The sequence below is a fragment of the Glutamicibacter sp. MCAF14 genome, from assembly GCF_052114325.1.
In the GTDB taxonomy this organism is placed as follows: domain Bacteria; phylum Actinomycetota; class Actinomycetes; order Actinomycetales; family Micrococcaceae; genus Glutamicibacter; species Glutamicibacter arilaitensis.
Genome location: NZ_JBFREO010000002.1, coordinates 455,397 through 570,739 on the forward strand (window position 1 = coordinate 455,397; position 115,343 = coordinate 570,739).

The following is a 115,343-nucleotide window of genomic DNA, read 5'->3' on the forward strand; positions in this document are numbered from 1 at the left end:
TCTGCCGAAATGATCACGGTACTGCGCTGACGCACCTGCTGGATCACCGGCACAATACGCTCAGCTTCTTCCTGCCACGGAAGCTCAGGGCCAGGGGAGAAAGGGACCCCGCCGATATCCACCCAATCGGCACCTGCATCAACGGCATGCATGGCCGCGGCTACCGCATCATCCAAGCCAAAGGTCGACCCGGCATCAAAGAAAGAATCCGGGGTGCGGTTGATCACTGCCATCACGGCAATGCGCTGCGAGAAATCCAAGGTGCGCTGAGAAAATTCATGGACAGGAGCCAAGAAGTCAGGCTTGAACATTGAGGAAGGCTCCCTTGGGTAGATTCAGCAGGTCATCAGGTCTTCTTCTATTCATACCACTGAGTACGGTTGGGCGGCAGAATTCACCTTGTGTTCTCGCTAGGCTAAGAGCATGCAGTTTTCACACCTTTCGGCTAAGCACGGAGCATGGATCTCCGCTGCCTGTGCCTCGGCTGACCCCAGTACCGTAGTCGCTCAAATCCCGCATGGCTATGAACGCTACGTGCGCATCTTGCACCCGGCGCTCGACGAAGATGACCAATTGGTGCGTTGGGATGCCGTGGCACGAAGCCGCAACCACATCATTACCGCAGCAGATCTCTTTGAAACCGTTGCCGGTCTGGATGCACAGGGCAATCCTGCCACCGAAGACGCTTGGGTGGACTCAGACCTTCCACTGGACCAGCTTCCAGAAGAGCAATGGCAGGCGCTCGCCGCAGAGCTGATCAAGGCGACCCCCAATGAGCAGAAGTACGTGCTTGGACTCTGGGCGGGATATGCCTTTATCGAAGGTGGGGAACGCATCCAAATTGAGCGCGAACCTGATCCTGCGTTAAGCGAAGAAGAAAACCAGCGCGTTTACGAGCTGGCGCTCGCCGAAGCCCAGAAGCCTGCCTTCGGCCCTGAGGTCCTTGACGCAGAACAGCTTGAGCTCGGTGGCGGCTACCGCAACTACCATCTGTTCGAAGCCGATGCGCAGTTCCTGGCGCAGCCGCAATGGGCTGCTACCGCCGACGGGGCCCAGCGCCAGCGGCCGGCGTTGGCCTTCGCGGCGGATCACCAGTGGATGCTGTCCACCGAACCGTTTGACGACTGCACCATCCTGGGTGGGCCAGCGGCGCTGATTGAAGCGATCTTGAACCATCCGCAGCTCGAAGCCATCGAGGTCGGCCAATTCACACGAATCGGCCATTCAAACTAGGGTGTCCAACCCCGTACCATTGAAGAGTTATGAATACTTCCGCCGTATACCTGGATCACGCGGCAACCACCGATCTGAATCCAGCAGCTCTAGCTGCCATCACCGAACAGTACGCCCGCACCGGAAACCCGTCCTCATTGCACGGGGCCGGGCGCCGAGCGAACCGTGTCGTTGATGATTCACGCCAAGCAATCGCGCAGGCAGCCGGGGCGCACTCCAGCGAGTTGATCTTCACTTCCGGGGGAACCGAATCGGATAACCTGGCGCTCAAAGGGCTGTTCTGGAACCGCGTCGCGGCCAACGACAAAGCCCGCGCCATCGTGCTTACCGGCATCGAGCACCACGCGATCTTGGATACGGCCACCTGGCTGCAGAACCACGAGAATGCCACCTTGCTGTGGCTGGCCGTTGATGAAGACGGGGTCGTTGACCTGCAGGCAGCTGAAGAGCTTTTTGCCAAGCACCACGATCAGATCGCTGTGGCGACCTTGATGTGGGCCAATAACGAGGTGGGCACCGTCCAGCCGATTGCCGAATTTGCCGCTTTGGCGGGCAAGTACGGGATCCCGGTGCACTGCGATGCGGTCCAGGCTTTTGGTGCAGTGACGGTCGACTTCGCCAACTCGAACTTGGCCACCATGGCCATTAGCGCGCATAAGATTGGCGGCCCGGTGGGCATCGGCGGACTTCTTGTTCGCCGCGATCTCGTGCTCACCCCGGTACAACATGGCGGAGGGCATGAACGCAAGCTGCGTTCGGGAACCTTGAACGCGGCCCTGGCCGCAGGTTTTGCCGCCGCTGCCACCGCAGTGCGTGCCGAGCTGGCTGATGAAGCGGCCCGGCTGGGCGAACTGCGCGAATACGCGGTAGAGAAAATCAACGAGTTGATCCCCGAAGCCGTGCTCAACGGTCCACGGGATCAGGACAATGAAGGCAAGCGGCTTCCGGGCAATCTGCACTTCACCTTCCCTGAATGCGAAGGCGATTCGCTGTTGTTCGGTTTGGACATGGTGGGCATTGCCTCTTCCACCGGGTCGGCGTGCACCGCTGGCGTTCCACAGCCTTCGCATGTTTTGCTGGCTATGGGACGCGATGCGCGTTCGGCCCGCAGTGTGCAACGCTTCACATTGGGGCATACATCCACGCGCGCAGACGTTGATGCATTATTAGAGGCTTTGCCCGAAGCATATGCTCGGGCGAAGAAGGCTGGAATGGCAGCCGATGAAAGCAGCATCCACACGGCAGGAACAGGTTTTACACGATGAAGGTACTAGCAGCGATGTCCGGAGGCGTGGACTCGGCGGTAGCCGCGGCCCGCGCAGTTGAAGCCGGCCACGACGTCGTCGGTGTCCACCTGGCCCTGTCCCGCATGCCCGGAACCCTGCGTACCGGCTCGCGCGGCTGCTGCACCCTGGAAGATTCGAATGATGCTTGGCGTGCCTGCGACAAGCTGGGCATCCCGTACTACGTCTGGGATTTCTCAGACCGCTTCGCCGAAGACGTCGTCCAGGACTTCGTGGACGAATACGAAGCCGGGCGCACCCCGAACCCGTGCATGCGCTGCAATGAGAAGATCAAGTTCGCCGCACTGCTGGAAAAGGCCTTGGCGCTGGGCTTTGATGCGGTGTGCACCGGGCACTACGCCAAGGTGCTGCGCGATGACGAGGGCAACCCGGAACTGCACCGCGCCGCCGACTGGGCCAAGGACCAGTCCTACGTTTTGGGCGTGCTGACCCACGAGCAGCTGGAGCACTGCATGTTCCCGCTGGCCGAAACCCCTTCCAAGGCTGAGGTCCGCGCCGAAGCGGCCGCCCGCGGGCTGACCGTGGCGAACAAGCCCGACAGCTACGACATCTGTTTCATCCCGGATGGCGATACCCGTGGCTGGCTGGCCGAACGCATTGAAATGAAGCCAGGTGAAATTGTCGACCACGAAGGCAATCAGCTCGGCGAGCATGAAGGCGCCCAAGCCTTCACCGTAGGCCAGCGCAAGGGCTTGCGCCTGGGCCGTCCGGCGGCCGATGGCAAGCCGCGTTTCGTCTTGGAGATCCGTCCCAAGGAGAACAAGGTCATTGTCGGCCCCGAAGCACTGCTGGCTGTAGACCAGCTGCGCGGCATCCGCATTTCCTGGGCCGGTGTGCCCATTTCCGAGGTCTTCACCGGAGAAAAGTTCGATTGCATGGTGCAGGTGCGCGCCCACGGCGATCCGGTGCCTGCTGTAGCCCATATGGAACGCTCGGCAGAGAGTCACGATGAACTGGTGGTCAACCTGCCAGAAGGCATGCGCGGTGTCGCCCCTGGGCAGACCATGGTGGTCTACCAGGGCAGCCGTGTGCTGGGCCAGGCCACCATCGACTCGGCTCGTTCCAGCGAATGGGACTCCAGCAAGGTCAGCTGAGCATAGTAACGAGGAAACCCCTTGGATCCATGGATCCAAGGGGTTTCCTCGGTTAAGGCTAGTTGCGAACGAACTTGATGCGCCAGCGATCTGGGCCTTCGGTCAGGTAGGTGGTTTCGAACGCGTCCGGTGAACGCTGAGCCAGCTGTGCGAGCAGGGGCAGGGGATTGTGCGTTGCCGAGATGACCAGTCCGGCACCTGGGCGCAGTGAATCGAGGGCACCGAAGATCGAGCCGTGGCGGATGGCGTGCGGGATGGTCTGCACATCGAGTTCCGGGAGGGTTTCATCATGCTCTCCGCAGGCGCACGAGCCACTTGGCTGCTGGTGCTTTTCAGCTTCTGCCTTGTTTGCCGAGAGTTCAATTCGCTCTGCCATGAAATCCTCCTAGATTTCGTCAGTGACTACCCGTGTCATGAGCCACCTTGCGTGGCGGGGTTGAACTTATTTTATTACAATTAACTCAGTGGAAAAAGGTAGTGGTGCCTAAATGATCCCGAGACAGGTGGAAACGATGAAACGCAGCGGCATGCAGCCCGTAGCCAGACGCACTTCCTCGGGGCGCATCCATTCACCGACCCGCGAACGCATCTTGGAACTGGTAGGCAGCGCGGATCAAGGCCTGGCCCTGACAGCGATTGCCGCCACTACCGGCCTGCATGAAAATACCGTGCGCGCCCATCTCGAAGCCCTGCTGGAAGATGGCTACCTGCTGCGCAAAGCGGCCGAAGCCACCGGCCGCGGCCGTCCGGCATGGATCTGGTTCCCGGCCGAGACCCAAGAATCCACCTATGCCGCCTTGGCCTCAGCCTTGGCAGAGCAACTGGTGCACAGCGCAGATGATCCGCGCGCAGCGAGCATCGCTGCCGGACGGCGCTGGGGACAATCCCTGGGCACCGGTCCTGAGGCCACGCACTTTCCTGCGCAACCAGCTGAAACGCTGGTCCTGAACTCACTGGAAGCCATGGGGTTCGCCCCAGCGGTGAGCGAAGATCACAGCATCACGTTGAATGCCTGTCCGCTGATCGGTGCTGCCGAAAAGAATCCGGGGATCGTGTGCAATGTGCATCTGGGCATGGTGCGCGGCCTGCTGGAATCGGCCGGAACCTCCAGCGAAGGCACCGAACTGAAACCCTTTGCCTCCAAGCACACCTGCCAGCTGGAACTTCCGCTCTCCAGCCAAGGCCAGCAATGAACCGAACAGCGCTGCCGCGGCTGGCAGCTGCGCGGCGCAAAGGACGTTGGCGCCTGATGCTGATGCTGCCAGCGATGCTCTGCCTGCTGGCCGGACTGGACGCGGCACTGATCCTCTTGGACCTGCCCGCACCGATGATGATCTCATCCTGGGGTCAGGCCCATGGACTGCTGCTGGTCTTCGGGTTCGCAGGGTCCCTGATCGCCCTGGAACGCGCGGTGGCCCTAGGCAAGCTCGCCGGATATGCGGCCCCGCTGTGCCTGTCCCTTGGCGGGCTGGCGCAGCTGTTCACCGTGCCCCAGTGGATCCCGGCCGGCTTGTTCATCGCCGGTTTGGCGGCACTGCTGGGGGTTTACATCCCGTTGTGGCGGCGCCAGCGCGCCCACGCGGTGATGATCCAGATGATCGGCGCCTGCGCCGGATTGGGCGCGGCAATCCTATGGGCCGGTGCAGTGCAGATTTCCTTGCTGCTGCCGTGGCTGGCCGTCTTCCTGATCGCCACCATCGCCGGGGAACGCGTGGAATTGGCCCGCATACAGATCAGTGCCCGCGCCGAACACGCAGCGGTGCTGCTGAACTTGGGCCTGCTGCTAGCTGCCGCAGCCTCAACCCTTTTCGTGCAGATCGGGTCGGTGCTCTTTGGCTGCTTCCTGCTGGGACTGGTGATCTGGCTCGTGCGCCACGACGTGGCACGACGAACCATCAACTCCACCGGTGCGCCGCGTTTCATGGCCGCCTGCCTGCTGGCTGGCTATTTCTGGCTGCTGGTTGCGGCAGTGGTGTGGGCATTGGGCTATCCGGCCAGCACCGCCCGCTATGACACCGTGATCCACGCGGTTTTCCTGGGCTTTGCCATTTCCATGATCATGGCCCATGCCTCCACCATCTTGCCGGCCGTGCTGGCCATCAACCTGCCATACCATCGGGCCATGTGGATCCCGGCCGCCATGCTGCATCTGGGGCTGGTCTTGCGGATCTGGTTGGGCGACGGATTGGGCGTTCAGATCTTGTGGAAGGCAGGGGGAGCAAGCAATGTCGCGGCCCTGCTGCTCTTCGCCGCTATCGCTGTGTACTCCGCCCTGCAGGCTGCAGGGCAAGCAAAGAAAGAAGCCGCACACCATGCGTGAGCCGATTGCCATCAACCCCGCGGCGCAAAGAATTCCCGGCCGCGGCTTTTGGGCTTTGCGGGATCTGCCAACAGCCCTGTGGCTGATTTTCGCGGTGGTGGTTTCCCTGATCCATCGTGAACTGCCCGCGCCGCGCTGGTTGCTGATCCATCTGATGATGCTCGGTGCGCTGTCGCACGCCATCTTGGTCTGGTCCCAGTACTTCGCCACCGCCTTGCTCAAACTGGTCAATACCGCCCAGGCACGCCGGCAGCAAAGCTACCGTCTGGCCTTGATGAACTGTGGCGCACTGCTGGTGCTGATCGGCGTGCCCAGCGAGCTCTGGGTGCTGGTTGCCATCGGGTCCAGCGCGATCGCCGCCGCGGCCCTGTGGCACGCGGGGTGGATGTACCGCAACATCCGCAAGGCCTTGCCTTCCCCTTTCGGGCCCAGCGTGCGCTACTACATTGCCGCGGCATGCTTCCTGCCTATCGGCGCGGGGCTGGGAACCTGGATTGCCGCCGGCTTGCCTTCAACGCTGCATGAACGGATGACCGTAGCCCACGCCATGGTGAACCTGCTCGGATGGGTAGGGCTGACCGTGGCCGGAACCCTGATCACCCTGTGGCCCACGATGCTGCGCACACGTATGGCCCAGAACGCGGCCACCGCCTTGCGCCAGGCCTTGCCGGTGCTGGTGGCCGGCGCGTTCACCGCAGCTGCCGGGGCCGCCAGCGGATTACTGCCACTGGCCGCACTTGGCTTGCTTGCCTATCTGGTGGGCTTGGGATTGTTGGCATCGCCCTTTATCTTCGCTGCCAGGTCCAAACCGCCACGGAACTTCGCCACGCTGAGCGTACTCGCTGCGGCCTGCTGGTGGATCGGCACCTTGATCTGGACACTGAGCGCCATGTTCACCAGCGGCAGCTGGGAGCAGATGGGCAAGCACTTCGATGCCATTGCGCCGTACCTGGTCGCCGGATTCGGCGCCCAAATCCTGGTCGGTGCCCTGTCCTATCTGATTCCGGTAGCGCTGGGCGGGGGACCGCGCCCGCTGAAGCTGGCCAATGCGGTCTTTGACCGCGGCGCGGCCTGGCGTATAGCGATGGCCAACGCCGCCCTGCTGGCCTGCGCCTTGCCGGTCTCCTCGCTGGTCCGTGTCTTCTGCTCGGTGCTGTACCTCATTGCCATGGCCACCTTCATCCTGCTGCTGTTCACGGCGCTGAAAACCCACCGCAAGGCCAAAGCCGAGCTGGCCCAAGCACAGCAACCCGGATCCGGCCCGCGCCCTGCACCGGAACCTGTGGCCGAACGCCCTGCCGGGCAATTGGCCGGACAAGCTGCCGCCGGGGTCATGGCCGTGGTGCTGGCGGTGGCTGTTGCCGTGGCCATCGACCCAGCGGCCGCAGGGGTGCGCGAACCGGTACCCGCCAGCAGCGAGCAGAACCTTGCCGCCTCTAACGCTCCGGTGCAGCGGGTGCAGGTCGAAGCCAAGGACATGGCCTTCACACCCAACGTAATCGAGGTGCCAGCGGGGACCCGACTGGTCATCGAGCTCAGGAACACCGACCCCGGGCAGATCCATGATCTCGTGTTGGCCAACGGCGTCGATTCCGGACGCTTGGCCACCGGAGAAAGCGCCAGTATCGATGCTGGAATCATCAGCGAAGACTTGCAAGGCTGGTGCTCTATCGTAGGGCACAAGCAAATGGGGATGACCCTGCAGATCAAGCCAACTGGTGCCGCTAAGCCAGAAGCCTCGGACGTCTCGCCCCAGGGCGGCCACGAGCAGCATCATGCAGGCGGCGACGGGCAGGAAGCCGCTTCCGCTGCGGGTCCGGACCTGAACGCGGTACCAGGCAAGGACTTCTCAGCGTTTGACGCACGGCTTGATCCCTTGCCGAAGAACGGGGCGAAACCGGTCACGCACCGCGAAACCTTCACCGTCAGCGAGCTGCAATTGGATGTCGCACCGGGATACAGCCAGAAGTTGTGGACGTTCAACGGCACGGCTCCTGGCCCGACCCTGCACGGCAAGGTGGGGGACAAATTTGAAATCACCTTGGTAAACGATGGGAGCATGGGGCACTCGATCGACTTCCATGCCGGGGCCTTGGCTCCCGATGAACCGATGCGCACCATTGCCCCGGGGCAGAGCTTGACCTATGAGTTCACTGCCACCAAGTCGGGGATCTGGATGTATCACTGCTCAACAGCCCCGATGAGCGCGCACATCGCCAATGGCATGTTCGGCGCGGTCATCATCGAGCCGGATGACTTGCCCGAGGTGGACCAGTCCTTCCTGCTCATCCAGTCCGAATACTATCTGGGAGCGCCGGGCGGGGAAGTGGACATGGGCAAGGCCGAAGCCCAAGAGGAGGACCTCGTAGTCTTCAACGGCTACGCCAACCAGTACACTTTCGAGCCGCTGGAAGTCCAGGCGGGGGACCGGGTGCGCTTCTGGGTGCTGGATGCCGGGCCGAACAAAGCCAGCTCCTTCCACGTGGTTGGCGGCCAATTCGACACCGTCTACGCCGAGGGGCACTACACGCTAGATGCCCGCCAGGACAATGGCGGAGGCTCGCAGGCCCTGGCGCTGGCTCCAGCCCAAGGCGGCTTTGTCGAGCTGGAACTGGATGAAGCAGGGAATTATCCGTTCGTCACCCACTACATGTCGGATGCCGAAAAGGGAGCGCACGGAATGATCAGCGTGAAGTAGGCGCGATTCCCCGCCCGCAAACCGAAAAAGGTGCCCGGTCAGTTCAATAAACTGGCCGGGCACCTTTTGAGCATGTTGCTGGAATCCTCTAGGCTTCGTCGACAATGCCGAACATATGTGCAGAAATATCCTGGTACTCCACGCGGGTCTTGCCCTTTTCCAGCTTCGGAAGCTGCGCCGGGGAGTGGCTGTGGCAGTGCACGAAATCGAAGGTGGGCCACCACTTCTTGGGACGCTCGTATTCGCTGAAGCCGCAGACTTCGCAAACCAGATGAATCCACACGGGGCGTTTTCCGGTGCGGTTTGCGCGCGACTGTTCCAACCATGCTGGGGGATTGGTATTCAGCTCACGGAACTCGGCTTCGCTCATTTTTGAGGGGATGCCGTGGCGCTTGGCCATTTCTACTGGGATATCCAACGCGATTGCTGCGTCTCTACGAGTCATCATTGACATCTAGCTTATGCCACCGCGCTTGCCTGCCGGAAGGAATGCCAACGCATCTCACGCTTGAGTTAGAAAGGCTATGGGCTGAAGCACAAAAAGCGGGGGTCCAGGCCACAGATTTTGCCAATCAACGCTAATTCCATTCGTCGTTTGTGCGCTGCATCACCTAGGCTGTCTGAAGCATGTGTTAATCATCACCATCCATGCATGTACCTAGAAGAAGGATGACTCATGACTCGTAAGAAGAACGGACTGCGACTCGCAGCAGCCGTTGTGGGTATCTCTGCCCTGGCACTGACCGGTTGCACCCAGGCGGCAGACAGTGGCAACGAAGATGGCGGCAGCAACGGTGAAGCCAGCGCCCCAATCACCTTGGGAACCACCGACAAGGTGACCTCCCTGGATCCAGCTGGATCCTACGATAATGGTTCATTCATGGTCATGAACCAGATCTACCCATTCCTGCTCAATTCCGAGCCCGGCAGCCCAGACCCATCGATGAGCCTTGCCGAGTCGGCAGAATTCACCAGCCCAACCGAATACACGGTCAAGTTGAAGGAAGGCCTGAAGTGGGCTAACGGCCACGACCTGGATTCCAAGGATGTGAAGTTCACCTTCGATCGCCAGCTGAAGATTGCTGACCCGAACGGTCCATCCTCCTTGCTGGGCAACGTCGAGTCCATCGAAGCCCCGGATGCCACCACCGTGGTCTTCACGCTCAAGGTCGCCAACGACCAGACCTTCCCACAGGTGCTCACCTCCCCGGTCGGCCCAATCGTGGATGATGAAGTCTTCTCTGCTGACGAGCTCATGGATGATCAGAAGATCGTTGATGCCAAGGCCTTCGGCGGCCAGTATGTCATCGACTCGTACAACAAGAACAACCTGATCTCCTTCAGCGCCAACGACGCCTACCAAGGCGTGCTCGGTGCTCCAGCCAACGACAAGGCTGCGATCAAGTACTACAAGGACGCCAACAACCTGAAGCTCGAAGTCCAGGAAGGCAAGATCGACGTCGCATGGCGTTCGCTGACCCCGACCGACATCGAGGACCTGGGCAAGAACGATAACCTGGCAGTCCACAAGGGCCCAGGCGGCGAGCTGCGCTACATCGTCTTCAACTTCGACACCATGCCATACGGTGCCAAGACCGATGACGCTGATGAAGCCAAGTCGCTGGCCGTACGCCAGGCCGCAGCCCACCTGGTAGACCGCGAAGCCATCGCGAAGAACGTCTACAAGGACACCTACACCCCGGCGTACTCGTACGTACCGCAGGGCTTCACCGGCGCTATCGAACCCCTGAAGGACATGTACGGCACCGACAGCAAGCCAGATGCAGCCAAGGCCAAGAAGACCTTGGAAGACGCAGGCGTGAAGACCCCGGTCAAGCTGGCCTTGCAGTACAACCCGGATCACTACGGACCGAACTCGGGCGACGAATACGCACTGGTTGAAAAGCAACTTGAAGCCGATGGCCTGTTCGAAGTCGACCTGAAGTCGACCGAGTGGGTCACCTATCAGAAGCAGCGCGTCACTGACTACCCGGCCTACCAGCTGGGTTGGTTCCCGGACTACTCCGATGCCGACAACTACCTGTCGCCGTTCTTCGCCAAGGACAACTTCCTGTCGAACCACTACGACAACCCTGAAGTCGACAAGCTGATCTCCGACCAGCGCGGCATGACCGACGTTGCCGAGCGCACCAAGGCCATCGAAGAACTGCAGACCATGGTAGCCAAGGATCTGTCCACGCTGCCGCTGCTGCAGGGTGCCCAGGTCGCTGTTGCAGGCAAGGACATCAAGGACGTTGACAAGACCTTGGACGCTTCGTTCAAGTTCCGTCTCGGTGTGCTGAGCAAGTAATCCTGCTCCAGCCTCGCAGACACTGAACCTGAGGGGATCTGCCGCGCGCCAGCCATGGCGCGCCAGGCGGATCCCCTTGGCATGCGCCGTCATTGAAAACCACAAGACGGCGCATCGCCACGCATCCTGAACTATAAGGACTGACGATGACTATCACGTCGCCACCGGGCCAAGAAGCCAGCCCGCTAGCAACACCCAAACCAGCAAAGCAAAATGGCGGGGGATTCCTCCGCTACTTGATTACCCGATTCTTGCTGATCATTCCCACTGTTTTCATCCTCATCACAGTGGTCTTCTTCCTAATGCGCGTGACCGGCGACCCGATCACCGCAGCCATGGGCGGACGCCTCACCCCGGATCAACTGGCGCAGCGCATCCATGAAGCCGGCTATGACCGGCCGATCCTGATCCAGTACCTCGAATACCTGGGCCAGGTCTTCACCGGAGACCTGGGACGCACGCTGAGCGATAACCGCGCGGTGACCGAGGTGCTGACCACCTACGGTGCAGCAACGGTGGAGCTGGCCATCAACGCCGTACTGGTCGCGCTGATCGTCGGCATCCCGCTGGGCCTGGTTGCCGCGAAGTTCCGCGACCGCTACCCGGATGCCATCTTGCGCATTCTGGCCATCCTTTCCTACGCCACCCCGGTATTCTTCGCCGGCCTGCTGCTCAAGCTCGTCTTCGGCGTCTGGCTGGGCTGGCTGCCAATCAGCGGCCGCGCCGATTGGCAAACCGAACTGGCGCTGACCGGCTTGCAAAGCCCATCGGGCATCTACTGGCTGGACGCACTGCGCAGCGGCAATATGGAAGCGTTCTGGAACGTCACCGAGCACGCCATCCTCCCTGCCCTGGCCTTGGGCCTGCTCACCGGCGGCGTGTTCCTGCGCCTGGTGCGTACCAATGCAATTGGCACCCTGGGCCGCGAATATGTGGAAGCCGGCCGTTCGCGCGGCGTCAGCGAATTCCGCCTGACCACCAAGCATGCCTACCGTCCGGCGCTGATTCCGATCATCACCGTGATGGGCCTGCAGATCGCCATGCTGCTAGGCGGCGCGGTGCTGACCGAAACCACCTTCGAATGGGCCGGCCTGGGCTTCAAGCTCGCCGAGTACCTCACCGCCCGCGACTTCGTGGCCGTGCAGGGCATCGTGGTGCTTCTGGCCATTATCGTTGCCATCACCAACTTCATCGTTGACGTGCTGGCCGCCTTGATCGACCCGAGAGTCAGGTACTAATCATGAGTACACCAACACTGCCCACCTCGAACAAGTCGTGGATCAACCGCCTTCCGGTGATCTCGCACTTGAAGATGTCCTCGGGACTGCAGCGCGGCATGCTCATCGCAGGCCTGGTGCTCTCCGGCGTGTTCTTGATCGCCGCCATCTTCGCCCCGCTGATCGCGCCCTTTGATTTCGCGCAGTCCTCGGATGCTTCCGGAGACTTCCCACGCCAAGCAGCCCCGGATGCCAAATTCATCTGGGGTACCACCGCTACCGGCTACGACGTATTCTCCCGCACCCTGTTCGGTGCGCAGACTGCCATCTGGGTCATCCTCGCCGCTGTGGTCATGTCCCTCTTCCTGGGCGTGCTGCTGGGCTTGATCTCCGGCTACCTCGGTGGCTGGTTCGACCGCATCATGGTGGTCCTTGCCGATGCGATCTACGCTTTCCCATCGCTGTTGCTGGCCATCGTGATGTCCATTGTGATTTCCCAGGGCCAGTCCTCGCTCTTCGGCGGCGTGATGGCCGCGGCCATCTCCATCACCGTGGTGTTCATCCCGCAGTACTTCCGCGTGGTGCGTGCCGAAGTGATGCGCCTGAAGGCTGAACCTTTCGTGGAATCCGCCCAGGTCATCGGCGCCAGCCCATGGCGGGTGATGTTCGCCCACCTGCTGCGCAACGCCACCCGAACCCTGCCGCTGATCTTCACGCTGAACGCCACCGAAGCCTTGCTGACCCTTGCGGGCCTGGGCTTCCTGGGCTTCGGCATCGAACCGACCAGTGCCTCGGAGTGGGGTTATGACCTGAACCGCGCCATGTCCGATGCCACCAGCGGCATCTGGTGGACCGGCCTGTTCCCAGGTCTGGCTATCGTGCTCACCGTAATGGGCCTGACCCTGGTCGGCGAGTCCATGAATGACCTCAATGACCCGCGCCTGCGCCGATTCAGCCGCAAGAAGGCCAAGCGCATCACCCAGTCCGGAAAGGTAGGAGCAAGCCAGTGACCAACAGTCCTATCCTCAACTCCGAGGCAGCTGCAGCCCCTGAGGTCTTGCGCATTGAAGACCTGAATATCGACTTCGTCACCGACGCCGGCGCCGTGCCGGCAGTGCGCGGTGTGGACCTGTCCGTGAAGGCCGGAGAGATCCTGGCAATTGTGGGCGAGTCCGGGTCCGGCAAGTCCGTTACCGCACGTACCGCACTGGGCATCCTTGCCGAGAACGGTGCCTCGCGCGGCGGGGTGTACCTCAACGGCAAGAACATGCTCACCTTGCGCGGACATGAACTGCGCGCAACCCGCGGCCGCGACGTGGCGATGGTCTTCCAGGAGCCTTCCACCGCTTTGAACCCGGTCTACACCGTGGGCTGGCAGATCATGGAGGGCATCCGCGCGCACAACAAGATCTCCAAGAAGGACGCCAAGGCCCGGGCCATCGAAGCGATGCGCCAGGTCGGCATCCCGGATCCTGAAGCCCGCGTGGATTACTACCCGCACCAGTTCTCCGGCGGACAGAAGCAGCGCGTGGTCATCGCCGCCGCGCTGGCTTTGAAGCCGGAGCTGATCGTGGCCGATGAGCCTACCACCGCACTGGATGTCACGGTGCAGGCCGAAATCCTCCAGCTGCTGCGCGATCTGCGCGATGAGCTGGGCACCGCCATTGTCATCATCACCCACAATATGGGCGTGGTTGCCGATATTGCCGACCGGGTGATCGTGATGAACCAGGGGCAGATCGTGGAGCAGGCGCCAGCCATCGAGCTCTTCGAATACCCGCAAGAGGACTACACCAAGTCCCTGCTTGCCGCCGTGCCGCACCTGGGCCGCGAAAGCGCCTCGGCCGGTCTGGTGGAACGGCCTAACCAGGACGCGCCGGTGCTGGTTGAAGCACAGGGGCTGAAGGTGCACTTCCCCGTGCGCATGGGTGCAGCCGGCTTCACCGCGGTCAATGAGGTGGACCTGAAAATCCATGCCGGCGAAGTCTACGGCCTGGTGGGGGAGTCCGGTTCGGGCAAAACCACCATTGGCCGCAGCATCGCCGGGTTGAACCGCATCACCGGTGGTTCGTTGAAGGTACTGGGCTATGAAATGGCTCAGTTCAAGGAACGCACCTTCAAGCCGCTGCGCGAGCAGATCGGCTTTGTCTTCCAGGACCCGGCTGCCAGCTTCAACCCGCACCTGACCGTGGGCGAATGCGTGGCCGAGCCGCTTCAGGTGCACCGGGACTTGAACCCGGTGCAGAACCGTGCGAAGGTCGGCGAACTGCTTGAAGCTGTTCAGCTTCCAGCAGGCTTCTCCAACCGGTACCCGCATGAGCTCTCCGGCGGACAGCGCCAGCGTGCCTCGCTGGCCCGTGCACTGGCCCTGGATCCAAAGCTGCTGATTGCCGATGAGCCAACCAGTGCGCTGGATGTCTCGGTCCAGGCCAAGGTACTGGAGCTGTTCCGCGAACTGCAGGTCGAGCTGGGCTTCGCAGCCCTTTTCGTCTCGCACGACTTGGCTGTAGTGGACCAGCTGGCAACCTGGGTGGGCGTGCTGTTCCGCGGCCAGCTGCTGGAGGAAGGCCTTGGCTCGAAGGTTCTGGCCAACCCGCAGCATGAGTACACCCAGCGGCTGATCGCCTCGCTGCCGGTCCCAGACCCGCGGGAGCAGGCACAGCGCCGAAAACTCATTGAACAGCTGAACGCTTCCTAGCAGGCGGCGGATCAGCGAAGTCGGCGCATGCCCCGGACATGGTGGAAACACCGTGCCCGGGGCATGTCACTTTGTGGGTAATACGACTGATGAACCCGTAAACTGGTGAATATGAACGAGCCGAAGAACGCTGAGAGCGCCCAGTCATTCGACCCGCACGCCAGCTCGTTGCAGGGCGAGGTCCAAAATGAAGTCCTCGAAGAGCTGTATGCCATCCGCGGCAGCATCGACAACTTCGATGCCCAACTGGTCTTCCTATTGGCTGAACGCTTCAAGGCGACCCAGCGCGTAGGTCATCTGAAAGCCATGCACCAGCTGCCGCCAAGCGATCCCAATCGCGAGAAGGCGCAGATCGAGCGTTTGCGCGCCCTGGCTCATGAAGCGCACCTTGATCCGGAATTCGCTGAAAAGTTCTTGAATTTCGTGATCTCTGAAGTCATCCGCCACCACCAGAACATTTCTGACTCGCATAACAATGCTTAACCAAGAGAACCAAGCAGTTCTCCGCCAGGATGTGTACGCCACCGCGTTCTGCCAGTTTCCGGGCACCGACCCGATGGCCATCCACGAGGTGGTGCGCGGTGAATTAGGCGAGCCGAATCTCGCAGTTTTCCCGCAGCTGCCCGATCGCGGCGTGGGAGCCGATGCGGTAGGACGCAGCGCCACCATGCTTGCGGAGCTCGGGTTCGACCTGCAGCCGCACGGCTGGCGCGTTGGCACCCCTGACGGAATTGACGCCCGCCGGGCCCGCAGCATTCTGCGCAGCGACGAGAACCTGCTCGCAGACGTGCTCGGCGCCGAGTCGAAACCTGCACAGCGGCTCAAGCTGAGCGTGCTGGGTCCATGGACCCTGGCCGCCAGCTTGTACCTTGCCAACGGTGAACGGGTTATCAGCGACCATGGGGCCCGCCGCGACATCATCGAGTCTTACGCCCACGGCATCAGCGAGCATCTTCAGCGGCTGGCCCGCATTACCTCGCTGCGCGACTTCACGCTCCAGCTCGATGACCCCTTGTTCGGAGCAGTGCTTGATGGCACGGTGAGCACCGCCAGCGGTTACCGAACCCTGCGTTCGATTCCACGCGCTGAAGTGCGCAGCTCCTATGCGCAGTTCCTCGAAGTGCTTTCCGGCCAGGACCCGGATCGCCAGTTCACCTCGTTGCTGAACCTGCCTACCGGAGATGAGCGCTGGATTGAACGGGTGGAGATCTTGCACCAGGCCGGAGCCGACGCATTGGTGATTGATCCTGAAGGCATGACCAACGCCAAATGGGAACGGATCGCCGGGCTGGTTGAAAGCGGAGGCCGGGTCTTCTTGCAGGCGCTTGCCCCTGGAGCACGGGCACCGGGCGTGGTTCAAGCGGTTAAAACCATTCTCCGCCCCTGGCGCCAGCTGGGTTTGGGACTGGAACAGCTTGGTGCGCTAACCCTGATGCCGCGTGGAGATTTCTCCACTTGCACCTCGACGCAGGCGATCGGAACCCTCCAGCATCTAGCCAGTTATGCCCAAGCGTTGGAGCAGACAAGAGTTGATGCGTAGCTAACTGCCTGATTCATGCCGGTCACAGCCCGAAAAGGGCAGTTGATCATGTATCTTAGGAATAGTGGGGTAGCTGATCTACCCGGTTTAGCCAGTTGGTTGAAACCTCGACCTACGGTTTCAGGGGGACATGGGATGAAGGCACGGATTTTAGTCGTTGATGATGACGAAGCGTTGTCAGAAATGATTGGCATCGTCTTGCAAAATGATGGTTTCGATACCTCATTTTGCTATGAGGGTTCCGGTGCTCTGGAAGCATTCCGTGAGTCGAACCCAGATCTGGTGCTCCTTGACCTGATGCTTCCGGGCATCGATGGGATTGAAGTCTGCAAGCTGATCCGCGCTGAATCAGATGTCCCGGTCGTGATGCTCACCGCCAAGTCGGACACCGCTGACGTGGTCCGCGGCCTGGAATCAGGTGCCGATGACTACGTGCCAAAGCCTTTCAAGCCAGCCGAACTCGTAGCCCGCGTGCGTGCCCGCCTGCGTCCAAACGAAACCCACGCCGCCGAAACCTTGCAGGTAGGCGAAGTGACCATCGATGTGGCCGGCCACCGGGTGACCCGCGGAACCGATGTGGTTTCACTGACGCCGCTGGAATTCGACCTTCTGGTCACCATGGCACGCAAGCCATGGCAGGTCTTCAGCCGCGAGCAACTGCTTGAAGCAGTCTGGGGTTACCGCCACGCGGCAGATACCCGACTGGTCAACGTACACGTGCAGCGTCTGCGCTCCAAGATCGAGATTGATCCGGAGAAACCACAGATCATCCAGACCGTGCGCGGTGTGGGCTACAAGGCTGGTTCGGCAAGTTGAGCCCGCACACGTCGACCGGTGCAGAATTGGTTCCGGTCGATGTGCATGCCCGCTCGCAGGCCAAATCTGCGCGGTGGAGCAAAATCGAGCAATGGATCAAGCATCCGTGGAGCACCGGCAGACTGCGCTGGCAACGGCACCTGCTGTTCCGTACCGTCATCTCGACGCTGCTGTTCACCGCGCTCGCCTTGGTTGCCGCCGGTGCCTTCCTCTCCAACCAGATTTCCTCGACGCTCTTTGACGAGCGTGTCAACCAGATCTCCAAGGAATCAGAACGCGGCCTGTCCCAGGCCCGCTCCATTCTTGAATCAGCGTCCACCACTGACCGCGCCTCCACCCAGGCGCTGGTGAACTCCACCCTGTCTGCGTTGGAAGGCGATGGCGCGACAGTGGTTCGCGACTTCGTGCTGATGCCCATTGCCGGTGACCAGTCCCTGTATGTCGGCCCGATGGCTTCTGGCTCCCTGACCACCCGAGCGATCCCTGCCGATCTTTCGGAGCGCGTTGCAGGGGATCAGGGGATCTATTGGCGTTCCATCGAACTGGGCGCCGAGGATGCAACCCAGCCCGGGCTGATCGTGGGCACCAAGGTGCTGATCCCGCCCGGACGAGAATATGGCCTGTACCTGGTCTATGACCTGTCCAGCGTCCAGGACACCCTCGAATTCATTAACCGCGCGATGGCTTTCACTGGCCTGATCCTGCTGCTGGTCGTAGGCTTCGTAGCCTGGTCGGTGGCCCGAACCGTGGTCCGCCCGGTAGCCGACGCCGCCTACGTTTCCGAACGCATTGCCTCAGGGGACCTGGATCGCCGCATGAAGGTGGCCGGCAAGGATGAAGTGGCCCGCTTGGGCTCGGCTTTCAACCATATGGCGCACTCCTTGCAAGAACAGATCACCGCCTTGAACAACCTCTCCGCAATGCAGCAGCGATTCGTTTCAGATGTCTCCCACGAATTGCGCACCCCGCTGACCACCGTACGCATGGCGGCGGAAGTGATTCACGATGCGCGCGAAAATTTCGACCCGCTGACCGCACGCTCCGCTGAGCTGATGTACAACCAAATTGAGCGTTTCCAGCACCTGCTCAATGACCTGCTGGAAGTATCGCGCTTCGATGCCGGCGTTGCAGTACTCGACAGGGAATCAACAGACCTGAACGTCATTGCCCGCAAGGTCATCGATATCGCCACCCCGGTGGCTGACGAATACGGTTCGATGATCCGGCTGAACGCTCCCAGCGACGGCTGCGTAGCGGAAGTGGACCCCCGCCGTGTGGAGCGCGTCATTCGCAACCTGGTGCTCAACGCTGTGGAGCATGGCGAAAGCAAGCCGATCGATATCACTATCGGGTCCAATCAGAACGCCGTGGCCATCACGGTGCGCGACTACGGCATCGGCATGTCCGAAGAAGCCTGCCGGCACGTCTTCGACCGTTTCTGGCGCGCCGACCCGGCGCGTGCGCGAACCACCGGCGGTTCCGGCTTGGGCCTGTCCATTTCAATGGAAGACACCCGGTTGCACGATGGCCGTTTGGAAGCGTGGGGCAAGCCGGGCGTGGGTTCGGTCTTCCGTTTGACCCTGCCGCGCAGCGAAGAGCAAGAAATTGTTTCCTCGCCGCTTCCGCTTGACCCATCGGTTCCTGAAAGCCTGGCGAGCGTCGTCTTGGGCGACAGCTTCCCGCTCACTGGTGAAGTCCCCAAGATCGGCTATACCCCGCTGATTCTCGACCTGGACTTGGATGAGGCATCGCCCGATGACGATGTCACCGACCCAAGCCTGGGAAGCGGCGAACGGAAGAAAGAAGGGGAGAGCTGATGAAGGATAAGATCTTTTCCAGCCTCGCAATAATTCTCTGCGCGATGCTGGCCCTGTCCGGATGCGCCTCGATTCCCAGAACTTCCACGGTCCAGCAGATCGAAGCCGAAACCGATGACGGCGGTGCCGAAAGCTACAGCTATGCGGCCGAAGGGCCAGCCGAAGGCGCTGATGCCCGAGCCATCGTCGAAGGATTCGTCGAGGCCGGACGCTCGGTTTCCGAAGACTACGCAGTCGCCCGCGAATACATGAACGCGCAGCTGGGGAAGACCTGGCGCGGCGATACCCAAACCCTGATCTATGACGCCTTCAACGTGGTCAATGGGGCCAACGCGAACCGATACACGATCCAGCTTGAAATCACCGGGGAAGTCAACGAGCAGGGCGTGCGCACCAACTACCCGGATCACTCCACCCGAGCCGTAGATGTTGAAGTCTCCAAGGTCCAAGGCGAATGGCGGATCACCAAGGCTCCGGACGGCACCATGCTCGAAGCTTCGACCTTCACCAGGATCTTCGCTGCGCAGACCCTGTACTTCTACGATGCGAGCTTCGCCTACCTGGTCCCGGATGTCCGTTGGTTCACCTCGGGATCCGGCACCACCACCTCGATGGTAGAAGCGCTGCTGGACGGACCTGCGCCCTACCTGCAAAACGCGGTGGTCTCGGCATTCTCAACGGCCAGCGAATTGGTGCGTTCTGCGGTACCGGTGCGCGATGGCGAAGCAACTATTGACCTGAACTCCGATTCCTTCGCCGATGCCACCGACCGCGGCATCTCGCTGATGAAACAGCAGCTTGAAGCGACGCTGACCACCCTGGCCCCGGTGGACAAGGTGAAGCTGCTGCGTGAAGATAATGAAGTGAACCTCTCTTCAGAGGACACGAATATCGAGCCGGCCAAGATCAACCCGAGCACCCAGGACACGCTGATTGGCATCTCGGATCAGTACCTGGTCTACGTCAAGGGACTGTCAATCATCCCGGTGGGCGGCGTACCTGATATTTCCGGTTACAACCCGCGCGACCCCGCCATGTCTCCGGTCGGCAACCGCTATGCCTTCCTGAACGGGAAACGCACCCAGCTGTGGGGCATCGACGACAAGGGCGAACTGAGCCTGTCCTTGGAAGGCCGAGAACTGATCCAGCCTTCGATGGATCTGGCCGGGTGGACCTGGACAGCAGATAACGGGGCTACTACGCCAATACGTGCGGTTCCGGCCGACACCGAAATGAAGGGCGAAGCGCGCCCGATCGATGTCGCCTGGCTGGAAGACGCGCAGATTGATTCCCTGCGGATCTCACGCGACGGCGCGAGGGCCTTAATCGTGGCGACCAAGGGCAAGGAATCGTCGGTGTACGTGGCCGGAGTGATCCGTGATGCCGAGGGCGTGCCGCGAGGACTTACCGATTCGCCGATGAAGATCTATCCAGAAGTTCCAGTGAATACCGCCCTGTGGGATTCGGACAGCTCGATCATCGTTGCCGAGCTGGGCAATGACAAGGCCGTTGAAGCGGCCCAGATTACCTTTGAAGGCGGCAGCGAGCACCTGCAGCTGCTGTTGGGAATGGTGGGCATCGCAACGGGTGTGGGCAACCGCCGTGAAGTCTATGCGGAAACCAACGAAAAGCTGTACACCCGAGTCGGCAACTCCTGGCATGAACTCGATGACTTCGCCCAGGACGTGGCCTACCCGGGCTAACCAGCACAATGCTCCACAGCTCGCTCGCGGGCACCGTGCTGCTCCGGACTAATCAACGAGTCTGGAGCTATGGGATTTCTCGACGAGTGCATGTGGCTGGCTGATGAGCTGTGCCATCAGCGCTGCATGCGCTGGATTGGATTTGGCGCCAGGGAAGTTGCCAACTTCATTCTTCCGGCCAGCTGCGCGGTCTGCGGGCGGGCGGACTTCCGGCTCTGTCCCGAATGCCGCAGCGAAGTCCAACACCAGCTGCACCTGCCCCCTTTGCCGGATTCCCATCACCTGTACGTTGAACTCCCAGCGCTAAGCCGGCAGCTGGCCGTGAGTGCCTGCGGGGCCTACGGCAAGGAGTTGGCTCGTGCGCTGCTGGCATTCAAGAACAAGCAACGATACTTCCTAGGGTCGGTCTTTGCCCCTTATCTTGCTGCGGCACTGAATGCCGGGTGCGTGCCGCAGCGGGAGAACCTGCCCACCTTGGTGGTGCCGATGCCAAGCTCGCTCAAGGCAGTGGGACAACGCGGGTACTGGCCGGTGAAGACCATGCTGGATCGCGGTGTGGAAAGCGGGTTATTCAGGGCTGATCTTGAATGCCGCAGTTTGCTGCACTACCGGTTCGGATATGCGCTGGGTGGGGCGCAGAAAACCAAGAGCGGTTCAGACCGGCGTGGCGGCCAGACCCATTTTGTTGCCGAGCCGGCCACGGTCAAAGGCCAGCCGGTGATTCTGGTTGATGACGTTCTCACCACCGGTTCCACCTTGAGGCATGCGGCGATGGCATGTATTGAGGCAGGATATGACGTCACCAGCGCGGTGGTCCTGGCTTTGACCAGACCCCCGAATACCGACCCTGAACAGTGATTACGCTGACCGCGATCGGAAAATGTGAACCCAGATACTTGAATCTTGGCCACGGTGGCATAAGGTGAAGTATGGGATGCATCACAGATGCAGTGAAAAGCCCATCTTCAGTCCGAAGAGAAAGAATTTTCGGACTGTTGTGTCACCCGACTCTCTATTGGAGGACACCATGGAGCTGAACTACAGCGGACGCAACATCACCATTTCGGATCGTTTCCGGGAGTATGTTGATGAGAAAATCACCAAGGTTGACCAGCTGGCTACGAAAGTACAGCGTATCGACGTCAAGGTCCTCAAAGAAGCACACGCTCGTGATCAGAGCACTGCACTGTCCGTTGAATTGACTGTCGTTGGCCGTGGCCCAGCAATTCGAGCTGAAGCTCGTGGCGCTGACAAGTTCGCTGCTTTCGACATCGCGTTCGCTAAACTGCTTGAACGCCTGCGCAAGGCACGCGATAAGAGCAAGGTTCACCGCGGCAACCACACCCCGGTCGCTGTCCACCAGGCTACCGGCAGCCTTCCAACCGCTTCCAGTGGAAAGTCGCTGGTTGAAGAAACCATCGAAGCCCAGAAGGCCGCGGAAGCAGCTGAAGCTCAGGAAAACGCCGAGTATTCGCCAGTGGTCATTCGCCGCAAGTCCTTCCCAGCTGAAGTGATGAGCGTTGATGATGCAGTGGATCGCATGGAATTGGTTGGACACCCGTTCTACCTGTTCATCGATGAAGCCACCGGTGAGCATGCTGTGGTCTACGGTCGTACCCAGTACCAGTACGGAGTCATCTCCTTGGACCCATCGCTGAGCTCCAACGAAGAAGCCACCAAGGAAACTCGTGGCTATCGTGACAAAGTCATGGCAACCGAAGGCTAGTCATCGGAACAACAGCCACTAGCTTGGGCGGCCACCGCATTCTCAGCCTCAAACAGGCTCGACGAATCGCGTTGGCCGCCCAAGGCCTGTCCAAGAGCCGGAAAGAACAACCCGTCACCGCACGGAAAATCGTCAACACCATCGATGGCATTGCGCAATTGCAGATCGACTCGGTCAATGTGGTGCGCCGGGCACACTACATGCCGATATTTGCCCGGCTGGGTGCCTATGACATCAGCACGCTGGACCAGCTCTTGGCTAAGCCGCGCAGCCCCATCACCGAATACTGGGCTCACGAAGCCTCGGTGATCAGCGCAGAACTGATCCAGGATCTGAGGGTGTGGCAGCGAAGAACCTGGAATGACAGGTCTGCCGGGTTCAGCACCGAGCAGCACGAACTCTCGGCTCGGGTTATGCAGTACCTTAAGGAGCATCCCGGATCCAGTGCCCGGCAAATCAGCCAAGCGCTGGATGTGGCACCGGTTGAAGTGAAGACCCACTGGGGTTGGAACTGGAACGACACGAAATACGTCACCGAGTCCCTCTTCGCACAAGCGCAGATTTTGACCCTGGGACGCAACTCCCAGTTTGAACGCCGTTATGCGCTGGCCGGCGACGTTGTGGAGCTGCCACCGGAAATTGATGCACCGCACCGCCATGAAGCCCTGACCCGATTGGTCGCGCGCGCACTGAAGGCCCTCGGTGTGGCGACCGCCCACTGTGTCGCCGAGTATTTCCGCCTGCCGATACGTGAGGCCAAGGAAGAACTTGCTGCGCAAGCCCTCGACGGGCTTATTGAAGAAGTCCAGATTCAGGGCATTTCCGAACCGTGCTATCTGCAGGCCGGAACCAAAATTCCACGCAAGATCGACCGCGATCTGCGTTTGCTTTCGCCATTCGATTCCATGGTTTTCAACCGCCGCCGGTTGGAGAAGTTCTTCGACTTCGAGTACCGTATCGAAATCTATGTCCCGGAAAAGCTCCGCCGCTACGGCTATTACGTTTTCCCAATGCTCCATGGAGAAGAATTTGTTGGCCGGGTAGACCTGAAAGCTGACCGGAGCAGATCGGTGTTGCACGCCAAGCAGGTGCATTATGAGCCGGGCGTTGACAGCAGCATTGAAAGCGAGTTGCGTGCCGAGCTGGAACGCATGGCGCGCTGGTTGGAACTCGACCAAGTGGAAATAGGGCTGTGAAAGGCCTGTTGATCAAACAGCTGTTCGCTATGAGAACAGACCAAACGAGATTGAAATAGCAAGATGTGCTGTTTTCCTCACGTAGACTAAAGACGCCAGAAATTACTGTGCTTGAGATATTGGGAGCTACCACGTGGCATCATTGCTAGAACGTATTTTGCGTACCGGCGACAAGAAGATTCTGAAGACTCTTCGTAAGTACGCCGACACGATCAATACGTTGGAAGTCGAAATTCGCGAACTTTCGGACGAAGAGCTCAAGGGTGAAACCGACAAGTTCCGCGAACGTTTGGCTAACGGCGAGACGTTGGATGACCTGCTCCCGGAGGCCTTCGCGGTCGTTCGCGAAGCCTCGGACCGCGTGCTTGGCATGCGCCACTTCGACGTTCAGCTGATGGGTGGTGCGGCCCTGCATATGGGCAACATCGCTGAAATGCGTACCGGTGAAGGTAAGACCTTGGTCGCGACCGCACCGGCGTACCTGAATGCGCTGACCGGCAAAGGTGTCCATGTCGTGACCACCAACGACTTCCTGGCACAGTACCAGTCGGACCTGATGGGACGCGTTTTCCGCTTCCTCGGACTGTCCTGCGGTTGCATCCTTTCCAGCCAGAAGCCTAATGAGCGTCGCAAGCAGTATGAAGCTGACATCACCTACGGCACGAACAACGAATTCGGCTTCGATTACCTGCGCGACAACATGGCGTGGAGCAAGGATGAGCTGGTCCAGCGCGGCCATAACTTCGTGATCGTCGATGAAGTTGACTCCATCCTGATTGATGAAGCCCGTACCCCGTTGATTATTTCCGGGCAGGCTTCAGGGGACGTGAACCGCTGGTACACCGAATTTTCCAAGATCGTCTCGCGCCTGAAGCGTGAAGACGACTACGAGGTCGACGAGAAGAAGCGCACCATTGGCGTGCTGGAGTCGGGCATCGAAAAGGTCGAGGACTACCTGGGCATCGATAACCTCTACGAAGCAAACAACACCCCGCTCATCGGTTTCCTGAACAATGCCATCAAGGCCAAGGAACTGTTCAAGAAGGACAAGGACTACGTCGTCGTCAACGGCGAAGTCATGATCGTTGACGAGCACACCGGCCGTGCGCTGGCTGGTCGACGCTACTCCGAGGGCATGCACCAGGCTATCGAAGCCAAGGAAAGTGTTGAGATCAAGGCGGAGAACCAGACCCTGGCTACCGTTACCTTGCAGAACTACTTCCGCATGTATTCAAAGATTTCTGGCATGACCGGTACTGCGCAGACTGAAGCTGCCGAATTCATGGGCACTTACAAGCTCGGCGTGGTGGAGATTCCGACCAATAAGCCAGCGATCCGCATGGACCAGTCTGATTACATCTACAAGAATGAAGTCGCCAAGTTCAACGCAGTGGTAGAGGATATTGCCCAGCGCCACGCAACTGGCCAGCCAATCCTGGTGGGTACCACCAGCGTGGAGAAGAGCGAATACCTCTCCCGGCTGCTGTCCAAGAAGGGCATCCGCCACGAAGTGCTCAACGCCAAGCAGCACGCTCGCGAAGCCGCCGTGGTGGCTATGGCCGGACGCAAGAACGCTGTCACTGTTTCCACCAACATGGCCGGTCGCGGTACCGATATCATGCTCGGCGGCAACGCAGAATTCCTGGCCGTGGCCGAGATGGAACGCCGTGGCTTGGACGCGGAACAGAACCCAGAAGAGTACAACACCGTCTGGGACGAGGTCTTTGCCAAGGCCAAGCAGACCGTTGCTGCTGAGTCGAAGGAAGTTGCCGAGCTTGGTGGCCTGTACGTGCTGGGCACCGAACGCCACGAATCGCGCCGTATCGATAACCAGCTGCGTGGCCGTGCTGGCCGTCAGGGTGACCCGGGTGAATCGCGTTTCTACCTGTCGATGACCGATGATCTGATGCGCCGCTTCAACTCCGGCATGGCTGAACGCATCATGAATAACCCATCGATGCCAGAAGATGTGGCTTTGGAATCCAAGATGGTTTCCCGCGCTATTGAATCTGCCCAGGCTCAGGTGGAAGGCGTTAACGCTGAACAGCGTAAGAACGTGCTGAAGTACGATGACGTGATGAACCGCCAGCGTGAAGCGATCTACGCTGACCGCCGCTCCATCTTGGAAGGCGATGACCTTGAAGAAAAGGTCGGTCATTTCTTGGAAGACGTGGTCAAGGCCATGGTGCTGGAAGCAACTCAGGTCGGCGACCCCGATGAGTGGGAGCTGAAGTCGTTGTGGACCAACCTCAAGCAGCTCTACCCAATCGGCATTACCCTCGACGAGGTCGTGGAAGAAGCTGGCGGCGTAGGACATCTCTCGGCGCAGTTCCTGGAACGTGAAATCCTCTCGGATGCCCAGTACCAGTACGAGGAGCGTGAGAAGCTCGTGGGTCCTTCCACCATGCGTGATCTGGAGCGCCGGGTCGTGCTCTCGACCATTGGACGCAAGTGGCAGGAACACCTGTACGAGATGGATTACCTCAAGGAAGGCATCGGCCTGCGTGCCATGGCTCAGCGTGATCCACTGGTGGAATACCAGCGTGAGGGCTACACCATGTTCCAGACCATGATGGAAGGGATCCGCGAAGAAAGCATCGGCACCCTGTTCAACTTGGACATTCCATCGGGTAGCGAAGCAGCCGCAGCGCCAGCCATCGACGAATCAGCAAAGCCTAAGAACTTGCAGTTCACCGGTCCTGACGAGGATGGCGAGGCCAGCACCACGAAGGCCCAGGCCGAAAGTGCTAAGAAGAAAAAGAAGGCGAAGCGCGGCTAGATCAGCTCGACGTCAGTAACCTGCCACCGTCCGTGCCATGGCTCAATTTTGAGGGCCACGGCACGGACGCGGTATTTAAAGCCCAAGACGACGGCGCATTCCCACGAACCAGAAATGCACCGGTCCAGGTGCAAGGAGATGATCTGCCCGTGCGCCGTGCCTGGCAGTGGTTCAAGGGTGTACTGGCAGGTTTCCAATAAGGCCCGGCGCCTCAGTTTGGCAATACATGCTGGTTCCATCACGAACGCGAGCTGATTTACTGTGCGGTAGCCGGCTAGGATTTCAAACACTGCGCGGGCAACGGCATGCGAGATCTCAATGATGGCCCGGTGCTCGGCACGCTGGACTGCGGAGCGATGGAAGATATGATCCAAGGCTCGGCGCAAGTGGGCAGGCGCAGGGCAGGTTTCGACGGGGGCAGCGGCGGCTTGGGAACGCTCGGGGCGATCGGTCGTGTACAAGTCCGGGCGGTAGTACTCGGTGTTGGCGTTTCGTGGGCTGATGGCGATCGTGCTCATGATGGAGTGGCTCCTTCGTAGTTACTTTGCGGTGCAAGCCCGCCTAATGCGCTGGTGGCAGTTCAAGCACGGTTCCGATGGGCAAGAGGTCTGGATTGGTACCAATGGATTTCTTGTTTTGTTGATAGATCTTGGGCCAATATGCCGAGATCTCTTCCGCTGTCGCCTGAACTCCCAAGTGATCCGCGGCGATACTCCATAGGTTCTGTCCCGGGGCGACAACGACTTCGGGGCGGTGCTGCACGCGTTGGCGTGGATTTGTGGCACCGGGCGAGACCAGCTTGTCGATCGGAATGCTCATGGAGTCTGGAAACCATTGCGGGCTGGGTACCGAGGCCTGTTGCGGATTGGGGAAATTTGCAAGCTGGTGGTCGTGGTTTTCCACGAGTCTCTGGGCCTGGTCGATGGATACCGGTTGGATGGCATATGCCCCGGTGGTCGAGGACAACGCGATTGACGTTCCAAGCAATGATCCGAGAACTTTCTTGCTCAGCCCGGGTGCGATCCGTTGGAAAAGGCGCGAGAGCTTGCGTTTCTTGTGTGTAAAGGCCCAGCGAATCAGCCTGGCTAAGGCCAAACGCAGCAGATGAAGCGTGAGCAGAGACAGCAAGGAAACGCTGAGCAGAAGCTTGATGCGATCGGTTATGGACCGGCCGTTGTCAGCGGTCTGGATGTACTCGGCGATCCATGCAACGCCCACATAGCTAATGACCAATGATGCTGCTGTGAAGAGCGCGAAGATGAGTATTCGTTGTTGGCGAGACATCCGATCCACTTCCTTAGGTGTGTTTTGATGTCATTTGATGCTGTTTGATGTTTATAGTGGCACTTAAAGTGCGTTTTGTGAATAGGGTTACGTAAAACTGTTTAGTCTCGTACAGTGGGCGCATGCGGTGGGATTCGCTTTTCGACGACCTGGAAGCTCAGCTAAATGAGCAAAGCCAAGCGCAGTTGCGTGAAGAAATCGCGGAAAACATCAGGATTGAACGGGCCACCGCCGAATTGCTCCCGACGTTGGTGCGCTTTTCAGGACATGAAATAGCACTGCGGGTATCTGGCGGAACAGAACTGCGCGCCAAGCTCGGTCCTTGCGCCGCCGACTACATCTGTCTCGAAACGGAGCATTCCCAATGGGTGATCCGGTGCAGCGCGATCCAAGCACTGGCCCTTCCGCCAGGCAAGGTGCCAATTGCCGATCAGCACGGTGCGGGCCGTTCGGTGAAATTCTCGAGCGTGCTGCGCGGATTGCTTCGAGATCGCGCCCGATGCCAAATCTTCAGCCGTGACGGAATAAGCCTGGCAGAGGGCACCTTGGCTCAGGTAGCCAAAGATTTCTTGATGATTTTGGTGCACCCGCGCGACGAATATGCCAGATCCCAACAAGTTTCAACACAACTCCTGATTCCGCTCGAAGCCATTGGATGGGTCGAAGCGAAGCACCTTTCATGATCCACAAATCTAGAACAAGTCTTTTCAGCTGGACTAAGTTGTCGTAGGCTCACCAACCATAAGCACCTATGCTGGCGGAAGGTCGAAGCCTTGATGACAGAACAGAGCCCACAGGAAACGCGAACCCCATCTGCCTCACGCGTGCGTCGGCCTAGCTGGAAAGATCCGCGCCTTGCACTCGGTGCCGTGCTGGTCATTGCCTCTGTTGCCGGCACCGTTTATTTGGTCGGTGAATTGCACCAGACCTCAACGGTGTACGTGGCAAGCAGCAATATCACCCTCGGGGAACAACTGACGGCTGAGAATATGAAAACCCAAGAAGTCCAGCTAGGGGATACTCTGGAAAACTATCTGCATGTGGACATGCCGGTAGGCCAAGAAGCCAGGGCAAATACCTTCATTAGTGCCGGCGAACTGATCCCGGTCACCTCTATTACCAACAGTGCACTTGGCTCGCGCAGGCCGATCAACGTTGAGCTTCCTGCAGATCTTTCCTCATCGATCACTCCGGGAAGTTTTGTCGACGTATGGATCGCGAAGCGCGAATCCAGCGGAAACACCTATGAGGTGCCAGAAAAGCTCTCTTCCATGGTCGAAGTCGCGGCCCGCGTTGAAAGCGGAGGGGGACTGGTTGGCACCCACGGCACAAACTTGGAACTGCTGGTCGAACCGAACCAGCTCGAACCATTGCTCCAAGCATTAGCCAATGAATCTCGAATCATCGTCGTCTTCAACCCCGCAGGCACAGAACAATGAGCATCTCGGTAGTAGTACTCGGGGACCAAGAGAAAATCGTCCGGCAAATCGAAAGCTACCGCGGGGAAATGATGGTCACACGCGTCTGCTCTGATATTGCAGAAGCAATCGCTGCCTGCAATACCGGCATGGCTGACGTATTGCTGGTTTCTGATGCGCAACTGGTACCGCCGATGGAACAGATCGATGAATTGCTGATGCACCAAACCGCAGTGGTCTTGTTCTTCGAACGCCCAGAAAATTGGCAGCCCCTACCCGACGTTCTGCATTTACCTGCAACCGTCGCCATGGTCGAGCTGGAAGAACGCATCTCATCAACTGTGCAATCGCTGACTCGTCCCGCCGCTGGCGCAACCGGCGAGAAGCTCGAACTAGACGATGTATCAACGGGGTGCAATGGCAAGATCGTCAGCTTCTGGAGTGCCCCGGGATCTCCGGGACGCAGTACTGTGGCATTGAATTACGCGGTGGAAGCCGCGCAAGCAGGCCTGGATGTGGTGCTGCTGGATGCTGATACCTATGCGGCCAGCATCGCGATCCAGCTTGGCCTGATGGAAGAATCGGCATCCATCGCGCAGCTTTGCCGGGTGATCGATTCAGGCTCGGTGGATGTAGCCCGGCTCAACGCCGCATGCTCCATGGTCCAGGTCGGGGAGGCGAACATGCGGGTTGCGACCGGAATCCCGCGTGCCAGTCGCTGGCCAGAAGTTCGAGCCTCAGCACTGCGCCGCGCGTCAATGCTGCTCAGAGAACACCATGACATCGTGGTGTTGGATTTGGCCCCATACATTGAACTCGATGAACAACTCAGCTTCGATACCCAAGCGCCGCAACGAAACGCTGTCACCGTGGAGATGCTGCAATGTTCCGACGAGCTGTTCATGATCGTGCGGGCCGACAGCGTGGGAATTCCGCGAGCCTTGCGAGCCATAGATGAACTTGAAGAAGCATTACCCGGACTGAAGTCAAAAATTGTTTTCAATCGGGTGGGCACCGGCAGCACCGGTCGCAGTCCGAAACGCCGATTGATTGAGGCGTGGGACCGTTTTGGCCCGACGCGAGAAATCGCTGGATATTTGCCCGATGACAGCGCATCATGCAACGCGTCGGTGCTCGGTGGAAGTCCTTTACTCGAAATCGCCCCTCGGTGTTCATTGCGTACCGAAATACGGTCCTTGGCAGGCATAAAATCCACGGATTCACCCAAGAATCAGACTAGTCGTCGATTTCGCGCCAAAGCTTGAACCCTAGCGATGAAAACCGGGTAATGTGGATTAAACTAGAGATCCGCAAAGGCGCGGATTCGTCGAACTTTGTTCTTGGAGGCGTTCATTTGAACTCGTCGGAATCCAGCATGTCAGAATCATTCATGGATGCGACACTCACCTCGAAATTGGTGAGCGAGTACTATGGCCAAATTGCGACCGAAGACGTGGCGGCCTATCGGCCCGACGAACTCGAAGCTCGCGTGGCAGCACACCTGGAAATTGGGTATCAGCGCGACGCGGACACCGCCAATGTCGCCATTACCCGCAACAACGGAATTTCAGTGGTGCACATCGTTACCGATGACATGCCATTTCTTGTTGACTCCGTCACGGCCGCATTGGTGCAATTGAACTCACCGATTCAGCTCGTGGTGCATCCAACCTTCGTCGTCTCGCGCAAAACCGAAACCGGAGAAATTACCAAGATCAGCCACGCTGGTCTGCAGCACGTGGCCAGCGGCGACACCGCCGCGCTATCTGATCTGAGCTCGCTGATTTCCGCCGGTGCCGAAACCCGCATCGAATCATGGATTTCTGTTGAGCTTGCTCGCGAACTCAGCGATGAGCAGGCCAAGGAATTCGTCGAACGCCTGTACAGCGTTCTGACCGATGTACGCGTAGCTGTCAAAGACTGGCCAGCAATGCTCGATCGCGCCAAAGACATCGCCCAGAGCCTTCCGCAGACGCCAAAGGCTGAAGAAATCGCAGAACTACAGCAGGCATCAGAACTGCTGGACTGGTTGGCTGACGGCAAGTTCACCTTCCTGGGTTACCGCGACTACTCACTGGACACCATCAATGGCGAAGATGTCCTAGTTGCTCGCCCCGGCAGTGGCCTGGGCCTGATGCGTGATCTGGCGGACCCGGGTCCACAGCACCTGACCCGCCGTGGTCGCATCACCGCCCGTGACAAGCGCGCGCTGATCATTACCAAGGCCAACGCCCGTTCCACCGTGCACCGTGGCGTGTACCTGGACTACGTTGGGGTCAAGAGCTTCGACGCCAATGGTGACGTCAACGGCGAACGCCGCTTCATCGGCTTGTTCTCCTCAAGCGTTTACACCTCCAGCGTGAAGACCGTTCCGCTGGTCCGAGAAAAGGTTGAAGCCGTGCTGAAGCACACCGGTTTCGCGCCTGACTCCCACTCGGGCAAGGACATCACCACCATCCTGGAAAGCTACCCGCGCGATGAGATGTTCCAAATCTCCGTCGACGAGCTGACCAAGATCGCCCTGGGCATCTTGCGCCTGCAGGAACGCCGCCGTACCTCGGTCTTCTTGCGCAAGGATGACTACGGCCGTTTCGTCACCGCCATGGTATTCCTGCCACGCGACCGCTTCTCCACCGCAGTCCGCCTGCGCATCGAACAGGAACTGCAGCGTAGCTTCAACGCTGAATCCGTTGAATACGAAGCGCAGCTGGGTGCCGGTGCACTGGTTCGACTGTTCTACCGCCTGCGCCTGCAGCGTCATGGCTTGGCCCCGGTAGTTGATCCCAAGGGGCTGGAAGATCGCATTGCCAAGGCAGTGCGTTCTTGGTCCGATGCGATTATCGACACCGCACGCGCGAGCTTGGAACTTGGCGACGCGAACACGCTGTCCAACGCATGGGCCGAAGCTTTCCCGGCTTCCTACAAGGTGCAATTCGAAATTGAAGATGCGCTGAAGGACATCGACCTGCTCACCGAGTTGAACGAGCCAGAAGTCGATGGCCTGGTAGTCTCCTTCTACGACGACGAGAAGCAGGACGAAGATTCTCCTGTTTCCAAGCGCATGAAGATCTATGTCACCAAGCCGCTGCTGCTCTCGCGTATCTTGCCAGTTCTGCAGCACCTGGGACTTGAAGTCGTTGATGAGCGCCCATATGAGTTGAATCCAGAAGGAATCGGCGAACGCTACATCTACGACATGGGTCTGAAGATCGATGAAGAGATCGATTTCAAGTCCGTGGAAAGCAAGCTCGCTGACGCTTACTGCGCAGTGGTGCGCAATGAAGCTGAGTCCGACAGCCTGAACGCGCTGGTCCTGCACGAGGGACTTTCGTGGGAAGAAGTCTCGATGCTTCGCGCCTACGCTCACTACCTGTTGCAGCTCGGTGTTCCTAATTCCACCGACTTCATCGCCAACACCTTGGTGGGCAACCCCGCGGTCACCCACGCCATTGTGGAGCTTTTCAAGGCGACCTTCGATCCGCAGCTGAGCACCGAAGCGTCGCAGGCATCACGCGAAAAGGCTCACGCCGAGATCACTGAAGCGCTCGAATCGGTGCCAACCTTGGATGCTGACACCTTGCTGCGCCGCATCGTGAAGGTCATCGAAGCGACCAAGCGCACTAATTACTTCACCACCCATCAGGCGCTGGCCTTCAAGCTGGCTCCTGAAGAAATCGACTTTGCGCCGTTCCCACGTCCGAAGCACGAGCTGTGGGTCTACTCGCCACGAGTTGAAGGTACCCACTTCCGCTTCGGCGCAGTTGCCCGTGGTGGCCTGCGTTGGTCCGATCGCCGAGAAGATTTCCGCACCGAAGTCCTGGGCCTGGTCAAGGCCCAGATGGTCAAGAACTCCGTGATCGTGCCAACTGGCGCCAAGGGTGGTTTCTACGCCAAGCAGCTTCCTAATCCTGCCTATGATCGTGGTGCATGGATGGAAGAAGGCAAGGGCGCATACAAGGTCTTCATCCGCACCTTGCTGGAACTGACCGACAACATGGTCACCGACGAAAACGGCGAACACATCGAAGCCCCAGCCAACGTGGTGCGTCGCGATGGCGATGACTCCTACCTCGTTGTTGCTGCCGATAAGGGAACCGCAAGCTTCTCCGATATCGCAAACTCGATCTCGGCTGACAAGGGCCACTGGCTGGGCGATGCTTTCGCATCGGGCGGCTCGGTGGGCTACGACCACAAGGGCATGGGCATCACCGCACGCGGTGCCTGGGAGTCAGTCAAGCGTCACTTCTTCGAACTGGGCGTCGACACCCAGAAGGACGAGTTCACCGCCGTTGGCGTGGGCGACATGTCCGGTGACGTATTCGGCAATGGCCTGCGCCGTACCCCGACGGTAAAGCTGGTGGCAGCCTTTGACCACCGCGATATCTTCCTTGATCCAAACCCGAACGCCCAGGTGGCCTTCGATGAGCGCCAGCGCTTGTATGATCTGCCGCGCTCCAGCTGGGCAGACTACAACAAGGAACTGCTCTCGGCTGGCGGTGGCGTGTACTCGCGCAGCCTGAAGTCCGTACCGATCAGCCCCGAGGTCCGCGAGGTTCTGGGACTGGATGCCGGCACCACCAAAATGAGCCCTAACGAACTGCTCAAGGCCATCCTGAGCGCACCAGTTGATCTGCTCTACAACGGCGGCATTGGTACCTACGTGAAGTCAGCGGCCGAAACTCACGGCCAGGTCGGTGACCGTGCCAACGACGCCATCCGCGTTGACGGTGCTGATCTGCGGGTGAAGGTTGTAGGCGAAGGCGGAAACTTGGGCATGACCCAGCTTGGCCGTATCGAGGCGGCACGCAATGGCGTCCTGCTGAACACCGACGCCATCGACAACTCTGCTGGCGTGGACACCTCGGACCGCGAAGTAAATATCAAGATCTTCGTGGACCGCCAGATCAAGGCGGGCAACCTCACCGAGGCTGAACGCACTGAGTTCCTGCTCTCGATGACCGATAACATCGGTGATCTGGTGTTGAAGACCAACTTCGAGCAGAACGTGTTGCTGCTGAACGAAAAGCACGCGGCGCTGACCTGGACGCCGGCTTACGAGCGTTTGATGCAGTGGCTTGAGAAGCATGCAGATCTGAACCGCGGCCTTGAATTCTTGCCAAGTGCGGAACAGCTCGAAGCACGCCGGACTGCAGGCGAAGCGATGACCACGCCGGAACTTGCGGTGCTGGCAGCCTATGCGAAGATCCAGCTGGCCAATGCGCTGAGCGAATCTGATCTGGCTGATGATCCATACTTCGCCCAGACGCTGAAGCGATACTTCCCGGCCAAGCTGGTGGAGCGTTTCGGGGATCAACTCGAATCCCATCCGCTGCGCCGTGAAATCATTTCAACCGTCATCGCCAACGATATCGTGAACATTGGTGGCATTACCTACGTCTTCCGTGCCATGGAAGAAACCAGTGCCAGCGAAGGCCAGATCGCTAAGGTATTCTGCGCACTGCGTGAGATCTATGGTTTCGAACGCCAATTCGATGCAATCAACGCGCAGCCTGCGGGAACCGACCTGGAGCACTGGGGACGCCAGCACCACGATATGCGTCGTCTGCTGGATCGCGCTACCCGCTGGTTCATCAACCGGGTTGACCAGGACCTGCTGGTGACCGAAGCGGTCAAGCGCTACGAATCCACGGTAACCGAACTGCGCGAGGCACTGCCGACCCTGGTTCGCGGTACCGACCTGGAGCGTTTCGAGCAGTGGCGTGAAGAGGCCATGAGCCAGGGCATTCCGGAGCGTCGTGCCAGCATGTGGGCCACTCAGTTCGAGTCCTATGCGTTGTTGGACGTGGCAGAGTATGTGCACCGCACCGAGACCGCACCGGTCAAGGTCGCAGAAACCTACTACGTGCTCTACGACCAGTTCGGCGTGGACAGCCTGCTGAACCGCATCACGCACCTGCCGCGTTCGGATCGCTGGCAGGCCTTGGCCCGTGCCGCGATGCGCGATGATCTGTACACCACGATCATTGACCTGACCGGTAACATCTTGGATGCACACGGCGATATTGCGGATCCTGCAGAGCGTGTTGCTGCGTGGGAGGAAGCAAACGCGGCTAACCTTGATCGTGCGAAGACTATGTTTGCGGAAGTGAACAGCCTGGAACGAGATGACATGGCGTCCCTTTCCGTGGCACTTCGTCTCTTGCGTTCCATCGTTCGAAGGTAAACACCGCCAATGGCCCTCATCACTGAAGAACTACGTCAACGTGCTGCACTAGCGCCCGGTGATGAGGATTGGCTCCACCTGCTGGTGGGGGACTGGCAGCTGGTCTCGGATTTAGCATTCGCAGACCTGGTGCTCTGGTTCCCCACCGGGGACGGTTCCTATATCGCGTTGGCCCACGTGCGCCCTTCCACCTCGCATACTGCATTCCACAGCGACTTCGTGGGAGAACGGATCCGCAAGGATCTGCGCATCATGGTGGACCGTGCGTGGGAAACTAAACAAGTGCAACGCTCGGCTGAACAAGCCGGCAAAGATATCATCATGGGACTGACCACGGTGCAGGCGATTCCATTGGTGCGCCAGAACGTACCCGTCGCGGTCATCACTTCCCACTTTGACCCAAATCAATCCCGTACTCCTTCCAATCTTGAATTGGTCTACCGCCAAAGCGCCGATGACCTTTTGCAGATGGGCACCCAAGGACTCTGGCCAGACTTCGCCAGTCCTACCGGCTCTCGTCGTGGTGCACCACGCGTAGGCGATGGATTCATCCGCCTCAGCATTGATGGCGCCGTTGAATTTGCCAGCCCCAATGCGGTCTCCGCGTTCCGCCGGCTCGGTGCCGCCGATGTCCTCCAAGGCCAGCCGCTGGCTGATCTGACGATGGCCCTGGTCAGTGATCGTCGTGTCGTGGATGAAACCCTTCCCCTGGTGCTCCAAGGCAAGATGCCATGGCGCACTGAAGTAGAGCACCGCGGGGTCACGTTGTCTCTGCGTGCAATACCATTGCGCAACGAATCAAAACGCTGGGGCGCACTGGTGTTGTGCCGAGACGTGACTGAGCTTCGCCGCCGGGAAAAAGAACTGGTCACCAAGGACGCGACGATCAGGGAAATCCATCACCGGGTCAAGAACAACCTCCAGACCGTCGCTGCGCTCCTGCGCATGCAGTCACGTCGGATGAGCTCAGCAGATGGCAAACAGGGCCTGGAACAGGCCATGCGGCGCGTGTCGACCATCGCCTCGGTTCACGACTTCTTGTCCAAGGGACTGAACGAGACCGTGAAATTCGATGACCTGATGGATCGACAGTTCCGCTTGATCGTGGAAATTGCTTCTCCTGAACAACGTGTCTCGACTCGTCGTGAAGGCGAATTCGGAATGCTTGACGCGGATTTGGCTACTCCACTCTCACTGGTCATCAACGAATTGGTGACCAACGCCGTAGAACACGGATTGGCGCAGCGCGATGGTGAAGTTGCCCTGGTTGCCGAACGATATAAGGGCGCAGACAGCATGGATTGGCTACGCGTTGTCATCGAGGACGATGGCCACGGGCTGTCGGAAGAGCCACGCCGCGAGGGACTCGGGCTGCAGATTGTGCGCACCTTGGTTACCAGCGAGCTCTCGGGTGAGATCCGTTGGCTGCAAGGGGAGAAGGGCGGGACAAAGGTTGTTATCGATATGCCTTTGGACTTAGACCGCCGTAGCTCGTAAGCGCGCTGGCCTTAGATAAAACAAAAGACAGACCCGCCCAACACAGTGTGTTGGGCGGGTCTGTCTTAGCGCTATTTAGCGGTAGTTCTTCATGTGAGCCTTGATGCTGGCTACATAGTGCTTGGTGTCCTCGTACATGCCGTTGTTTCGGACTCCGGCCAGACCCTGGTAGTAAGATGCAATGGCATCATCCAGGTTGTCGGTGTTATCCAAGTTGTAGGCAATAACTGCGACACCAGCGACAACGTTATCGCGTGGGTTCAGCACGTTCAGGTCCTGGCCGATAACCGATGCAATCCAATCACCGGTGCTTGGCAGTACCTGCATGGCGCCAACAGCGTTAGCAGGGGAGACCGCACGCATGTTGAAACCGGATTCCTGATACGCATGAGCCAAAGCCAAAGCTGGGTCCACGCCCATGCTCTTAGCAGTGGAACGGATCAGGGCCTGCATCTCGCCGCGGCTAGGAACGCTGGTCGAATCAAGGTAATCCTTGTTCGAATTCGCGTCCTTCACTACATGATCTGCATAGGTGCGACCGGCAAAGGTGTTGCCAATCTTCTGCTTCTTGACCTGGCCCGACGGTGCCACCGAAGATCCGGAGACCTTCAGCTTTGCCCCGATCTTCAGCGGCGAGCTTGCGCTGTAGTCCGGGTTCAGATTCAGCAACGAAGCCAACTTCATATCGTGGCTGGTAGCGATGCCACTGAGGGTATCGCCTGACTTGACGGTGTAGGTCGAAGTCTTGGCCTTGGGCTTCGCCGTGCTCTTCGATGAAGAGCTCGATGACGATGATCCGCCTGAAACCTTGATCTTGCTGCCTGGGAAGATCGGCTTGCTTGCCGAGATATCGTTGGCCTTCAGCAACTCAGACAGGCTCATACCGTGCTTGGAAGCAATGCCGCTGAGCGTATCGCCGGACCTCACCGTGTAGCTGGAAGAAGCCGAAGATGAAGACTTCTTCTGCGAGGACTTTGACGAAGAGCTCGAAGACGAAGAACCGCTGACCTTGATCTTGTCTCCAGGGAAGATCACCTTGCTGGCCGAGATATCATTCTTGCTCAGCAGCGAAGACAGGCTCATGTTGTGCTTGATCGCGATGCTTCCAAGCGTGTCACCGTTCTTCACGGTGTAGCTGGAGGAGCCCGAAGAGGAGGAAGTCTTCTGCGACTTCGAGGAATTGCTGGAGCTCGATGCTGAACCCTTGACCTTGAGCTTATTGCCCGGGAAAATCACCTTGCTGGCGGAGATGTCATTCTTGCTCAGCAGATCCGACAAGCTCATGTCGTGCTTGTTGGCAATGCCGCCGAGAGTATCACCATTCTTGACGGTGTAAGTAGCGGAGGTTGAAGAGCTGGACTTGGTCGTGCTCTTCGAGGCTTTTCCAGAGACCTTGAGGGTCTTGCCGGCAATGATTGAATCGCTCTTAAGATTATTGAGCTTCTTCAGAGCAGACACAGTGGTGTCGTACTCCTGTGCAATGCTCCATAGGGATGCGCCTGCAGGGATCTTGATTTCCGAGACGTCTCGCTTAGCGGGCAAACCAAGAGTCGATACACGCGAAGCAATCAGGTGGGCTTTGATCTGGTCCTCAGCAACCTTGATGGTCTCTGGAGTTACCGCCTTGGCAAAGCTGCCCGAGGTGTTAGGAACAGTCGTAGGAGCTGCCTGCGCGGCCGGGGCCAGCGCGAGGCTACCAATGACCGCTGCGGGAATGGCCGCGCCTGCTACAACGCCTAACGCATGCTTGGAAGCATGTTTGGATTCGTGGGGCATGGAGTCAATCCTCATTTGTACGGTGAAAATAACGGGCTCTGCTTCGCAGGTAACAAAGTAGGAAGGTTCCTCACTGTTGTCTGTGATGCAATTGTTATCAAAGTGATACAAGAAAATTTACACTACTCCTGTGACTCATGGGAACTAATGAGGTGAGTTTTCCTCAATTTTCTGCGCAGACCGGGAATTTGTGGGAACCTTGAGGGGTGAAGGAAACCGTAGAACTCGTTGGCCAATGGCTGACCCTGCCCGATGTGGCCGAAGAATTAGATGCAGATATCCGCCGCGTGCACCGACTGCTGGACGAACGAGCCATCGTGTCGTTGAGAATCGGACCTCGCAATGTGCGTTCCATTCCGGCAGATTTTCTCCAAGACGGAGTTGTAGTGGAAAGCCTGAAGGGTACCCTGTCGGTCCTTTTGGACTCGGGATACTCTGACGAAGAATCGATCGTTTGGCTGTTCACAGACGATGAATCGCTCCCGGGCACCCCAATGAATGCCTTGCGCACTGGACGTAAAACTGAAATTCGTCGCCGGGCGCAGGCCCTGGGCTGGTAGACGTCCTGAGAAGTTAATCTCTTTATAACCAAAAGGTCTCAACCGTAATCCACATCACGTGGCAGGTTGAGACCTTTTGTTACTTGTAAGGGAAGATACGTTATTTGCTTCTCTTGGTCACGGCGTTGCTCAGTTGCTGCAGTCCGGCATGAGCCAACGGAGTGACTTGCAGCGTACTGAGCGCCAGATCTGACTGTGCGGTCAATTCACTGATGCTCTGCTCGGTTGCAGCCAACGCGYCGCTTTCGCGCAGAATGCTGCTTAGCCGCAGCACTTCTTCCTTGCCAAGGTCAACAGCGCCGAGGCGTGTTTGAATAAAGTCCTGTTCCTCGGGGCTTGAGAGCAAGAGCGCGTGAGCTATCAATTCGGTGCGCTTGCCTTCCAGAAGATCTCCACCGGTTGGCTTACCAGTGATTTCTGGATCCCCAAAAACGCCCAGAACGTCATCGCGCAATTGGAACGCCTCACCCAATGGAAGCGCAAAGGCTGAGTAATGCTCCATGAGTGATTCGCTTGCCCCGGCAAGAGCACCACCGAGTAAGAATGGATTCTCGGTGGAGTACTTCGCGGACTTGAAACGCACAATGGTGCGCGCTCGTTTAACCGCTTCCTTCGGATCGTAGGCAGGGCCAGCAGACTCTTCTAGAACGTCGAGGTACTGTCCGGCCATCACCTGCGTACGCATTTGGTTAAAGATCGTCCGGGCCTGAGCAGTGAGAGAAGAAATCTCAGAGAATACTTCCTCGCTCAGTGAGAGGCATAAGTCGCCGGTAAGGATCGCGCTGGCCATGCCGTAGTTCCGCGCGCTTCCTGCAAGTTCCAGTTCCTGATGCTGGGCTTCGAAGCGCTTGTGGACACTTGGCTGGCCACGACGGGTATCTGAATTATCGATGATGTCATCGTGGATCAATGCAGCGGCTTGGAACAGTTCCAAAGCCACACCGAGGCGAACAATGTCGCGGTCTTCGGCCTGGCCGCCAGCTCCAAGGTAACCCCAAAAGGCGAAGAGCGGGCGCAGCCGCTTGCCACCACGAGTCAGGGAAGTGATTGCATTGACGATTTCGACAGCACTAGTGGTGATCTGTCCAACCTCAACACTTTTCGCGGCCAGAAATTCCTCTAACAACTGCGCAACGTCAGCAGTAAAAGTTCGGCTCAAGCTCTGGGCTTCAGTGTTGAGGGCCGGCACGGAATGAGGCAGCGACATGCAAAATCATTTCTACGGGTGAACTGATGGTGGTTAGCATCAACTCTACCGGTGTTTTGCGCCAGGGGAATTAAGTGTAGGCCGTATCTGGGAGCTACACGCAATCCGAACATATATTCGAGTAAGGTGGTTAGTAGTAAGACGGGAAGAAGGTGAGTTGAAATGACAGAGCGTGCCATCTTGCACGTCGACATGGACGCCTTTTTTGTTTCGGTGGAACTGCGCGCCCGTCCTGAACTAGTTGGCAAGCCGGTGATTGTCGGTTTTCCTGGCGGGCGAAGCGTCGTGCTGTCGGCCTCATATGACTGCCGAGCACGTGGAATCCATTCGGCAATGCCGATGAGCCAAGCGATCCCATTGATGCCAGAAGCAACTGTGATCGAACCGAGCCACCACAGATATTCGTTGGCCTCAGCTCAAATCATGGAGTACTTCCACACCCTGACGCCACTAGTGGAGCAGGTTAGTATCGACGAAGCATTCCTGGACGTTACCGGAAGCATGCGCCTACTCGGCGGCCCGGTGCAGATTGCACGGGAAATCCGAGCTCATATCCGCCAAGAGATGGGACTACCGGCCAGCGTTGGCATTGCCAAGAATAAATTCATTGCAAAGTTAGCTTCGACCCATGCCAAGCCTGACGGGATGGCTGTGGTTGCCCCGGAAAGAACCGAAGAGTTCCTTCATGATCTGCCGGTGTCGAAAATGTGGGGCGTGGGTAAGCGGACCGCTGCCCAGCTGCAGGCTTTGGGAATTGAGACCGTGGGGCAGCTTGCCATGCAGAATGAAGAAAGGCTGATTAGCCGGCTGGGGGAGCATGGTCGTTCATTGCATCTGCTTTCGCGAGGCATCGATAACCGTGCGGTGGAAATTACCAGGGACGAGAAGAGTATTTCTTCCGAGCATACGTTCGCTGCGGACATCACCGACCTGCAGGTGCTTGAAGGTGAACTTCTACGGCTGAGCCACAAGGTCGGGCAGAGGCTACGTCGACAAGGCAAATCAGCTAATGGCGTCGGATTGAAGATCAAGTACAAAGACTTCTCAGGAATTACGCGCTCCAAGGCCCTGGCCGCGGCAACTGATTCATCAACGAAAATCAGTGAGTCTGTGCTGGCACTGCTACGCAAGTTGACCCCGCTGGCCCAACCGGTTCGGCTAATCGGCGTGAAAGCTGAGAGGTTGCAGGATTTCGAGTTGGGTCTGCAATTTAGCTTGGACCCACGAGAAGAAAAAGCCCGAGAAGCAGAACGCATTGCTGACCAGATAGGACAGAAGTTCCCGCAGTCCATCGTGACCCCAGCGCGTTTTCTGCGGCCCAAGGAATAAACGCAATCTGTGTAGAACATATGGATATCTGGACAGTGGTGAAGATCAACTAGCAGGGCGGGTGCAAAAGAGTCTATCCTTGAAGTAAGTTCATCAGAATTGTGGGAACTAATTCCACAGGTGCAACGTTGAACTTAATGACGGTGGACGACCGTTGAGATTGCCTTTGGAAGGAGAAGACGATGCCGCTATCGGAACACGAGCAGCGTTTGTTGGAGCAGTTGGAAAAGCAGCTGCATGAAGACCGTCGCTTCGCTTCCAGCATGAAAGGCCCAGCGAGCACGGGGCGCCTGTCGACGCGCAATATCGCGTTGGGTATCTTGTTGGTCATCGTCGGCCTTGCGGGGCTCATTTTCGGAATCTCGCAACACATCATCATTGTCGGTGTTATCGGCTTTGCGGTGATGTTCGGTGGCGTACTGCTCGCCCTGACTAAATCAGCTACAGGGAAAATTGGCCCGTCCAATGCTGCTGGACCAAAGCCCGCAGCCAAGAATAATTCGCAGTTCCTTTCCGGTCTGGAAGAAAAATGGAACCAGCGAAAGCGTGATCAGTCTGATAACTGATCGGCATTGATATCGAGGTGTAACCCGTTGGGTTGCACCTCTTTTTCGTTTAACCCCAAGTAACTGCTTGGTGTCGCGAGCCAGGGAACCGACGAGCGTGGTGCGCGATGGTCCTGAAGTCAGGGGTGGCAGAAGCGATCTGGGCTATGTCGGATTACGCACTTTCAGGGTGATCTTTAATTCTCCGCAGATTCCAAGGTTCGCCCTATGGGAGGTGCACGAGAACACCTCCACTTTCCTCCCCAAGGTCCTCCACTTCCTACCACTGCGCCCAAAAGTATCTACATTCCGGGGATTTTGCATGCAAAATCTCCGAAAAATACGTGATCACGCTTTTGGGAGATCCACACCCCTCCACCTGAACATAGGCTGAGAATCCCCTAGATTTCGGCATTTTTTAAGTCCAGACCCTCGCGAAACCAGTGAAATTGCATTGACAGTGGAGGGTTGTGGAGTAAAGTGGAGACAAGTAGAGAAGAATGGGGCTTCTGGCCACTTCACGGGAAAGGTGGTGTGCATGTTCTTAGGAACTTACACACCGCGTCTTGATGAAAAAGGTCGGTTGATTCTTCCAGCTAAATATCGTGACGAGCTGTCCTATGGGCTGGTTCTTACGCGTGGGCAAGAGCGTTGCATTTACGTTTTTAGCCAGCGGGAATTTGAGAAGCAGCACGAGCAATTGGCACAGGCGTCTTTGACCTCTCGACGAGCACGCGACTATTCGCGTGTGTTCCTCTCAGGGGCCTCGGATGAAGTTCCAGATAAGCAGGGACGCGTCACGATTCCGCAGGTGCTACGCACTTACGGAGGCCTTGACCGGGAAGTCACAGTGATTGGTGCAGGCAACCGCATCGAAATTTGGGATACAACCGCATGGCAGCAGTACTTGGATGAACAAGAAGAAGTGTTCTCCGATACTGACGAAGACTAGGACCCTCGGGGACTAGATCGACAAAACACCACATTTGTTGGGATGAGATCTCCAGCCACCATGGGGTAGAAAATCGTCTGGCTTCACTTCCCCGGAGCCAGAAGGTTGGATTGCTGCTTGGTTGGAGGGGGATCTGATCTCAACAACAGATTGAAAGCGAAAGGGGGCGCAGTGCCAAATCAGGATTCCCAGCGACCAGCATCCGAACGCCACGTTCCAGTACTTCTGGACCGATGCGTTAACTTGCTAGCTCCAGGTATTGAGCGAGCAAATGCGGAAGGCCGTCGGGCGATTGTGGTGGACTGCACCCTAGGAATGGGCGGGCATTCCGAAGCCATCCTCCAGCGCTTCGAGAACCTGCACTTGATCGGTCTGGACCGCGATGAGCAGGCCCATGAACTTGCCGGCGCTCGTTTGGCGCCGTTCCAGGATCGCATCGATCTTGTGCACGCTGTGTACGACGAGATTGCAGACGTCGTGGAAGACCTGGGATTCCCAGGCATTGACGGCGTGCTCTTCGATCTCGGTGTTTCTTCGCTGCAGCTCGATGAACGCGAACGCGGCTTCGCATATTCTTACGATGCTCCGCTGGATATGCGCATGGATACCTCCGTTGGCCCAACTGCCGAGGACTTGATCAATGACCTGGACCGCGACGAACTGCTTCGAATCATCCGGCAGTGGGGCGAAGAAAAATTCGCCGGACGCATCTCCACGGCTATCGTCGAGGCCCGCGCGAAGAGCCGGATCAGCACCACCGCTGAGCTGGTCGAGGTCATCCGCAGTGTCGTTCCAGCGGCTGCGGCCCGTAACCACGGCCACCCAGCAAAGCGAACCTTTCAAGCATTGCGTATCGCAGTGAATGAGGAACTTGACGTTCTTGAGCGTGCTATCCCGGCAGCAATGGGTGCGCTAAATATCGGTGGGCGAGTTGTCGTGATGAGTTACCACTCGTTGGAAGACAAGATCACCAAACGACACTTCGTTCAAGGATCGACTTCCTCGGCTCCTCCCGGATTCCCGGTGGAGCTGGAAGAACACAAGGCCGAATACAAGGTGCTCACCAAGGGCACCGAAAAGCCAAGCGAACACGAAATAGCCGAAAATTCACGTGCAGCCTCAGCCCGCCTGCGAGCTGTGGAACGAGTGTTGAAGAGGAGCTAGCATGAGCCAACGAGCCCAGCGCCGCGTGCAGAAGACCGCAGCCGTGAACAACCAGCCGGTTGTCGACGGTAATACTGCGTGTGCAACGCGACCCGAGCCCGTCCCCGCTAGCAACCTCCCCAAAGGAGACTCGCGCCAGCGAGTCACCCTTTCGTTGGTTCCTAAGCTGAACGAGAACAACAAGCGCTCCATGTACGCCATGTCTGCTGTGCTTGTTGCATTGGCATTCAGCGTCATCGTCACCTTGGTACTGCTCAACACCTCGGTAGCCCAGCGCCAGTACGACATTGTGAACCTGCGTTCGCAAGAACGCGCGCTCTCCCAGGAGAACCAAGCACTGCTCAAGGAAGCCCAGTCACTGGCTGCACCACAGGCCTTGGCTTCCAAGGCAAAGGACCTCGGGCTCGTCTCACCAGGTGCTCCCGGATTGATCAGCCTGTCCGATGGCGAGATCGCCCAGGAAGCTAAGAAGGCCGTTAAGGCCAAGAACAGCAAGCAAGAATACGGAACGATTCCGCTGCCTGGTGAAAGCATCCGCGAGGGCAAGAGCGAAGCTAAGGCCAAAGAATCAAACACGCCGAAGACTACTGTAGGCAAAGCCCCAGCAGATTCACAGAAGAAATCCGCGGAAACTGAAGGTTCCAAGGAACCTGAGGTCGAGGCCAAGAAAGCCGAACGTGAAGTAGCCGAAGATGGCCGCCCTGTGTTCAGCGACACTGAGCTAAACGGGGGCACGATCCCCGCACCAAGCATCAAATCCCCAGCAGAGTAGCTAGCTCTTTCTAAGCTAGATACAGGTGGCTAACGCTGCTGGAAAACCACGCTGAGGGAAAGTTAGGTTCTTTTGTGAGCTCGTCCGCAATAGACACTGCAAAAAAGCGAATGCGCTTGGTGCTTGTCCTCTCCGTGGCATTGCTACTGGTGATCCTGGGGCGGTTGGTCTGGGTTCAGGGCATCAACTCGGCCAGCATCGCCAACGCGGCGCAGGCCAACCGTGAACGCGTTGAAACCATCGCTCCCAATCGCGGATCCATCGAAGACCGCAATGGGACTATCCTCGCTGCCTCCGTTGACCGCTATGACCTGGTGATTGACCAGCGCCAGCAAGGCGAGACCATTCGCCGTGCCAAACGTGACGGAACCAATACCCAGGAGCGCATCACCTGGGATCAAGCCATTGATGAACTGGCTGAAGCTCTTGAGCAAGACCGCGACGAGCTGGCCATGAAGGTACGTCCTCAGGGCGATGCCAAGCCCAAGGGCTACGTCATGCTCGCCAAGAGCGTGACCCCAGAAGTTCGCAATGAAGTTCTTGAAATCGGAATCCCTCGATTGGCCTCTTTGCTGCGCAGTGAACGTCAGTACCCGCAGGGTGTCATTGCTGGTCCATTGCTCGGCTTCGTACGCAACTCTGAAGACCAGACCAGCGTGGTTGGTGCAGAAGGCTTGGAACTGAGCCAGGAAAAGCACCTTGCCGGCACCGAAGGCAGCCGCAAATACGAAATCAGTGCTGACGGTGTGCGCATCCCGGTCACCGAGGTAGAAGAGACCCCGGCTGTCGACGGCCAGGACGTCATTCTTACCATTGACTCGGATATCAACTACGTCGCCCAGCGTGCGGCCGAGAAGAAGCAAGCACAGTTCAACGCCGAGTGGGTTTCCGTGGTCGTCATGGAAGCGAAAACCGGCAAGATTCTGGCGATTGGCGACTCGGCAGAGCTGGACCCCAATGATCCAGGCGCCACCGATCCTGAATTCCGCCGTTCTACCTCCATCACGCGTGCTTTTGAACCCGGATCCACCGGCAAGGCAGCGATCTTCGCTGCCGCCATTGACCAAGGAGGAGTGGATCCGCTAACCGAGATGCGCGTACCGCACAAGAAGACGTTCACCAAGGAAACCATCAACGACTCCTTGGAGCACTCGACCTACGACATGACCGTTGCAGGCATTTTCGCCCGTTCATACAACACCGGCACCGTGATGGTCGGAAATACCATGAGCAAGCAGACCCGCTACGACTACATGCGCGCCTTCGGCCTCGGAACACCGATCCGCGTCGGGCTGAACGGCGCCAGCGCTGGCCAGTTGGCAGCTCCGGAGAACTGGGACCGCCGCCAGCAGTACACCACCATGTTCGGCCAGGGCTACTCGCAGACTGTGCTGCATACCGCTTCGATCTTCCAGGCCCTGGCCAACAAGGGTGTTCGCCTTTCGCCGAGCCTGATCGAGGGGTACCGCAATGAAGACGGCACCATGACCGAAATCCCAGCACCTGAAAAGAAGCGCGTGGTCAAGAAGAGCACGGCAGCTGAAATGCTCAAGCTGATGGAAACGGTGGTAGATAGTGGTACCGGTTACAAGGAACGCATCCCCGGATACCGTGTAGGCGGCAAGACCGGTACTGGCCAGGCCGCCAGCGCCAAGGGCTATGACGGCTATACTTATTCTTTCGCAGGTGTAGCACCTTTGGAAGATCCGCAGTTCGTTGTCGTGGCAACAATGTACCGCCCAAAGGGCAATTGGCAGGACTTCTCGGTAGCCGACACGTTTACCGACGTCATGAGCCACACCCTGAACACATTCAATGTGCCTCCGAGCACGACTAAGTCAGAGGCGTACGACGTCTTTGTAGGTGAGGATCAGAAGAAATCTTGGTAGCCCAGAACCCCGACACTCCTCGTGAGCTTGAACGGTACCTACGCCCAGAGAACACCGCAGGCCTCGGCTTCGACCAGCTCTGCGGCACCGCCGGGGCAGTGCGCACTGGCGCATTGCTCAACGCGGCCCCGCAGATCCTCGGAGTCAGCCTCAACCCGCAGATCGTACAGCCTGGCGATGTCTTCCTCGGTATCTCCGGGGCGAAGCGCCACGGTGCAGAATTCGTGGAAACCGCTGTCGCCAATGGCGCGGTTGCCATGATCACAGATACCGCTGGACTCGAATTCCTCGGCGATGGCCTGTCCATCCCGGTGGCCGTCGTCGCCGACGTGCGCAAGAGCGCAGCCGCGATTGCCCAAAACGTCTACGGAACCGATCAGCGCAGTCCGAAACTCTTCGGCGTGACCGGCACCAACGGAAAAACCACCACCACCTACATGATCCGTGCGATCCTTGACGCCCTGGGTGAAGAGACCGGACTGATCGGCACGATTGAAATGTCTGCTCGCGGGCAGATCATCCCCAGCGTGCTGACCACCCCGGAATCCACCCAGCTGCATGGGGTGCTTGCGCGCATGGCGCAGCAGGACGTCAGCTCGGTAGCCATGGAGGTATCCAGCCACTCGCTGAGCTACGGCCGCGTTGATTCGCTGCGCTTTGCTGTCTCCGGCTATACCAACCTCACCCAGGACCACCTGGATCTTCACGGCACCATGGATGAGTACTTCGAAACCAAGGCTCAGCTGTTCACCGCCGAACGCTCCGAACGCGCGGTCGTCATGGTCGATGACCAGTACGGCCAGCGTCTGGCTGAGCGTGCACCGGTGCCAACCGAAACCCTGAGCCTTGATGAAGCCCACCCTTCGGCGCACTGGCGGGTCACTGAGCTAGCGCACAGCGGCCTGGGCCACAGCTTCACCCTGCGCCACCGCGATGGACGCGAGCTGCGAGCACGTACCCTGCTGCCGGGCATGTTCAACGTTGCCAATGGCGCACTGGCAGCCGTCATGGTTCTCGCCAGCGGTGTAGAGCTCGATACCCTGCAGCGTGCCTTAAACGCGGGGGACCCGCTGTCGGTCGCCGTGCCAGGACGCATGCAGGTAGTTGGCGAATCCCCGGTAGCAGTCGTCGACTTTGCGCATAACTCAGACGCACTGGCCAAGGCACTGGATTCGATCCGTCCGGGGGAGCAGGGCCGGCGAATCGTCGTCTTCGGCGCCACCGGAGAACGCGATAAGACCAAGCGCCCGGATATGGGAGCGGTAGCCGCCCGCCACGCAGATATCGTCATTGTCACCGATGATGACCCGCACGGAGAGGACCCGGCCCCAATTCGCGAGCAGGTTGCCTCCGGAGCGCAGCAGGTACTGGACACTGAGCGTCCCGGCGTGCAGGTTCACAACATCGCGCCACGCGCCAAAGCCGTAGAGTTCGCTGTGAGTTTGGCGCATGCCAACGATGCGATTCTCGTGGCCGGACGAGGACACGAAGTTAGCCAAGACGTCGCGGGAATTGACGTTGAGCTCGATGATCGGGTGGAACTAGCGAAAGCACTGAATCTTCATGGATTTGTGACCAATTCCTAGACCGCACAAGTCCACTATCATCACCGCTCAAGTGTAAAGTCCTTATTGCCATGATTGAACTGTCTCTGACCGACCTGCTGGAAATCACCGGCGGCAAGGCGACTGCTACAGTCGCCGCCGACACGGTGATCACTTCCGTTGCCACTGATTCGCGCGAAGTCCTCCCAGGCGCCCTATATGTCGCTAAGCCCGGTGAATTTTCCGACGGCCACACCTTCATCGACGGCGCACGCGCCGCCGGCGCCGTACTGTCCCTCGCCGAACGCATCATCCACGATGAAGAACGCCGCGAACACCCGGCGATCATCGTTGAAGATGCGGTAGATGCCATGGGCAAGATCGCCGCCCATATCGTGTCCTACCTCAAGGCCAAGAACGATGCCAAGGTAGTGGGCATCACCGGCTCCGCTGGGAAGACCACCACCAAGGACCTGCTGGCTGGCATCTTGTCGCAAGCAGCGCCCACCGTATCGCCTATCGGCTCCTACAACGGTGAAGTCGGCGTGCCGCTCACGGTCTTCAGCGCCACTGAAGAGACCAAATACTTTGTCATCGAGATGGGTGCCACCGGCATCGGCCATCTGAGGTACCTGACCGCTATGGTGCACCCGCATGTGGGCGTCGTACTGTGCGTTGGCACTGCCCACGCCGGCGAATTCGGCGGAGTGGAGAATATCGAGAAGGCCAAGGGCGAACTCGTTGAGGCCCTGGACACCGAAGGCATTGCCATCTTGAACGCCGAGGATCCACGCGTGGCACGCATGGAATCGCGGGCTCGTTCCCAGGTGCTCTTCTTCGGCACCGGAGCGGTTAAGCCAGAGAACGCGGGAGTCTGGGCCAGCGACGTTGTTGTCAACGCCGAGGGCCAGCCAGAACTCACCCTTGAATTCCCCAACGGCTACAGCAAGCGGATCACCTCCGGGCTGCTGGGCCGCCATCACGTCTCGAACATCTTGGCCGCAGCGAATGCAGCGCTGGCACTGGACATCGATCCAGAACTGATTGCCGCGGGCCTTGAAGGCCGTGCTGCCGGAAGCCGCTGGCGGATGGAACGCCTTGAGCGTGCCGATGGCGTGAGCATCATCAACGATGCCTACAACGCCAACCCCGAGTCGATGCGCGCAGCACTGGTGACCCTGGCCGAACTTGGCCTGGGCGCTGACGGTGCACCGGGCCGGCGTACCTGGGCGGTCCTGGGCGAAATGCTGGAACTGGGCGACGAAAGCATCCACCAGCACGATTTGCTGGGCCGCATGGCAGTTCGCATGAACATCAAGAAACTTGTCGTGGTAGGCCGCGGCGCGAAGCCCGCCTACAACTCTGCAGTGCTCGAAGGCAGCTGGGGCGATGAAGCCTACTACGTCGAAGACGTGGAAGAGGCTCGCGCGCTGCTCGAAGAACAGCTTCAGCCTGGCGATATCGCCTTGTTCAAGTCCTCTAACGGGGCCGGTCTGCGCTTCTTGGGCGACGAGATTGCAGCATTCGCGAAGGAAGGCGACAAGGCATGATCGCATTGCTTTTGGGGGCAGGCATTGCCCTCGTTTTGACCATGGTAGCGATGCCCCTGTACATCCGCCTGCTGACCAAGAAGCAGTACGGTCAGGTAGTTCGCGATGACGGACCGAACTCGCATGCCATCAAGTCCGGCACCCCCACCATGGGCGGCGTAGTCTTCGTCTTAGCCGTCTTCGTGGCGTATTTCGCCACTCACGGCATCCTTTCGCTGATGGGGCGCACCTCCTCGGGCATCACCGCCAGCGGACTGCTGGTCTTGCTGCTCTTCGGCGGTATGGGACTGGTCGGCTTCCTCGATGACTTCATCAAGATCTTCAAGAAGCGTTCGCTGGGCTTGCGCGCCTGGCAGAAGATCGTGCTGCAGGCCATCATCGGCATCAGCTTTGCGGTGCTGGCCCTGCAGTTCCCCGACGAGAAGGGGCTGACCCCCGGCTCCACCGCAATCTCTTTCCTGCGCGATACCAACTTTGATTTGGCCTTCGCCGGACCGATGATCGGTCTAGTGCTGTTCGTGATCTGGTCGAACTTCATCGTCACCGGCACCACGAACGCCGTCAACCTCACCGACGGCCTGGACGGCCTAGCCACTGGCGCATCAATCATGGTTTTCGGCGCCTACACCTTGATGGGCATCTGGCAGCAGAATCAGGCCTGCAGCAACATCAACTCCATGGATGTCTGCTACTCGGTACGCGATCCGCAGGACCTGGCGCTGCTTGGTGCCACCCTGTCCGGCGCGCTGATCGCCTTCCTCTGGTTCAACGCCAAGCCAGCAAAGATCTTCATGGGCGACACCGGCTCGCTGGCAATCGGCGGCGCAGTGGCTGCCTTCGCAATCCTCTCGCGCACCCAGCTGCTGCTGTTGGTCATCGCGGGCCTGTTCGTGATCGTGGCGCTGTCGGTGATCATCCAGGTGGGCTACTTCAAGCTCTCCGGCGGCAAGCGCGTCTTCAAGATGGCTCCGCTGCAGCACCACTTCGAACTCTCGGGCTGGTCTGAGGAAAATGTAGTTATTCGTTTCTGGATTCTGGCCGGCCTGTTCGTGGCAGCCGGACTGGGTCTGTTCTACTCTGAATGGGTTGTCGCACTGTGAGCCTAGAAGCAAGCAAATCACTGGACGAACTCAATAGCTGGGATGCCAACTGGAAGGGTCTGCGCGTCGTTGTAGCAGGACTGGGACTCTCCGGATTCTCCGCTGCAGACACGCTGATCGAACTAGGCGCAATCGTCACGGTCATTGACGGCCGTGATGACCAGATGAACCAGCAGCGTGCCGAAACCTTGAAGATTGTCGGCGCCCACGAGGTGCTGCTTGGCAACGACAAGGTGCAGGCACTGCCGCTAGTTGATGGGCAGCAAGCCCAGTTGGTCATGGTTTCCCCAGGATGGAACCCACGCAACCCGGTGATCGCAGAAGCCGAATCCAAGGGCATTGCCATCTGGAGCGATATCGAGCTGGCTTGGCGCGTACAGAATCGTGCAGGCCACACCGCTCCCCAGTGGCTAGTCATCACCGGCACCAACGGCAAGACCACCACCGTGGGCATGACCGAATCGATCCTGCGTGCCGATGGCCTGAAAGCCATTGCCGTAGGCAACGTCGGCACCCCGATCCTGGACGCAGTGCGCGAACCAGTGGACTATGACGTATTCGCTGTCGAGCTCTCCAGCTTCCAGCTGCACTACACCCACACTATTTCACCGGTAGCTTCGGTGGTCTTGAACCTGGCAGAAGACCATGTTGACTGGCATGACGGGTTCGAGAACTACAAGGCCGCCAAGGCCAAGATCTACGAACGCACCCAAATCGCCGCGATCTTCAACGCGGCAGATGAGGCCACCATCAAAATGGTGGAAGACGCTGATGTAGTTGAAGGCTGCCGCGCCATCGGTTTCACCACCGACACCCCTGCCGTATCCATGGTGGGCGTTGTCGAGGGCCTGCTGGTGGACCGCGCCTTCCTGGAAGAGCGCAAGACCAGCGCAGTGGAATTGATTGCCCTGAAGGAAATCGGGGAGATCGTTCCACGCCACACCGCGGCCAACGCCGCGGCGGCCGCAGCACTGACGCGTGCCTATGGCGTGCACCCGGAAGCTGTTGCCGCAGGCCTGAAGAACTTCGATTCCGGCGACCACCGGATCCAGGCTGTTGCGCGCAAGGACGACATCCTGTGGGTCAATGACTCCAAAGCCACCAACCCGCATGCAGCCGATGCATCCTTGGCTGCGTTTACCCGCGTGGTCTGGATTGCCGGCGGCCTGTCAAAGGGCGTGGAATACGGCGATCTCGTGGCCAAGCATGCCCAGCGCCTGGCTAAGGTGCTTCTCATTGGCACCGATACCGCAGGTTTGCGCGAAGCCCTCGCGGCACACGCGCCAGAGGTTGAAGTCATCGACATCACCGATTCGGTCCAAGACAGCGAAGGCGCAGCCCCATCAGGTGCACAGGTGATGACCCGTGCAGTGAGCAAGGCCGCTGAAATCGCCCAAGCTGGGGATACCGTGCTGATGGCACCGGCTGCCGCGTCGATGGACCAATTCAGCTCCTACGCGCAGCGTGGCAACGCATTTATCTCTGCCGTCAGTGATCTGATGGATAAAACTGAGCAAGACAAGTAATTCCGAACGCACCGAAATAACAGCACCGAGGTAGGAGGCAGCGATGGCGGCGAAACCCAGCAAGAAGCCAGCAGGTAGCAAAGCTGAACTGCCTTGGTACATGCGACCGCTTCGACTCCTGGGCACCGTCGAGAATTCCAGTGGCCGCATGGCGTCCACCGACTACTGGCTGGTGCTCGTTGGATCTATCGTGCTTGCGGTTTTCGGTGTGCTCATGGTCCAGTCCTCGGCCTCGGTTGAAGCGATCGCCAAGGGCCGTGACGGCTTCACCGTGGCTCTGGCCCAAGGCGCTTTCGCGGCCCTGGGCATCGTATGCATGCTGATCATGCAACGCGTGAATCCGGAAACGCTGAAGCGGCTCGCCTGGCCTGCGGTCATTACCGCGGTAATCTTGCTGTTCATGGTGGCCTTCACGCCGCTGGGTCACACGGTGCTCGGTAACCGAAACTGGATTCGCATTGGCTCCTTCGGTCTGCAGCCCAGTGAATTCGCCAAGTTGGCGCTGGCGGTTTTCGCCGCGTTCATGCTGGAAAAGAAACAGCATCTGCTGCAGGACATCAAGCACCTGCTCGTGCCTATCGTCGCTCCTGTCGGAGTTGCGATTGTCGGTCTTGTCGTTGTCGGCAAGGACGTGGGTACGGCGCTGGTGCTGCTCATGATCATCGCTTCAGCAATGTTCCTGGGCGGGATGAGGATGAAATGGCTCGCCGCGTGTTCAGCCCTGGGCGTCCTGCTGTTGGCGGTAGCGATCCTGGCCTCGTCGAACCGGCGCCAGCGCATCACGGCTTGGCTGGACACCGATTGCGGCCCGAGCAATGACCTCTGCTACCAGGCCAGCATGGGCTTGCATGCCTTCGCTTCGGGCGGCTGGTTTGGCGTTGGCGCCGGCCAATCTCGCATGAAGTGGTCGTATGTTCCTGAAGCCCAAAATGACTTCATCTTCTCTATCTTGGGAGAAGAATTCGGGTTGATCGGCGTGCTGTTCGTCCTGGTGATGTTCATCCTGTTGGCCCTGGCGATGTACCGCATCGCGGCGCGCGCCAATGACATGTACACCAAGGTGCTCATGGGCTGCCTGATGTCCTGGGTTATCGGCCAGACCTTCGTGAACCTTGGTACGGTCACCGGCGTCTTGCCGGTGATTGGTGTGCCACTGCCGTTTATTTCCTCCGGTGGTTCGGCCATGCTGGCCATCATGCTCGCCATGGGCTTTGTGCTCTCCGCAGCTCGCGCTCAAAAGCTAGAATTTGAAGGGCAGCTGGAAAAGAAACCAGTCAAAAGCAAGAAAACCAAGTAGCAGCCTGCACTCGGCAGCTGACAAGTTGTAAAAACCCACCACCGGATCCTTGGTGGACGTTGATCCTGCTGCGAGGCAGGACGAAGGAGTACAGCAACAGATGAGCGAAGCACTTCGTCTAGTCATCGCTGGCGGAGGAACTGCCGGCCATATCTCTCCAATGCTGGCGATCGCCGATGCAGTGAAGGCAGAGCATCCAGAAGCCCAGATCACCGCGCTGGGTTCTCCTGGTGGCTTGGAAACCAAGCTGGTACCGGAGGCCGGATACCCGCTGGAGCTCAGTCCCAAGGCACCGATGCCCCGAAGCATCAACGCTGACCTGCTCAAGTTTCCGTTCCGCTTCATCAAGGCGCTGAATAACGCCAAAAAGGTTCTGCGTGCCACCGGCGCCCAAGCAGTGCTCGGCGTGGGCGGCTACGTGTGCACCCCGGCCTACTTGGCAGCCAAGCAGCTCAAGCTGCCAATTTTTGTCCACGAGGCGAACTCGGTTGCCGGCATGGCCAATAAGCTCGGCGCAAAGAATGCAGTCTTCGTCGGCACCACCTTCGCAAACACCGGCTTGCCCGGCGAAGTGCAGGTGGGGATGCCGATGCGATCCAACGTCGCGACCATGGACAAGGCAGCCTTGCGCGACCAAGCCCGCGAATACTTCGGCATCACCGCAGACAAGCCGGTGCTGCTGGTGACCGGTGGTTCTTCGGGAGCGCAGAGCATCAACAACGCCATCGCACAGTCGCTGGAGGAGTTGAACCAAGCCGGAATCCAGACCGTTCACATCACCGGGCGCGGCAAGCAGATGCTCGATGACTCCGGGGAACTATTGGCCCATGAAGGCTACACCCAGCTCGAGTACGTGGATCGGATGGACTTCGCCTACGCTGTGGCAGATCTGATGATCTGCCGTTCCGGTGCGGGCACTGTCTGCGAACTGGCCGTCGCCGGGACCGCATCGGTGCTGGTTCCGTTGCCGATTGGCAATGGCGAACAAAAGCTCAACGCCCGTGAGCTGGTAGCAGCCGGGGGAGCAGTAGTTGTCTCCGACGCGGAATTCACACATTCATACATCACTGAAAATGTCATCAATCTGTTGACCGATCAGCATAAACTTGAACAGATGAACGAAGCCGCTGCCTCATTGGGGCAGCGCGACGCCGCTCAAATCATGGCGCGACGGATTATTGAAGAAGTTTCAACTCGCCAGCGTGCGGGTCAGGAAGGCTAGAACCATGGCATTGCGAGCCGACGAACTGAACGCCGATCTGGGCAAGGTGCACCTGATGGGTGTAGGCGGGGTTGGCGTATCAGCAGTTGCACGGCTGATGCTCGACTACGGCCTGCAAGTCTCCGGCACTGATGCCAAGGACCTCCCTGTACTCACCGGATTGCGTGAGCGCGGGGCACGGATCCACGTCGGCTACGACGCGGCGAACCTCGGCGATGCGGACACCGTGGTGATCTCCTCGATCATCAAACCCGGAAACCCTGAATACGATGAAGCGGTACGCCGCGGACTGCGCATCTTGCATCGCTCCGAAGGCTTGGAAGCGACTATGCGCGGACATGAGAAGATTGTGGCCATTGCCGGCACCCACGGCAAGACCACCACCACCTCGCTGACCGCGCACATGCTCAAGACCATTGGTACACGGCCCAGCTTTGCAGTCGGCGCGAACATTCCAAGCTTGGGCACCAACGCCGAACTGGGTTCGGGATCCTACTTCGTTGCTGAAGCCGACGAATCTGATGCTTCCTTCTTGAACTATCGTCCGGATGTCATCATCGTGACCAACGTCGAAGCCGACCACCTGGATCATTATGGAACCGCCGACGCGGTCCATCAGGCATTCGTCGACTTCGCCCAGCTCTTGCCAGAAGACGGCCTGCTGATTTGCTGTGCCGATGATGAAGGCGCAAACAACCTTGCACGCAAGATGCGTGCAGCACGTTCGGATATCCGCGTGCAGACCTACGGCTTCAGCGATCACGCCGACCGCCGCCTGTCCCAGGCGCAGGCCACGGAAGATGGCCGCTTCACCGCCACCATCGAATGGGGCAGCGGAGAAAGCCGCATCCTGGATCTGGCCGTCCCCGGACAGCACAACCTGCTCAACGCTGCAGCGGCCCTGGCCGTAGGCATTGACGCTGGCTTGGAGGTCCAGGAAGCACTCGATGCCCTCTCCAGCTTCTCCGGTGCTGCCCGGCGCTTCGAATTCAAGGGTGAAGCAGGCGCAGTACGCGTCTACGATGATTACGCGCATCACCCCACCGAGGTGCAGGCGGCCTTGACCGCTGGTCGCACCGTGGCGGGCAATGGCCGGTTGCATGTAGTCTTCCAGCCACACCTGTTCAGCCGTACCCAGGAGTTCTACCGCCAGTTCGCCCAGGCTCTGTCCCTGGCCGACTCGGTTGCGGTGCTGGATATCTATCCGGCACGCGAAGAGCCTATCGAAGGCGTGAACAGTGAACTGATTGCCTCGCGTATCGAAGTTCCTGCCCAGGTGCTTGCGCCAGCGGCAGCCGTTGCGCATGTGGTGGAGAAAGCTGAACCCGGCGATATCATCATGACCATTGGTGCAGGTGATGTCACGGCTCTGGGGCCAGACATCCTCAAAGCGCTGAGCTAGCTCCTCCCGTCCATCGATCCAGACCGCCGTTGGTGGTCCGCATCCGTCAAGCAAGGTGACCCATGCCCGAAGCAGCAAAAGTCGTCGAACTTCCGGAAAGCCCGGAGAAAAAACGACGTAAGATCCTGATCATCGTCGCGGCCAGCATCGTCATTCTCAGCCTCGCGGCGGTGTTGATCTTGAGCTTCTCGCCGGTAATCGCCGCCAAGAAGATCGAGGTAACCGGCACCAAGCTGGTCAATGCCAAGACTTTGACGGAATCATTGGAGCCGCTCAAGGGCGTTCCGTTGCCTCGGATTTCTGAGTCCAAGGTTCAGGAACTGATCGGCGAGCAGCCGGCAATTGATGAAATCGTCGTGAAGGCGCAGATGCCCAATACTTTGGTCGTGGAGGTGCTCGAAGCAGTGCCGGTTGCCATCTTGATCGAAGGTAAGAAGGAATACCTGGTCTCCGAGACCGGGAAGAAGCTTCGCACCGTGGGAAAGAAGGATAAGGACAAGCTCCCGAAGATTAAGGCCAGTGACGCCACTGCCGATCCGGAGCAGTTCAAGCTGTTGACCGGGATCTTGAGCACGGTTGATGCCAATGTGCTCAAGGAAGTTTCAACGGCGACGCTGTCCCAGGCAGGTTTTGCGGAATTGGCTTTGCCGAAGAAACGCACGTTGATTTGGGGTGACGCTGAAAAATCGGCACTCAAAAACGAAGTGGCGACGATCTTCTTGAAAGAGCTTGAGAAAAAAGGCGAGGGCAAGACAACCATCGACGTCACCAACCCAGAAAACCCTGTGGTCTATTAAGTCGTGACCCTCTGGGCGCGGGAAGACCAATAAGCCAAGAAATTCTGGAAAGATAGTTTTGAATAAGCGACACGCCTAGGCGGTCGTTGCAGAAAGACCATACGGCTCATAGCGTTTCTAATAGCGATAGCTTGACAGATCCTAAACCTTAAGGCTAAAGGTGAAGGCTCTTGGCTGGAGTCGTAAACATGTAGCACATCTAACAAGGGAAGCGGGACGTGGCAGCTCCACAGAATTACCTCGCGGTCATTAAAGTCGTCGGAATCGGCGGTGGCGGTGTAAACGCAGTCAATCGAATGATCGAAGTCGGTCTCAAGGGCGTAGAGTTCATCGCCATTAACACCGATGCTCAGGCTCTGCTTATGAGTGATGCCGACGTCAAACTAGACGTAGGACGCGAACTTACTCGCGGCCTGGGCGCTGGCGCCAACCCTGATGTGGGACGCCAGGCAGCTGAAGATCATGTAGAAGAAATCGAAGACGTCCTGCGCGGCGCCGATATGGTCTTCGTGACCGCAGGCGAAGGCGGCGGTACCGGTACCGGTGGCGCACCAGTCGTGGCACGCATTGCCCGTTCGCTCGGCGCACTGACCATCGGTGTTGTCACCCGTCCATTCACCTTCGAGGGTCGCCGCCGTGCGAACTCCGCCGAGTCGGGCATTGAAGCCCTGCGCGACGAAGTAGACACCCTCATCGTGATTCCGAATGATCGACTGCTGTCGATCTCGGATCGCAACGTATCGGTACTCGACGCATTCCGCCAAGCAGACCAGGTGCTGCTTTCCGGTGTGCAGGGCATTACCGATCTGATCACCACCTCGGGCTTGATCAACCTCGACTTCGCCGACGTGAAGTCCGTGATGCAGGGCGCAGGCTCGGCACTCATGGGTATCGGTTCGGCGCGGGGCGAAGACCGCGCAGTCAAGGCAGCCGAACTGGCTATTGCCTCGCCGCTGCTCGAAGCTTCCATCGATGGCGCCCACGGTGTCCTGCTGTCCATCCAGGGCGGCTCGGACCTCGGCCTGTTCGAAATCAACGAAGCTGCACGCCTCGTGCAGGAAGTTGCCCACCCAGAAGCCAACATCATCTTCGGTGCCGTCATTGACGACGCCCTGGGCGATGAAGCACGCGTAACCGTGATTGCTGCCGGCTTCGACGAGCCAGATGTCACCAGCAAGCCAATGGCGCCGGTTGCAGCAAAGCCAGCTGTATCCTCCCGCCCGGCTGAGCCAGTGCCAGCAAGCGTTCCTGAAACTCCAGCACCAGCTGCCCCTGAAGCTGCTAAGCCAGCTCAGGAACAGCCAGCTGCCGCAGAGCAGAAGAGCTCATTCCAGGATCTTCCAGATGTTGTCGACTCGGACCTGAACGGTTCGAACGATGATCTGGATGTCCCGGACTTCCTGAAGTAAAAACAGCAAGAAGCTGAGCAGTGCTACATTTCGCGTCGAACCTCGATCCGAGCATCCAACTGGCGTTCACATCGCAGGCTGAGGGCAACCTCGCCCTGCATGTGAACGACGATCCCCGCCTGGTAGCGGAGAATCGAGCCAAATTGGAGGACTTGATCGGGGTTCGACGCTTCTGTCTAAACTTCATGAATCAGGTGCACTCCGCCGATGTTCAAGAAGTGAAGCCGGTAGAGCGCGCCTCGTGGCTGGAACCAGCTGCGCCCACCTGCGATGGACTGCTGGACCCAACCGGGACCCAGGCCCTGGCCGTGATGGTAGCCGATTGCCTTCCGGTACTCTTTGTTGGACGAAATTCACATTCCGGGAAAACGCTGAGTGCAGCAACGCACGCCGGACGGCGCGGACTGCTTGATGGCATCTTGACTAACACGGTCAAGGCATTGGAAAGCCATGGAGCCGAACAAATCGAAGCCATTATAGGTCCATCGATTTGCGGTCGTTGCTACGAAGTTCCTGAGCAGATGGCCCAGGAATCCGAAGAGCTGCGCAGTGGCATTCGCACCACCACGCGGTGGGGTAGTGCGGGACTTGATCTTCCTGCATCAGCCGAAGTTGAGCTTCGCGGGCTTGGCGTTGCTGTCAGGCAATCTGGGGTGTGCACACTGGAAGATGAAAGCTACTATTCTTACCGGCGTTCAAGCGATGCAGGACGCTTAGCCGGCCTGATCTGGCCAGCGGCTCAGGGTGCGCGACACACCGCCAGCAATTGATCGAATGAACGATGCCAGCATTATTTTGTGCGGTAGCGTCGAAGTAGCGGAAGCGTGCAATGGGGTTGCATGCAAGGGATAAACGAGGAGAAATATCGTGGCTGACGGACTGCGCAAGGCAATGGTCTATCTCGGCTTGGCGGATGCCGTCGAGCAGGAAGAGACCCAGGCACAAAACTCTGAGCCTAAAACCCAAGTTCGGGTTGTTGAAGACAACGTTCCAAAACGACCTGCCGAAGCCCCTCGCCCTCAGCCTGTTGTGAGGCAGGCTGCGCCGCAAACCCAAGCTAGAGAACCAGAGACGGAATACCGTGCTCCGGTCACCCCTATTAAGCGTGCCCCTTCAGTACGGGATGAGGATTCCGAATTGCGTCAGATTACAACCGTCCACCCTCGTTCTTACAACGATGCCAAGATCATCGGTGAGAACTTCCGTGACGGCATCCCGGTGATTATGAATGTCACCGATATGGGTGAAACCGATGCCAAGCGCCTTGTCGATTTCTCGGCTGGCCTGGTTTTCGCCCTGCATGGCTCCATTGAGCGAGTCACAAACAAAGTCTTCCTGCTTTCGCCAGCGTCTGTTGAGGTCCTCGGAGAAGACCGCAAGCAGTCTGAAGCGCAGGCAACCTTCTTTAACCAGAGCTAAGACACCAGGAGCAAACGCACAAAATGGTGTTCGGGATCATCTATCTCGCGTTAGCAATCCTCCAAATTCTGCTCTTAATGAGAATTGTGTTGGATGTAACGGAAAGCTTTGCTCGCCACTGGCGACCCAAAGGCATCGCATTGATTGTCGCAAGTGCAATCGTGTCGATTACTGATCCTCCGCTGCGCTGGTTGCGTCGGAAGATTAAACCCCTGGATCTCGGCGGAATCCGCCTTGACCTGTCTTTTCTCGTGTTGTTTATCGTTGTCATCATCCTGAAGATAGTGGTAGCCAACCTTGGACACACGACTGGTATCTGATTAGGCTTAACCCGTGCTTCACGGGGATTGTCCTAAGCGGTCAAAAGCTGTAGATTCAAATAATAAGAGACTCGCGCGTAAGCTCGATTTCGTAATAATTGTCCAAATCGTTATATCCTTTAGGAAATGGTGCTCCGACTTCACCGGTCGCGACACTGACAAAAACGGTAAGTGTTTCGCAAGGCAAGACATGGTCGTGCGGAAATGATCCCAGTATTGAGGTGACCCAATGGCTTTGACGCCAGAAGACGTAGTCAATAAGCGGTTTCAGCCGACCAAGTTCCGTGAAGGCTACGACCAAGACGAGGTAGATGACTTCCTCGACGAAATCGTTGTGGAGCTGCGTCGCCTAACCGGTGAGAACGAGGCTTTGCGAAGCCGTCTTGCCGAACTTGGCGAAGATGCTGGTTCGGTATCGAAGGAACAGGCTGTGCCTGCACCTGTATCGGCCGCTCCTGCTACTCCAGCTGCTAAGCCAGCCGAGGAGAAGAAGGCAGAAGCTAAGCCTGCAGAGCCGGCAAAGGCAGAAACCCCAGCTGCTAAGCCAGCTGAGGAAAAGAAGGCAGAGGCTAAGCCTGCTGCAGCTGAGAAGGCACCAGCCGCGCCAGCTGCTCCGGCCGCAGCCGCAGCACCAGCTGCTGCTTCTCGCACCGAGTCCGCAGAGTCGGCGGCCAACGTGCTGTCCATGGCTCAGCGGTTGCACGACGAATACGTCGCTGCCGGTGTTGAACAGCGCGACAAGATCATCTCCGAAGCGAAGACCGAAGCTAACACCTTGGTCACCACCGCAGAAGAGAAGAGCCGCAAGACCTTGTCGGCCCTGGAACAGCAGAAGTCTGTTCTGGAGCGCAAGCTCGAGCAGCTGCGTGGCTTCGAACGCGATTACCGTGCTCGCCTGAAGACCTACATCGAAGGACAGCTGCGTGACCTTGAGTCCCAGGGTTCGATCGATGCTGGTGCAACCGGCAAGACTAACTAGTCGCTGGCAGTTCAGAACTTGATCTAGCTATCAAGTAAGATCAACGGTGGTGAACGGATAAATTCCGCTCACCACCGTTGACGTTTAAGAGAAGATAATGGGTACCACCGTGGATGAAGCTCAATCCGGAAATACAGGCGTGAAGGCGAGGAAATACGCAGGCCTTGGCTTGGTGATCGCGCTGATCGCACTGGTGCTGGACCAAACAGTGAAGATCGTCGTTGAACAGAACATGCGGCTTGGACAATCAATTGAAGTGATCCCCGGATTCTTCAACATCCACTACATCCTGAATCCCGGCGCCGCCTTCTCCATCGGCGAAGACTTCACCATCGTGTTCGCCCTCCTGCAAATAGCGGTAGCGGTCTACGTCATCTACCTCTTGACCCGCAAGATCCTGGTTAGAAGCTGGGTCATTGCCCTGGGTTGCTTGCTCGGCGGTGTGCTGGGCAATGTTGTCGACCGGCTGTTCCGCGAACCATTCTTCGGGTTCGGGCATGTGGTCGACATGCTGTCGGTCAACCACTTCGCCATTTTCAATGTCGCAGACTCCTTCATCGTCTGCTCCATGATTGCCGTGGCCTACATGCTCATCCGTGGACGCAACCTCGATGGCACCATCGGGGAAGCTGGCGACAAAGACAAGACGGACAACAGCGAAACAGAACCGAACGCATGATCTCGAACGAAACCGCCATTCACGAACTCCTCGTTGACCCAGACGATGCCGGGGCACGCCTGGACGCCTACATCGCACGGGTCCTGCAAATCCCACGCACCTTGGCCTCCAGCCTGTGCAAGGACTCGCAGGTGCAGGTCAACGGGCGAACCATCTCGAAGTCCCTGAAAATCAAGGTGGGGGACCAGCTGGTAGTCACCATCCCGCCGCAGGCAGACCCATTAGAAATTAAGGTTGAGAAAGTGGAAGAGCTGAAGATCATCGCGGACGACGATGACTACGTAGTCATCGATAAGCCCGTGGGCGTCGCAGCCCATCCATCCCCAGGCTGGGTAGGCCCAACGGTCGTTGGAGCGCTGATGGCTGAGGGCTACAACATCACCACCTCCGGCGCTGCTGAACGCCAAGGCATCGTGCACCGCTTGGATGTGGGCACCAGCGGCCTGATGGTTGTGGCGAAAACCGAACGCGCCTACACCGAGCTCAAGCGCGCCTTCAAGGAGCGCACCCCGAAGAAGATCTACCACGCAGTGGTCCAAGGACTGCCTGACCCGCTGCAGGGCACCATCGACGCACCGATTGGACGCCACCCGGGCCACGACTGGAAATTCGCAGTGCTGGATGGTGGCCGAGATTCGGTGACCCATTACAAGATCATCGAGGCGTTCGGGCGTGCTTCGCTGGTCGAGGTGCACCTGGAAACAGGCCGCACCCACCAGATCCGCGTCCACTTCTCAGCTTTCGGACATCCATGCGTAGGCGACCAGACTTATGGCGCCGATCCCAAGCTGGGGGCCGCACTGGGGCTGACTCGCCAATGGCTGCACGCCAAGCGCCTGGGATTCAGCCACCCGGTCTCCGGACAATGGGTGGAATACGAAAGCGAATATCCTGCCGATCTGGACGGGGCCGTGGAGCTGCTGCGCGAGGGCGGCTACTAAGGATTCAAGGTGCTGCTGGACACGATCCAGCAGCACCTTTGTCGTTATTAACACAGCATCGTGCCCCGGCCAACAAGGCCGCGAAAGACTCGCTAGACTGGTTGGGTGAGTGCTACACGTGACGGTTTTGTCCATCTTCATACCCACACCGAATATTCCATGCTGGACGGTGCTGCACGCCTCGGCGAGCTATTCGCTGAAGCCAACCGGCAGGACATGAAAGCCCTGGCGATTACCGACCATGGCTACCTCTTCGGTGCATTCGACTTTTGGCGCCAGGCCACCGGGGCCGGCGTCAAGCCGATTATCGGCGTCGAAGCCTACGTCACTCCGGGCACGGCCCGTGATGACAAAACCCGTGTGAAATGGCGCACCGACGAATCGCAAAAGGGCGATGACGTTTCCGGTGGCGGCCTCTACAACCACATGACCTTGCTCTCCTATAACAACAAGGGCATGGACAACCTCTTCAAGGGCTCCTCGCGTGCCTCGCTGGACTCGGTGTTCGGCAAGTACCCGCGCTGGGACCGCGAGCTGCTCAACGAGCATCACGAAGGCATCATCGCCACCACCGGCTGCCCCTCGGGCGAAGTGCAGACCAAGCTGCGCCTGGGCCAGTACGATGCTGCCAAGGCCGCCGCGGCAGAACTGCAGGACTTGTTCGGCAAGGAGAACTACTTCTGCGAGATCATGGACCACGGTCTGGAGATCGAACGCCGCATCACCAAGGACCTGCTGCGCCTGGCCAAGGAACTGGACATTCCGCTGGTGGCCACCAACGACTTGCACTACACCCACGAATCCGATGCGAAGGCCCACGAAGCGCTGCTGGCCATCAACTCCGGTTCCACGCTCGATGAGCCGACCTATGACCAGGGTGGCAGCCGTTTCGCCTTCTCCGGTACCGGCTATTACCTCAAGAGCGCACGCGAAATGCGCGAATTGTTCAAGGAACTCCCTGAAGCGTGCGACAACACGCTGGCCATCGCCGACCGGGTGGAAGTTTCCTTCGACACCAACGCGAACTACATGCCGAAGTTCCCTTGCCCGCCAGGCGAGGACGAAACCAGCTGGCTGATCAAGGAAGTCGACAAGGGCCTGCACTACCGTTACCCCAACGGCATTCCCGAAGCTTCGCGCAAGCAGGCGGACTACGAGCTGGACGTCATCATCAAGATGGGCTTCCCGGGCTACTTCTTGGTCGTGGCCGACTTCATCAACTGGTCCAAGGACCACGGCATCCGCGTCGGTCCCGGACGTGGTTCCGGTGCAGGTTCCATGGTTGCCTATGCGATGCGTATTACCGACCTGGACCCGCTGGTCCACGGCCTGATCTTCGAGCGTTTCCTGAACCCGGAACGTGTTTCCATGCCCGACTTCGACGTCGACTTCGATGATCGCCGCCGTTCTGAGGTCATCAGGTATGTGACCGAAAAGTACGGCGATGAGCGCGTATCGATGATCGTGACCTACGGTTCAATCAAGACCAAGCAGGCGTTGAAGGACTCCTCGCGCGTGCTGGGCTACCCATTCAGCATGGGCGAATCGCTCACCAAGGCCCTGCCGCCGGCAGTGATGGCCAAGGACATCCCGCTCAACGACATCGACAACCCGGAATCCAAGCGCTACTCCGAGGCCGGGGACTTCCGCAACCTGGTGGCCAATGACCCTGAAGCAGCGCGCGTCTTCGAGACAGCCAAGGGCCTGGAAGGACTGAAGCGCCAGTGGGGCGTGCACGCCGCCGGTGTGATCATGAGCTCGGATCCGATTATCGATGTAGTGCCGATCATGCGCCGTATCCAGGATGGCCAGGTCATCACCCAGTTCGATTACCCGACCTGTGAAGGCCTGGGGCTGATCAAGATGGACTTCTTGGGGTTGCGCAACCTCACCATCATCTCCGACGCGTTGGAGAACATCGAATACAACACCGGCACCAAAATTGATCTCGAAACCCTGACCATCGAGGACCCCGAGGCCTACAACCTGCTGGCCCGCGGCGACACCTTGGGCGTGTTCCAGCTCGATGGCGGACCGATGCGCTCGCTGCTGAAGATGATGCGCCCGGATAACTTCGAAGACATCTCCGCAGTCATCGCCCTGTACCGCCCGGGTCCCATGGGTGCTAACTCGCACACCAACTACGCGCTGCGCAAGACCGGGTTGCAGGAAGTTACCCCGATCCACCCGGAGCTGGCTGAACCGCTGGCAGAGATCCTGGGCGGCACCTATGGCCTGATCGTTTATCAGGAGCAGGTTATGGCTATTGCGCAGAAGCTGGCCGGCTACTCGCTGGGCCAGGCAGATATTCTGCGCCGCGCCATGGGCAAGAAGAAGAAGTCCGAGCTGGATAAGCAGTTCGCCGGCTTCAAGCAGGGCATGAACGACAACGGCTACTCCGATGCCGCCGTGCAGACCCTGTGGGACATCCTGCTGCCTTTCTCCGACTACGCGTTCAATAAAGCCCACTCCGCGGCTTACGGAGTGGTCTCTTACTGGACCGCCTACCTCAAGGCGCACTACCCGGCCGAATACATGGCCGCACTGCTGACCTCGGTGGGCGATGACAAGGACAAGCTGGCCCTTTACCTGAACGAATGCCGCCATATCGGCATCACCGTGCTGCCTCCAGATGTCAACGAATCGGCGTTGAACTTCACCCCAGTGGGCAAGGACATCCGCTTCGGCATGGGAGCGATCCGCAACGTGGGCACCAACGCGGTGTCCGGCATGGTTGAAGCGCGCGCCGAAAAGGGCAACTACAACGACTTCAACGATTTTTTGGGCAAGGTTCCAGCGGTGGTGTGCAATAAACGCACCATTGAATCGCTGATCAAGGCCGGTGCCTTCGACTCGATGAAGCACCCGCGCCGTGCCCTGGTGGCCATCCATGAAGAAGCCGTCGACTCGGTCATCCAGGTCAAGCGCAATGAAGCCGCCAACCAGTTCGACCTGTTCAGCGCGCTGGGAGCCGAAGACTCTTCGGAATCGATGCACGTGGCCATCCCGGACCTGCCGGACTGGGACAAGAAGGAAAAGCTGGCCTACGAGCGCGACATGCTCGGCCTGTACGTTTCGGACCACCCGCTGCAGGGCCTGGGCTCGGCCCTGGACCAGTACGCGGATATGCCGGTCACGCATGTGCTCTCTGATGACGGGCCGCAAGATGGCCACATCATTTCCATCGCAGGCATGATTTCCGGATTGCAGCGGCGCATCGCCAAGAAGAGCGGCAATCCGTATGCACGCTGCGAAATCGAAGATCTTTCGGGCTCGATGGAAGTCATGTTCTTCGGCCAGGCCTACCAGCCGATCGCCGAGATCCTGGCCGATGACCTGATCGTGGTCATCAAGGGCCGGGTGCAGCGCCGCGATGACGGATCGATCACCTTGAATGCCCAGGAAATGATGATCCCGGAAATCTCCGAGGATGCCAACGGGGGCCCGGTGGTCATCGGCATTCCAACGCATAAGGCCAACGAGACCCTGGTGCAGAAGCTCGGTGATGTGCTGCGCACGCACAGCGGCAATACCGAGGTGCGCGTGAAGCTCACCGGCAGCCGCGGCACCTCGCTGATGCGCCTGGGCATGAACTTCCGGGTCAATCCGAATCCGGCATTGTTCGGCGACTTGAAGGTGTTGCTGGGGCCGAACTGCTTGGACGTGTAGCCAACTGGATGCTTGCCTGGATGACCGGAGAAGGTAACTAATAACCCTTCTCCGGTCATCGGCGTTAAACTAGGTGGGTGAGCACTATTCCAGAAATTGAATTCGCAGAACTCGCCACCCTAGATTGGCGCAACGAATCGCTGAGCTACGCACAGCTCAAAGCAAAACTGCCGCGTCCGGAGATGAACTCCCAGACCGCTGCCGAAACGGTGCAGCAGATCATCGATGATGTCCGTGCCCATGGCATGGAAACGCTCAAGGATCTCGCCGCGCGCTTCGACCACGTGCAGCTGGAGCATACCCGTGTGCCACAACATGAGCTGGACCGCGCCCTGGAAGAACTCGATCCGAAGGTTCGCCAGGCGCTGGAAGAATCCATCGACCGCGCCCGCGTCTTCGCCAAGGCCCAGCGCCCACAAGATGCTGAAGTCAGCTACGCCGCCGGCGCCACGGTCACCCAGCGCTGGGTTCCGGTCCGCCGTGTCGGCCTTTACGTACCTGGCGGCCTAGCCGTCTATCCATCTTCGGTGATCATGAACACCGTCCCGGCCCAAGCAGCCGGTGTCAGCTCGCTAGCACTAGCCAGCCCGCCGCAGAAGGAATTCGGCGGACTGCCGCACCCCACTATCCTGGCCGCTGCCAAGCTGCTGGGCATCGAAGAGGTGCACGCCATGGGCGGCGCCCAGGCTGTAGCCGCATTCGCCTACGGCGTGGATATGCCCGATGACGAACGTGGCGGCATTGAACCGGTCGATGTGATTTCCGGTCCGGGCAACATCTTCGTGGCCACCGCCAAGCGCCTGGTCAAAGGCGTGGTGGGCATCGACGCTGAAGCCGGTCCAACCGAAATCGCGATCCTTGCTGATGCCTCGGCTGTGCCGGGCTTTGTTGCCGCCGACATGATTTCGCAGGCCGAGCACGACGCCAATGCGGCAGCGGTGCTTGTTACTGATTCTGCAGAGCTTGCCGCAAGCGTGCGCACGGAACTGGTGGCGCAGGTAGCGGCTACCAAGCACTCGGCCCGCGTCAAGGAAGCCCTGTCCGGTGCTCAGTCGGCGATCATCTTGGTCAAGGATCTGGGCCAGGGGATCGAAGTGTGCAACGCCTACGCCGCTGAGCACCTGGAGATCATGGTTGACCAGGCAGAGGCCGCCGCGGCGCGGATCACCGCTGCTGGAGCCATATTCGTAGGTTCCTACGCGCCGGTGTCCTTGGGCGATTACTGTGCAGGATCCAACCACGTGCTGCCAACCAGCGGTACCGCACTGCACGCCTCGGGCTTGAATGTGAATACGTTCTTGAAGGCCATCCAGGTCATCAATTACGACAAGGCCGCCTTGGGTGAGGTTGCCGCTCACGTCATTAATCTTGCCAATGCCGAGGACCTGCCAGCCCACGGTGACGCGGTCGCGGTGCGAAAAACGCATTAGACGCTAAACTGTTAGGTGACATGAGTTGATTCTTGTCACCGATGGTGAAATGAGAATGCTTCTTAGGCTACAGATGGAGGTGCCGTGAACTGCCCGTATTGCCGCAATGCTGATTCCCGAGTGGTTGATTCCCGAGTGGCCGACGATGGCGTCTCGATCCGCCGTCGACGCCAGTGCACCGCCTGCTCGCGCCGATTTACCACCACCGAAACTGCCAGCCTCAACGTGCTCAAGCAGTCCGGTGCCGTGGAACCGTTCTCACGCAATAAGGTCATCAACGGCGTACGCAAGGCCTGCCAGGGCCGCCCGGTCACCGATCACGACCTGGCTATCTTGGCCCAGGAAGTCGAAGAAGCCGTGCGCACCTCAGGTGCAGCTGAAATTCCAGCGCACCAGGTTGGCCTGGCCATCTTGGAACCGCTTTCGCGACTGGACGAAGTGGCCTACCTGCGCTTTGCCAGTGTCTATCACAACTTCCAGTCTTTGACTGATTTTGAGACGGCCATTGCCCGCCTGCGCGATCGCCGAGGTAGAACCCCGCAGGGAACCCAACGTCCGCTAACCGCCGACTAGCAGTCCCGGCAACCAAAGCAAATGCCCAAAACCTGAAGAGGTTTTGGGCATTTGCATTTAACGATTTTGCAGCAGCGGCTAGGGCAGGGTGAGAATTTCTGCGCCGTTGTCGGTGACCAGCAAGGTGTGCTCGAACTGCGCGGTGCGCTTCTTGTCCTTGGTGGTCACAGTCCAGTCGTCGTCCCACATGTCCCACTCGATGGTGCCCAGGGTGAGCATTGGCTCGATGGTGAAGACCATGCCCGGCTCGATCAGGGTGTTGTAGCCAGGAGCCGCATCGTAGTGCGGAATGATCAGGCCCGAGTGGAACGCTTCGCCCACGCCGTGGCCGGTGAAGTCGCGAACCACGCCGTAGCCGAAGCGCTTGGCGTAGGTTTCGATGCTGCGGCCAATCACGTTGATTTCGCGTCCTGGCATAACGGCCTTGATGGCGCGCTTGAGCGAATTCTCGGTACGTTCCACGAGCAGGCGGGACTCTTCATCTACGTCGCCGACCAAGAAGGTGGCGTTGTTATCGCCATGGACGCCGCCGATGTAGGCGGTGATGTCGATGTTGATGATGTCCCCGTCTTCCAGCACCGTGGTGTCGGGGATGCCGTGGCAAATGACCTCGTTCAGCGAGGAGCACAGCGACTTGGGGAATCCGCGGTAGCCCAGGGTCGAAGGGTAGGCGTTGTGGTCCATCAGGAACTCGTGGCCGATGCGGTCCAGCTCATTGGTGGTGATTCCGGGTTGGCAGGCCTTGCCGACTTCCTGCAGCGCCTGAGCGGCAATTTTCGAAGCTATGCGGATGCGTTCGATGACTTCCGGGCTTTTGATTTCCGAAGCAGTGTTGGTTGCCGGTTCTTTCTTGCCAACATACTCGGGACGTTCAATATGTTTCGGTACCGGAAGTTCCGGGGATACCGTTCCGGCGGTGAGATTTCCAATAGGTGCAGTCGTTGCAGTAGCCATATTTTTATTCTAGCTTCACGCTACCGCCACTTTGCTCAGAGCTGGCTAAGAGCGCAGGTGGTGTTCCACCTATTTTTCTTCGGTTGGGATACCGTGGAAAGCAACAGCACAATCAGCGACAGAAGGAGTTTCCCATGAGCTCAGTAGGCACCCCGGGCGAGGGACAGTACTGGTACAACGTCTCCACCAAGACCGTGGAGAAAGGCCCGCAGTCCGATTGGTCCCAGTTGCTAGGTCCGTACGACACGGCCGCGGAAGCAGAAACGGCCATGGCCAAGGTGCAGGCGCGCAATGAGGCGTGGGATGAAGCCGAAGAAGACGACGCCTAAGCATTGCCAGCGCCTCTTGGCGTAGCGCAATGGAAAGCACAGTGGTGCGTGACCCAGACGCTATGCTTCAGGGCACGCAGATCGGCGTATTTTTTCACGAAGCGCGGTGTGCGCCGTCCGCCAAGACCCAGCATGTCCTGCCAAACCAGAACCTGCCCGGTGGTGGAATTTCCGGCACCAATACCAATGGTGGGAACAGCCAACGCGGCATCGATTTCGGCAGCGACCGGGCTTGGAACCATTTCCATCAGGATGCAGAACGCGCCGGCATTCTGCATGGCCAGGGCGTCTTCCTTCATCTGCTGGACTGCATCGCCGCGGCCTTGCACTCGGTATCCGCCCAGGGCGTGCTCGGATTGCGGGGTGAAGCCGATATGCCCGATGACTGGAACACCGGCAAGCACCATTGCCTGGACATGTTCTGCGTACTGCGCGGTGCCTTCCATCTTGACCGCGTGGGCATGCCCTTCCTTCATCAGGCGCACCGCAGTGGCCACAGCCTGGGCGGGGGATTGCTCGTAGCTGCCGAAAGGCAGGTCCGCGACGACCATGGCACGCTTGGCGCCATTGGCCACAGCCTTGGTGAAAGTGATCATCTCATCGAGGGTGATCGGCAAGGTTGACTCGTAACCGAGCACGGTGTTGGCAGCGGAGTCGCCAACCAACAGCATCTCGATCCCGGCGGAATCAAAAATTTCAGCCATCATTACGTCATAAGCAGTTAACATCGCGAATTTTTCGCCGTTGTCTTTCGCCTGCTGCAAATGATGAAGTCGGATACGGGACGGGCCTTTTTCGGGATTCCCTGGATATGGTTGTGGCATGAGACGACTTTATCGCACTTGGACAGGGCGATGCTGACCGGTGGGACCGTTCTAAACCGATATAGTGTTGCCACAGGTCAATTTTCTTACCGGTTGTGATCAGCACCGGATATTAGAATCCCAAAGGTGGTGGAAAATGGATCGTCAGCAGGAATTTGTACTGCGCACCATTGAAGAACGCGACGTTCGGTTTGTGCGCATGTGGTTTACTGACGTCGTTGGTTCGCTGAAGTCAGTGGCGTTGGCTCCTGCTGAAGTCGAGGACGCTTTCGAAGAAGGTCTGGGCTTTGACGGCTCATCCATTGACGGGCTTTCCCGGATCTCCGAATCTGACATGCTGCTTCAGCCAGATCCTTCCACCTTCCAGATCCTTCCGTGGCGTGGAGAAGTCGAACCGACTTCCCGCATGTTCTGCGACATCCTCACCCCCGAAGGCCAGCCTTCGAATGCCGATCCGCGCCAGGTGCTCAAGCGCCAGCTGACCGAAGCATCGAATATGGGCTTCACCTGCTACACCCATCCGGAGATCGAATTCTATTTGCTGCAAAACGATCAGCTGGACGCCAATGGGCGCCCTCAGCCGATCGACAACGGCGGCTACTTCGATCACGTGCCAGATGGCGTGGGCCAGGACTTCCGCCGGGCCTCGGTGACCACCTTGGAAGCCTTGGGCATTTCGGTGGAGTTCTCCCATCACGAAACCGGTCCGGGACAAAACGAAATAGATCTGCGCTACGCAGATGCGTTGCAGACCGCCGACAACATCATGACCTTCCGTACCGTCATCAAGGAGATGGCGATGCAGAAGGGCATCCATGCAACCTTCATGCCCAAGCCTTTCAGCGATCAGCCAGGCAGCGGCATGCACACGCACTTCTCCTTGTTCGAAGGCGACGCGAACGCGTTCTTCGAAGCCGGGCGTGAATACCAGCTCTCGGACGTGGCCCGCTCATTCATCGCCGGCATCTTGCACCACGCGCCGGAAATGACTGCCATCACCAACCAGTACGTGAACTCCTACAAGCGCCTGTGGGGCGGCGGTGAAGCGCCAAGCCACCGCTCGTGGGGGCACAACAACCGTTCTGCACTGGTACGCGTACCGCTGTACAAGCCGGGCAAGGGCCAGTCCGCCCGCGTGGAATACCGCGGCATCGACTCGGCAGCCAACCCTTACCTGGCCTACGCAGTCCTGCTGGGTGCCGGGCTCAAGGGCATCCGCGAAGGCTACGAACTCGAAGAGCCCACCGAGGATGATGTCTGGAGCCTGTCCACCGCGGAGCGCCGCGCGTCGGGCCACGTTCCGCTGCCGGGCAGCCTGCATGATGCCTTGCGTGCCATGGAAGAGTCAGAGCTGATGGCCGAAATCCTCGGCGAGCAGGTCTTCAACTCCTTCCTGTCGAACAAGCGCACCGAATGGGAAGAATACCGCCAGGTCATCACCCCGTACGAGCTGAACAAATATTTGGGAATCCTCTAGAGACTTCACCGCGTGAAGCTGCGCAGTGACATGTGGGAGAACACGAAACACCATGCCGGAAGTACCCTCACGAGCACTGATCAACGCTGGCTTCAGCGATATCGAACGGGCCAAGAATTTCCTCCAGGCCGAGGAACTGTCCAAGATAGATCCCAACCTGGTCGTGAGCAAGATGGCGCATGCGCCGGACCCGGACCAGGCCTTGCTGCTGGCCTTGAGGCTGGCTGACCGCCATCCCAAAGTCATCGACATCTTCATGGCTCCGGACAGCTGCCAAGGCCTGGTCAGGCTCTTGGGCAGCTCTTCTGCGCTCGGTGAGTTCCTCATCCGCTGCCCCGAGGCGCTGGATATTGTCCGCAAGGCACCTTCCGGTGAATTTGTGCAAGTCTCCGCCGAGCAACTGGTACAGGACCTGCTGGCATCCATCGACGCCACGCAAAGCGACGGCGGGCATTGGGTCTCGGCCTATACCGGAGCTGAAGCTCGCCAGCGCTTGCGTACCGCGTACCGCAAAGCCCTGCTCTCCTTGGCGCACCGGGACTTGGGATCCACCCAACCGCAACGCATACTGCCCAAGGTGGCCGCCGAATTAGCCGACATGGCTGGCGCTGCGTTGGAAGGCGCGTTGGCTATTGCCCGGGCAGAAGCAGCCGAGCAGTACGACGCCGAAGACGTTGACCGGGTGAAGATCACCGTGATCGGCATGGGCAAGTGCGGCGCTCGGGAACTGAACTACATCTCCGACGTCGACGTCATTTACGTCCATGACTCTGCCCCGAGCATTGACGAAGACCTGGCGGCGGCTATTGCCACAGTCATCTGCGGCAATACCGCGCGCGCACTGATGGTGCCAGGCCCAGAACCAATGCTCTGGGAAGTCGATGCGAACCTGCGTCCCGAGGGCAAGGACGGGGCCCTGACCCGCACGCTTTCCTCCCATGAGGCGTACTACCGACGGTGGGCGCATTCGTGGGAATTCCAAGCCTTGCTCAAAGCCCGTGCAATCGCCGGCGATAAGGAACTGGGACGCTCCTACGAGCGGATGGTCGCTCCGCTGGTGTGGTCCAGCTCGGAACGCGAAGGGTTTGTCGAATCCGTCCAGGCCATGCGCCGACGGGTCAGCAACAACATCGATAAGCAAGATGTGGCCTGGCAAATTAAACTGGGCCCCGGCGGATTGCGCGATGTCGAATTCACCGTCCAGCTGCTGCAGCTGGTCCACGGCCGCGTTGATCCGGCCATCCAAGTGCCCACCACCACCTTGGCCATTCAAGCGATGAGCGACATCGGCTATATCGGCCGGGATGACGCCACGAATTTTGATGATTCCTATCGTTTCCTGCGCCTGCTGGAACATCGTATCCAGCTGAGCCAATTGCGCCGGACCCATCTGATGCCCCGGGTGGAAAGCGCTCAGCGCGTGCTGGCACGTGCCATTCGCGGAGCCGGCGACCTTCAGTCGAGCAGCCCGGAGAAGCTGATGCGCCGCTGGAACGAAACCAAGCGCATGGTGCGTTCGCTGCACGAGCGTATTTTCTACCGCCCGCTGCTGGTGAGCAGTTCCAACCTTTCAACCGACGACGTAAAGCTCACCGCGGAATCCGCGCAAGCACGACTGCGCGCGTTGGGCTATCTGGACCCGAAGGCCGCGATGCGCCATATCGAGGCGTTGACCGGCGGAGTCTCGCGCAGCGCCTCATTGCAACGGCAGCTTTTACCGGTGCTCTTGGACTGGTTTGCCCGTGGAGTGGATCCGGATGCTGGTCTGCTGGGATTCCGGCGACTGAGCGAAGCACTGGGCAAATCGCATTGGTTCCTGGGCATGCTGCGCGATACCAACGCCGCGGCCGAGCGCCTGAGCCATCTGCTGTCCAATACGCGCTTCCTGACCGATCTGCTGGCCAATGAACCTGCTGCGGCCGCCTGGCTGGGCTCTGACGCCTCCTTGGCGCCACAGACATTCGAAAACCTACTGCAGCAGAACACCTCGATCATTCATCGCGCGAAGCAGCCTGAAACGGCAATCCGGATGATCCGCATGGTGCGCCGCCGTGAGTTCTTGCGCGTGGCATTGGCTGACGGTGCGCGGCTGCTGACCGTGGATGAAGTCGGTGTAGCGCTGTCGAATATCGATGCGGCCATGGTTGACGGGGTGCTCAAGGTCCTTCTGGCTGCCGATCAGGCCAAGCATGGAGAGCACGCGGTCATTGCAGTCATCGCGATGGGCCGGCAAGGTGGCCGGGAGATCGGCTACGGGTCCGATGCCGATGTCCTCTTCGTGCAGCGTCCGGTGCCAGGAGCCACCGCCCAAGCCGCCCAAGAGCAGGCGCTGCGCGTTGTGACAGATCTGGTGTCGTGGACCGCGAAACCGTTGAAGCCGGCAATTCCAGCCGAGGTGAAACTGAAGGTGGACTCGGACCTGCGCCCCGAAGGGCGCCAGGGAATGCTGGTTCGCTCACTTGATGCCTACGCCACGTATTACCAGCGCTGGGTCGAAGTGTGGGAACGCCAAGCCTTGCAACGCGCACGCCCATTTGCCGGCGATGACCAGCTGGCCGGTGAATTCATGGAATTGATCAAGCCGGTGCGCTACGGCAAGGGTTTGGAAGAGACTGAAATCCGAGAGATCCGCAAGATCAAGGCCCGGGTTGAATCCGAACGCCTGCCGCGCGGTGCTGATCCTAATCGGCATTTGAAGCTCGGGCGCGGTTCGCTCTCAGACATCGAATGGCTGGTGCAGTTCTTCCAGCTGCAATACGCCTGGAAGCACGAATCCCTGCGCACCACCTCGACGCTACAGGCCTTGGAAGAGCTGGCCGCCTTGGAATTGATCAGCCAAGAGGATAGCGAACAGCTGGCAGATACATGGCGGCTTGCCACGCAGATCCGCAGCGCGGAAATCATTACCTCCGGCCGCTCCAGCGACGTGCTGCCCAGCTCGGCGCGCGATATGGAAGCCGTTGCCCGTTGGTGCGGCTACGAACCGCACTTCGGCGCGGAATTGGAAGAAGACTACCTGCGCGCCACCCGCCATGCACGCGCCATCTTCGAAGTGCTGTTCTACGGATTTGAGGATTAGGCAGCAGCATGACCGTTGAAGCGCTGCTGGTGCGCTCCTGGCGTCCGCTGGCTTCCTCGTGCCGGCCGTGAGAGCGCCGAGTGCTCTTGGGTGCGAGCGCACAGCTGTGGAACGAGGCCAGCGCTGCCTTGCTCAATTGGGAAGTGAAGACCCGTAGCGGATTCAAGATCGATCCGCAGGTGCCCGCTGTTGCCGGCCAGCTACCCGTGATCACCATCGGTGCTGGCCTGCTGCGCGTGGTGGAACCGGTGGCAGTCATGGAAGTCGCAGAAGAAGAACACTGGGTGGGCTTTTCCTACCGGACACTGCCAGGGCACCCCGTCCAGGGCGTGGAAGCTTTCATTCTCGAACGCGTAGGGCAGCAGGTTTTCCTGCGCGTCAGGTCGGTGACCGAACCCTCTGATGTTCCGTCCTGGCGACGAGTCTTCTGGCTGCTGATCACGGCTCAGTGGGTCACCCGGTGGCGTTACCTGCGGGCGCTCAAGCCCTGATCCGCACCCGGGATTCTTCCGCCCATCCCTGCCAGAGTCCATGATGGGGACTATGGTGGATCGTGTCACCGTTACGCGTAGTACTAGTGCAGGGGAGTTCCTACGATGTTTGACCCGCAGCTGATGCAGGCGGCCATTGATCAATCCCTCTTGGCCTTGGAAGCTGATGACAGCGGACCATTTGGTGCCGTGGTTGTTCTGGAGGGCAAGGTCATTTCCGCCGCCTGTAACTCGGTGGTCGGTTCGATGGATCCCACGGCGCATGCGGAGATCAATGCCATCCGTGCCGCAGGACAGGTGTTGGGCAGTTTTGACCTGTCCGAGTGCGAGCTGTACACCAGTTGCGAACCGTGTCCCATGTGCTTGGGAGCCATCTATTGGTCCCGCTTCAAGCACGTCTACTTCGCCAATAATCGTGAAGAAGCCGCCGCCATCGGTTTCGATGATGATTTCATTTACAACGAGCTCGAGCTTCCAATGAGCGCGCGGAAAATACCTTTTACCCGAGTTGAGGATTCCGGTGCGATTCGCGCCTTCGAACTTTGGGAAGCGAAGGACGACAAGCAGGAATATTAGCCGTTGCTTAGGGGACCGAGCGCCTACTGCGGCCTTGGTTGCCCGTGCCTCGCTGGCTGAAATAGAAAAGTCCGCACAAGCTTGCCAAGAACAATGTTCTGGCAGCTTGTGCGGACTTTCTGCGTACTACGCGGAAACTTCTCCCGCTAGCTGATTAGCAACCGTAGTAGAGCTCGAACTCGTATGGGTTCGGGCGCAGGCTCAGTGGTCGGATTTCGTATTCACGCTTGTACTCAATCCAAGTCTGGATCAGGTCTTCGGTGAAGACACCGCCTTCGAGCAGGAACTCGTGGTCGGCTTCCAGAGCCTTCAGAGCATCTTCGAGGCTTTCAGGAGCGCGCTGGATATCCTTGGCCTCTTCGGCAGGAAGCTCGTAGAGATCCTTGTCGATTGGCTCTGCTGGTTCGATGCGGTTCTTGATGCCGTCCAGGCCAGCCATCAGCTGAGCTGCGAATGCCAGGTATGGGTTCGAGGAGGCATCTGGAGCGCGGAACTCGATGCGCTTGGCCTTAGGGTTCGAACCGGTGATTGGGATACGGATACCGGCAGAGCGGTTGCCCTGCGAGTAAACCATGTTCACTGGAGCTTCGTAGCCCTTGACCAGGCGGCGGTAGGAGTTCACGGTTGGGTTGGTGAACGCGAGCACTGCATCAGCGTGCTTCAGCAGGCCACCGATGTACCAGCGAGCGGTATCGGAAAGGCCAGCGTAGCCCTTTTCGTCGTAGAACAGTGGTTCGCCGTTGGCCCACAGCGACTGGTGCACGTGCATGCCCGAGCCGTTGTCGCCGAAGACTGGCTTCGGCATGAAGGTTGCGGACTTGCCCCATGCATCAGCGACGTTCTTCACGATGTACTTGAAGAGCATCAGTTCATCGGCCGAGTGGACCATGGTGTTGAACTTGTAGTTGATTTCAGCCTGGCCAGCTGCGCCGACCTCGTGGTGGCTGCGCTCAACTTCGAGGCCTGCCTTGTCCAACTCAACGCAGATGGCGTCGCGCAGGTCAGCCTGCTTGTCAGTTGGAGCCACTGGGAAGTAGCCGCCCTTGAATGGGGTCTTGTAACCCTGGTTGCCGCCCTCTTCCTTGCGGCCGGTGTTCCAAGGTGCCTCGTCGGAATCGATCGAGTAGAACGCGCCCTGTGGCTTGGATTCGTAGCGAACGTCTTCGAAGATGAAGAATTCTGCTTCTGGAGCGAAGAACGCGGTATCAGCGATACCGGTGGACTCCAAGTATGCTTCTGCGCGTTCTGCAACACCACGTGGGTCGCGGTGGTATGGCTCACCGGTGCGTGGGTTGATGATCGAGAAGTTGAACGCCAGAGTCTTTTCCAGACGGAACGGATCGATGAAACCAGTGGTTACATCTGGGATCAGCTGCATGTCGGAATCAGAGATGCCGGCGAAGCCGCGGATGGAGGAACCATCGAAAAGCTGGCCGTTGACGAAGAAGTCGGCATCCACGGACTTGGCTGGCACGTTGAAGTGCTGCTGTACACCGGGTAGGTCGGTGAAACGGATATCGACGAACTTGATGTCCTCTTCGGCAATATATGCCAAGACTTCTTCTGGACTGGTAAACATGTGCAGGTTACTCCCTGGTGAGATATAAGGTTTGGTAAACGGAACTTGTAGCCAGAACTATCCGGCTGGTTCTCTTGCTTACGAATCAATCCTACCTATAATCCATTTCTGAATGGTGTCTCTATTGTTTCCAGCCTGTTACAAGTGGAAAATCCGGGCGTGTCGAATCGCCCTGATCTGCACTAATAGCGACCTGTAACAATGTGACTTGGTTAGTTGTTGGTTCAATCTCGTTATGACAGTGGCGCACAGGATCGCTGGATAGACTGTCCTAGTGGAAAGAAAAGACTTCAGCTCGTGGCTTGAAGGGCCGCCGCAGCACAATACGCAAGAATGGCCTGGGCAAGATATGGGGCGTCCTGAGAAGGGCCCCGGATCAATTGCCAGATTCCCTCGACGGGTTGGCGCGCTGCTCTTGGACTGGGGCCTATCGATGCTGTTGAGCTGGTGGCTGTTTGACAGCCATGATCTGGCTACATTGAGCCTATTCTGCGCAGGACAGATCATCGGAGTCGGGTTTACCGGTCACACCATCGGGCATCGAACCTTCGGACTGCAGGTCCAGGCCCTGGACGGAACAGCAATTAAGCCACTGCAGGGTTTGATTCGATCATTGCTGCTGTGCCTGGCCATACCAGCGTTCATCACCGACAAGGACCAGCGCGGACTGCATGACCGCCTGCCCAAGACCATTCTGGTGAACATCACCTAGGAATAACGCTAGAAGGCAATAAAGAAGCCGCAACGGGAATTCCCGTTGCGGCTTCTTTATTGTTCGTCTTTAGCGTCCGCGGGTTGCGCGGCGGTTTGGACGGACGCGGTTTGGATCTACACCCTTAGGGATAGGCAGACGGTTTGCGGTCAGCGTGCTCAGACGCTTGTCGACTGCACTGACTTCCAACTTCGTGATCGACTTTGGAAGCTTCTTCATCTCCTTGCCGACCTCAGCCAAGGGGGTCTGGTCTTCATCGGGACCAGCGTTGATCACGTGTACGGGAACGTTCGGCAGCACCCGGGCAATGCGCTTGCGCTCGGAAGCAGCCAGATCGCGGACTCGCGACTTCGGCCCTTCGGTGACCAGGACAATGCCGGGGCGTCCGATGCCCAGGAATACCAGATCCTGGTGACGGTTGTAGGCAACTGGCTCCTGCTTCAGGATCCAGCCGCGACGCAGCACGCTCATGGCAGCGCCAGCAGCCCCGGGACGTCCTTCAAGCTGCGAGAACGCGGCTTTTTCGGCGCGGCGGGACATGATGAACATTGCGGCAAGCAACGCCAGCGGAATCGCGATGATCAACATCGTGATCCAGTTATTGATCAAGAAGCCGATGACCAAGCAGACAGCAATAACGGCCAAGGCGGCCAATGCCATCCACCACACGACCATAGGGTCGTTGCGGCGAGTCATCTGGAAGACCTGGCCGATTTGCTTCAGGCGGCCTGGTTCTTTGTTCTTCTTCTCAGCTTTTGGTTTACGCGAAAACAAGCCACGCTTAGGCGCGCCTGCGTCGTTGTCGGAGTTTTTGGCCATAGTGCCTTAATTCTACGCGATGAAGTTGATAGATCTAAGCCGAGCGAGGACGAACATGACTTTTTCAGTCCGATTGTCCGTTCATGCGGTGGCGAAAGGCCCCGGAGCGTGCCAATGACGTTAGTCAAAAGCTCCGGGGCCTGAAGTGCTTGAAAGTTTTTCGGATCAAGCTACTTGATCAGCGAGGCAGCTTCCTGGCGGGTATTGCCCGAGGATTCGATGTGTGCCAGTGCCTCAGGTATTTCGCGGCCCTTCTTGCGCATGGCTCCAGCCCACAAGCGCCCTGCGCGGTAGGAAGAACGTACCAAAGGACCGGACATGACCCCGGCGAAGCCGATTTCTTCGGCTTCCTGCTGCAGTTCCACGAACTCCTGCGGGGTGACCCAACGGTCAACTGGCAGGTGCAAGTCGGTGGGGCGCAGGTACTGGGTCAGGGTCAGCAGGTCACAACCGGCTTCGTGCAGATCGCGCATGGCCTCGGAAATTTCTTCGCGAGTTTCGCCCATACCCAAGATCAGGTTCGACTTGGTGATCAGGCCACGATTGCGGCCATGGGTGATGACATCCATGGAGCGCTGGTAGCGGAAGGCCGGACGGATGCGCTTGAAGATACGCGGCACGGTCTCCACATTGTGGGCGTAGACCTCAGGGGCCGAGTCGCAGATCGCATCCAGGTTCTCCGGCTTCCCGGTGAAGTCAGGAATCAGCAGTTCCACACCGGTGCTCGGGTTCATCTTATGGATCTGGCGCACGGTTTCTGCGTACAGCCAGACGCCCTCATCTTCGAGGTCGTCGCGGGCCACGCCGGTAACGGTGGCGTAGCGCAGATCCATCTTCTTCACGCTCATTGCGACCTTGAAAGGCTCCGAGCGGTCAATCGGTGCTGGCTTGCCGGTGGCGATCTGGCAGAAATCGCAACGGCGGGTGCACTCGGAACCACCGATGAGGAACGATGCCTCACGGTCTTCCCAGCATTCGAAAATGTTCGGGCAGCCAGCTTCTTCGCAGACGGTGTGCAGGCCTTCGGACTGCACGAGGTTCTTCAAACCTACGTATTCAGGGCCGATGTTCAACTTGGCCTTGATCCAGTCCGGCTTACGCTCCACCGGGACTGCAGCGTTTCGCTTTTCTACGCGCAGCATACGACGGCCTTCTGGTTCGACACTCATTAACAGCTCTTTCTATGGGGAGGGCGTGACTGTCTAAACGACTTGTGGGGTGAGCAGACGCTCAATTTCGGCTTCCACGCGGTCCACGACGTCTTCGGGGTGGACTGTACGGCCAAGTTCTTCAGAAATGGTGGTGACACCGGCATCGGAGATACCGCAGGGGATGATCTGATCGTACGCAGAAAGTTCATTCGAGCAGTTCAGCGCGAAGCCATGCATGGTCACGCCGTGGTTGATGCGGATTCCGATGGCCGCAATTTTGCGGTCCTGGGCGCCATCTTTGCCAGGAACCCAGACTCCGGAGCGGCCCTTGATCTGTGTGGTGGGGATTCCCAGCTCGCTGACCACGTTTATCAGTGCTTCTTCCAAAGTCTCCACGTATAGGCGAATGGCGCTGATTTTGCGTAGTCTGACGATGGGATAGCCAATCAGCTGTCCCGGTCCATGCCACGTCAGCTTTCCACCACGGTCAACATCGACCACGGGGGTTCCGTCTAGCGGGAGGTCTTCAGGTTCAGTTCTCTTGCCAGCGGTATATACCGCTTCGTGCTCCAGGAACAGGACTTTTGGGGTTTGTGCGTCCGCGGCTACCGCATCATGCAGCTGGACTTGGTAATCCCAAGCTTCCATGTAGGGCACAAATTTTGAGCCTAGTCCGACTCGTTCGAATTCGATCGCCATGACGGTTAGCCTACGCTCTTGAACGATCGGTCGCTAATTCAGTTGCCACGCCCGCACCTGTGGATATCCAGCTTGCAATTCTTGATTTTCGGATACAACGGACACATGGATGAATCAACGAATGTTCTGGCCTGGCCCACAAGCCCCGGGCACGTTACGGTCAAGCCCTTAAGTGCCAAGTCACCATGCAAAGTTTGGCTGATCCGGAGGGAAAGCGACCAGTCGTATCTAACCCTTAAACTTAGCCTAACTATCGAAAACGTTGTTTCAATGCGGCAAGAACAGATCACGCAATCGAGGAAATATGTCGTCGATTTTTACGGGACTTTAATGACGCAATTGGGCGAAGGGCTGATTATGGAATATTGCCCCGGAGGCAGCTTGGCCGAGTTGGTAGCCAACCGTAGCGCTTTTGCCCTGGGGGAGTGCGTGACCGCTCTGGCGCCCATCGCCCAAACCCTGTCGGTGATGCATGCGCAAGGCCAACGCCACGGGGATCTGTCGCCAGCCAATATCCTGCTCACGGCCAAGGGAATGCCGAAAATTATCGATTTCCAGGAATCGACTTCGGATCAGCAGGTACTGAGTGGTTCTGGCACGCCGGGGTTCATGGCCCCTGAAATGCAGGCCGGAACACGCGAGGGGCAAACCGGCGAGCAGGACGTATTTTCCTTGGGTGCCTGCCTGTGGTTTCTGCTTTCTGGGCGCGTTCCTGAAGAAGAACTGATGCGTCCGCCAGCTAGCGTGATGTTCCCTGGACTTCCAACGATTATCCACGAATTGCTGATTGACTCATTGAATCCGGATCCACAAGCAAGGCCCACCGCGGACCAGTTTGCACGCACCCTGTTCGCCAGCTGCCCAGCAGAACCAATTCGATGGGAAGGGCATATAGCCGCCGAAGCCACACATCTGATGGAAACAATTCACCCGGCTAACGAGCAGCACGCTGCACGCAATCGCCTCAAGCACCGAAAGGATCCAGCCGCTAGTAAAGGTTCTGCGGTGAGCCACGAAGCTTGGCAAATACACCGCCTGCGAAGAACTCCCGGGGCCGTGAAATTAGCAGGGGCCGGTGTCCTGGGGCTTGCAGTTATTCTTGGCAGCTTTCTAGGAGTCAACCATTTTCGGGCGGCACTAGCCACTGAAACCAGTGCCACGCCAGCGCCGACACCCGCGGCACCGAGCTGCAGAATCGAAGATGGTGCCCAAATGCCGGCCTGTGCGCTGAATCGAGACACAGTGATCTCAGCATTCTTGGCGCTCACTGGTGAACGCGATGACGCGATGGGCAAGCTTGCAGGGGAGAAGCTCAAAGGGCTGTATGCCGAAGGTGCTGAGCAGCTGCAACGGGATCTGGAAACCATTGCACAGTTGCAGAAGATGGGACTCGGAATTGATCGCTTGCGCACGAAGCTTGAAGATGTCTCAATCACCGCGCGTGGGCAAGGGGATTCGGTCATCCTTTCCGCGACCTCAACCCAGAGCGAATACCGCTATGTAGATGCTCACGGGGAAACTATCCATACGGTCCAGGCCGCGCCACCACAGCGTATCGAAGTGGAACTGGTACTAGTTCAGGAGCAATGGAAGATCGGGAAGGTATTGCGTCGTTAAATGCCAAGCGGCGGGAGCAGTAATCAAAGCTTGCTCAAAGCCTTTGATTACCACTCCCGCCGATGAAGTTCTAGGAATTAGCTCCAGAGTACGGCGATCGCGATGTTGATCAGCGCCAAGCCGCCTACTGCGTGGGCGATGCCGGTAGGAACTTCCTCGCCGTTCTTCATCTTCTTACGGCCAAGGAAGGCAGCGACCAAGATGACGATTGCAATGACGGTCTTGATGCCGATCTTCATGTGGTTTGGCGAACCGTCGCCAGCTTCGATAACGCCGACCATGGCCAGACCCGTTACCAGCTGAACGATAGCTCCGTACCACTGCCATACCGAGACAGTTGGAGTCTTGAAATTAGCTAGCCAGCCACCGAAAATAGCGGCTGCACCCAAGATATGCACGAAAATCAGAACTGAAAGAAGAATAGTCATGGTACTAGCCTAATCTATTTTCGACTGATCGTAGAAAACGCAGAATCGCCCCTGTCGAATCAACGACAGGGGCGATTATCTACCTAAGCTACGAAAGCAAAAGCTGGTTCTTTACAGTCCCAGTTCGCCTTCGAAAGCGCCACCCTCAAGGCGAGCCTTGACGGTCTGCAGGAAGCGACCTGCATCGGCGCCGTCAACCAGACGGTGATCGTAGGTCAGGCACAGGTACATCATGTGGCGGATGGCAATCGAATCATTGCCCTCTGCATCGGTAACGACCATTGGACGCTTCACGATCGCACCGGTGCCCAGGATTGCGACCTGTGGCTGGTTGATGATCGGGGTATCGAACAGTGCGCCAACCGAACCGATGTTGGTGATCGAGAAGGTGCCACCGGACAGCTCGTCTGGACCAATTTTGTTGGTACGGGTGCGGTTTGCCACGTCAGCAATGCGCGAAGCCATGCCAGCCAGATTCAGATCGCCAGCGTTCGATACAACAGGAACCAGCAGGCCCTTGTCGGTATCGACTGCAAATGCCAGGTGCTCGGCATTGTGGTAAGTGATCTTCTGGGTCTCTTCGTTGTACTCAGCGTTCAACTTAGGGTGTGCCTTCAGGCCTTCGGCAACAGCCTTGGCGATGAATGGCAGGTATGTCAGGTTCACACCGTTGGTGGCCTTGAAGTTGGCCTTGGCCGAAGCGCGCAGCTTCACGATACGGGTCATATCGATCTCGTGGACCTGGGTCAGCTGAGTCGAAACGTCCAGCGACTCGCGCATGCGGCGAGCGATAACCTGGCGGATACGTGGAGCCTTTTCCTCGGTGCCGCGCAGCGAGGAAACCTCAACGGAAGGAGCAGCTGGCTTGGCAGCAGCAGGAGCAGCAGCCGGCGCAGAAGTTTCCTGAGCAGCTACAGCGTCCAGAACATCCTGCTTGCGGATGCGACCGCCAACGCCGGTACCCTTCACCGAAGCGATATCGATGTTGTTCTGGTTAGCCAAGCGGCGTACCAGTGGGGTGACGTAGCCGGACTCGTTGTTCGCTTCAGAGGCTGGAGCGGCTGGAGCTTCTGCCTTAGCTGGAGCAGGAGCAGCAGCTGGTGCTTCTTCCTTTGCAGGAGCAGCAGCCGGTGCCTTTTCCTTTGCAGGAGCAGCAGCCGGTGCCTCTTCCTTTGCAGGAGCTGGGGCAGCAGCTGGTGCTTCTTCCTTGGCTGGCGCTGCGTTAGCGGAACCGATTACAGCAAGAACGGCGCCAACTTCAGCGGTCTCGTCTTCTGGAACGCGGATTTCCAGCAAGGTACCAGCAACTGGGGAAGGAACTTCGGTGTCAACCTTGTCGGTCGAAACCTCAAGCAGTGGCTCGTCGACGGAAACTTCTTCGCCAACTTCCTTCAACCAACGGGTGACGGTACCTTCGGTAACCGACTCGCCCAGAGCTGGAAGGGTAACTTCGGTGCCCGATGCGGCGCCGTCAGCCGGTGCGGCAGCAGGAGCTTCTTCAGCAGCTGGAGCAGCAGGAGCTTCCTCAGCAGCCGGAGCAGCAGGTGCCTCTTCAGCAGCCGGTGCTTCTTCAGCAGCTGGTGCGGACTCGCCGGAGCCGGAACCGTCGCCAATGCGAACCAGAGGGGCGCCAACTTCTGCGTCCTCGTCTTCTGCTACGAAGATTTCCTCAATGATGCCAGCAACCGGCGAAGGAACTTCAGTGTCTACCTTGTCAGTGGATACTTCCACCAACGGCTCGTCTACCTCTACACGGTCGCCGACCTGCTTCAGCCAGCGGGTTACCGTACCTTCGGTAACGCTTTCACCCAGTGCGGGTAGGTTTACGGTTTCAGACATCGTCCCGTATCTCCTTGTTTTATAAAGCTTGAAAAAATGGTGGGAGGCGTTGCCTCCGAGCCTAGTGCATCCAGGCAGCGCGTAGTCAGAACGCGCTGCCTGGATGCACTAAAACATGATTAACCGTGCAACGGTGCGCCGGCCAGAGCCATCGCGGCCTCGCCGATCGATTCGTTCTGGGTTGGGTGTGCGTGGATCAGCTGCGATACGTCCTCTGGGTATGCTTCCCAGTTAACGATCAGCTGTGCTTCACCGATCTGCTCACCAATGCGGCCGCCGATGCCGTGAACGCCAACGATTGGGCCGTTCTTGACGCGAACCATCTTGATGATGCCGCTGGTGCCCAGGATCGAGGACTTGCCGTTACCAGCCAAGTTGTACTCGGTGGTTTCGATCTGGTCAGCACCGAACTTCTCCTTGGCCTTTGGCTCGGAGTAGCCCACCGAAGCGATCTCTGGCTCGCAGAAGGTCACCTTCGGGATGTTGATGTCCTCAACGATGGTTGGCTTTAGACCGTGGATTTCCTCAGCTACGAAGCGACCGTGCTGGTAACCGCGGTGTGCAAGCTGTACGCCTGGGACGATGTCGCCAATTGCGTAGATGTTGCCAACGCCGGTGTGCAGACGCTCGTTGGTGATAACGAAGCCGCGATCGATGGTGATGCCCTGCTCCTCGAAGCCAAGACCCTCGGTGACCGGACCGCGGCCTACTGCAACCAAGACGATCTCTGCTTCCAGAACCTTGCCATCAGCCAGCGAGACCTTGGCGCCGTTGGCATCCTGCTCGACCTTTTCGAAGAAGACACCGGTGTTGAACTTGATGCCGCGCTTCTTGAAAGCACGCTCCAGGTTCTTGATGATGGCTGGATCTTCGTTTGGAACCAGCGAAGGCAGGCCCTCAACGATGGTGACGTCGACGCCGAAGGACTTCCATACGGAAGCGAATTCGACACCAATCACGCCGCCGCCAAGAACGATAGCGCTCTTAGGCAGGTCTTCCATGTTCAGTGCTTCGGTGCTGGTCAATACGCGGCCGCCGATTTCCAGACCCATGGTCTTGGAAGTGGAGCCGGTAGCCAAGATGATGTACTTGCCCTTGTAGACGGTGCCATCGACATCGATGGAGTCCTGGGAAACCAGTCGGCCGTTACCGGTGATAACGTTGACCTTCTTCATCTTCAGCAAGCCCTGCAGGCCCTTGTACTTTCCAGCAACAATGCCTTCCTTGTACTTGCGAACGCCAGCCAGGTCGATCGACTCCAGCGAGGAGTTGATGCCGTACTTGGCACCCTCGCGAGCGTTCTCGGCCAGCTCTGCTGCGTGCAGGTAAGCCTTGGTTGGGATGCAGCCGGTGTGCAGGCAAGTGCCGCCCAGCTTTTCCTTCTCGATCAATCCAACGGTGTAGCCCAGCTGGATGGCGCGCAAGGCTGCCGAGTATCCAGCGGATCCGCCGCCGAGGATGAGGACATCAAATTCTTGCGTTGCTGCCGAATCGGCCACGTGAACGCTCCCTCGTATTCGCTTAGTGAGGCCGGCTTAGGCCGACCAGGGGATCGGGTGTGGACCTTTGAGGAGCGTGACACAAGCGGGCGCGCACCTTTGATCCACGGTGATGTTTCAAAACTTACCTTAGTACCGTCTGCCGGTTACAGTCACCTTCGCGGCAGTAAAAGTCAGGTATGTCTCTTATTTTAAACCGCATCCCGGCATCGAACTGGTGAATTAGCCGATGCCGGGATGAGTTTGGCGACACAAAGGCGGTAATCGCCTTTGCAACTATTTTGCTACTTGGCGGCAGCTAGATGCTCTGCGTAGGCAACCAGGGTACGTACCTGGGAGCCGGTGCCATTCTTCGGGGTGTAGCCCCAAGCGCTGCCTTCATTGAACGCCGGGCCGGCAAAGTCAATGTGAGCCCAAGGGATCTTCTTGCCATCGACTTCACCGACGAACTCCTCAAGGAATACGGCAGCGGTCATCATGCCGCCCATCCGCTCGCCAATGTTGGCCAAGTCGGCAACCTGCGACTCGATGGACGGACGCAGCTCTTCAGGCAGCGGCATGGCCCAAGCCAGTTCGCCGACCTTATCCGATACGGCAACCAGATCATTGGTGACCTGCTTGTCACCCATGACACCGGCGGTGCGCAGGCCCAAGGCCAGCATCTGTGCGCCAGTCAGGGTAGCAATGTCGATCATGACATCCGGCTTTTCCAGGCTGGCAGCGGCCAGGCCATCGGCCATGACCAAACGGCCCTCGGCATCGGTGTTCAGAACTTCAACGGTCTTGCCGCCGAACATGGTGAGCACATCGCCCGGACGGGTCGAAGCACCGCCTGGCATGTTCTCGGCCAGGCACAGCCATGCGGTGACCTTGACGTTCAGGCCAAGCTCGGAGACAGCGGCGATGGTCTGGAAGACCGCGGCAGCGCCAGACATGTCGGACTTCATGGCGTGCATGCCTGCGGCAGGCTTCAGCGAGGTGCCGCCGGTATCGAAGGTGATGCCCTTGCCGATCAAGGCAATGTGCTTGGCGGCCTTCGACGGCGCATATTCGACCTTGACCATGCGAGGCTGGCGTGCCGAACCGCCGCCAACACCGATCAGGCCCCCGAAGCCTTCCTTGGCCAGACGCTTCTCATCGAAGATGGTGACCTTCAGCGGAAGCGACTTGGAGTAGTCCTTGACAGCTGCGGCGAAGGATTCTGGGTACAGCACGTTCGCAGGAGCGTTGATCAGGTCGCGGGTTCCGCGAACTGCACGGCCCAGGACTGCAGCGCGCTTGAGCACTGCTGGCAGGTCCTTGGAGGTTGCGACCGCGGTAACGATCTGAGCTTCGGCCAGAACTGGCTTCTCGCTCTTCTTCGAGCGGTGGTTCTCATAGCGGTAGCTGCCCAGCGCGATGCCTTCAGCAATAGCTGCCACACGCTCTACGGTGTCGGCAGGCAAGGCGAAAATGGCGCTCTTGGCGTTGCTCAGCTGGCGGGCAGCCGAACCGGCGGCGCGGCGCAGCTGCTCTTCGCTGAGCTCTGCCAGCTCCTTAACGCCCAGGCCGATGAAGTGCAGGACCTTGGCCTTGGCGCCGTCCACTCCTGGCAGCACGGTCACTTCGTCAGCTTTGCCGGCCACACCGAGAGCAGACAGCGACTGCTCCAGGGACGTGGTGGTTTCGGCGGTGAAAGGGGATGCCGCGATGGACAGGCTCTCGCCGTTCTTCAGAACGCCCAGGATGAGGGCGTCCGCGCTCTTGCGCTTGATATCGGTGCCAATGGCGCTCAAAGTGAGATCACTGGAGTTGATCACAAAATCATTCCTTCTATGCCTTTGTAGGGTCTAAGGTCGCGGCAGCCCCAATGGTTTTCCGGAACAGATCATCCGGGCGGGCTGCGCGTCTCCTACCCCCTAGGTTATCTGAGGTTTTGCGTCATCGTGTGTCACTTCACAGCGAGCGAAAGCCAAGTGGCGATATGATAGACCACTGGTCTGTACTTGAAGTGCAGTAATTAGTTACTGGTTGTTGGTTCCGGTTTACCGGTTCCCGCCCCTGAATGAGGAGAAAATGTCCAAGGGATCGTTGATGACACTGGTCGCAGACGACTTGGATGACTCACGCCTTCAAGGTCTTGGCATGTTCGTTTCGCTCAAGAGCATCAGCGATGCAGGGCATAACCACTCTCAGGTTTCCAACGAACTTTTCGGTCGCCTGGATTCAGAGCTTTTCGCTGTTTTTGATGCCGATGAGCTGATTGCCTACACCTCCCAGCGACCGCGAATCTCTTTCTTAGGCGATCATTTCGCCGGTTATCAGGTTCCACGTATGGAGATCTACCTGATGACCGATGAGCTGGACCGCAAGTTCTGGTTCCTCAATGGCGTTGAACCGGATCTGAAATGGGAACGGGTCATCGCAGAGCTGCTTTCTTTCATCGACGCCTTCAATGTCTCCCTCGTGGTGGGAACCGCATCTTTGCCGATGCCGGTGCCGCACACCCGTCCAGTTGGCGTAACGGCCCACGGAAACCGCAAGGATCTGATCGAGAACATCTCGACCTGGAGCCCAACGGTTGAATCACCGGCAGGATTGACGTCCTTGCTTGAACTGAGGCTCGGTGAAGCCGGCCGCGACGTGGTGGGCTATTCGATGCATACCCCGCATTACCTTGCTGAATCCGAATACCCTGCAGTTGCTGTTGCAACCTTGGAACACGTCGGCGCGGCCCTGAAGCTGGCCTTGCCGACGGATAAATTGCGCGAGGCGGCCCGACTGGTCGACCAGCAGCTCGCTGAACAGCTTGAATCCAATATCGATGTCCGCCAGATGGTCGACGGATTTGAAGAACGATTTGACGCCCACGTCAAGGAACATGAGCCGCGCTCGTTGTTGCTCGATGAAGATGAACAGGTTGCAGGCGCTGAAGAATTGGGCGCCAGTGCCGAACATTTTTTGGCGGCTATTGCGAACACTGAAGATTGGTTGAAAAACGGTCATATCAAACCGTTATCGGGTGAACACGAACAGTGAGCCAGGCGCATCTGAATTCGTCGAAGTCGTGGGTGGTCTTCAGCTTTGCAATTCTTGCTTACATATCGGCGATATCGCAGCGCACTAGTTTTGGCGTCGCTGGCATCGAAGCTACCGAGCGTTTCAACGCAAGCGCGCAGATCTTAGCCAGTTTTTCCGTGGTGCAGCTGGTGGTCTACGCCGGCGCCCAAGTGCCCGTGGGTCTGCTGCTAGATAAATTCGGTCCTCGCATCCTGATTACCACTGGCGCCTTGTTTATGGCAGCTGGCCAGGCCTTCCTAGCGATCTCGGTCAACGTGCCCATGGGATTGGTTGGGCGCGTCATGGTTGGCATGGGCGATGCCATGGTTTTTGTTTCGGTGCTCAAGCTTTTGCCATTGTGGTTCTCCGGTTCACGTATTCCCGTGCTCACCCAGCTCACGGGTACCTTTGGCCAGCTCGGCCAGCTCATCAGCCTCTTTCCGTTCCACATGATCCTGCTGGGTGTTGGCTGGTCCGCGGCATTCTCGGTAATGTCCGGGTTCGCCTTTGCCACGTTCATCACCACGATCGCGTTTGTGCGTAACGGCAAGACGTGGGAGGGAATTAGTCAAGGGGAGCAGGAATCAGGCTCCCGAATTGTGCGGGCTTGGAAGCAACCGGGTACCCGCTTGGGGTTCTGGACCCACTTCACCACCGCGTTCATGATCAACACCTTCATGATGACCTGGGGTTACCCCTTCCTGGTCGAAGGGCAGGGGATCGAAAGCGCGCTGGCCTCAGGCCTGATGGCTGTGTTCGTGCTCGTGTCCGTGCTGTTGGGTCCAATCCTTGGAGCATTGACCGCCAGCCGTGCCAAACAGCGTTCCAACTATGCGCTGGGTATCGTGGGAACGATCTTGGTGATGTGGGCGATTGTCTTGTGCTGGCCAGGCCAAGCGCCACTCTGGGTGCTGGTGCTGCTGATGATCACGATTGCCGCCGGCGGGCCGGCCTCGGTGATTGGCTTCGACTTCGCCCGTACCTTCAACCCGCCGCACGTCTTGGGCACAGCTACCGGTCTAGTGAACACCGGCGGTTTCATGGGCGCATTCGTCACCATCTACGTCGTCGGCTTCATCATGGACATGCTGTACAAAGCCGGCGGATCAGTTGGCGAACTCTACAATCTTCCGGCCTTCAGAATCGCGTTGTCCTTCCAGTTCGTCATGGCACTTCTGGGCATCACTTTCATGTTAATCGAGCGCCGCAAGGCGCGCCGTTTCCTAGCCGAGCAATAAGCTGAAGCAGGCCACGGCCCAGCAGGTTCTCCACAGCTCGTAGCCGCTGGCATCTTGTCGAAAGCTGCACGGTACACCGTGGAGCCATGACAACTACACCAGAACGCCAGCCCCTTTCGCTGTCCAAGTGCGAAGACATCTTGGCCTACGTGCCGCACGCCTTGGGTTTTCATCCGCAGGATTCAGCCGTGTTGATGCTGATCGACGGAGACCAACTAGAAGCGACCTTGCGCGTTGATCTTCCCAAGGAAGAAGACGGCTCCGAATGCGATTCATGGATCACTCAGGTGTTGCACCTGCTCAAACGCATGGCCCATATCGAGGGGGTGGTTCTGGTGATCTATGCGCCAGAACAACCAGTTGCAGCTTCTGCGACTCCCTACGCAAATCTTGTCTCGGAACTCGAGCAGGCGTTGAATGCTCAAAAGGTGGTGCTGCGCCATAGCTGGTGCCGGCAGGGCCAACTGGTCTGGGATTACGAGAGCGATGACTTTGCAACGCCTACTCAGGTGCGCTCCGTAGAGACGAACGAAACGCACCTGTCATTGGTCTTTGCCGGTTCGGCTCCGTTAGACGTTCCATGGGACGGAAGCGGCATTCCCGAATGGCCGCAGGCCGCCGAAATCCTGAAGATCATTTCCAATCAGCAGCACAACGTTGTCCATTGCCTCGAAGCGTGGTTGCAGACGATGGACCTCTCCCAGGCAGAAGCCCAAGAGTGGATCCACAATGATCATGACCACGCGGCGCTGCTGCTTGGCTCGTTGGACGTAAAAATTGTCCGCGACTTGCTCCCGTATCTGGCAGGTGAGGGATTCGAAGCGTCTTTGGATGTGTTGTTCGGGGTGATGCGCGGAGATCACGAGGCGGCAGCCACGCCGCTAACCAATTACCTGCTGGGCCGCGGATGGCATGCCCCGGACTGGCAACGGATTGATCGACTGTGGCTGGTGTCCAGGGACTTGCTTGGCGTGGCAAAAGGCAATTCTCGACAGGCTTTGCTGTGCATTCTTGCATGGATTGAATGGGCTCGGGGCAGGGGGACGACGGCCCTTTGCCTGCTGGGTAGAGCAGTCGAGGAAAACCCGAACTATGAGTTATCGAAGCTGCTGCAAAAGCTGATGTCGCATGGGATCATGCCGGAATGGGCGACCGACCAATTGCGGGCATGGCGCGCCAATTTCAGTTGAGCGTTAGGGGTCGGAGTGTCTCAAGTGGTGTCCTAGCGGTAATTCATGGATAATGAGATAACAGACCCGGTTAGGTTCGAATTGCCTTGATCTTGAAATCCGCGGATTTCGGGAACAAATAGGCGGGCTTGAAGCGTTGTTATCAATGTGCCAGCCCTCGGTGTTTAGTCAGTGATTAAACGCCATCGGACTTGACAGGGTCATAGTGGTGTTACCGGCAGGTGCATCCGGAACGCATCGTTAGAAAGGTTATTCGTGTCATCTTCTGAGACGAACGCTAATCGTAAAGCAACCGAGGCCGAGGTCGACGTGGTTGAAGCCGAGGCAGCAGCCCCTGCAGCGAAGAAGCGCGCTACCAAGGCTAAGCCTCGGACTAAAAAGGTCGCTGCTGAAACTGCAGCGCAAGACGAATCAACCGTAGCGTCAACTGACGCCGATGACGATGCTGAACCAAGCACCGATTCGAAGGACTCGAAGTCCGAAGACGATTCAAAGGGTTTCACCCTTTCATCAGGTGATGACGACGCTCCACAGCAGCAGGTCATGGTTGCAGGTGCAACCGCTGACCCCGTCAAGGACTACCTGAAGCAGATCGGTAAGGTTGCCCTGCTGAATGCTGAGCAGGAAGTCGACTTGGCCCTGCGCATTGAAGCTGGGCTGTTCGCCACCGATAAGCTGGAGAAGGACGACGGCTCGATGGATCAGCGCTTGCGCTGGGACTACGAGCAGATCATCCACGACGGCAAGATCGCTAAGAACCACCTGTTGGAAGCTAACCTCCGCCTGGTAGTTTCGCTGGCAAAGCGCTACACCGGTCGTGGCATGCTGTTCCTGGACTTGATCCAGGAAGGCAACTTGGGCCTGATCCGTGCAGTGGAGAAGTTCGACTACACCAAGGGCTTCAAGTTCTCGACCTACGCCACCTGGTGGATCCGTCAGGCGATCACCCGCGCCATGGCTGACCAGGCACGTACCATTCGTATTCCTGTGCACATGGTTGAAGTCATCAACAAGTTGGCTCGTGTCCAGCGCCAGATGCTTCAGGATCTGGGCCGCGAACCGACTCCAGAAGAGTTGGCCAAGGAACTGGACATGACTCCGGAGAAGGTTGTCGAAGTCCAGAAGTATGGTCGTGAACCTATTTCCCTGCACACCCCTCTGGGTGAAGATGGCGATTCCGAATTCGGTGATCTCATTGAAGACTCGGAAGCAGTTGTCCCAGCTGACGCCGTTTCGTTCACCCTGTTGCAGGAACAGCTGCACTCGGTGCTCGACACGCTCTCAGAGCGTGAAGCTGGTGTTGTGGCAATGCGCTTCGGCCTGACTGATGGTCAGCCTAAGACCTTGGACGAAATCGGCAAGGTCTACGGTGTGACTCGTGAACGTATTCGTCAGATCGAGTCCAAGACGATGTCCAAGCTTCGTCACCCATCGCGATCCCAGGTGCTTCGTGATTACCTAGACTAAAGAATCTGAGAGTGTGGCCAGCGGTTCGTGAATCGAATCGCTGGCCACACTTTTTTATGCTGTTAAAACCAAAAGAAGGTGACCCAGGATCATTGGGTCACCTTCTGGTATTAGTGGTTGGTCACGAGCTTAGTCGTTGACGTCCACCTTTGGCTTTTCGTAGAGTCGCGAGGATTCATCTTGCCATACCGACGTCTGCGGACGCAGTTTGGGTTCTACATCGCGGGCGTGGTGAGCGCAGAAGAGCAGCTCACCGCCTGTCGAAGCCAGCACGGCTCGCACGTAGGCCTGTGCGCCGCAGCGGTCGCACCGGTCGAGGGCGTTCAGTTCACGACTAGCGGTCGTAGTAGTCATTGCCAGCCTCCTAAAGTTGATGGTTACTCTATACAACCAGCTTGGGCTCTGACTTTATCCCGAATTGCCTCTGCTTTCGCTGACCGCGTAGCGCATGTGGATAAGCTCATATGAACCGAACATGCTTGGCGGCACCGGAAAATGGCGGGTATTCGAACACATTAACGATTAGAATGAGAACTACGACGTTCATTGACATCCAGGTAGGAGACAACAGCTCAGTGGCTTCATCCGACAATTACAGCGCCCGGCACCTTTCGGTCTTGGAAGGCTTGGAAGCGGTTCGCAAGCGCCCAGGCATGTACATCGGTTCCACCGACTCCCGTGGCTTGATGCACTGCCTCTGGGAAATTATCGATAACTCCGTTGATGAGGCGCTTGGCGGTTTCGGGCAGGCGATCGACGTCATCTTGCACTCGGATGGTTCAGTCGAGGTCCAGGACGACGGACGTGGCATCCCAGTTGACGTCGAACCCAAGACTGGGCTGAGCGGACTGGAAGTGGTCTTCACCAAGTTGCACGCCGGCGGCAAGTTCGGAGGCGGCTCCTACAGTGCTTCTGGTGGTCTGCACGGTGTTGGTGCATCGGTGGTCAACGCACTGTCTGCGCGTCTGGATGTCGAAGTTGACCGTGGCGGTAAAACATACGGCCTGCAGTTCCGCCGTGGCGAGCCAGGCAAGTTCACCGACAAGGGACGGAAGAAGGCTGACGCGCCGTTCAAGGCCCACGTGACTGCGACGCCTCCGGGAATCATCGGTAAGGCCAAGCGTGGAGTGACCGGTACGCGTATTCGCTACTGGGCGGATAACCATATCTTCACCCCGGAAGCAAAGTTCTCCTATTCGGATTTGCAAGACCGCGCCCGACAAACCTCTTTTTTGGTTCCCGGGCTGCGTATTACCCTGCGCGATGAACGAGGATTGCCAGATACACCGGGTGCCGAAGGCCCGCATGAGGAAGTCTTCCAGCATGATGGCGGCATCAGCGAATTCGTTGACTATCTGAGCAGCGACTCGCCAGTCACCGATATCTGGCGTTTCCAAGGCAGTGGTTCTTTCCATGAGAAGGTTCCGGTAATTGACGGCAACGGCCGTAGCCACATTGAAGACGTGCAGCGTGTGTGTGAAGTCGATGTCGCCTTGCGCTGGGGGATTGGCTACGAGACCTCGCTTCGCAGCTTCGTCAATATCATCGCCACTCCTAAGGGTGGTACGCATACGGCTGGCTTCGAGCAAGCGATGCTCAAATCCTTCCGCAAAAACGTCGAAGCAAATGCGCGCAAGCTCAAATTCGGCCAGAAAGACAAGCTTGAGAAGGACGACGTACTAGCGGGCATGACTGCTGTGCTGACGGTCCGACTGGCTGAGCCGCAATTCGAAGGCCAGACCAAGGAAATTCTGGGTACCCCGCAGGTTCGCCAAATTGTCTCCAAGGTACTGGAGAAGGCCCTCAATGAGCGCCTGGGATCCAATAAGCGCAACGAAAAGGCTGAAGCCTCGACGCTGATGGAGAAAGTCGTCAACGAGATGAAGTCTCGTGTTTCGGCTCGCATGCATAAGGAAACCCAGCGCCGCAAGACCGCCTTGGAATCTTCCTCCTTGCCAACCAAATTGCTTGATTGCCGTAGCAAAGAGGTTGGAAAGTCCGAATTGTTCATCGTCGAGGGCGACAGTGCATTGGGAACTGCCCGTCTGGCGCGCTCAAGCGAGCACCAGGCGCTACTGCCGATCCGCGGCAAGATCCTGAATGTGCAGAAGGCCTCGATCTCCGACATGCTCTCGAATGCAGAGTGCGCTGCGATGATCCAGGTCATTGGTGCAGGTTCGGGTCGCAGTTTCGATATCGAGCAAGCGCGTTATGGCAAGATCATTTTAATGACCGATGCTGACGTGGATGGTGCGCATATCCGTACTCTGCTGCTGACGTTGTTCTACCGCTACATGCGTCCAATGATTGAGCACGGTCGCGTTTATGCCGCAGTTCCTCCGTTGCACCGAATTGAGGTGATTAACGCAGGCTCCAAGCAGAACGAGGTGATTTACACCTATTCTGAGGCGGAGATGACCAAGTTGCTGGCCACCTTGGAGAAGGAAGGGCGACGCTACAAGGAGCCGATCCAGCGTTACAAGGGCCTGGGTGAAATGGACGCAGACCAGCTGGCTGAAACCACGATGGATCCGCGCCATCGCATGCTCAGGCGAGTTGGCATCGAGCATGCTCAAGCTGCCGAGGAAGTATTCGATCTGCTCATGGGATCGGATGTTGCCCCACGTAAGAAGTTCATCATCGACGGGGCCGATGATCTTGAACGCGATCGCATCGACGTCTAAGAGTAGTTAAACAGTGAAGTCCATGAACCTGAGCAGGTTCATGGACTTCACTCTTTGCGTTAAGCCGGACTCACCAAGCTAGCAGCCGGGGCGCAATGAGCAAGACCGTGGGGCAGATCAGCAGCATGATGGTGCTCAACAGGACTACGACCCTTTGAGGGCGTCCCAGGGGTTCTTGCGGGGAGAGTAGGCGTTGGAGCCGGCGGGAAGAGACTTCACCATCTGGCATGCCAACGAGGCCCGCGTTGGAGGAATGATTCTTGGATGATGAATCATCGGTAGCCGCAGCGGTCGCGACAGTGACGATAGCTTTGAGCAGCGTGTGCTTGGTGACGTTCTCCAGTGCTTTGTCATCAGCCAGCATTTCAATCAGTTGCCGCACCGCATCCAGGGCGAGCCGAGAGGTGGGCAGCCAAGGCAGAGCTTCATTCCACGCAGTGAATGCCAAGATCAGCAGGTCATGGCGTTGCTCCAAATGAGAACGCTCATGGGCAATAACTGCCTGTTGTTCTTGGTCTGAAAGCTTGGTGAGCAGTCCGCGTGATAATACGGTCACCGACTGCGAGATGCCAGGCACGCAGTACGCTACCGGCATGTCGTGATCGATCACCAGAGTGTTCGGACGGGTTTCTGAGGGGTTGCTCAACAGGCGAAGCAGCTGCCGGTGTTTGGCGCGTTGGCGGGAGGTACGCCACGCAGCAAGGATCAGGGTCGAGACCAGATGGAATCCGAACAGCAGTGCAGTGCTCAAAGCGAACAGGTGCACCACCCCGGGATACGGAACATCTGGGGCCCCGGTTAACAAGAGCCAGCCGCCATGCAGTGCGGAGATGAGGTCATCGCCTAGGGGAGCCAAGCCCCAGACGAGCATCGAACCGATCATTGACAGGCCACCGCCTAATGCGATGGCTTGCCAGAGGAGTACCGCTTGTACAGGTGCACGCGCGGTCCATTTGGCCTTGGATAAAGCCAACGGCGTCGGCCACGCCAATGCGATAGCCAACGCCGCTAGGAAATATGAGGTGAGAAGCACTCAGTCCCCGAAGTTCATCTAAATTATGCGGACTTTACAGAGTCCAAGATAGCACGGAGAGATGCTGCTTCGTCCGGTGAAATGCCACCGATGAATCGTGCCAGGACTGCTTCGCGATCCTGGGCGGTACCCAGTGCATCGTTGAGCAGGCCCACGGTGTGATCCTCACGGGAGGATGAAGCCGCGTATCGGTGAGGGCGCGTAGTGCGCTCGCGCTCTACCAGGCCCTTCTTTTCGAGACGGGCTAACACAGTCAGCACCGTAGTTACTGCGAGTTCTTTCGCATCGGTGCCAAGCGCCGCCAAGTCATCACGAAGGTCATTCGCGGTGAGTGGTTCTGCGGAATCCCACAGAAGATCCATGACGGAGCGTTCCAGATCGCCAAGGCTGGCCACTAGGTCGTACCTCACTTGCATTAGTTTTGACGCTGTTGTTTGACTCGCTGAGTGCAAACATACTGCTTGGGTTCTTAAGTGTAGCTATCTTTCAAAAATATTTCTACGGCATGTAAAACAGATGGGTGAGTACATGCTTTATCTAAACGGGCGTTGAATTTGAGATCTGTGAAGCTAATCTAGTTGACTTGGGTTTTTTAAGAACCGTAGACACGACCCTGTAAATAGGCTTAGGATTCTCTCTCGCGCGTGCCTAATCGGAATTTTGCCAGCGATGAACCACGCTCATCTTCAATTTCTACATGCTGTCGAAATCATCTATGGTGGCAATGGAACTCATTTCTACGAAACGTAGAAATGCGATCGAACTTCCATTCCACGATAGTTGAGGAATCCATGGATGCTTTAGAGATTGCCCGTTGGCAATTCGGCATTACGACGGTCTACCACTTCCTGATGGTGCCCCTGACCATTGGACTTGGCCTGACAGTGGCCACGCTACAAACCATGTGGCATCGCACCGGCAACGAGCACTGGCTGCGGATGACAAAATTCTGGGGCAAGCTTTTTCTCATTAACTTCATCATGGGCGTAGCCACGGGCATCGTCCAAGAATTCCAATTCGGCATGGCCTGGAGCGAATACAGCCGCTATGTAGGAGACGTCTTCGGCGCCCCACTGGCCATGGAAGCGCTGCTGGCGTTCTTCGTAGAATCCACCTTCCTGGGACTGTGGATTTTTGGCTGGAAGAAACTACCTAAGCGCATCCACCTGGCAACCATCTGGTGCGCTTCTTTGGCCACCATCCTTTCGGCCTACTTCATCTTGGTTGCCAACTCATGGATGCAGCACCCAGTCGGCACAAAAATCGTCGACGGCCGCGCAGTGATGACCGACGCTTGGGCGGTATTCACCAACAACACCGCACTGGTGACCTTCCCTCACACCATCTTCGGCGCTTTCGCAGTAGCCGGAGGATTCCTGCTGGGCATCTCCTGGTTCCACCTCTATCGCCGCCGCAGTGAAGGCATCGACACCGTCGACGCCAACGGACGTGTTGTCGTGGGCGAAGACTTGAGCAGAGGCAAGAGCCGCGACAAGGTGGACTACCAAGTCTGGATCAAATCCCTGCGCATTGGCGCAGCAGTCGCCATGGTCGCGTTCCTCGGAGTCGCCCTGAGTGGCCACGAGCAGGCCAAGCTCATGTTCGCGCAACAGCCGATGAAAATGGCTGCAGCAGAAGCTGCCTGCCACGACGGAACCGGGTTCTCGGTGTTGTCCTTGGGGGACATCACGGCACACGGAGCTACCAACTGCGACAACGTCGTAGCGGTCTTTGAAATCCCCGGCATCCTCTCCTACCTGGCCAACGGAGATTTCACCACGGAGATCAAGGGCGTGAACACCCTGATTCCGGAGTACCAAGAAAAATACGGAAAGTACTACCCGAACGATGAAGCATTTGGCCAGTACGCCGGCCAAGAAATCAACTACCTGCCGGTGATGGAAGTAACCTATTGGGGCTTCCGCATGATGATCACCTTCGGCGGGCTCTCAGCCCTAGCCGCTGGCATCGCGCTATGGGTAACCCGCAAGGGGACCGTCCCGCACAGCAAGTGGCTCTCACGCATTGCGCTGCTGAGCATTGCGGCGCCGTTCGGTGCGAATGCCACCGGCTGGATCTTCACCGAAATGGGCCGGCAACCGTTCACCGTTGTCCCCAATCCGCAGATGGGCGGCGTGGACCAGGTGTTCATGTATACCGCAGCATCAGTCTCACCGACTGTCACCGCAGGAGAACTGTTGTTCTCGCTGATCACACTCACCGCCATCTACGGCGTACTGCTGGTCGTCGAGCTGGTACTGCTCGCCCGCTACATCCGTGGTGGTGTTGCATCAGCCATGCCAGAGCTTGAAGCGGAGCATGAGCATGCAAACGGTCCCAAGGACCCATCTGATGATGACGACGTGCTGGCTTTCGCCTACTAGCGATACGGATTAAGGAGAAATATCAATGGATTGGCTTCCTACACTCTGGTTCATCGTGATTGCGGTGCTCTGGTGCGGTTACCTGTTCCTCGAAGGCTTTGACCTTGGAGTTGGCATGCTCATCGGACTTGGCGGTTCCACCGAGAAACGCAAGCGACTGCTGCTGAACACCATCGGCCCGGTCTGGGACGGCAATGAGGTCTGGCTGCTCACCGCCGGCGGAGCGACCTTCGCCGCGTTCCCACATTGGTACGCGTCGCTGTTCTCAGCCCTGTACATTCCACTGACCATAGTGCTCGTGGCACTGATTTTCCGAGCCGTCGCGATCGAATACCGCGGAAAAGCCATCACCGCGCCAACCCGGAAAGCCTGGGATCTGGCCTTGGGACTGGGCTCCTTGGTGGCTGCCTTCGGCGTGGGCGCGATGCTGGCGCTAACCACCTTGGGCTTGCCGCTGAATGAAAATGGAGACCGCATCGGCGGGCCTTTCGCGTGGCTTAACTGGCAAGCGATCCTCGGCGGCACAGCAGTGGTTGCATTCTGCTGGATCCACGCCTTGGCTTTCCTCCGGCTGAAAACCGATGGAAAGGTCCGCCACCAAGCAGGAAAGCTGGTTGGCCGCTGGCTGCCGCCAGCAATCCTGCCGTTGGTTGCATGGGCGCTGCTGGTCCTGCTGGACAACGATTCCGCGATTGCCTGGGCAGTGATGGGGGTAGCGGTCATCAGCCTGCTCGTTTCCATGATGACCGGTCGTGCCGGACGCGAAGGAATCTCCTTCATCGCCTTGGGCATCACCTTGCTGGCCGGCGTCGCCGCCATCTTCACCGCCGCCTACCCCGTCGTACTGCCCTCAAGCATCGACCCGGCCTTCGACCTGACCGTGGCCAATGCGTCGAGCAGCAGCTACACCTTGAAGCTGATGAGCATCGTTGCAGCCTTCGGTGTTCCGCTGGTCTTGGCCTACCAATCCTGGAGCTACTGGGTCTTCCGCAAGCGCTTGCGTGAAGAGCACATCCCCGAGACCCACCGCGTGGTCTCGATTATCAAGTAACTGCCATTTCAACCGAAAGAGTAGCTATGCCAGCCCCACGCTTTCTTCCCAGTGAACTAATCACGTCGAGGCAATTCATTGTCCTGGCCGCGTTCAGCGCGTTGAAAGTCGTGGGGCTGATCATGGTCGCCTACGCCTTGGGACTATGGATCGCCACTATGGCAACCGCGGGCGGGAATGACCGGCAACTGCTGGGGCTGGCAGTGATCGGAGCGGTCCTTCGAGCCCTGAGCGCATGGGGATTGAACGCTGGAGCCCGTCGCATGGGTCTAGGCGCCAAGGAACGGCTGCGCCTGAATCTCGTGCGAAACCAGGCAACCCAACCAACTATCGCGCCTGCCGCCAAGCAGCAGTCCATCCCGGTCATCGCGACCCTAGCCAGCCACGGCCTGGAAAAGCTCGATGATTACTTCACCAAATTCGTTCCTGCGCTCATCGGTGCACTGGCCGTGCCTGTCCTGATCGGGCTCTACATACTCCAACTGGACTGGATCAGCGCGGTAGTCCTGCTGCTGACCATTCCATTGATCCCGGTGTTCATGGCCCTGATTGGGATGCACACCCAAGACACCTTGAACGAATCCCAGGCCACCTTGGACCAGCTGGCCCACCAGCTCTACGAACTGGCCCAAGGCCTTCCGGCACTGTTGGGGTTGGGACGAGCACGGGCCCACGGCAACGCGATCGCCGCAGTGAGCAATAAATACCGCCAAGCCACCATGGCCAACCTGAAAACCGTATTCATGTCCAGCTTCTGGCTGGAACTGATTGCCACCCTCGCCGTAGCTGTCCTCGCGGTAATGATCGGTGTGCGCCTGGTGGGCGGAAATATGGATCTGGCCGCCGGGCTGACCATCTTGATCTTGGCTCCTGAGCTCTTCTCAGCACTGCGCGAAGTAGGTTCGGCCTATCACGCGGCCGATGACGGACTGGCTGCCTACCAAAAGTACACGGCCATCACCACCGGCACACCGGGCCGCCAGCTGCTCAGCACTACCGCCACAAACCCGCAAAACATCCTCGAAATCTCCGACCTGCAGTTCAGCTACGACGGACTGAACCCCATTCACCAAACCGTCAACCTCACGCTCGCGGCTGGCGAACACCGAGTGCTCTCCACTCCCAGCGGCACAGGCAAGAGCACGCTGCTCACCTTGATCGCCGAAGCCCACAGCAGTGACAACAGCTTCAATCCGGAACTGGCCAGCGGGCGCATCTTCGTTGCCAACCAACTGGCCACCATCAGCCAGCATCCGCAATTCAACGCCGCCACCGGCTGGTTGCAATTAGACCAGGACGCCCCGGCGGCCCCGGCAGAACTGCGCCAGCAGCTCAGCGCCCGGCTTGGAATGGAGCCAATGCTCAACCGGCCAATCGGAGAATACTCTCCAGGGGAACTGCGACGCTTGGAGGTGATGCGTGCACTGCTGAGGATTCACAGCGACGCCCGCTGCACCTTGCTGCTTGCCGACGAGCCAACCGCGCACCTCGATGAGCGCAACGCCCAGCAAGTACGTGAACTGCTCGAAGAGCTTCCATCCCGCTGCGCACTGCTGATTGCCAGCCACGACCCTGCCATCAGCCAAGGCCATCACACGCGCACAACCCCGCTCGAGGTGAACAACGGTTTGTCCGCCCACCAGGCAGTTGGGGAACTACAAGAGCCAGAAGCCGTTGCTGCAGGGGTAAAAGCTCCGCGAAGTGAGAAGTTCAACCCGCTGCGCGAACTGCTCGTAGGATACAAGGCTTCACCCAAGGCCCTGCTCTGGGGAAGTACCAGCGTGCTGTGTGCTGTGGCGCTGGCGGCTCTCAGTGGCTGGCTGATCGTGGAATCCAGCTACCAGCCGGCCATCTTGCACCTGACCGTAGCCTTCGTCATGGTCCGTACCCTGGGCATCGGACGAGCCGTTTTCCGCTATCTAGAACAACTAGCGATCCACGACGCGGTGCTCGCTTACGCTACAGACCTGCGCGAGAAGATGTGGAACGCGATGGTTTCCAACCCTGCGCGCTGGGGCCTGCTAAGCCGCTCCTCGGTAATCCTGCGGTACTTGCTTGCTGAAGTAGATGAACTGCGCGACCTGTTGGCCCGCGTGCTCTTTCCACCCCTGCAAGGCATCGTGGTGTGGGTAGCAGCAGCAGTGACCTTGTACTTCATCCAGCCAGAATTCGGATACTTGGCCATGGCGGCGGCCCTTGTGCTGGCCTTCCCCGTGCGTTGGCTCGTGCAGCGTATTGAAGGCGAGCACCTCGTGCACCAGCTGCGCCACCGCATGCAGATGAACCAAAGCGCCCTAGGAATCCTGCGGCATAAGTTGGCATTGCGCAGTAACCAGCGGTTGGAAAATGTCATCGGCCAGTTCCATGAAGCCGAAACGCTCAATACCCAGCGCGCTCGCCGGCATGCCCTGGGACAGGGAAGCGCCACCGCACTGGCTACCTTGATCAGCGTGCTGCTGGCTATAGCGATCACTGCGCTCTCGCACAGCAGCGCATCCTTCACCGCGCTCGCCGTACTCCTATCCCTGGCCTTGGGGGAGAGCGCCGGCAATGCGCTGCTGGCCCTGCAACAAGGGCGTGCCTTGAAGGAACTATCGGCGAAACTGGCCGAACGCGGCATGCAAAGCCAGGATCTGCCAACTACACGCGAGCATCCGCTGGACCAAGGTTCCAAGATTGTCGGATTCGAGCTGGATTCGCTGAGCCTGGGCTACGAACAGGGAACAACGGTCGTGGCCGAGTTGAGTGCGCACATCCCGGCATCCCAATGGACCGCGATCACCGGCCCGTCGGGATCCGGCAAATCAACGCTGCTCACGGCCTTGCTCGGTGCCTTGCCTGCACAAGGCGGTGCACTAAGAGGTATTGATGCGGATGGAAACCTGGTGGAGATGGAACAGGCGGACTTGTCATCGGTTGCCTGGTGCCCGCAAGAAGCGCACCTCTTCGACTCGACGATCAGGCGGAACCTGATGCTGGCCGTGGCCCAGGAGCAGCAGTGCACCGACGCGGAACTGCACCGCGTTTTGGAGCAAGTCGGCCTGGCGAAATGGTTCGCCCAACAGCCTGCAGGCCTTGAGTCCCGGATCGGTTCCGGAGGACACCAGCTCTCTGGCGGACAGCGGTGCAAACTTGCCGTAGCCCGCGCCATACTCGGCGGCCACCAGATCATCTTGCTCGATGAACCAACAGCCCACCTAGGCGAAGATGAAGCTGGCGAGCTGATCTCCACCTTGCATCAAGCGCTGGCAGGCCGTACCGTCGTGCTGATCACCCACGATCAGAACCTGGCCGGACAGTGTGCTCACCGCATTGATCTGGGCGCGCGGAAGCTTAAGACCAATGCTTAAGACTGTGGCGTCGTTGCTACCCGCACAACGGGTTGCAACGACGCCACATCAAATTTTGCCGCAATCGAGTTAGAGGATGACTCCGCCATCATCGAAAGGCAGGGTATCTTCACCTGGGGTGATGATGCGCGCTGGCTTTGGCGCACCTGCTTCCGGGGCAAAACCGTTCTGATCCACAGGATCCGAAGCATCTTCGGTACCCGGTGCTGCGGAGGAATCCACGCCGCCGGTGACCGTGCCTCCAATGATGTTGATGGACTGGGCCAACGGGGCACCAGAACCATCACGCTTGCCGTATTCGGTAGGCAGCGCACGCACAACACCAGCTGCGGAGCTGGCTCGCGCCGGCCCCTGGCCGGCATAGCCGAGCTGCAGATGATCTTCACCCTTGACGAAGCGATGCGCACGCACACCGGCGGTAGCTCGTCCCTTGACAGGGAACTCAGAGAAGTCAGTAAGCTTCACCGACTGCCCCGAAGTGCCCGGCAGAGTCTGGGAACCGGCGGCAATCGTGGCTACCACTGCCTGCTCGGAGCCACCAGGAACTACACCGAAGAAGATGACCTGGTCATCGGCGCCGAGCTTGATGCCGTTCATGCCCTGTCCGGTGCGGCCCTGGGCGCGTACCACCGAAGCGCTGAACCGCAGCAGCTGAGCGTGCTTGGTAATGAATACCAGCTCATCGGCATCCTGGGCAGGTGCCGCGGCGACCACTACGTCCTTGTCCTTGAGCGTGATGGCTTCGAACTCATCACGGTTCAATGGGTAATCCGGGGTGACGCGCTTGACGACACCGTTCTTGGTGCCAATGGCGACGACCTGATTCAGCGGAACCAAAGCCGCCACGGTTTCGCCCTTTCCCAACTTGAGGAACTCAGCGATGGGCACGCCATGAGCCAGCTGCGGGAAACCGTGCGACTCGGGAAGCACCGGAACATCAATGAGCGAGATGCGCACAATCCGGCCGGTGGTAGTCAGTGCACCAATTTCACCGCGGGCGCTGGAAGCAACCTGCGAGGTGAGCACATCGTGCTTGATACGTGCCGCCGAGTGGTCCAAATCCGTTCGGTCCTGGGTGCGAGCGATCTGGCCTGTCGCCGAAAGCAGTACCCAGCATGGGGTGTCAGAAACTTCCATGGCCAGCTTGGCCTTTTTGCCGGTTCCAACTTCTTCAGGCAGTGCAGTGCCCTTCAGCGGTGCCAGCTGTGCAGACTTCAGCAACTTGGTGCGGCGCGGGGTGCCGAAGGTTTCGGCCATCTGGCCCAACTCATCGGAAACCAGATTGCGCAGCAGCTGATCGGATTCCAAAATAGCGCGCAGCTCTTCAATTTCCTTGCGCAGCTGTTCGGCTTCGGTTTCCAATTCCAGCTTGGAGTACTTGGTCAGCTGGCGCAGGCGCAGTTCCAGAATGTGGCTGGCCTGGGGTTCGCTGAGGTCGAAGACCGTCATCAGGCGTTCGCGAGCTTCAGCGGTCTGCTCCGAGGAACGGATGATGGCAATGACATCATCAATATCAACGATGGCGATGAGCAGGCCCTCAACCAGGTGCAAGCGATCTTCGCGCTTGGCCAGGCGGTGCGTGGTGCGTCGGCGTACGACATCCAGACGGTGGTCAACATATACGGTGAGCAGCTCGCGCAGACCCATGGTGCGTGGCTGGCCGTTGACCAGTGCGACGTTGTTGATGCCGAAGGAATCTTCCATCGGAGTGTACTTGTACAGGCTGGCAAGAACCGCGTTCGGATTGAACCCGTTCTTCAGTTCGATAACCAACTTCAAGCCGTGATGGCGGTCGGTAAGGTCAACGACATCGGAGATCCCGGAGATCTTCTTGTTATTGACGCCGTCCTTGATCTTTTCGATGACCTTTTCGGGGCCCACGCCGTAGGGAAGCTCGGTGACAACCAAGCCCGACTTGCGTGCCGAGATCTTTTCCAAAACCACGGTAGCGCGCGTGCGGAACAATCCGCGACCGGTGCGGTAGGCATCCTTGATTCCGTCCAAGCCGGTAACGCTGCCACCGGAAGGCAGGTCCGGGCCCGGGATGAACTTCATCAGTTCTTCGACGGTGGCTTCTGGGTCCACGAGCAGGTGCTGGGCCGCGGCGACAACTTCGCTCAAATTATGCGGAGCCATATTGGTGGCCATGCCCACGGCAATGCCGGTCGTGCCATTGACCAGAAGGTTCGGGAAGGCTGAGGGCAGCACTTCTGGTTGCATGAACTGGTTGTCGTAGTTCGGGACGAAGTTCACCACGTCTTCATCCAGGTTCGCGGTCATGGCAACAGCAGATGCTGCCAATCGGGCCTCGGTGTAACGCGGGGCTGCCGGGCCATCGTCCAGGGAACCGAAGTTGCCGTGGCCATCGATCAGCGGCAGGCGCAGGGAGAAGTCCTGGGCCAAGCGGACCATGGCGTCATAGATAGCCGTATCGCCGTGGGGGTGCAGCTTGCCCATGACTTCGCCGACCACACGGGCGGACTTGACGTGGCCCTTTTCTGGGCGCAGTCCCATCTGTGCCATCTGGAACAGGATGCGTCGCTGTACCGGCTTCAAGCCGTCGCGCGCATCGGGCAGCGCACGAGAATAAATAACGGAGTAGGCGTACTCCAAGAAGGAGGATTCCATTTCATTGGTCACGTCGATATCGACGATATTTTCAACGAAATCCTCTGGAATCTCTTCAGACTTCTTACGAGCCATTACTCTGTTCGTCCTTCATTTACTGTCTTAGGGCCAGAATTGTCGATTCTTCGTGTTGCGTCTGGGCGCAACAGCAAAGTGCCGACTATCCTAAGCCTATGGTGGATCGTAAACTTTCGGCGGCATATCCGGCGCATTGGGAAGCAGATGTTGTGCTTCGCGACGGGACTACGGCGCACTTGCGGCCAATTACGCCGCAGGATGCACACGCGCTTCAGGAGATGCATAAGCATCAATCTGAGACCTCAGTCTACTTACGCTATTTTACGTACAAGTCGTCGCTGACCCCTAAAGAACTGGATCGGTTCACCAATGTCGACCATGTGAATCGTGTCGCCTTCACCGTGGTTCGCGGCTCTAAAATCATCGGCGTGGGCCGTTATGACCGCTTGGATGACCCGCTCGAGGCCGAGGTCGCCTTCAACGTGTCTGACGAATACCAGGGGACCGGTATCGGTTCGATCCTCTTGGAGCACCTGGCCGCGGCAGCCCGCGAAAACGACATTGAAAAGTTCTCGGCCGAGGTCTTGCCGGAGAACCGGAAGATGCTCACCGTTTTCTCCGATGCTGGATACGCGGTGGCGCGCCACTTTGAAGATGGCGTGGTCATGCTCGAATTTTCCATCAGTCCGACAGAGAAGTCCCGGGAAGTTACCGAGGCGCGCGAACATCGCGCCGAAGCCAGCAGCGTTGCCGGCCTGCTAGCTCCGCAGTCAGTTGCCGTTATTGGTGCCAGCCGCACCTGGGGCAAGCTGGGGCACGATGTGCTGGAACAGATTATTGAAGCCGGCTACACCGGAGCCGTCTATGCGGTCAACGATGCTGCCTTGGAAGTTGGCGGGATGGTGGCCTACGGCAAGGTCACCGAAATTCCTGGCCCGGTGGATGTTGCTTTCCTGTGCATTCCACGGGACAGGGTCAACGACGCCATCAAGGACTGCGCAGCCCACGGAGTGAAATCGCTGGTGGTCATGACCAGCGGCTATGAAACTTCAGAAGGCTTGAGCGCTCAGCGCGAGCTGGTCTCGCTGGCCCGTGCCAACGGCATGCGCGTGGTGGGCCCAGGATCTGCTGGGCTGATAAATACCGACCCTCAAGTTAAGCTGCATGCCACCGGCAGCCAGCATATTCCAAAGGCCGGCAACGTCGGCTTCTTCACCCAGTCGGCAGCCATGGGAACCGTGATCCAGGGCGTTGCGCTGCAACAGGGCGTTGGCACGAGCAGCGCGATCTCCGCAGGTCTGCGTGCTGATGTTTCCGGCAACGACGCCATGCAATTCTTCGAAGATGATCCTCGGACCCACGTGGTCGCGTTGTACCTGGAATCTTTTGGTAACCCACGTAAGTTTGCGCGGATCGCGCGGCGTCTTGCCCGCAGCAAGCCAGTGATTGTGGCGAAAACCGATGTGATGGGCCGCCGCCTGCCACCGGGCCACTCGGTGCGGGTGGGCCAAGCAGCACCAGGGGCCATGAACGCAATCCTGCGCCAGTCCGGAGTGATACGGGTGAGGTCATCGGAAGAACTGCTGGATGTCACCTCGCTGCTCTCAGTTTTCCAGCCGCCCAAGGGGCCAAACGTTGCGGTCCTGTCCAACTCCTCAACGATCGCCGAGGTGGTCTGCGACGTAGCTGAGGACCGCAGCCTGAACACAATTGTTCAAACCGAAGAGCTGGACTACAGCATGGGCCAGTCCAAAGCGATTCCGCTGTTGCGCGCCCGGCTCAAGGAACTGGTGGAAAACCCAGAGATTCACAGCATCCTGCTGGCGCACCTGCCATACGACGAGCTGGATACCTCCGCAGTTTTGAAGGTCGCCAAAGAATTCAGCGATCAACCAAAACCTGTGGTGGCTCTGGTGCCAGGGCTGGCAGATACCAAGATCTCTGGTGGCTTGAAGCAGGGAGTGCCGCTGTATACCTCGCCAACTACCGCCATCGGCGCTTTGGCCAAGGCCTATGGCTACCAGCAATGGGTTGATGTTCCTTATGATCCGATGAAGGATCCAGAAGGAATCGACGTTGAAGGTGCTGCCCAATACCTGGACGAATTGGTGCAGAGCATCTCAGGGACGAACCTGCTGGAACTAAACGATGCACAGGTAGAGAAACTGCTGGAGTTCTACGGAATCAAGTTCCTCGCCCATCGAGTGGTGCACACCGCGCAAGAGGCCGTTGCCGCAGCCGAAGAATTTGGCTGGCCCGTCGCACTGAAAGCCAATGACCCTGACCTGCGTCAGCGACTGGATTTGGGCGGGGTGCGTTTGAGCATCCCCGATAAGAAGAGTTTGGAAGCGAACTTCACTCACATGAAGTCGTTGATGGCTGCCTATGGGGTGGATTCCCTTGAAGTCCAAAGCATGGCCCCGGCAGGCCAGGCCTGCGTAGTCAAAGCAGTCGAAGATCCATTGCTTGGACCGGTAATTTCCTTCGGGCTCAGTGGCGACCCGGTGAATCTGCTCGATGACTGGGCCCACGGAGTGGCACCGTTCTCGACCCACGATCTGGAACAGCTTATCCGCCGTCCGCGCAGCAGCGTGCGGCTCTTCGGATATCAGGGATTGCCCGCAGTGGATTTGGAAGGGCTGAAGGACTTCATCACTCGCGTTTCACTTTTGAAGGACAACCACCCTGAAGTGACGGTTGCTAAATTTGCGCCAATCACCGTTGCCGCAAACTCATTGAGCGTACTGGCCGTGAACATTCAGATCAGCAACGCCGAGCAGCGTACCGATAGCGTGCGACGGGCCTTGCGCAACTGACCTAAATCGTTGAAACGTGAATTGCCTGTGGGGACTGAGTAGAATTGAGCTATGAGCTCTCGAACGTATTCGACCACTCCTGGCGCTGAACTTCAGCATGATTTGGTCCGTGCGGGTTTTTATCCGCAGATGGTCCAAGACGTGCTGGCTGAAGCCATGATGGGTCAACCAGTGCTTGACCACTATGTACATTTGGAAACTCACTTCGACCATACCGAAGTGCACCGCCACATCACCGTCATGGTGATGAGCGAAAAAGTGTTATTCATCGTGCATGTTGATGACCAGCAGCTGGATGACCACGGCAAGGATGTCATGGCGCAGGTCTCTGTCGAAATGATTTCCTTGGCCCGCATCGCCTCCGTTGCCACGAGTTACGTTTACCACCAGCCGCAGCATTACTCGGCTGCCGACCCCGTCAAGGAATTGACCTTTGGCATGTCGTGGAATGGAACCAAGCGCATCGACCTGGCCCCAGCAGCCTGCGGTGACCCGCAGTGCGATGCAGACCATGGGCTTAACGGCACCTCGCAGCCGGAAGACTTGGTCATCCGGGTTAGCGCCGAGGCCGATGGCCAGCAGGCCGTGGACAAAGCCCGCGAATTCGCTGTCCGCCTGCGCCTGGCAACGATCGCCTAGGCATGCTCGAAGAAACGAAGCGCACTGACCTGCCAGTACCAGCCCAGAAAATCCCCGAAGCGCCCAAATACGGGCAGGCTACGCTTACGGAGATTCTTCCATCGGCAGCAGCCGCGATGGGAGTTCCCGGATTCGAGAACGTCCTAGGACTGGCCGAGACTAAGCGCGTCGCGCTGATTATGGTCGATGGGCTGGGGTGGAACCAGCTCAAGAGCCACCTGGGACATGCCCCATTCCTGCGCAGCCTTTTTGAAAGAGGACAGAAGCTAGGCACGGGTTTCCCTTCCACCACTGCGACCTCGCTAAGCAGTCTGGCCACAGGCCTGGCTCCCGGGCAGCACGGCATGGTGGGATATGACGTCATTGACCCGGCTAAGCGCCGGGTCGTCAACCAGCTTGGCGGGTGGCCAGGGGACCTGGACCCTAAAACGTGGCAGACTCAGCCGACCGTCTTTGAAAAGATCGCCGAACACGGGATCCACGTGGCCACGGTGTCTATCCCGATGTTTGCAAAGTCAGCCTTGACCAGGGCTTCGCTTCGCGGACCGAAGTTCGTTCCAGCGAACCAGCCTGCTGCACGCGCTCGGGCCACCCGGACCATCTTCGAATCGCACCGCAATTCGCTGGTTTACACCTACTTCAATGAGTTGGATAAGACCGGCCATAAATTCGGTGTCGATTCGAGCCAATGGCGAGACACGCTTGAAGAGTTGGACTACATTATCAAGAACCTGGTCTCCAAGCTTCCTGAGGAAACGACGGTGCTCATCACTGGAGACCACGGGATGGTGGATATTCCTGCCTCCCAGCGCATCGACTACAGTGAGCAGCCCGAACTGGTTGAAGGTGTCGAGCTGACCAGTGGCGAGCCGCGCGGTGCTCAACTGACCTTTGGTGCGCAGGCCGACGAAGCCTGCAAGCTGCGCGTGCGCGAGGCATGGCAGCGGGCTTATGGAACCAAGGCGTGGGTCATGAGCCGTGAGGAAGCCATTGAACGTGGTTACTTCGGGGAGATCACCCCGGAGCACGCAGCACGTCTGGGAGATCTGATGATCCTGGCTGCTGAGCCAATTGCCTTCTATGATGGACGCCGTGTGGCGCCGATGGCATTTGAAATGGTGGGACAGCACGGATCTCTCACCGCAGGGGAGCGGTTTATCCCGCTGCTGGTGCACCGCACCGAGTAGTACTCAACGCACCAAACACAAATAGGTATGGGAGCAACATTGAATCAATGTTGCTCCCATACCTATTTGTGTTCTACCTCGGCTGCGCCTTAGGAATCGGTGTCCTTCTTGCGCTTGCCGAACATGATGTCATCCCAGCTAGGAACCGAGGAACGCTTGGCCTTGCTGCGTGGAGCGGCGTCATCGCCCTGTTCAGCAGTCTTGTCCTCAGCACCGTTGGAATCTTCCTGGTCCTGATCGGTGACAATCACCAGCTGCGAGGTGCGCGCGGAGATGCCCTGCGGAAGATGCGGCAATGAATCCTCATCATCGGCATCGTACTTGCTCATGCCACGCTCGATGATCTCGTTGTAACGCGACTCGCGCTCGGAATCCTGCTCCTTGGGACGCTGACCGCGACGAGCGTTGAGCAAGGTGACCAGCTCTTCGGTCTCATCCGCTTCCGGAGTGCTGGAGGCAGCAGGGGACTCGGGTTCAGGCTGATTCAGCGCGGAGATCGGGCGAAAGTATTCGGGAGCGACCTGTTCGCTCAAAGTCTGCGCCCAACGGTTCAGGTTCTTCAAGGATTTGCGTGCCGGGGTAAATGCCCAACGCGCGACATTCGCTGAAGCCTCAGCCGATTCGGAGCCCAGGGACTCGACGTTTTCGGTGGGAAGCGGGGAATCGAACTGCACGGTGACGATCCACTGGCCTTCTGGATCCTTCCAAGCATTCCAGCGAGCCGACTCGGCATCGATATGGAGCTGATGCAGGCGGTGCATCACCATGGAGCCAAGATCAGCAGGCTCTTCACCGAAGACTTCACGGTACTCGGCATCCGTCTGCGGTCCGGAGACCTCGACGCGGCGGGCCAGCTCGGCGATGTGCTCGCGCTCGGCCAATACCGGGCCTTCGTATTTGACGATGTCCTCGACAGGGATGTCCCATTCGAGCGAGAGATCGTAGGCGGAAGCACCAGCGCGCACTCGCGCTTGAATTTCACGCGGCGAGTGGACCGAGGACTCCTCACGGTTCCTTGGAGCCCGCGAACGGGCGATTTCGGCCATTGCACTGCGCAGTGCATCATCAACGGGTAGCTCGAAGCTCATCCCGTCGTCACTGCTGACCTGCAGGCTGGAACCATTTTCATGAATCCCTACCAGTCTCAGCTGACGCATTTATACCCTCCACACGCTTTATTTCCTGTGTAAAACTTTGCCACCTCGAGGGCTGAATTCCTACCACCGCGCCGGGTGTGGCGCAAGATTAGTCATCAACCTCACGCAGTATTTTTCAGAACCGGCCGACCGTTGCTTAGTGTGGCGTGACCCGGGAATGGATTTGGCTGAAGAACGTTATACTTCTATGCCGGGATAAGTTTTCACCTTGTGAAGCGGCCGGTTGGGACGAAGACCTGCAGGAAAGAGCGAATTAACGATTATGGCAATTGAATCTGCTGCACCGGTAGCTATGTCAGAGGCGGATCGCGCCAAAGAAATCGCTCAGCTCAAGGCAGGCAAGACTGCAGCCATGGCCAATCTGATCGATGAGGCCGAGACGCCGTTAGCTGAAGAGTATGTGCTGCCCGGCGGAGAAGCAGCGCAAGAAGAAGTGAGCATCGAAATCCTGCCGGAGCAGGTCGATGAGTTCACCTGCGTTTCCTGCTTCATGGTGCGCCACCGTACACAGCTGGCCCGTGAAGAAAATGGGCAAAAATTCTGCAGCGAGTGCGAAGGCTAGAAGAAACCTGCAACAGCACTAAATAATGATGGCGTCCTGGACCTTGCGGTCCAGGACGCCATCATTGTCATGTGCGCAAAGCGGTACGGGGTTAGTCGTCAGAAGCGTCTTCTGCTTCTTCCAGCTTCGCTGCTTCGCTGATGCCTTCATCGGTGAATTCGTACATGACGCCGGACAGGGCTGCTGCCAGCTCTTCGGGGCGTCGGGTGGAGGTCAACCAGTAAGGAGTGGTGTCGCGCTCGTCAATGACTTCCATGCGCACTACGCCATCGATCCAGCCGCGCAACAGCATGTAAGCCAAGCCGTGAAGCTTCTGGCCGCGCTGCTTGAATCCTTCTTCACCGCGGTAACCGATGACTTCACCGATGTACTTGCGCTCGATGCTGGCTCGTCCCACGGTCACCAGATCGTTGGTGACTTCGATGGTCGGCACGCGCAAGAGGAAGACGACGACCAGGGAGATCAAGACAACGCCGCCGGCAACCCAGCCAACGATGGCGTTAACAGGCGCAAGGGCAACACCGGCGGTGATGGCGATGATGATGGGCCAAATCCAGGTGCTGGCAGATGGCCAAAGCTTTTCGCTGAACAGGACGGTTGAACCCTCTGGGCTGGAATTACTCATGGTTCCAAGTTTAGGCAATATTTCTTTGAATCATGACCTCGGTGCTGGGGGCAGGTGATTCCTAGGCGCGCGCGATAGAGTTAGGCACGAGAAAACTATCGAGTGACTATTTCACATAACTCCGGGGGACGACCTACACCGATGAGCGAACCATCAATTTCCGTTGCCATCAAGATGCTTGATCCCGACCTGCCGGTCCCAAGCTATGCCCACCCTTCCGATGCAGGTGCTGACTTGCACGCTCGTGAATCCTTGGTGCTTGAGCCCGGTGCTCGCGCGCTGATTCCAACGGGTATTGCCCTGGCCATTCCCCATGGCTATGTTGGCTTGGTGCACCCACGCAGCGGCTTGGCAGCCAATCACGGTATTACCGTGGTGAACGCACCGGGTACTGTAGACGCTGGGTACCGAGGTGAGATCATGGTCACTTTGCTGAACACGGACAAGTCAGCAGCTTTCGAAGTCAACCGCGGCGACCGCATCGCCCAGTTGGTCATCCAGAAAGTTGAGCGGGCCGTGTTCATTGAAGCCGATTCGCTAGACGATAGCGCTCGTGGCACCGGGGGATTCGGCTCGACCGGCGGATTCAACTCCAAGTAAGTACCCTTGAGGGCAAGACAAGATTTTCTAAGGACACCATGATTTTCAAGCGTAAGAAAGCCAACGAGCAGCCAGAAGCCGCCCCGGCTCCTGAAGCAGCTCAGGGTGAAACCGAGCCAAAAACCGGTCCGTTCGACTACAGCGATATCGAAGATACGCAGGAGTACTTGGACTTCGGCTCGATCCTGATCAAGCCAGTAACCGGCATGAAGGTCCGCATGGACGTCGAAGAGTCCAACAAGCGTGTGATCGCAGTGTCGCTGGAGATCGCCGAGTCGCGTATCCAGCTCATGGCTTTCTCCTCTTCGAAGTCCGAATCGCTGTGGCCAGGAATCAGCGACAAGATCAAGAACGACATCAACGCGCAGCAGGGTGAAATCTTCACCCGCGATGGCGAGTACGGTCCCGAGTTGCTGGCCAAGGTGCCGCAGCAGCTTCCAGATGGCCGTGCCGGCCATGTTGCACTGCGTTTCGTCGGCATCGACGGGCGCCGCTGGTTCCTGCGCGCAGTCATTGGCGGCGCAGCCATCAGCAACGAAGAAGCAGCCGGTGTCGTCGATGAGATTCTGCGCAACGTAGTGGTCAACCGCGGTGACAAGCCATTGCCACCAGCAGAACTGCTGCCGCTGAACGTTCCGTCCAATGCGCAGACCCGCCCAGCAAATGCCGAGCAGGCCCCGGATCTGAAGCGTCCGGAACGCGGACCAGAGATCACC

The 115,343-nt window shown here is 58.5% G+C and carries 93 protein-coding genes (2 of these 93 cut by a window edge); 70 read left to right on the forward strand and 23 right to left on the reverse strand.

All coding sequences use genetic code 11. The features are described 5' to 3' along the window. A protein-coding gene (gene folP / locus AB4Y71_RS04760) for a dihydropteroate synthase (RefSeq protein WP_441718299.1) crosses the window boundary here: on the reverse strand, positions 1-311 show its beginning. It extends 616 nt beyond the left edge of the window; 311 of the gene's 927 nt are visible here — the first part of the coding sequence; the start codon lies at positions 309-311; the stop codon falls past the left edge of the window. Between the two features lie 112 nt (positions 312-423). On the opposite strand from folP, the gene AB4Y71_RS04765 reads away from it, so the two are divergent. The 3 genes from AB4Y71_RS04765 to mnmA are packed head-to-tail and all read left to right on the forward strand — an operon-like array spanning position 424 to position 3,631. After that, the gene (locus AB4Y71_RS04765; protein ID WP_013349459.1) at positions 424-1,233 is read left to right on the forward strand and encodes a hypothetical protein; all 810 of its coding nucleotides are present in this window, start codon (positions 424-426) and stop codon (positions 1,231-1,233) included. A 29-nt stretch (positions 1,234-1,262) separates the two neighbouring features. Continuing rightward, the gene (locus AB4Y71_RS04770) at positions 1,263-2,498 is read left to right on the forward strand and encodes a cysteine desulfurase family protein (protein WP_441718302.1); all 1,236 of its coding nucleotides are present in this window, start codon (positions 1,263-1,265) and stop codon (positions 2,496-2,498) included. Beyond that, a complete protein-coding gene (gene mnmA, locus AB4Y71_RS04775) occupies positions 2,495-3,631 on the forward strand; it encodes a tRNA 2-thiouridine(34) synthase MnmA (protein ID WP_013349457.1) in 1,137 nt (378 codons plus the stop codon). The genes AB4Y71_RS04770 and mnmA overlap by 4 nt, the downstream gene beginning before the upstream one ends. Positions 3,632-3,689: 58 nt before the next feature. Here the strand turns inward: mnmA and AB4Y71_RS04780 are convergent, their stop codons facing one another. After that, positions 3,690-4,007 carry a DUF2249 domain-containing protein gene (locus AB4Y71_RS04780; RefSeq protein WP_441718305.1) on the reverse strand — a complete coding sequence of 106 codons (318 nt, stop codon included), beginning with the start codon at positions 4,005-4,007 and terminating at the stop codon, positions 3,690-3,692. Between the two features lie 112 nt (positions 4,008-4,119). On the opposite strand from AB4Y71_RS04780, the gene AB4Y71_RS04785 reads away from it, so the two are divergent. Genes AB4Y71_RS04785 through AB4Y71_RS04795 form a run of 3 tightly spaced genes read left to right on the forward strand, consistent with a single transcriptional unit; the run spans position 4,120 to position 8,649 of the window. Continuing rightward, positions 4,120-4,824 carry a helix-turn-helix transcriptional regulator gene (locus AB4Y71_RS04785; protein WP_441718308.1) on the forward strand — a complete coding sequence of 235 codons (705 nt, stop codon included), beginning with the start codon at positions 4,120-4,122 and terminating at the stop codon, positions 4,822-4,824. Beyond that, positions 4,821-5,951, forward strand: coding sequence for a hypothetical protein (locus AB4Y71_RS04790; protein ID WP_441718311.1), 1,131 nt, complete (start codon positions 4,821-4,823; stop codon positions 5,949-5,951). The genes AB4Y71_RS04785 and AB4Y71_RS04790 overlap by 4 nt, the downstream gene beginning before the upstream one ends. Further along, positions 5,944-8,649: a multicopper oxidase domain-containing protein gene (locus AB4Y71_RS04795; RefSeq protein WP_441718314.1), complete on the forward strand. Its 2,706-nt coding sequence runs from the start codon at positions 5,944-5,946 to the stop codon at positions 8,647-8,649. The genes AB4Y71_RS04790 and AB4Y71_RS04795 overlap by 8 nt, the downstream gene beginning before the upstream one ends. 88 nt (positions 8,650-8,737) lie before the next feature. On the opposite strand, the gene AB4Y71_RS04800 is transcribed toward AB4Y71_RS04795, so the two are convergent. After that, positions 8,738-9,097, reverse strand: a complete 360-nt coding sequence (locus AB4Y71_RS04800; RefSeq protein WP_013349452.1) for a hypothetical protein — start codon at positions 9,095-9,097, stop codon at positions 8,738-8,740. Between the two features lie 228 nt (positions 9,098-9,325). On the opposite strand from AB4Y71_RS04800, the gene AB4Y71_RS04805 reads away from it, so the two are divergent. From AB4Y71_RS04805 to secA, 13 genes are all read left to right on the forward strand, one after another. Continuing rightward, positions 9,326-10,960 (forward strand): ABC transporter substrate-binding protein, encoded by a 1,635-nt coding sequence (locus AB4Y71_RS04805; RefSeq protein WP_441718317.1) that lies wholly within the window; start codon positions 9,326-9,328, stop codon positions 10,958-10,960. Between the two features lie 146 nt (positions 10,961-11,106). Next, positions 11,107-12,198, forward strand: a complete 1,092-nt coding sequence (locus AB4Y71_RS04810) for an ABC transporter permease (RefSeq protein WP_013349450.1) — start codon at positions 11,107-11,109, stop codon at positions 12,196-12,198. Positions 12,199-12,200: 2 nt separating this feature from the next. After that, complete coding sequence (locus tag AB4Y71_RS04815; protein ID WP_013349449.1) at positions 12,201-13,187, forward strand: ABC transporter permease; 987 nt, start codon at positions 12,201-12,203, stop codon at positions 13,185-13,187. After that, positions 13,184-14,875: a dipeptide ABC transporter ATP-binding protein gene (locus AB4Y71_RS04820; RefSeq protein WP_441718320.1), complete on the forward strand. Its 1,692-nt coding sequence runs from the start codon at positions 13,184-13,186 to the stop codon at positions 14,873-14,875. Before AB4Y71_RS04815 ends, AB4Y71_RS04820 begins: the two co-directional genes overlap by 4 nt. Before the next feature lie 111 nt (positions 14,876-14,986). Then, on the forward strand, positions 14,987-15,358 hold the full coding sequence (locus AB4Y71_RS04825; protein ID WP_013349447.1) for a chorismate mutase: 372 nt from the start codon (positions 14,987-14,989) through the stop codon (positions 15,356-15,358). Next, positions 15,351-16,415 carry a hypothetical protein gene (locus AB4Y71_RS04830; RefSeq protein WP_441718323.1) on the forward strand — a complete coding sequence of 355 codons (1,065 nt, stop codon included), beginning with the start codon at positions 15,351-15,353 and terminating at the stop codon, positions 16,413-16,415. The genes AB4Y71_RS04825 and AB4Y71_RS04830 overlap by 8 nt, the downstream gene beginning before the upstream one ends. 135 nt (positions 16,416-16,550) lie before the next feature. Beyond that, positions 16,551-17,231 carry an MtrAB system response regulator MtrA gene (mtrA, locus tag AB4Y71_RS04835; protein ID WP_102597441.1) on the forward strand — a complete coding sequence of 227 codons (681 nt, stop codon included), beginning with the start codon at positions 16,551-16,553 and terminating at the stop codon, positions 17,229-17,231. Then, positions 17,228-19,048, forward strand: coding sequence for an MtrAB system histidine kinase MtrB (gene mtrB, locus AB4Y71_RS04840; RefSeq protein WP_441718326.1), 1,821 nt, complete (start codon positions 17,228-17,230; stop codon positions 19,046-19,048). Before mtrA ends, mtrB begins: the two co-directional genes overlap by 4 nt. Next, a complete protein-coding gene (locus tag AB4Y71_RS04845; RefSeq protein WP_134779863.1) occupies positions 19,048-20,751 on the forward strand; it encodes an LpqB family beta-propeller domain-containing protein in 1,704 nt (567 codons plus the stop codon). Before mtrB ends, AB4Y71_RS04845 begins: the two co-directional genes overlap by 1 nt. Before the next feature lie 69 nt (positions 20,752-20,820). Continuing rightward, the gene (locus AB4Y71_RS04850) at positions 20,821-21,609 is read left to right on the forward strand and encodes a ComF family protein (protein WP_441718330.1); all 789 of its coding nucleotides are present in this window, start codon (positions 20,821-20,823) and stop codon (positions 21,607-21,609) included. A 169-nt stretch (positions 21,610-21,778) separates the two neighbouring features. Beyond that, positions 21,779-22,477, forward strand: coding sequence for a ribosome hibernation-promoting factor, HPF/YfiA family (hpf, locus tag AB4Y71_RS04855; RefSeq protein WP_441718332.1), 699 nt, complete (start codon positions 21,779-21,781; stop codon positions 22,475-22,477). Between the two features lie 23 nt (positions 22,478-22,500). Next, entirely contained in the window at positions 22,501-23,673 is a 1,173-nt protein-coding gene (locus AB4Y71_RS04860) for a winged helix-turn-helix domain-containing protein (RefSeq protein WP_441718334.1), read from the forward strand. A gap of 133 nt (positions 23,674-23,806) precedes the next feature. After that, positions 23,807-26,452 carry a preprotein translocase subunit SecA gene (gene secA, locus AB4Y71_RS04865; protein ID WP_102597446.1) on the forward strand — a complete coding sequence of 882 codons (2,646 nt, stop codon included), beginning with the start codon at positions 23,807-23,809 and terminating at the stop codon, positions 26,450-26,452. On the opposite strand, the gene AB4Y71_RS04870 is transcribed toward secA, so the two are convergent. Then, a complete protein-coding gene (locus AB4Y71_RS04870) occupies positions 26,449-26,970 on the reverse strand; it encodes an Rv3235 family protein (protein WP_441718338.1) in 522 nt (173 codons plus the stop codon). The genes secA and AB4Y71_RS04870 overlap by 4 nt on opposite strands. Positions 26,971-27,013: 43 nt before the next feature. After that, on the reverse strand, positions 27,014-27,736 hold the full coding sequence (locus AB4Y71_RS04875) for a LysM peptidoglycan-binding domain-containing protein (protein WP_441718340.1): 723 nt from the start codon (positions 27,734-27,736) through the stop codon (positions 27,014-27,016). A 122-nt stretch (positions 27,737-27,858) separates the two neighbouring features. Here AB4Y71_RS04875 and AB4Y71_RS04880 point away from each other — a divergent pair, with 122 nt between their 5' ends. The 5 genes from AB4Y71_RS04880 to AB4Y71_RS04900 all read left to right on the forward strand — a co-directional run bounded on the left by AB4Y71_RS04880 (position 27,859) and on the right by AB4Y71_RS04900 (position 36,835). Beyond that, positions 27,859-28,419: a hypothetical protein gene (locus AB4Y71_RS04880; RefSeq protein ID WP_441718343.1), complete on the forward strand. Its 561-nt coding sequence runs from the start codon at positions 27,859-27,861 to the stop codon at positions 28,417-28,419. A 93-nt stretch (positions 28,420-28,512) separates the two neighbouring features. Further along, positions 28,513-29,175 carry a hypothetical protein gene (locus AB4Y71_RS04885; protein ID WP_134779868.1) on the forward strand — a complete coding sequence of 221 codons (663 nt, stop codon included), beginning with the start codon at positions 28,513-28,515 and terminating at the stop codon, positions 29,173-29,175. Beyond that, positions 29,172-30,419 (forward strand): hypothetical protein, encoded by a 1,248-nt coding sequence (locus AB4Y71_RS04890; protein ID WP_013349434.1) that lies wholly within the window; start codon positions 29,172-29,174, stop codon positions 30,417-30,419. Before AB4Y71_RS04885 ends, AB4Y71_RS04890 begins: the two co-directional genes overlap by 4 nt. A gap of 110 nt (positions 30,420-30,529) precedes the next feature. Then, a complete protein-coding gene (locus AB4Y71_RS04895; protein ID WP_441718346.1) occupies positions 30,530-35,338 on the forward strand; it encodes an NAD-glutamate dehydrogenase in 4,809 nt (1,602 codons plus the stop codon). A 9-nt stretch (positions 35,339-35,347) separates the two neighbouring features. After that, positions 35,348-36,835: a sensor histidine kinase gene (locus AB4Y71_RS04900; RefSeq protein WP_441718349.1), complete on the forward strand. Its 1,488-nt coding sequence runs from the start codon at positions 35,348-35,350 to the stop codon at positions 36,833-36,835. A gap of 75 nt (positions 36,836-36,910) precedes the next feature. Here the strand turns inward: AB4Y71_RS04900 and AB4Y71_RS04905 are convergent, their stop codons facing one another. Further along, the gene (locus AB4Y71_RS04905) at positions 36,911-38,611 is read right to left on the reverse strand and encodes a LysM peptidoglycan-binding domain-containing protein (RefSeq protein ID WP_441718352.1); all 1,701 of its coding nucleotides are present in this window, start codon (positions 38,609-38,611) and stop codon (positions 36,911-36,913) included. A 206-nt stretch (positions 38,612-38,817) separates the two neighbouring features. Between AB4Y71_RS04905 and AB4Y71_RS04910 the strand changes: the two genes are divergently transcribed. After that, complete coding sequence (locus AB4Y71_RS04910; protein ID WP_441718355.1) at positions 38,818-39,171, forward strand: Rv2175c family DNA-binding protein; 354 nt, start codon at positions 38,818-38,820, stop codon at positions 39,169-39,171. 100 nt (positions 39,172-39,271) lie between these two features. Here the strand turns inward: AB4Y71_RS04910 and AB4Y71_RS04915 are convergent, their stop codons facing one another. After that, positions 39,272-40,378 carry a polyprenyl synthetase family protein gene (locus tag AB4Y71_RS04915; RefSeq protein ID WP_441718358.1) on the reverse strand — a complete coding sequence of 369 codons (1,107 nt, stop codon included), beginning with the start codon at positions 40,376-40,378 and terminating at the stop codon, positions 39,272-39,274. Positions 40,379-40,540: 162 nt separating this feature from the next. Here AB4Y71_RS04915 and dinB point away from each other — a divergent pair, with 162 nt between their 5' ends. The 24 genes from dinB (at position 40,541) to nrdR (ending at position 68,886) form a co-directional block, all read left to right on the forward strand. Then, positions 40,541-41,707: a DNA polymerase IV gene (gene dinB, locus AB4Y71_RS04920; RefSeq protein ID WP_441718361.1), complete on the forward strand. Its 1,167-nt coding sequence runs from the start codon at positions 40,541-40,543 to the stop codon at positions 41,705-41,707. 212 nt (positions 41,708-41,919) lie between these two features. Beyond that, entirely contained in the window at positions 41,920-42,273 is a 354-nt protein-coding gene (locus AB4Y71_RS04925; protein ID WP_441673989.1) for a DUF3040 domain-containing protein, read from the forward strand. A 517-nt stretch (positions 42,274-42,790) separates the two neighbouring features. Beyond that, on the forward strand, positions 42,791-43,204 hold the full coding sequence (gene mraZ / locus AB4Y71_RS04930) for a division/cell wall cluster transcriptional repressor MraZ (RefSeq protein ID WP_441718364.1): 414 nt from the start codon (positions 42,791-42,793) through the stop codon (positions 43,202-43,204). A 150-nt stretch (positions 43,205-43,354) separates the two neighbouring features. Next, a complete protein-coding gene (gene rsmH, locus AB4Y71_RS04935; RefSeq protein WP_441684559.1) occupies positions 43,355-44,368 on the forward strand; it encodes a 16S rRNA (cytosine(1402)-N(4))-methyltransferase RsmH in 1,014 nt (337 codons plus the stop codon). A 1-nt stretch (position 44,369) separates the two neighbouring features. Continuing rightward, positions 44,370-45,140: a hypothetical protein gene (locus AB4Y71_RS04940; RefSeq protein WP_441718367.1), complete on the forward strand. Its 771-nt coding sequence runs from the start codon at positions 44,370-44,372 to the stop codon at positions 45,138-45,140. A 110-nt stretch (positions 45,141-45,250) separates the two neighbouring features. Continuing rightward, entirely contained in the window at positions 45,251-47,029 is a 1,779-nt protein-coding gene (locus tag AB4Y71_RS04945; RefSeq protein WP_134779875.1) for a peptidoglycan D,D-transpeptidase FtsI family protein, read from the forward strand. Next, positions 47,023-48,615, forward strand: a complete 1,593-nt coding sequence (locus AB4Y71_RS04950; protein WP_441718370.1) for a UDP-N-acetylmuramoyl-L-alanyl-D-glutamate--2,6-diaminopimelate ligase — start codon at positions 47,023-47,025, stop codon at positions 48,613-48,615. Before AB4Y71_RS04945 ends, AB4Y71_RS04950 begins: the two co-directional genes overlap by 7 nt. 50 nt (positions 48,616-48,665) lie before the next feature. Next, complete coding sequence (locus AB4Y71_RS04955; protein ID WP_441718373.1) at positions 48,666-50,123, forward strand: UDP-N-acetylmuramoyl-tripeptide--D-alanyl-D-alanine ligase; 1,458 nt, start codon at positions 48,666-48,668, stop codon at positions 50,121-50,123. Beyond that, positions 50,120-51,223 (forward strand): phospho-N-acetylmuramoyl-pentapeptide-transferase, encoded by a 1,104-nt coding sequence (gene mraY / locus AB4Y71_RS04960; protein WP_287041456.1) that lies wholly within the window; start codon positions 50,120-50,122, stop codon positions 51,221-51,223. The genes AB4Y71_RS04955 and mraY overlap by 4 nt, the downstream gene beginning before the upstream one ends. After that, positions 51,205-52,749, forward strand: a complete 1,545-nt coding sequence (gene murD, locus AB4Y71_RS04965; protein WP_441718376.1) for a UDP-N-acetylmuramoyl-L-alanine--D-glutamate ligase — start codon at positions 51,205-51,207, stop codon at positions 52,747-52,749. Before mraY ends, murD begins: the two co-directional genes overlap by 19 nt. A gap of 43 nt (positions 52,750-52,792) precedes the next feature. Then, a complete protein-coding gene (ftsW, locus tag AB4Y71_RS04970; protein WP_441718378.1) occupies positions 52,793-54,046 on the forward strand; it encodes a putative lipid II flippase FtsW in 1,254 nt (417 codons plus the stop codon). A gap of 100 nt (positions 54,047-54,146) precedes the next feature. Continuing rightward, the gene (gene murG, locus AB4Y71_RS04975) at positions 54,147-55,268 is read left to right on the forward strand and encodes an undecaprenyldiphospho-muramoylpentapeptide beta-N-acetylglucosaminyltransferase (RefSeq protein ID WP_013349417.1); all 1,122 of its coding nucleotides are present in this window, start codon (positions 54,147-54,149) and stop codon (positions 55,266-55,268) included. Between the two features lie 4 nt (positions 55,269-55,272). After that, complete coding sequence (gene murC, locus AB4Y71_RS04980) at positions 55,273-56,670, forward strand: UDP-N-acetylmuramate--L-alanine ligase (RefSeq protein ID WP_013349416.1); 1,398 nt, start codon at positions 55,273-55,275, stop codon at positions 56,668-56,670. A gap of 62 nt (positions 56,671-56,732) precedes the next feature. Beyond that, on the forward strand, positions 56,733-57,467 hold the full coding sequence (locus tag AB4Y71_RS04985; protein WP_013349415.1) for a cell division protein FtsQ/DivIB: 735 nt from the start codon (positions 56,733-56,735) through the stop codon (positions 57,465-57,467). A gap of 218 nt (positions 57,468-57,685) precedes the next feature. Next, positions 57,686-58,876 carry a cell division protein FtsZ gene (ftsZ, locus tag AB4Y71_RS04990; protein WP_134779881.1) on the forward strand — a complete coding sequence of 397 codons (1,191 nt, stop codon included), beginning with the start codon at positions 57,686-57,688 and terminating at the stop codon, positions 58,874-58,876. A gap of 20 nt (positions 58,877-58,896) precedes the next feature. After that, a complete protein-coding gene (locus AB4Y71_RS04995) occupies positions 58,897-59,646 on the forward strand; it encodes a polyphenol oxidase family protein (RefSeq protein ID WP_441718381.1) in 750 nt (249 codons plus the stop codon). Between the two features lie 97 nt (positions 59,647-59,743). Continuing rightward, the gene (locus AB4Y71_RS05000) at positions 59,744-60,295 is read left to right on the forward strand and encodes a cell division protein SepF (RefSeq protein WP_013349412.1); all 552 of its coding nucleotides are present in this window, start codon (positions 59,744-59,746) and stop codon (positions 60,293-60,295) included. A 23-nt stretch (positions 60,296-60,318) separates the two neighbouring features. Further along, complete coding sequence (locus tag AB4Y71_RS05005; RefSeq protein WP_013349411.1) at positions 60,319-60,615, forward strand: YggT family protein; 297 nt, start codon at positions 60,319-60,321, stop codon at positions 60,613-60,615. Between the two features lie 229 nt (positions 60,616-60,844). Then, on the forward strand, positions 60,845-61,594 hold the full coding sequence (locus AB4Y71_RS05010) for a DivIVA domain-containing protein (protein ID WP_134779883.1): 750 nt from the start codon (positions 60,845-60,847) through the stop codon (positions 61,592-61,594). A 97-nt stretch (positions 61,595-61,691) separates the two neighbouring features. Then, positions 61,692-62,273 (forward strand): signal peptidase II, encoded by a 582-nt coding sequence (lspA, locus tag AB4Y71_RS05015; protein WP_189638405.1) that lies wholly within the window; start codon positions 61,692-61,694, stop codon positions 62,271-62,273. After that, the gene (locus AB4Y71_RS05020; RefSeq protein WP_441718384.1) at positions 62,270-63,214 is read left to right on the forward strand and encodes an RluA family pseudouridine synthase; all 945 of its coding nucleotides are present in this window, start codon (positions 62,270-62,272) and stop codon (positions 63,212-63,214) included. The genes lspA and AB4Y71_RS05020 overlap by 4 nt, the downstream gene beginning before the upstream one ends. 105 nt (positions 63,215-63,319) lie before the next feature. Beyond that, positions 63,320-66,883: a DNA polymerase III subunit alpha gene (gene dnaE, locus AB4Y71_RS05025; protein ID WP_441718387.1), complete on the forward strand. Its 3,564-nt coding sequence runs from the start codon at positions 63,320-63,322 to the stop codon at positions 66,881-66,883. Positions 66,884-66,960: 77 nt separating this feature from the next. Next, positions 66,961-68,313: a histidinol dehydrogenase gene (hisD, locus tag AB4Y71_RS05030; protein WP_441718389.1), complete on the forward strand. Its 1,353-nt coding sequence runs from the start codon at positions 66,961-66,963 to the stop codon at positions 68,311-68,313. A gap of 84 nt (positions 68,314-68,397) precedes the next feature. Beyond that, on the forward strand, positions 68,398-68,886 hold the full coding sequence (gene nrdR / locus AB4Y71_RS05035; protein ID WP_013349405.1) for a transcriptional regulator NrdR: 489 nt from the start codon (positions 68,398-68,400) through the stop codon (positions 68,884-68,886). A gap of 78 nt (positions 68,887-68,964) precedes the next feature. Here the strand turns inward: nrdR and map are convergent, their stop codons facing one another. Then, a complete protein-coding gene (map, locus tag AB4Y71_RS05040; RefSeq protein ID WP_013349404.1) occupies positions 68,965-69,840 on the reverse strand; it encodes a type I methionyl aminopeptidase in 876 nt (291 codons plus the stop codon). Between the two features lie 134 nt (positions 69,841-69,974). On the opposite strand from map, the gene AB4Y71_RS05045 reads away from it, so the two are divergent. Continuing rightward, positions 69,975-70,169 carry a hypothetical protein gene (locus AB4Y71_RS05045; protein WP_013349403.1) on the forward strand — a complete coding sequence of 65 codons (195 nt, stop codon included), beginning with the start codon at positions 69,975-69,977 and terminating at the stop codon, positions 70,167-70,169. On the opposite strand, the gene panB is transcribed toward AB4Y71_RS05045, so the two are convergent. Then, a complete protein-coding gene (gene panB, locus AB4Y71_RS05050; RefSeq protein WP_441718390.1) occupies positions 70,166-70,993 on the reverse strand; it encodes a 3-methyl-2-oxobutanoate hydroxymethyltransferase in 828 nt (275 codons plus the stop codon). The genes AB4Y71_RS05045 and panB overlap by 4 nt on opposite strands. Before the next feature lie 136 nt (positions 70,994-71,129). Here panB and glnA (AB4Y71_RS05055) point away from each other — a divergent pair, with 136 nt between their 5' ends. The 4 genes from glnA (AB4Y71_RS05055) (at position 71,130) to AB4Y71_RS05070 (ending at position 76,616) form a co-directional block, all read left to right on the forward strand. Further along, positions 71,130-72,470 (forward strand): type I glutamate--ammonia ligase, encoded by a 1,341-nt coding sequence (gene glnA, locus AB4Y71_RS05055; RefSeq protein ID WP_013349401.1) that lies wholly within the window; start codon positions 71,130-71,132, stop codon positions 72,468-72,470. A gap of 52 nt (positions 72,471-72,522) precedes the next feature. After that, positions 72,523-75,549, forward strand: a complete 3,027-nt coding sequence (locus tag AB4Y71_RS05060; RefSeq protein WP_441718391.1) for a bifunctional [glutamine synthetase] adenylyltransferase/[glutamine synthetase]-adenylyl-L-tyrosine phosphorylase — start codon at positions 72,523-72,525, stop codon at positions 75,547-75,549. Positions 75,550-75,629: 80 nt separating this feature from the next. Next, a complete protein-coding gene (locus AB4Y71_RS05065; protein WP_441718392.1) occupies positions 75,630-76,040 on the forward strand; it encodes a DUF1990 family protein in 411 nt (136 codons plus the stop codon). Between the two features lie 105 nt (positions 76,041-76,145). Then, complete coding sequence (locus AB4Y71_RS05070; RefSeq protein WP_013349398.1) at positions 76,146-76,616, forward strand: nucleoside deaminase; 471 nt, start codon at positions 76,146-76,148, stop codon at positions 76,614-76,616. A 154-nt stretch (positions 76,617-76,770) separates the two neighbouring features. Here AB4Y71_RS05070 and glnA (AB4Y71_RS05075) read toward each other — a convergent pair whose 3' ends face one another. Next, on the reverse strand, positions 76,771-78,195 hold the full coding sequence (glnA, locus tag AB4Y71_RS05075; RefSeq protein WP_134779901.1) for a type I glutamate--ammonia ligase: 1,425 nt from the start codon (positions 78,193-78,195) through the stop codon (positions 76,771-76,773). 349 nt (positions 78,196-78,544) lie between these two features. Here glnA (AB4Y71_RS05075) and AB4Y71_RS05080 point away from each other — a divergent pair, with 349 nt between their 5' ends. Then, entirely contained in the window at positions 78,545-78,907 is a 363-nt protein-coding gene (locus AB4Y71_RS05080; protein ID WP_049862628.1) for an RDD family protein, read from the forward strand. A gap of 69 nt (positions 78,908-78,976) precedes the next feature. Here the strand turns inward: AB4Y71_RS05080 and AB4Y71_RS05085 are convergent, their stop codons facing one another. The 3 genes from AB4Y71_RS05085 to lipB form a co-directional block, all read right to left on the reverse strand. Continuing rightward, positions 78,977-79,726, reverse strand: coding sequence for a DUF4191 domain-containing protein (locus AB4Y71_RS05085; RefSeq protein WP_441718394.1), 750 nt, complete (start codon positions 79,724-79,726; stop codon positions 78,977-78,979). A gap of 170 nt (positions 79,727-79,896) precedes the next feature. Then, positions 79,897-80,895, reverse strand: coding sequence for a lipoyl synthase (lipA, locus tag AB4Y71_RS05090; RefSeq protein ID WP_134779903.1), 999 nt, complete (start codon positions 80,893-80,895; stop codon positions 79,897-79,899). 33 nt (positions 80,896-80,928) lie between these two features. Beyond that, positions 80,929-81,603, reverse strand: a complete 675-nt coding sequence (gene lipB / locus AB4Y71_RS05095; RefSeq protein WP_441718506.1) for a lipoyl(octanoyl) transferase LipB — start codon at positions 81,601-81,603, stop codon at positions 80,929-80,931. A gap of 78 nt (positions 81,604-81,681) precedes the next feature. Between lipB and AB4Y71_RS05100 the strand changes: the two genes are divergently transcribed. Continuing rightward, a complete protein-coding gene (locus AB4Y71_RS05100) occupies positions 81,682-83,193 on the forward strand; it encodes a serine/threonine protein kinase (RefSeq protein ID WP_441718396.1) in 1,512 nt (503 codons plus the stop codon). 77 nt (positions 83,194-83,270) lie between these two features. On the opposite strand, the gene AB4Y71_RS05105 is transcribed toward AB4Y71_RS05100, so the two are convergent. From AB4Y71_RS05105 to AB4Y71_RS05120, 4 genes are all read right to left on the reverse strand, one after another. After that, positions 83,271-83,621 (reverse strand): hypothetical protein, encoded by a 351-nt coding sequence (locus AB4Y71_RS05105; protein ID WP_134779906.1) that lies wholly within the window; start codon positions 83,619-83,621, stop codon positions 83,271-83,273. 111 nt (positions 83,622-83,732) lie between these two features. Further along, positions 83,733-85,460, reverse strand: coding sequence for a 2-oxoglutarate dehydrogenase, E2 component, dihydrolipoamide succinyltransferase (sucB, locus tag AB4Y71_RS05110; protein WP_441718398.1), 1,728 nt, complete (start codon positions 85,458-85,460; stop codon positions 83,733-83,735). Positions 85,461-85,579: 119 nt separating this feature from the next. Further along, positions 85,580-86,959 carry a dihydrolipoyl dehydrogenase gene (gene lpdA / locus AB4Y71_RS05115; RefSeq protein WP_013349370.1) on the reverse strand — a complete coding sequence of 460 codons (1,380 nt, stop codon included), beginning with the start codon at positions 86,957-86,959 and terminating at the stop codon, positions 85,580-85,582. Between the two features lie 284 nt (positions 86,960-87,243). Then, the gene (locus tag AB4Y71_RS05120) at positions 87,244-88,758 is read right to left on the reverse strand and encodes a leucyl aminopeptidase (protein WP_013349369.1); all 1,515 of its coding nucleotides are present in this window, start codon (positions 88,756-88,758) and stop codon (positions 87,244-87,246) included. A gap of 256 nt (positions 88,759-89,014) precedes the next feature. On the opposite strand from AB4Y71_RS05120, the gene AB4Y71_RS05125 reads away from it, so the two are divergent. The 4 genes from AB4Y71_RS05125 (at position 89,015) to AB4Y71_RS05140 (ending at position 93,893) form a co-directional block, all read left to right on the forward strand. Continuing rightward, positions 89,015-89,977, forward strand: coding sequence for a proteasome assembly chaperone family protein (locus AB4Y71_RS05125; RefSeq protein WP_134779909.1), 963 nt, complete (start codon positions 89,015-89,017; stop codon positions 89,975-89,977). Then, a complete protein-coding gene (locus AB4Y71_RS05130) occupies positions 89,974-91,236 on the forward strand; it encodes an MFS transporter (protein ID WP_441718401.1) in 1,263 nt (420 codons plus the stop codon). Before AB4Y71_RS05125 ends, AB4Y71_RS05130 begins: the two co-directional genes overlap by 4 nt. A gap of 140 nt (positions 91,237-91,376) precedes the next feature. Further along, on the forward strand, positions 91,377-92,426 hold the full coding sequence (locus tag AB4Y71_RS05135) for a DUF4192 domain-containing protein (protein ID WP_441718403.1): 1,050 nt from the start codon (positions 91,377-91,379) through the stop codon (positions 92,424-92,426). Between the two features lie 255 nt (positions 92,427-92,681). Further along, on the forward strand, positions 92,682-93,893 hold the full coding sequence (locus tag AB4Y71_RS05140) for an RNA polymerase sigma factor (protein WP_102597467.1): 1,212 nt from the start codon (positions 92,682-92,684) through the stop codon (positions 93,891-93,893). Between the two features lie 129 nt (positions 93,894-94,022). Here the strand turns inward: AB4Y71_RS05140 and AB4Y71_RS05145 are convergent, their stop codons facing one another. Next, a complete protein-coding gene (locus AB4Y71_RS05145; RefSeq protein ID WP_013349364.1) occupies positions 94,023-94,247 on the reverse strand; it encodes a DUF7455 domain-containing protein in 225 nt (74 codons plus the stop codon). Between the two features lie 221 nt (positions 94,248-94,468). On the opposite strand from AB4Y71_RS05145, the gene AB4Y71_RS05150 reads away from it, so the two are divergent. Next, positions 94,469-96,577 (forward strand): DNA gyrase/topoisomerase IV subunit B, encoded by a 2,109-nt coding sequence (locus AB4Y71_RS05150; protein WP_134779912.1) that lies wholly within the window; start codon positions 94,469-94,471, stop codon positions 96,575-96,577. Positions 96,578-96,647: 70 nt separating this feature from the next. Here the strand turns inward: AB4Y71_RS05150 and AB4Y71_RS05155 are convergent, their stop codons facing one another. Together AB4Y71_RS05155 and AB4Y71_RS05160 are read right to left on the reverse strand one after the other, a co-directional pair. Further along, on the reverse strand, positions 96,648-97,610 hold the full coding sequence (locus AB4Y71_RS05155; protein WP_441718406.1) for a M56 family metallopeptidase: 963 nt from the start codon (positions 97,608-97,610) through the stop codon (positions 96,648-96,650). A 23-nt stretch (positions 97,611-97,633) separates the two neighbouring features. Then, on the reverse strand, positions 97,634-98,005 hold the full coding sequence (locus tag AB4Y71_RS05160) for a BlaI/MecI/CopY family transcriptional regulator (protein WP_066144398.1): 372 nt from the start codon (positions 98,003-98,005) through the stop codon (positions 97,634-97,636). A 396-nt stretch (positions 98,006-98,401) separates the two neighbouring features. On the opposite strand from AB4Y71_RS05160, the gene AB4Y71_RS05165 reads away from it, so the two are divergent. From AB4Y71_RS05165 to cydC, 3 genes are read left to right on the forward strand one after another with little or no spacing between them, the layout of a single operon-like run. Then, on the forward strand, positions 98,402-99,994 hold the full coding sequence (locus AB4Y71_RS05165; RefSeq protein ID WP_441718409.1) for a cytochrome ubiquinol oxidase subunit I: 1,593 nt from the start codon (positions 98,402-98,404) through the stop codon (positions 99,992-99,994). A gap of 25 nt (positions 99,995-100,019) precedes the next feature. Next, the gene (cydB, locus tag AB4Y71_RS05170) at positions 100,020-101,045 is read left to right on the forward strand and encodes a cytochrome d ubiquinol oxidase subunit II (protein ID WP_441718412.1); all 1,026 of its coding nucleotides are present in this window, start codon (positions 100,020-100,022) and stop codon (positions 101,043-101,045) included. 26 nt (positions 101,046-101,071) lie between these two features. Beyond that, a complete protein-coding gene (cydC, locus tag AB4Y71_RS05175; protein WP_441718414.1) occupies positions 101,072-104,395 on the forward strand; it encodes a thiol reductant ABC exporter subunit CydC in 3,324 nt (1,107 codons plus the stop codon). A gap of 69 nt (positions 104,396-104,464) precedes the next feature. On the opposite strand, the gene AB4Y71_RS05180 is transcribed toward cydC, so the two are convergent. After that, a complete protein-coding gene (locus tag AB4Y71_RS05180; protein ID WP_441718417.1) occupies positions 104,465-107,098 on the reverse strand; it encodes a DNA gyrase/topoisomerase IV subunit A in 2,634 nt (877 codons plus the stop codon). A gap of 98 nt (positions 107,099-107,196) precedes the next feature. On the opposite strand from AB4Y71_RS05180, the gene AB4Y71_RS05185 reads away from it, so the two are divergent. The 3 genes from AB4Y71_RS05185 to AB4Y71_RS05195 are packed head-to-tail and all read left to right on the forward strand — an operon-like array spanning position 107,197 to position 111,683. Continuing rightward, positions 107,197-109,857, forward strand: coding sequence for a bifunctional acetate--CoA ligase family protein/GNAT family N-acetyltransferase (locus tag AB4Y71_RS05185; protein ID WP_441718420.1), 2,661 nt, complete (start codon positions 107,197-107,199; stop codon positions 109,855-109,857). Between the two features lie 51 nt (positions 109,858-109,908). Beyond that, positions 109,909-110,496, forward strand: a complete 588-nt coding sequence (locus AB4Y71_RS05190; RefSeq protein ID WP_013349355.1) for a DUF5998 family protein — start codon at positions 109,909-109,911, stop codon at positions 110,494-110,496. Between the two features lie 2 nt (positions 110,497-110,498). Then, positions 110,499-111,683 (forward strand): alkaline phosphatase family protein, encoded by a 1,185-nt coding sequence (locus AB4Y71_RS05195; protein ID WP_441718423.1) that lies wholly within the window; start codon positions 110,499-110,501, stop codon positions 111,681-111,683. Positions 111,684-111,772: 89 nt separating this feature from the next. Here AB4Y71_RS05195 and sepH read toward each other — a convergent pair whose 3' ends face one another. Then, positions 111,773-112,840, reverse strand: a complete 1,068-nt coding sequence (gene sepH / locus AB4Y71_RS05200; RefSeq protein ID WP_441718426.1) for a septation protein SepH — start codon at positions 112,838-112,840, stop codon at positions 111,773-111,775. 262 nt (positions 112,841-113,102) lie between these two features. On the opposite strand from sepH, the gene AB4Y71_RS05205 reads away from it, so the two are divergent. After that, complete coding sequence (locus tag AB4Y71_RS05205; RefSeq protein ID WP_102597471.1) at positions 113,103-113,402, forward strand: DUF4193 family protein; 300 nt, start codon at positions 113,103-113,105, stop codon at positions 113,400-113,402. 91 nt (positions 113,403-113,493) lie between these two features. On the opposite strand, the gene AB4Y71_RS05210 is transcribed toward AB4Y71_RS05205, so the two are convergent. Then, entirely contained in the window at positions 113,494-114,027 is a 534-nt protein-coding gene (locus tag AB4Y71_RS05210) for a DUF3093 domain-containing protein (RefSeq protein WP_013349351.1), read from the reverse strand. Positions 114,028-114,168: 141 nt separating this feature from the next. On the opposite strand from AB4Y71_RS05210, the gene dut reads away from it, so the two are divergent. Continuing rightward, complete coding sequence (dut, locus tag AB4Y71_RS05215) at positions 114,169-114,627, forward strand: dUTP diphosphatase (RefSeq protein ID WP_441718428.1); 459 nt, start codon at positions 114,169-114,171, stop codon at positions 114,625-114,627. A gap of 38 nt (positions 114,628-114,665) precedes the next feature. Continuing rightward, positions 114,666-115,343: the 5' portion of a DUF3710 domain-containing protein gene (locus AB4Y71_RS05220; protein WP_134779922.1), read on the forward strand. It continues 12 nt past the right edge of the window; only the first 678 of its 690 coding nucleotides appear in the window; its start codon is at positions 114,666-114,668; its stop codon lies beyond the right edge, outside the window.

Excerpts from the sequence above, each read along its gene's own strand:
- AB4Y71_RS05020 (WP_441718384.1), top strand. The coding sequence starts at position 62,270 with ATGATCTCGAACGAAACCGCCATTCACGAACTCCTCGTTGACCCAGAC.
- glnA (WP_134779901.1), bottom strand. The coding sequence starts at position 78,195 with ATGTTTACCAGTCCAGAAGAAGTCTTGGCATATATTGCCGAAGAGGAC.
- AB4Y71_RS05145 (WP_013349364.1), bottom strand. The coding sequence starts at position 94,247 with ATGACTACTACGACCGCTAGTCGTGAACTGAACGCCCTCGACCGGTGC.
- ftsW (WP_441718378.1), top strand. The coding sequence starts at position 52,793 with ATGGCGGCGAAACCCAGCAAGAAGCCAGCAGGTAGCAAAGCTGAACTG.
- AB4Y71_RS05085 (WP_441718394.1), bottom strand. The coding sequence starts at position 79,726 with ATGGCCAAAAACTCCGACAACGACGCAGGCGCGCCTAAGCGTGGCTTG.
- AB4Y71_RS04815 (WP_013349449.1), top strand. The coding sequence starts at position 12,201 with ATGAGTACACCAACACTGCCCACCTCGAACAAGTCGTGGATCAACCGC.
- AB4Y71_RS05205 (WP_102597471.1), top strand. The coding sequence starts at position 113,103 with ATGGCAATTGAATCTGCTGCACCGGTAGCTATGTCAGAGGCGGATCGC.
- AB4Y71_RS04770 (WP_441718302.1), top strand. The coding sequence starts at position 1,263 with ATGAATACTTCCGCCGTATACCTGGATCACGCGGCAACCACCGATCTG.
- AB4Y71_RS04880 (WP_441718343.1), top strand. The coding sequence starts at position 27,859 with ATGCGGTGGGATTCGCTTTTCGACGACCTGGAAGCTCAGCTAAATGAG.
- murD (WP_441718376.1), top strand. The coding sequence starts at position 51,205 with ATGGGTTGTCGCACTGTGAGCCTAGAAGCAAGCAAATCACTGGACGAA.
- AB4Y71_RS05070 (WP_013349398.1), top strand. The coding sequence starts at position 76,146 with ATGTTTGACCCGCAGCTGATGCAGGCGGCCATTGATCAATCCCTCTTG.
- AB4Y71_RS05100 (WP_441718396.1), top strand. The coding sequence starts at position 81,682 with ATGGATGAATCAACGAATGTTCTGGCCTGGCCCACAAGCCCCGGGCAC.
- lspA (WP_189638405.1), top strand. The coding sequence starts at position 61,692 with ATGGGTACCACCGTGGATGAAGCTCAATCCGGAAATACAGGCGTGAAG.
- AB4Y71_RS04810 (WP_013349450.1), top strand. The coding sequence starts at position 11,107 with ATGACTATCACGTCGCCACCGGGCCAAGAAGCCAGCCCGCTAGCAACA.
- AB4Y71_RS05105 (WP_134779906.1), bottom strand. The coding sequence starts at position 83,621 with ATGACTATTCTTCTTTCAGTTCTGATTTTCGTGCATATCTTGGGTGCA.
- sepH (WP_441718426.1), bottom strand. The coding sequence starts at position 112,840 with ATGCGTCAGCTGAGACTGGTAGGGATTCATGAAAATGGTTCCAGCCTG.
- AB4Y71_RS04795 (WP_441718314.1), top strand. The coding sequence starts at position 5,944 with ATGCGTGAGCCGATTGCCATCAACCCCGCGGCGCAAAGAATTCCCGGC.
- AB4Y71_RS04830 (WP_441718323.1), top strand. The coding sequence starts at position 15,351 with ATGCTTAACCAAGAGAACCAAGCAGTTCTCCGCCAGGATGTGTACGCC.
- sucB (WP_441718398.1), bottom strand. The coding sequence starts at position 85,460 with ATGTCTGAAACCGTAAACCTACCCGCACTGGGTGAAAGCGTTACCGAA.
- AB4Y71_RS04890 (WP_013349434.1), top strand. The coding sequence starts at position 29,172 with ATGAGCATCTCGGTAGTAGTACTCGGGGACCAAGAGAAAATCGTCCGG.
- AB4Y71_RS04945 (WP_134779875.1), top strand. The coding sequence starts at position 45,251 with ATGCGCTTGGTGCTTGTCCTCTCCGTGGCATTGCTACTGGTGATCCTG.
- AB4Y71_RS04955 (WP_441718373.1), top strand. The coding sequence starts at position 48,666 with ATGATTGAACTGTCTCTGACCGACCTGCTGGAAATCACCGGCGGCAAG.
- AB4Y71_RS04805 (WP_441718317.1), top strand. The coding sequence starts at position 9,326 with ATGACTCGTAAGAAGAACGGACTGCGACTCGCAGCAGCCGTTGTGGGT.
- AB4Y71_RS05125 (WP_134779909.1), top strand. The coding sequence starts at position 89,015 with ATGTCCAAGGGATCGTTGATGACACTGGTCGCAGACGACTTGGATGAC.
- AB4Y71_RS05005 (WP_013349411.1), top strand. The coding sequence starts at position 60,319 with ATGGTGTTCGGGATCATCTATCTCGCGTTAGCAATCCTCCAAATTCTG.
- murC (WP_013349416.1), top strand. The coding sequence starts at position 55,273 with ATGGCATTGCGAGCCGACGAACTGAACGCCGATCTGGGCAAGGTGCAC.
- AB4Y71_RS04875 (WP_441718340.1), bottom strand. The coding sequence starts at position 27,736 with ATGTCTCGCCAACAACGAATACTCATCTTCGCGCTCTTCACAGCAGCA.
- AB4Y71_RS04905 (WP_441718352.1), bottom strand. The coding sequence starts at position 38,611 with ATGCCCCACGAATCCAAACATGCTTCCAAGCATGCGTTAGGCGTTGTA.
- AB4Y71_RS04800 (WP_013349452.1), bottom strand. The coding sequence starts at position 9,097 with ATGATGACTCGTAGAGACGCAGCAATCGCGTTGGATATCCCAGTAGAA.
- AB4Y71_RS04900 (WP_441718349.1), top strand. The coding sequence starts at position 35,348 with ATGGCCCTCATCACTGAAGAACTACGTCAACGTGCTGCACTAGCGCCC.
- cydC (WP_441718414.1), top strand. The coding sequence starts at position 101,072 with ATGCCAGCCCCACGCTTTCTTCCCAGTGAACTAATCACGTCGAGGCAA.
- AB4Y71_RS04870 (WP_441718338.1), bottom strand. The coding sequence starts at position 26,970 with ATGAGCACGATCGCCATCAGCCCACGAAACGCCAACACCGAGTACTAC.
- AB4Y71_RS04765 (WP_013349459.1), top strand. The coding sequence starts at position 424 with ATGCAGTTTTCACACCTTTCGGCTAAGCACGGAGCATGGATCTCCGCT.
- murG (WP_013349417.1), top strand. The coding sequence starts at position 54,147 with ATGAGCGAAGCACTTCGTCTAGTCATCGCTGGCGGAGGAACTGCCGGC.
- AB4Y71_RS05010 (WP_134779883.1), top strand. The coding sequence starts at position 60,845 with ATGGCTTTGACGCCAGAAGACGTAGTCAATAAGCGGTTTCAGCCGACC.
- AB4Y71_RS04845 (WP_134779863.1), top strand. The coding sequence starts at position 19,048 with ATGAAGGATAAGATCTTTTCCAGCCTCGCAATAATTCTCTGCGCGATG.
- AB4Y71_RS05045 (WP_013349403.1), top strand. The coding sequence starts at position 69,975 with ATGAGCTCAGTAGGCACCCCGGGCGAGGGACAGTACTGGTACAACGTC.
- AB4Y71_RS04790 (WP_441718311.1), top strand. The coding sequence starts at position 4,821 with ATGAACCGAACAGCGCTGCCGCGGCTGGCAGCTGCGCGGCGCAAAGGA.
- panB (WP_441718390.1), bottom strand. The coding sequence starts at position 70,993 with ATGCCACAACCATATCCAGGGAATCCCGAAAAAGGCCCGTCCCGTATC.
- AB4Y71_RS04895 (WP_441718346.1), top strand. The coding sequence starts at position 30,530 with ATGTCAGAATCATTCATGGATGCGACACTCACCTCGAAATTGGTGAGC.
- dinB (WP_441718361.1), top strand. The coding sequence starts at position 40,541 with ATGACAGAGCGTGCCATCTTGCACGTCGACATGGACGCCTTTTTTGTT.
- AB4Y71_RS05180 (WP_441718417.1), bottom strand. The coding sequence starts at position 107,098 with ATGGCTCGTAAGAAGTCTGAAGAGATTCCAGAGGATTTCGTTGAAAAT.
- AB4Y71_RS04885 (WP_134779868.1), top strand. The coding sequence starts at position 28,513 with ATGACAGAACAGAGCCCACAGGAAACGCGAACCCCATCTGCCTCACGC.
- AB4Y71_RS04940 (WP_441718367.1), top strand. The coding sequence starts at position 44,370 with ATGAGCCAACGAGCCCAGCGCCGCGTGCAGAAGACCGCAGCCGTGAAC.
- AB4Y71_RS04780 (WP_441718305.1), bottom strand. The coding sequence starts at position 4,007 with ATGGCAGAGCGAATTGAACTCTCGGCAAACAAGGCAGAAGCTGAAAAG.
- hpf (WP_441718332.1), top strand. The coding sequence starts at position 21,779 with ATGGAGCTGAACTACAGCGGACGCAACATCACCATTTCGGATCGTTTC.
- AB4Y71_RS04785 (WP_441718308.1), top strand. The coding sequence starts at position 4,120 with ATGATCCCGAGACAGGTGGAAACGATGAAACGCAGCGGCATGCAGCCC.
- AB4Y71_RS04985 (WP_013349415.1), top strand. The coding sequence starts at position 56,733 with ATGCCCGAAGCAGCAAAAGTCGTCGAACTTCCGGAAAGCCCGGAGAAA.
- AB4Y71_RS05080 (WP_049862628.1), top strand. The coding sequence starts at position 78,545 with ATGGGGCGTCCTGAGAAGGGCCCCGGATCAATTGCCAGATTCCCTCGA.
- glnA (WP_013349401.1), top strand. The coding sequence starts at position 71,130 with ATGGATCGTCAGCAGGAATTTGTACTGCGCACCATTGAAGAACGCGAC.
- AB4Y71_RS05185 (WP_441718420.1), top strand. The coding sequence starts at position 107,197 with ATGGTGGATCGTAAACTTTCGGCGGCATATCCGGCGCATTGGGAAGCA.
- AB4Y71_RS05060 (WP_441718391.1), top strand. The coding sequence starts at position 72,523 with ATGCCGGAAGTACCCTCACGAGCACTGATCAACGCTGGCTTCAGCGAT.
- lipA (WP_134779903.1), bottom strand. The coding sequence starts at position 80,895 with ATGAGTGTCGAACCAGAAGGCCGTCGTATGCTGCGCGTAGAAAAGCGA.
- cydB (WP_441718412.1), top strand. The coding sequence starts at position 100,020 with ATGGATTGGCTTCCTACACTCTGGTTCATCGTGATTGCGGTGCTCTGG.
- mraZ (WP_441718364.1), top strand. The coding sequence starts at position 42,791 with ATGTTCTTAGGAACTTACACACCGCGTCTTGATGAAAAAGGTCGGTTG.
- AB4Y71_RS05165 (WP_441718409.1), top strand. The coding sequence starts at position 98,402 with ATGGATGCTTTAGAGATTGCCCGTTGGCAATTCGGCATTACGACGGTC.
- mnmA (WP_013349457.1), top strand. The coding sequence starts at position 2,495 with ATGAAGGTACTAGCAGCGATGTCCGGAGGCGTGGACTCGGCGGTAGCC.
- map (WP_013349404.1), bottom strand. The coding sequence starts at position 69,840 with ATGGCTACTGCAACGACTGCACCTATTGGAAATCTCACCGCCGGAACG.
- mtrA (WP_102597441.1), top strand. The coding sequence starts at position 16,551 with ATGAAGGCACGGATTTTAGTCGTTGATGATGACGAAGCGTTGTCAGAA.
- mraY (WP_287041456.1), top strand. The coding sequence starts at position 50,120 with ATGATCGCATTGCTTTTGGGGGCAGGCATTGCCCTCGTTTTGACCATG.
- AB4Y71_RS05195 (WP_441718423.1), top strand. The coding sequence starts at position 110,499 with ATGCTCGAAGAAACGAAGCGCACTGACCTGCCAGTACCAGCCCAGAAA.
- dut (WP_441718428.1), top strand. The coding sequence starts at position 114,169 with ATGAGCGAACCATCAATTTCCGTTGCCATCAAGATGCTTGATCCCGAC.
- AB4Y71_RS04825 (WP_013349447.1), top strand. The coding sequence starts at position 14,987 with ATGAACGAGCCGAAGAACGCTGAGAGCGCCCAGTCATTCGACCCGCAC.
- AB4Y71_RS05190 (WP_013349355.1), top strand. The coding sequence starts at position 109,909 with ATGAGCTCTCGAACGTATTCGACCACTCCTGGCGCTGAACTTCAGCAT.
- AB4Y71_RS05210 (WP_013349351.1), bottom strand. The coding sequence starts at position 114,027 with ATGAGTAATTCCAGCCCAGAGGGTTCAACCGTCCTGTTCAGCGAAAAG.
- AB4Y71_RS04850 (WP_441718330.1), top strand. The coding sequence starts at position 20,821 with ATGGGATTTCTCGACGAGTGCATGTGGCTGGCTGATGAGCTGTGCCAT.